This window comes from Nonomuraea sp. NPDC049378, assembly GCF_055586745.1.
Map to the genome: position 1 here is coordinate 1 of NZ_JBVJHP010000004.1, position 110,746 is coordinate 110,746.

Below are 110,746 nucleotides of genomic sequence, written 5' to 3' on the forward strand. Positions count from 1 at the left end.
GGGTTTCGCCGTCTTTTCTTTCTTGTTTGTCGCCGAGTGGTTCGGGGAGACCAAGGGGCGCAATTTTGAGGAGGTGGATGGAGGCGCCTGGGGTGGCCGGGGCGTCCCCCCCGCCCACCGTCGCCCGTGCGTCCCGGAGGTGATCACTTCGTGACGAAGTCCTGGGTCCAGTAGATCCGGCCCTGGCCGTCCTTCTTCGCGCCGACACCGATGAGGTTGTAGCGGCAGTTCAAGATGTTGGCCCGGTGGCCGGAGCTGTTCATCCAGGCCCGCACCACGGAGGCCGCGGAGGGCTGGCCCCAGGCGACGTTCTCTCCCCATGCCCGGAACCCGGTGAGGCCGGCCGCCTCGAGGCGCTGCCGGAGGTCGGGGCGGCCGGGGAGCTTGTGCGCCATCTTGTTCTGCTCCGCCATGTCGGAGGAGTGGCCGACGGCGGCGGCGCGGAGTTTCCTGTCGTGCTTGAGCGGCCCGCAGCCCTTCTTGGCGCGTTCGGCGTTGGTCAGCTTGACGACCTCGTTCTCCACGGCCGTGCCCGCCCCGCCCGAGGAGGGAGGACGAGCGGCGTCGCCCGGCTCGCACGTCAGCTTGGCGGCCTTGGACGTGACGGTGTGGCCGCGGTAGTCGGTGGCGAACGCGTAATAGGTGCCCGGCCGGCAGTCGATCTTCAGGGTGATGCGGCCGTTCCTGGTCGCGCCGCTCTTGACGACCGGGTCCCGTCCCTCCACGGCGCGCTTGATGCGGATGCGGAGGAGCGCGGGGCCGAAGCACCCGCGGCGGACGGCGAATGACGTGATCTTCTGTGCCTCGTCGTCGAGCCGGGGCTTGGCCACGCTCACCCGGCACGCGGCCTCGGATGTGGTGGCGGCCTGCGCCGTGCCGAGCGGCGCGCCCAGCGCCGCCACGGTCACGAGTCCGGCGAGTACCCCAAGGGGTCTACGCATAAGGGTGTGCCTCCAGTTGCGATAGACGCTGGTTGGGACCGCATTCTGTCGGGAAAGCTATCGATTTGTCATCGAATCGCGATAAAAGCCGGTAAACCAGAGTGGCTCCAGAGGCGACGTCGCGATCAAGGCGGGCTCCCCGCCGCCGCCCGTGCCGGGTCGCTGATTGAACCGGTTAGGCCGTACCCACCGATGTGGTCGTTTCATGCCTCGGCGCGTGGCAGGTCCGCAGTGAGAGCGTTTGCAGGACCACGTCTCGAAAGCGTCACGGCCCTTGACGTACGCGTCACCAGGAATTTACGTTCGCGGTACTTATCCGGTTCAGCAGGCCGTCGCCGGCCTACGACTACTGAAGAAGTGATCGCTCACCGGCCAGCGGACGGGGGAGTGTGCTCGCCATCCTGATGGGAGCGCTCCCAAGCGCATGCGGGCCCGTTCGAAGCCGCTCATCGGGGTTGTCTAGCAGACATGCGAACCTTCGCGCCTGGCGCGGAGGAAGGAGAGAAGAGATGCGTATCCGGGCTCGGATCCTCATCCCGGTCGTGGCGGCGGGCCTGCTGGCCACGGCCTGCACCGGCGGCGGAACCACGCCGAACCCGCCGGCGTCACAGGCGCAGGGCCAGCCCGGCGCCGCCAGCGCCGACCCCAACCAGCTGCCGCGCAACGAGACCCTGTACACCACCGGCACCCAGTGGGGCCCGCCGCTCAACTACAACCCCATCCGGGAGTGGGACTCCGCCGTGGGCACCAAGGGCCTGGTGTACGAGACGCTGTTCCACTACGACACCAACGCGGCCAAGCTCGTCCCGTGGCTGGCCGAGAGCGGCTCGTGGACCGATGACACCACCTACGTGCTCAAGCTCCGCCAGGGCGTCAAGTGGTCCGACGGCCAGCCGTTCGCCGCCAAGGACGTCGTCTACACCTTCGAGCTCGGCAAGATGGAGACGATCCCGTTCCACAACCTCTGGGAGTGGCTGGAGAAGGTCGAGGCGACCGACGACCAGACCGTGACGTTCACCTTCTCCGAGGCCAACTACCAGCAGTGGGACTACATGCTCTACAGCCGGGCGATCGTCCCCGAGCACGTCTGGAAGGACCGCTCGGAGAAGGAGGTGCTCGACGGGACCAACGACAACCCGGTCTCCACGGGCGCGTACACGTTCATGAGCAAGGACCAGGACCGCGTGGTCCTGCAGCGGCGTGACGACTGGTGGGGCAAGACGGCGCTCGACATGGAGCCCAGGCCCCGCTACATCGTCGACATCGCCACGCCGAGCAACGAGGTCGCGATGGGCATGCTGCTGCAGAAGGGCCTCGACCTCAGCAACAACTTCCTGCCCGGCGTGGCCAACCTGGTGCAGGGCAACTTCGGCCTGACCACCTACTACAAAGAGCCGCCGTACATGTTGTCGGCCAACACCGCCTGGCTGGTGCCCAACACCACGAAGAAGCCGATGGACGACCCCGCCTTCCGCAAGGCGCTGGCCTCGTCGATCGACGTCAAGAAGATCGTCGAGAGCGTGTACGGCAACCTCGTCAAGGCGGCCAGCCCGACGGGCCTGCTCCCGCAGTGGGACACGTTCGTGGACAAGAACGTGGTGTCCGCGTCCGGCTTCGCCTTCGACACGGGCAAGGCGAAGAAGCTGCTGGCCGACGCCGGCTACAAGGACGGCGACGGCGACGGGTTCGTGGAGAACAAGGACGGCTCCAAGATCAGCCTGACGCTCATCGTGCCGTCGGGCTGGACCGACTGGATGGAGTCGGCCCGGTCGATCGCGACCAGCGCCAAGGCCGCCGGCATCCAGATCACGCCCGACTTCCCCGACTTCAACGCTCTGGTGGAGAAGCGCACCGAGGGCGACTTCGACCTGCTCATCAACAACGAGCGCCAGCTGTCCAACTCGCCGTACACCTACTACGAGTACATGTTCCAGCTGCCGGTCAGGAAGCAGCAGAACACGGTCAACTTCGCCCGCTACGAGAACGAGAAGGCCTGGGACCTCGTGCAGCAGCTCGACCAGGTCAGGACCGACGACATCGCCGGCATGCAGAAGATCACCTCGCAGCTCCAGCAGATCCACTTCGACGACATGCCGGTCATCCCGCTCTGGTACAACGGCCTGTGGGCGCAGCACAGCACCAGCACGTGGAAGAACTGGCCGGCCGCGGAGGGCAGCGCACCCAAGACCGGCGCCGTCATGTGGCGCAACTGGTTCGAGCTGGGCGGCTTCGAGACGCTCGCCCAGCTCCAGCCGGCCGGCTCCTGACCTCTGACCGTTCACCCCTCCGCCCCGCGCGGCTCGGGCCGCCGGGGCCGGAGGGCCCTCTCGGAGAACACGCGTGCGTCGCTACTTCAGCAGGAAACTGCTCATCTACGGACTGACCTTCTTCGTCGCCGTCACGGTCAACTGGCTGATCCCGCGCTTCATGCCGGGCGACCCGGTGGCCGGCATGGTGGCGCGGGCGAACGTCGCCCAGCCCGAGGCCGTCGAGGCGATGCGGGCCTACTACAACGACCTCTTCGGCTTCGACCAGCCGCTCTGGCAGCAGTACGTGAACTTCTGGGGCGCGATGTTCCAGGGTGACTTCGGGATCAGCATCTGGTTGTTCCCGACGCCGGTCAGCACCGTGATCAACGGAGCGGTGCCGTACACGCTGGGCCTGATCATCCCGTCGGTGCTGCTGAGCTGGGTGGTGGGCAACCGGTTCGGCGCCTACGCCGCCCGGCGCAAGCTGCTCGACAACACCGTGCTGCCCGTCGGCTACGTGCTGACGGCCATGCCGTACATGTGGCTGGCGGTGCTGCTGGCCTGGGCGCTCGGCGTGATCGCGGGCCTCTTCCCCGTCGCGGGCGGCTACAGCTTCTCGATGCGGCCCAACTGGTCGTGGACGTTCGTGCTGGACCTGCTGCACCACTGGACGCTGCCGTTCCTGTCGTTGTTCCTGGTGGCGCTGGGCGGCTGGGCGATCGGCATGCGCAACATGATCATCTATGAGCTGGAGTCCGACTACTCCAACTACCTGTCGGCGCTCGGCGCGCCCGCCCAGCTCATCCGCAGGTACGCCTTCCGCAACGCCGTCCTGCCCCAGATCACCGGCCTGGCCCTGCAACTGGGCGTGCTCGTGGCGGGAGCGCTCGTCACCGAGATCGTCTTCGCCTACCCGGGCCTGGGCAGCCTGATCCTCAAGGCGATCCAGAACCAGGACTTCTTCCTGCTCCAGGGCACGTTCCTGTTCATCGTGCTCGGAGTGCTGATCGCCAACTTCATCATCGACATCGTCTATGTCGTGGTCGATCCGCGGACCAGGGCGGGAATGGCGGGTGCGCAGGCATGACGACACTCCAGGAGACCGAGCCCCGCGAGCGGGAGGGGGTGCGCCGCGAGGCGCTGCACTTCGCCGTGCGCAACGGCAAGCTGATGGCCGGGTTCGGCATCGTGGTCGTCCTGCTCGTGCTGGGCATGGTGGGGCCGCTGCTGGTGAGCGGCACGCCCAACGACTACGGCACCCGCCCCATGAGCCCGCCCTCGGCCGAGCACTGGCTCGGCACCACCACGTTCGGCCAGGACATCTTCCTCCAGTTCGTGCACGGCCTGCGCGCCACCTTCCTCGTGGGCGTCATCGGCGGCGGCATCGCGGCGGTCATCGGCATGCTCGTGGGGTTCGTGGCCGGCTACCGGGGCGGCGTGGTCGACGAGGTGCTCAACATGCTGACCAACGTCATCCTGGTCATCCCCACGCTGGCCGTGCTGCTGATCATCAACGCCTACCTGGGCATCAGGAGCGTGGCGGTGCAGGGCCTGTTCATCGGGCTGACGCAGTGGCCGTGGGCGGCGCGGGCGATCAGGGCGCAGACGTTCTCGCTGCGTACCCGGGAGTTCGTGGATTTGGCGCGGATGAGCGGAGCCGGCACCTGGCGGATCATCTCCAGGGAGATCGCGCCGAACATGAGCTCCTACCTGTTCATGACGTTCATCCTGCTGTTCGGCGGCGCGATCCTCATCGCCTCCTCGCTCGACTTCATCGGCCTTGGCCCGACCGAGGGCGTCTCGCTCGGCCTGATGTTGCAGAACGCCAACCAGTGGAGCGCGCTCCAGCTCGGCATGTGGTGGTGGTTCGTGCCGCCGGGCGCCGGCATCACGGCGATCGTGGGCGCCCTCTACGTCGCCAACGTCGGGCTCGACGAGGTCTTCAACCCGAAACTGAGGGAGACATGAGTCTGCAGGTCAGCGAGCTCCGGGTGTACTACAGGACGCTCAAGGGCGAGGTGCGCGCGCTCGACGGCATGACCTTCGAGCTCGGCGACGGCGAGATCCTCGGCCTGGTCGGCGAGTCCGGCTGCGGCAAGAGCACCCTGGGCAAGAGCCTCATCCGCATGGACGGCCGCATGCGCCACGTCGGCGGCACGGTCGTGCTCGACGGCCAGGAGCTGCCGATCGGCGACGACCGCGCGATGAACGACTTCCGCTTCCGCGAGGTCTCCCTCATCCCGCAGTACGCCATGAGCGCGCTCAACCCGACCCGCAGACTGCGCAAGATGGTCACCGAACTGCTCAGGTCCAGGGGCTCGGCGGTGGACACCGCCGAGCTGGAGCGCCGGATGGACCAGGTCGGCCTGCCCCGCGAGGTGCTCGACCGCTACCCGATCGAGCTGTCGGGCGGCATGAAGCAGCGCATGGTGATGGTGATCTCCACGCTGCTCGACCCGTCGCTGCTGATCGCCGACGAGGTCACCTCGGCGCTCGACGTCTCCACGCAGAAGGCCGTCGCCCGCGCTCTGCTCGGCTTCCGCGAGAGCGGCTACGTCAAGAGCATGATCTTCGTCACGCACGACATCGCGCTCACCCACCACATCGCCGACACGATCATGGTCATGTACGCGGGCCGGCTCGCCGAGAAGGCCCCGGCCGACGTGATCGTCAAGGCGCCCCGCCACCCGTACACGAAGCTGCTGCTCGACTCCCTGCCCGAGGTCGGCGTGCGCTACGCCGACCGCCGGCTCGAGGGCATCCCCGGAAGCCCGCCCTCGCTGCTCGACCCGCCCACCGGCTGCCGCTTCCGCGCCCGCTGCCCGATCGCGGGGGACGAGTGCGCGCAGGACCCGCCGGTGGCCGAGCTCGCCCCCGACCACCACGTCGCTTGCTGGAAGGCCTGATGCTCAGACTCGACGACGTCACCAAGGAATTCAGGATCGGCGCCTTCGGCGGCAAGAGCGTCACGGCCGTGCGGGAGGTGAGCTTCGAGGTCGTCCCCGGCGAGGTCGTCTCGCTGATCGGGGAGAGCGGCAGCGGCAAGAGCACGATCGGGCGGATGATCCTCGGGCTGAACCCGGTCACCCGCGGCTCGATCACCTTCGACGGGCGGCCCGTCCGGGCGGGCAAGGAGTACTACCGCCACATCCAGGGCATCTTCCAGGACCCGTTCAGCTCGTTCAACCCGGTGTTCAAGGCCGACCGCGTCTACAACATGATCAAGGAGGCGTACTACCCGGCCGTTCCCCAGGCCGAGTGGGCGGAGCGCGTCGAGGTGGCGCTGCGCGACGTGCGGCTCAACCCCGGCCAGGTGCTCGGCAAGTATCCCCACCAGCTCAGCGGCGGCCAGCTGCAGCGCCTGCTCATCGCCCGCGCGCTGCTGCTGGACATCAAGCTGCTGGTCGCCGACGAGATCACCAGCATGCTCGACGCCTCCACCCGCATCGACGTGCTCAACCTGCTGGCCGAGCTGAAGGCCAGAGGGCTGGGCGTGCTCTACATCACCCACGACCTGTCGCTCGGCACCTACCTCGCCGAGCGCACCGTGGTGCTGCGCCGGGGGAGCGTCGTGGAGATGGGGCTGACCGGCCGCGTCTTCGGGGATCCGCTGCACCCGTACACGCGCGAGCTGCTGTCGGCCGTGCCACGCATGAACCAGGCCTGGGACGACGCCACACCCGTGGACTCCTGCGTGTACCACGAGCGCGGCGCCGCCGGCGCCCTGATTGAGGCCGAGCCGGGGCACTTCGTGGCGTGCGCCCGGCTGGACACCTGCCCCCTAGGAGGCTGAGCCGGGGAGCGCGGGGCGGCGCTCAGAGCTCGTTGCCCGCGCGCAGCCAGGTGAGGTAGTCGGCGGCGGCGCGCTCGGGGTCGTAGGCGGGCGCGTAGCCGGTGTCCTGCCGGAGCCGGGTGATGTCGAGGTGGGTCTGCCCGTCGGTTCCGCCGGTGGGCAGGTCGATCCGGGCGTCGGGGACCACCTTCCTGATCGCCGCGATGACCTCGGCGTTGGACGTCGCGCGCCCGGACGCGACGTTGTAGGTGCGGTGGCTGAGCCGGTCGGCGAGCTGGAGGAGCGCGATGGCGCGGGCGGTGTCCTTCACGTAGCACAGGTCGATCGAGTCCTCGGCGTACGGTGGCGCGGCGAGGGTCGACAGGTCCGGCTCGGTCCCGCGGGCGGCGGCATGGACCAGCTCGGGGGCGGCGAAGAACAGCGCGCCGTGGGGGTCACGTGGTCCCCAGGTGGCCGAGATGCGGTAGTTGACGACCTCGACGCCGGTGGCGCCGGCCAGGTGCTCGTTGAGCAGCTCACCGATCTTCTTGAAGGTCGGGATCAGGTGGAAGGACGCCATGGGCAGGGGCATGTCCTCGCGGAGCGCGCCGGTCAGGCCGGAGTAGACGCCGATCGTGCTCGCGACGCCGACACGCTTCACCCCCCACTCCTGCGCGGCCTGCACGACGTTGAGCAGGCCGCCGATCGCCCTACGCGCTGCTTCGACGGGCCGGTCGGCGTCGGGGGGCCAGGGCATGGACCCGGCGAGGTGCACGATGCCGGTCACCTTGTGGCGTTCGCCGACGTCGAGCAGGGCGGGCAGGTCGGTGATGTCGGCCTGCTCCATCGCCACCTTCGCGCCGGCGAGGTAGGCCGGTGCCTCGGCCTTGCGGCGCTGGAGCAGCACGCACTCCTCACCTGTGTCGAGGAGCGCCTGAACGGTGTGAGAGCCGATGAAACCGAGACCGCCGGTGACCAAGATCATGCTGAATCTCCCGTCCGAATGTTTCCGGGTCGCGCCGCGCACGCGGGGGAACGCTCACGCCGCGGCGGGCTCCGCGCGAAACGGAGCACTGTTCCGAAAGATACGGATCAGCGTTCCGTTTGTCAACGGCCGCGGAGCGGTGCCGCCCGTGCGCGTGACCGCCAGGACGGGGACGGGGAGGTGGGCGGCCGGTCAGCGGCGGTGGTGGATCCGGCGGCGCACCATGCTGGCGACCACGGCCACGACCCACACCACGAGCAGCACCTTGAAGACGCCGAACCCGCCGAAGAACAGCCCGAGCATCATGGCCACGAACAGCAGGGGCACGATCGGGTGCGGGCCGCCGTGCCGCCGCCGCGGGTGGTGGTGGCGCCAGGCGTGGCGCATGTCGCGGTGCGCGTGGCGCATCTCCTGCATCTGCTGCCGGTGCGCGTGCATCGCCGCCCGCCAGTCGCCCATGTCGGGCTGCGGCGCCGGCGTGCGGTAGCCGGGGCCGGGGAGGTCGGCCGTGATGCTCGCCAGGTCGCGGGCCGTCTTGGCGGCCAGCGTCCGGTCGAGGCGCTCTTCGAGCTCCTCGTGGTTGAGGCGGCCCTGGGCGAAGTGCTCGCGCAGGGCGGCCATCGTCTGCTCGCGCTCGGCGTCGCCGATGCGGAGGTCGTTGTGGTCCATGTGCGGCTCCTCGCTTCCTCCGAACCGGCCTTCGCGTGCACCGGCCATCAGTGGGGTCACTCCTCGCCCGGCTCGTCGTCGGCCAGGATCTGGTACAGCTTGCGCCGGGTCTCCACTAGAGTCTTACGCGCTTCGCGGACCTGCGCGTCGCTTCCGGTCTGCAGAATCTGCATCATGGCGAAGGCCGACTGCCGAGCGATATGCCAGAGATCGGCGGTGTTGTCGTCGATGTCCGGGCGCATCTCGTCCCAAGGGGCCCTGACCTCGTCGGCGTGCGTCTCGACGTACGCGCTGCCTTCCTGGGTGAGACGGTAGGCCTTGCGGCCCTCGTGCTCCTCCGAGATCACCAGACCCTCGTCGGTGAGCTGCTGCAACGCCGGATAGACGGCGCCGGGGCTGGGTTTCCAGCCGCCCTCGCTGCGCTCGGCGATCTCCTGGATGATCTGGTAGCCGTTGCGCGGCTCCTCGGAGAGCAGGGCCAGGATCGCGGCGCGTACGTCGCCCCGCTTGGCCTTGCGGCCTCTGCCGCCCCAGCCGCGGTGCCCGCCGCCCCACGGGCCGCCGGGGCCGCCGGGGCCGCCCCACGGGCCGCGCCCGAAGTCGAACGGGAATCCGGGTCCGCCTCTCCTGCCGCGGTGGCGGTGCTCGTGCGGGCCGCCGCGATGGTGGTGGCCGCCCATCTGCTCGAACGCGTCGCTCATGGCCCGGAACGCCTCCCGGGCCGCTCGCTTGTATTCGCGGGCGCCGGGCCAGGGCGCGCCTGCTGCCTGTGCTGAACTCATTTTTCCCCCTATATCGCGATCTGTTCTCGATGCGTCAAAGATATATCGATGAAATGTCGTTTCGCAAGTCACGAAAAGGTGTGATCCAGATCACGAAAAAGTTGCGGAATCCGGGAACAGGTCGGTGGAGCCGGGCGTTGTTCCCATCAGACGAGGTCGTTCCGCGTCGGCAGGGCTGGGGGGTGCTGTCGCCGCGGAGACGACCTCGTCTGCGTTTGCGGGTGTTCGGCGCGATGTCGCCGGCCTGCACAGCCCGTTCGCCCCGGCATGCCTCGCCGCGCAAAGAACCTCTTTGCCGTACAGTCCGGATCATGATGGGGCACACGCATGCGATGACCGGGGCCATCGCCTGGCTGGGGCTGGCGCCGCCCCTTGCCGCACTGCCGCTGGTGAACGAGTCCACCCGGTTCGTGGAAACCGGAATCATGGCCGCCGCGCTCAGTCCCGCCGAGTTGATCGCCGGCGCCATCATCTGCGCGGGCGCCGCGATGCTGCCCGACCTCGACCATCCACACGCGACGATCGCGCAGACGTTCGGGCCGGTCACGTGGGCGCTCAGCAAGCTCGTGTCCTGGCTCGGCGGCGGCCACCGCGGCGCCACCCACTCGCTCGTCTTCGCCGTGGCCATCGGGTTCGGGGCGCACTGGCTGGCCAACACCTATCCGATCGGGCGCGACGTCATGGTCGTGCTGCTCATCGGCCTGGCGTTGCGCGCCATCGGCGTCGGCATACCGGGGAACAAGCTCGGTTCAATCATGATCAACATCGGCATGACCGCCGGGCTCTACGCCGTCTTCCTCTCCCTCGAGGTGGGCTACGCCTGGCTCGGGCTGGCCGTGGGGGTCGGAAGTTTCATCCACGTCGTCGGCGACTGCATGACCGAACGCGGCTGCCCCGTGTTGTGGCCCTTGGGGGCGAAGTTCGTCCTGCCGTGGAAGATCGGCATCAAGACGGGCAGGAAGTTCGAGCAGAAGATCCTCGCGCCGATCCTGTCCGTGGCCATCGTCGGGCTGCTGTACTGGCGCCTGGCGCCCGTTTAACTTGATGTCGAGATACTTTTCCCGATATCTTGATGTCGAGACACCTGCTGCGCGGACGCGAATTAGGTTCACCTAACGTGCTTACTTGTTCGCGCGTGCGGCAGGATTTGGGGAGTGAACCCGACGCGGCGAGCGGAGTGGGGCCCGACGAAGGAGGGACCCCGCGAAGCGAGTGAGGAGGGTGAACGACCCATGAGCAGGAGTGAACCCGACGCAGCGAGCGGAGTGGAGACCCGGCACCACGGGAGCCGCGAAGCGCGTGAGGAGCGGGGAGCCACCCGCAAGCCTGAAAGATGTCTGATGGAGGAGGCGAACCACCGTGTCCGCGAACAGCTTCGGCAGCCGTGACACGCTACGCGTCGGCGACGCGTCATATGAGATCTTCCGGCTGGACGCCGTCGAAGGCGCCGCGCGCCTCCCGTACAGCCTGAAGATCCTGCTGGAAAACCTCCTCCGCACCGAGGACGGCGCGAACATCACCGCCGACCACATCCGGGCGCTCGGAGGATGGGACCCGAAGGCGGCGCCGAGCGTGGAGATCCAGTTCACGCCCGCGCGCGTCATCATGCAGGACTTCACGGGCGTGCCCTGCGTGGTCGACCTGGCCACGATGCGCGAGGCCGTGCGCGACCTCGGCGGCGACCCGGCCAGGATCAACCCGCTCGCGCCCGCCGAGATGGTCATCGACCACTCGGTCATCGTCGACTACTTCGGCCACCCCGACGCCTTCCAGCGCAACGTGGAGCGCGAATACGAGCGCAACCACGAGCGCTACCAGTTCCTGCGCTGGGGCCAGACCGCCTTCGACGAGTTCAAGGTGGTGCCGCCCGGCACCGGCATCGTCCACCAGGTCAACATCGAGCACCTGGCCCGCGTGGTCATGACCCGCTCCGACGGCGACATCAACAGGGCCTACCCCGACACCTGCGTCGGCACCGACTCCCACACCACGATGGAGAACGGCATCGGCGTGCTCGGCTGGGGCGTCGGCGGCATCGAGGCCGAGGCCGCGATGCTCGGCCAGCCGATCTCCATGCTCATCCCGCGCGTGGTCGGCTTCAAGCTCAACGGCAAGCTGCCCGCCGGGGCCACGGCCACCGACCTGGTCCTGACGATCACCGAGATACTGCGCAAGCACGGCGTGGTCGGCAAGTTCGTCGAGTTCTACGGCGAGGGCGTGGCGTCCGTGCCGCTGGCCGACCGGGCCACGATCGGCAACATGAGCCCCGAGTTCGGCTCCACCTGCGCGATCTTCCCGATCGACGGCCAGACCGTCGACTACCTCCGCCTGACCGGGCGCTCCGAGGAGCAGATCGCCCTCGTCGAGGCGTACGCCAAGACCCAGGGCCTCTGGCTCGACCCGGCCGCGCCCGAGCCGGAGTTCTCCGAGTACATCGAGCTCGACCTCGCCACGGTCGTGCCGTCCATCGCCGGCCCCAAGCGCCCGCAGGACCGCATCGCCCTGTCGGCGGCCAAGGACACCTGGCGTTACGACGTCCAGAACTACGTGGAGGACGGCGTCGACGAGGCGTCGAAGGAGTCCTTCCCGGCCTCCGACTCGCCCGCCTCCAACTCCACGGCCGACGGCGGGCGGCCGCACAAGCCGGTGCCCGTCACGCTGGCCGACGGCACCTCGTTCGAGATCGACCACGGCATCGTCTCGATCGCCGCGATCACCTCGTGCACGAACACCTCCAACCCGTACGTCATGCTCGGCGCGGCGCTGCTGGCCCGCAACGCCGTGGAGAAGGGCCTGACCCGCAAGCCGTGGGTCAAGACCTCGCTGGCCCCCGGGTCGCAGGTCGTCACCGGCTACTTCGAGCGCTCCGGGCTCCAGCCGTACCTCGACAAGATCGGCTTCAACCTCGTCGGCTACGGCTGCACCACCTGCATCGGCAACTCGGGGCCGCTCCTGCCGGAGATCTCCGAGGCCGTCCAGGCCAACGACCTGGCCGTCACCGCCGTGCTGTCGGGCAACCGCAACTTCGAGGGCCGGATCAACCCCGACGTCAAGATGAACTACCTGGCCTCGCCGCCGCTGGTGGTCGCGTACGCGCTGGCCGGCACCATGGACCTCGACCTCGCGACCGAGCCGCTCGGCGTCGGCAGCGACGGCGAGCCGGTCTACCTGCGCGACATCTGGCCCGCGCCGGAGGAGATCGCCGCCGTGGTCAACTCCTCGATCGGGCGCGACATGTTCGAGCGCGACTACGCCGACGTCTTCACGGGCGACGACCACTGGCGCTCGCTGCCCATCCCGACCGGCGACACCTTCGAGTGGGACTCCGACTCGACCTACGTCCGCAAGGCCCCCTACTTCGACGGCATGCCGGAGAAGCCGGAGCCGGTGACCGACATCGCCGGCGCCCGCGTGCTGGTCAAGGTCGGCGACTCGGTCACCACCGACCACATCTCGCCCGCCGGCTCGATCAAGGTGGGCACCCCCGCCGCCCAGTACCTGAAGGCCAACGGGGTCGAGGTGAAGGACTTCAACTCCTACGGCTCGCGTCGTGGCAACCACGAGGTGATGATCAGGGGCACGTTCGCCAACATCCGCCTGCGCAACCAGATCGCCCCCGGAACCGAGGGCGGCTACACCCGCGACTTCACCCAGTCCGACGGCCCGGTGTCGTTCATCTACGACGCCTCGGTCAACTACGCCGCCGCGGGCACGCCGCTGGTGGTGCTGGCGGGCAAGGAGTACGGCTCCGGATCCTCGCGCGACTGGGCGGCCAAGGGCACGGCGCTGCTGGGCGTCCGCGCGGTCATCGCCGAGTCGTACGAGCGCATCCACCGCTCCAACCTGATCGGCATGGGCGTGCTCCCGCTGCAGTTCCCGGAGGGCGCCTCGGCGGCGGCCCTCGGCCTGACGGGCGAGGAGACGTTCGACATCACGGGAGTCGAAGAGCTCAACAAGGGCGGCATCCCGCAGACGGTGCACGTCAGGGCGACAGCTTCGTCCGCGCACGGAGCCAGCGTCGAGTTCGACGCTGTGGTGCGCATCGACACGCCCGGCGAGGCCGACTACTACCGGCACGGCGGCATCATGCAGTACGTTCTGCGGTCGTTGCTCGCCAAGTGAACTTCCCGAGCTCCCGGCCGGTCATGAGCAGGCCGGGAGCGACGGAGCCCGGCTCGTCGCCGGGGTTGGGCGTGATCCTCACGCGCTCGTTTCGGGGGAACCACCCGACACACTGAGAGCCGCCCGGCGGACACCCTCCGCCGGGCGGCTCCTCGCTTCCCAGGCGGCCTTCGCCACCGATCACGGAGCCGGCGGCCAGTGGTTCGTGTCTGCGTCGCGGGCCCGCGACGCACCCGCCGCCGTCTCACCGCGCAGGTCACCTCACCGCTTCACCGGTCAGCTCACCGGTCAGGTCAAGAGGCTTGCGGTCAGGCGACTTTGGCGGCGGGTGCCGACCAGGTGTCGCAGGCGGCGGGGGAGACGGCGCCGTAGCCGCGTTTGAGCCAGTAGGCCCGGCTGGACCCCTTGCCGTGGGTGCGGTGGCCGTCATCGTCGTCGCCGCTTGCCCGGGTCGCGTCCAGCAGCGCCGCCCAGTCGAGCTCGGAGCGGGCCAGGGAGCGCCAGACGCTGCCCAGGAACACTCCGGACAGGCAGTCGGCCTGGAGTTCGTAGCGGCGCTTCAACCGGTCCGCGTGGGTACGGTCGGCGCGTGCCCTGGCCTCGTAGGAGCGGCGGATGCCGAGCAGGCTCTGCAGGTGGTGACCGTACTCATGGGCGGCCACCTTGAACGGGAAGAGGTCGGTCCTGTTCTCGATCCACCGGCCGGTCAGCGGGAAGACCACGGTGGAGCGCTCGGTGCAGTAGAAGGCGTCGGCGTACGCGGGCCAGCGCATCCCGCACACGGTGCTCGCCGGCTCCTCGAAGTAGCGGACGACGGGCTTGCGGAACGTACGCCCTGCCCGCTCAACATACGCACCCCACGACTTGTCCAGACATTTCACGACCGTCTGGAGGTACTCCCGGGTGCGCGGAACGCCGCCGGAGACGATCGGCGTCTCGGGGCATGAGGTCGCGGCCAGCTTGCCCGCCTTCTTGGAGAACGGGCTGCGTACGGGCGCCGCCTGCGCGGGCGGGGCGGTCAGGCAGACGGACGCCAGAACCGCGGCGAGGGTCAGGACACGCGTCAACGGGAGGGATCGCACGATCGCCAGCTTATTGATCTGCAAAGTGTGACACGATGAGAGAGCCACCCGGCGAATCTTCTAGAGCATCCGTTTGAGCACGGTGACCGCTTCCTCGACGACCTCCTCGGGGGCGGTGCCGACGAAGAAGTCGAACCTGTCCGGCGAGATGGCGCGGATCTGCTCGATCATCGCCCAGCTTGTCTTGGCCAACCCGGTCCCGTCCCGGCCTATCCGGACATGGGTGAGATATCCGCGCTCCCGAGTGGTCAGAGGCGCGGCAAAGACGAGCCCGAGCCTCGACCGGTTGAGGTTGTCGTTGCTGACGATCAGGGAGGGACGGTCGAAACCCTGCTCGCGACCGGTCGGACTGCTGAACCTGGTGAACCAGATATCACCTTGCGTCAGTTTCATCTTTCTCCTCGGGAAATGTGAGTAGACCGTCCCATTCAGGCGCGATCCGGCGGGAGGTGGGGCGTGGACCGAGCACCAGTTCGCGTTCGGTCAGGTAGTCGGCCCAGCCTTCTGGGTCTTCGCGCTGCGTCTGCTCGACCTGCTCGTTCACGGTCTGCCAGAACTGCTTCTGCTCGTAGTCGGCGATGGCGTTGTGCAGCACCTCGGTCATGGTTCGACCCTCCTGGCGGGCGATTCGGGCTAGGCGGTCTCGGGTTGTGACGCTGACGCGTATCGTCGTCGCGGCTTTAGACTTCATGCTCATACTCCAGAGGCTACGTCTGCGTCGTGGAAAAGAATACACAAGCCGTTCACTCTAGGGGCAGGAGCGGCAACAGAGAGTAAAGCGGGTTGACTCTCCTGCATGACTGATACGGCATTGCTGCTCATCGTGGGTGGTCTGGCGGTTTTTGCGGGCGCGATCGTGCAGGGTGGGGTGGGTTTCGGGCTGGGGCTGGTGGCCGTGCCCGTGCTGACGATGATCGAGCCCGGCCTGATGCCGGGCGCCGTGCAGATGGTCAACCTGGCGATGCCGCTGTTCACGCTGGCCTCGGAGTGGCGGCGGGTGGAGTGGCGTGGAGTGGGGTTCGCACTGCTGGGCAGACTGCCGGGCAGTGTCATTGGTGCAGTTATTGTTGTCTACACATCCATCTACGCCAGGAGCGTCTTCGTGGCGGGCATGGTGGTGATCGCCGTGCTGCTGACCGCCAGGGCGATGAGCGTGCCGCGCACCGGCGTGACACTCACCTCCGCCGGTTTCGTCTCCGGCATCACCGGCACCGCGACGGGCATCGGCGGGCCGCCCATCGCGCTGGTGTACCAGAGCGCCAAGGGCCCGCAGATCAGGGCGACGCTCGCGATGTTCTTCTGCCTGAGCGCGCTGCAGTCGCTGGGAATCCTGGCACTGGTGGGCGAACTGCCCGTGCAGGCAGTGGCGGCGGGGGCGACGCTGGTCGTGCCCATGGCCCTCGGGTTCCTGGCGTCGGGGCCGCTGCGGCGCCACCTCGACGGCGGCAGGGCCCGGACGGCCGTGCTGGTGGTGGCGACCGCCTCGGCGCTCGCCCTGATCGTGCAGAACGTCGTCATCGGGCCGCCGTGACGACGCGACGGCCCGGGTCGGTCGCTGTGGCGATGGCGCGGCTCAGGCGGGTCGTCGTGACGGTGCGACGGCTCAGGTCGGTCGCTGTGGCGATGGCGCGGCTCAGGCGGGTCGTCGTGACGGTGCGGCGCTCGGTGGGTCGCTGTGGTGGTGTGGCGGTTCAGGCGTCGCTCGGGCCGGGGCGCCAGCCGGTGCGCTGGGCCCAGGCGTCGGCGCGTCGCACGATGTCCCACACGTACGGCTCCTTGGCCGCGACGTACTCCTCCCGCGCGTCCCGGAACCGGTCGGCGCACCGCCGTTTGGCCTCGGCGAACTCGCTCGCGGCGGCGGGGTGGGCGCGCAGGTGGTCGCGGAACAGCAGCGGCAGTTGCTGGGAGAAGCTGCCGTGCTCGCGTACGTGGACGTGGGTCCTGCGATGTCCTGGCGCCTCGCGGAAGTAGCGTTTGGTCAGCTCGGGGTTGCCCGCCCGGTGGACCAGGCCGACGAGCTCCAGCGGACGCTTGAACGCCTCGAGCGGTTCGAGCGAGCGCACCGCGACCTGCACGTCGATCACGGGCTTGGCGGCCAGGCCGGGCACCGACGTCGAGCCGATGTGGTCGATCCGCACCGCGACGGAGCCGAGCGCCGCGCGCATCGTCCGGCCGAGCGCGGCGAAGCCGGCGGGCCAGCCCGGGTCGTGGTCGACGATCTCGACCGGATCTGCCATGTCCTGATTGTCGCCGATCCCGCCCCCGGCGCGCGTCGAGGCCTCCGTGTTTCCTGATTGTTACTAGAAACAACAAACTACCGCGCCACTGGGTCTTCCCATGCAGGCGATCCCGGAATACGTTGCCGCAAACAACATTCATCCGGGCCCCTCCGGAAGAAAGGACCCTGCACCATGCGCAAGGGGATCCTCAGCCTGACCGCCGCGGCAGCCGCGCTCGCTCTCGGTCTCACCGCCTGCGGGGGCGAAAGCGGTCAGACCACTTCGACGACGGCATCCGCCACCGCCTCAGCGGCGGCGGCGGGCAAGATCGGCGTCATCCTGCCGGACAGCAAGTCCTCGGCCCGGTGGGAGACGGCGGACCGTAAGTACCTCGAAGAGGCGTTCAAAGCCGCCGGCGTCCAGTACGACATCCAGAACGCCCAGAACGACAAGACGGCGTTCCAGACCATCGCCGACCAGATGATCACCAACGGTGCCACCGTCCTGATGATCGTCAATCTGGACAGCGGCACCGGCAAGCAGGTCATCGAGAAGGCCAGGTCGCAGGGCGTGGCCACCATCGACTACGACCGGCTGACGCTCGGCGGCGGCGCCGCGTACTACGTCAGCTTCGACAACACCAAGGTGGGCCAGCTCCAGGGCGAGGGCCTGGCCAAGTGCCTGACCGACAAGAAGGCGGACAAGCCGATCGTCGCCTACCTCAACGGCTCGCCTACGGACAACAACGCCACCCTGTTCAAGGCCGGGTACGACGGGGTGCTCAAGCCCAAGTTCGACGCCGGCGAGTACGTCAAGGGACCGGAGCAGTCGGTGCCCGAATGGGACAACACCCAGGCCGGGACGATCTTCGAGCAGATGCTGACCCAGCAGCCGAAGATCGCCGGAGTGCTGGCCGCCAACGACGGTCTCGGCAACGCCGCCATCACCGTGCTGAAGAAGAACAACCTCAACGGCAAGGTGCCGGTCACCGGCCAGGACGCCACCGTCCAGGGTCTGCAGAACATCCTCGCCGGCGACCAGTGCATGACCGTCTACAAGGCCGTCAAGAAGGAGGCCGACGCCGCGGCCAAGCTCGCGGTGGCGCTGGCCAAGGGCGAGAAGCCCACGGCGAGCAGCAGCGTCAAGGACCCGGAGAGCGGCCAGGACGTGCCCGCCGAGCTCATGGAGCCGCAGGCCATCTACTTCGACAACGTCAAGGACGTGGTGGCCGACGGCTTCGTGACCAAGGAGGAGCTGTGCACGGGTGACTTCGCCGAGAAGTGCACCGAGGCAGGAATCGAATAAGAACAGGGGGTACGGCCCGTGTCACGCGCGCGGCCGTACCCTCCCTTAGGGAGCCCCATGACCCCCCTCCTTGAAGTGCGCGGGATAGACAAGAGCTTCGGCCCGGTGAAGGTCCTGCACGAGGTCGAGCTCTCGGCGTACGCCGGCGAGGTCACGGCGCTGGTGGGCGACAACGGCGCCGGCAAGTCGACGCTCGTCAAGTGCGTCGGCGGGACCTACCCGATCGACGACGGCGAGATCCGCTTCGACGGCCGCCCGGTCCAGGTCCACAGCCCGCGCGACGCGGGCGAGCTGGGCATCGAGATCGTGTACCAGGACCTCGCCCTGTGCGACAACCTCGACATCGTCCAGAACATGTTCCTCGGCAGGGAGCGCAGGCGCGGCCCCCTGCTCGACGAGGACAGCATGGAGGAACTGGCCGAGCGCACCCTCAGCAGCCTGTCCGTGCGCACGGTGAAGTCCATCAGGCAGCAGGTCTCCAGCCTGTCCGGCGGGCAGCGGCAGACCGTGGCCATCGCCAAGGCCGTGCTGTGGAACAGCAAGGTCGTCATCCTCGACGAGCCGACCGCGGCCCTGGGCGTGGCCCAGACCGCGCAGGTGCTCGAACTGGTGCGCAGGCTGGCCGACACCGGGCTGGCCGTCGTGCTCATCTCGCACAACATGAACGACGTGTTCGCCGTCTCCGACCGGATCGCGGCGCTCTACCTCGGCAGGATGGCCGCCCAGGTCAAGACCGCCGACGTGACGCACGCCCAGGTCGTCGAACTGATCACCTCCGGCCGCAGCGGCGATCTCGGCCTCAAGAACGGGGTCACGCCATGAACAAGGTCAAGGAACTACCCGGCGAGGCGATCGTCGCGGCGTCGCAGTCACCGTCGATCGGCAACAGTTTCCTCGCCTACGTCCAGCGGGTGCGCGGCGGTGACATGGGCGCGCTGCCGGCCGTGCTCGGCCTGGTGGTGCTCTGCGCGGTCTTCGCGGTCGCGCGGCCCTCGTTCGTCACCGCGATCAACTTCGCCAACCTGTTCACCCAGGGCGCCGCGATCACGCTGATCGCGATGGGGCTGGTGTTCGTGCTGCTGCTCGGCGAGATCGACCTGTCGGCCGGTTTCGCCAGCGGTGTGTGCGCGGCGGTGCTCGCCGTCACGCTGACCAGCGCGGGCCTGCCCTGGTACGTGTGCGTGGTGGCCGCCATCGTCACCGGCGTGCTCATCGGCATGGTGCTCGGCACCCTGGTCGCCAAGGTGGGCATACCGTCGTTCGTGGTGACGCTGGCGGCGTTCCTCGCCTTCCAGGGCCTGGTCCTGGTGCTGGTCGACGAGGGCACGAACATCTCCATCAGGGACGGCGTGATCGTCGCCATCGCGAACAGGAACCTGCCGCCGTGGCTGGGCTGGGCGCTCTACGCGTTCTGCGTGGCGGTCTTCGCGGGCGTGCAGCTCAGGCGGGCCAGGACCCGTGCCAAGCGCGGCCTGACCGCCGACCCGATGTCGTTGGTCGCGTTCCGCGTGGGCATGCTGGCGCTGTTCGCCGGGCTCGCGGTCTTCGCGCTCAACCTGGAGCGCAGCCGCAACCCCGAGCTCGTCTCGCTCACGGGCGTGCCGATCGTGGTGCCGCTCATCCTGGTGCTGCTGGTCGTCTGGACCGTGGTGCTGCGCCGCACCGCGTTCGGCCGGCACCTGTACGCGGTCGGCGGCAACGCGGAGGCCGCGAGGAGAGCGGGCATCCCGGTCGACCGGCTCAAGATCAGCGCATTCGTGATCTGCTCCTCGATGGCGGCGATCGGCGGGATCGTGGCCGCGTCCAGGGCCAGCTCCGTCGACCCGAACACGGGTGGCAGCTCCGTCCTGCTGTACGCCGTCGGCGCGGCCGTCATCGGCGGCACGAGCCTGTTCGGAGGCAAGGGCAGGGTGCTGGACGCCGTGATGGGCGGCGCCGTGGTGGCCGTGATCGAGAACGGCATGGGCCTGATGGGGTATGGAGCCAGTGTCAAATACCTGGTCACCGGGTCCGTCCTGCTGCTCGCCGCGGGTGTCGACGCCATGGCGCGCAAGCGGGCGGCCGCCGCTGGTTTAAGGTGATCAGCGACTCGCAGCCCCTGAAGGAACCCCAGACCATGCGTGCCGGACCCTCTCAAGAGGACATCAGACGCCACAATCTCGGCGCGCTGCTCCGGCATGTTCATCTGGGCGGGCCGATCTCGCGCGCCGAACTCACCTCGAGGATGGGGCTCAACCGGAGCACCATCATGGCTCTGACCTCCGACCTCACCGCCGCCGGGCTGGTACGCGAGGAGCTGCCGCGCGAGACGGGCCGTGCCGGGCGGCCCTCGCTCGTCGTGCGGCCCGAGTCGGCGCGGGTCTACGTGTTCGCCTTCGACGTGGGCCCCGACCGGCTCGCGGCGGCCCGCGTCGGGCTGGGCGGGGTCATCCTCGACCGCAGGGAGGTTCCGCGCGACCGCGGCCGGTTCAAGCTTGACGAGCTGGCCGCGACGTTGTCCGGGTTCGCCCGGCAGATGCGGCGCAAGACCAGGGCCGACACCGTGTGCGTCGGAGCGGCGGCGGCCGTCTCCGGCGGCGTGCGCAAGGCCGACGGCGTGGTCACGTTCGGCCCCAACCTCATGGACGGGGAGGTGCCGTTCGGCGAGGAGCTGGGCCGCAGGCTGGGCCTGGGATTGCCGGTCAGCGTGGGCAACGACGCCAACCTGGGCGCCCTCGCCGAGCACAGCCGCGGGGTCGGCGAGGCCGTCAAGGACCTGATCTACCTGCACGGCGACGTCGGCATCGGCGGCGGGATCATCGCGGGCGGCCACCTGCTGGGCGGCCACGACGGCTACGGCGGGGAGGTCGGCCACATGGTCGTCAACCCGGGCGGTCGCGCCTGCGGCTGCGGCTCCAGCGGTTGCCTGGAGGCGGAGGTGGGAGAGCGGGCGCTGCTGGAGTCGGCCGGCCGGTTCGGCGCGCAGCAGGGCAGGGACGCGGTCAGGGCCGTGGTGGACGCCGCCGACCGGGGCGACATCGGGGCGCAGGAGGGCCTGAAGCGGGTCGGCGAATGGCTCGGTCTCGGCGTCGCGAATCTGGTGAACATCTTCAACCCGGAAATGGTGATCTTCGGCGGGATGTTGCGGGAGATCTATCTCGGCTCGGCGGCGCAGGTGCGCACGCAGCTGACGCTGCACGCGATGGCGCCGCAGCGTGATCGGCTGCGGCTGCGCACGTCGGCTCTGGGCGACGCCGCCACCCTGGTGGGGGCGGCCGAGCTTGCCTTCGCCCACGTCCTGTCCGACCCGCTGGAGGTGCTGGCCCGCGCCAACGCCTGAGGACCGCCGCGGGCCGCAGGGTCAGGTGACCTGGGAGTCGCCCGCCGTCCAGGTGTCGCAGAAGCCGGTCGCCCCGCCGCGGAAGCCGCGGTCCTGCCAGAGCGCCAGGTTGCCCGGCTTGCCGTGGGTCTCGCTCTCGTCCGCTGCGCTCACCGCCTCGGTCCACGTCTTCCACTCGATGCCGGGGTCGATCGAGTCCAGCGCGGCGTTGTAGAAGACGCCCGCGTAACACTCGGCCTGCATCTCCAGCCGGTGGCTCAGCAACGTCCGCGCGCTCGCCGAGGCCGGCTTGTAGAGCGCCTCGTGCGCGCCGAGCACGCCGGTGAGCTGCTGCACGTGGTGTCCCCACTCGTGGGCGATGGAGTGGGCGATGTTCATCCTGAACGGGTCACGCAGCTCGTGCGGCATGATCCGGACGGCGATCGTCCGCTGCTCGGGGCAGTACTGCGCCCCGTTACCGGTGATCTTGCCGCACACCGAGCCGGTTCCCGTCGTGATCGTGACCGTGGGCGGGGTGTAGGCCAGGCCGGCCACGGCGAACGTGACGGCCCAGAACCGGTCGGCACAGTCGGCCATCGCGCGGTGGAACGACCTGAGCGAGGCCACGCTGCCCGGCCGGATCGCCGGGACGTCGCACTCCAGCGGCATCGTCATTCCGCTCATCTGGCCGGAGAGCCCGGCGTGCGCGGTTCGTCGCGCCGCGCTGGCGGGGCTCGGAAGGAGCAGGGCCGCGACCATGCACATGGCTACCGCTAAGTGGGATAAGCGCACGATGGCGGATCATAGATCATCGTACGTTGCGTGACGCGGAGGCCCAGGTGTTGCACGCGCCGGGCGTGCCGCGTTCGAACCCGCGGGACATCCAGGCCGCCTGCGTGGGCCCCCTGCCGTGGTCGTTCTGGGGCCAGCCCTTGGCGCCGTTCTTCCTGAACCACTCCACGGTGTAGGCCCAGTCGGCGTCGGAGACCAGGTCCGAGCCCCGCATCGTGCTCATGAAGGCGGCGGAGAAGCACTCCGCCTGGAGTTCGGACTTGCGCGAGAGCTGCAGCCGTCCGGCCTTGCCCGCCAGGGTCCTGGCCGTCCAGTAGTAGGTCCAGATGCCGGAGATCTGCTGGACGTGGTGGCCGTACTCGTGGGCGATCAACCGGGTGATCCCGAGCGGGAACGGGTTGCGCAGCTGGTCCTTGGTGATCATCAGGTACATGGTGCGGTCGGTGGAGCAGTAGACGCCGTCGGCGCCGGCGTTCCACACCCCGCAGGGCGTCTTGACTTTCCGGGTGATGATGCGCAGACGCGGTTTGGTGAAGGTCATCTCCGCCTTGCGGAACTGCGCGCCCCACACCCGGTTCAGGCACGCGGTCACGCGGGTCAGAAAGCGCCGGTACGCGGTGATGCTCCTGGCAGGCAGGCTGCCGGGCCGGCAGTTCACGTCGGTGAGCCGCCCGGTCCTGTAGAGCGGATTCCGCGTCGCCGACGCCCGGTCGAGGTCGGGCGCCCCTCCCTCCCGGTCCGAGGCCCGGGACGGCGGGGCGGCGAGCTGCTGGGCCCCGTTGCGTAACCCGTCCTCCGTCATGGTCACGTCCACCAGAACGAGCACCAGACCGGCGGCTGCCAGGGCAAGAGCGAGCGCGGCCGCCACAAGTGCTGCGAGTTTAGTTTTGGGGACGGAGTTCATAGGTACCGAAAGAGTAGGTCAAGATCGGACATACCGGGGTGGGTTTGACTCGATGGAGTCAGTGAGGCGTCCGCGAACTACACTCGGGGAATCGGCGGACAAGAGCATGAGGGGAGTCGGATCCGTGAGCGGGTTGCTGGGCTCGGTAAAGGGACCGCAGGACGTCAAACGGCTCACTGTGGAGGAGTTGCCGCGGCTCGCGGGAGAGATCCGTGACCTGCTCGTCGACTCATGCGCGAAGTACGGCGGCCACCTCGGCCCCAACCTCGGCGTGGTCGAGCTGACCATCGCCGTGCACCGGGTCTTCGACTCGCCGGACGACCCCGTCGTCTGGGACACCGGCCACCAGGCGTACGTGCACAAGCTCCTCACCGGCCGCGCGTCCGGGTTCGACGCGCTCAAGCAGGAGGGCGGCCTGTCGGGCTATCCGAGCAGGGCCGAGTCCGACCACGACTTCGTCGAGAACTCCCACGCCTCGACCGCGCTGTCCTACGCCGACGGCCTGGCCAAGGCGTTCAAGCTGCGCGGCGAGCGCGACCGCACGGTCGTCGCGGTGATCGGCGACGGCGCGCTGACCGGCGGCATGGCCTGGGAGGCGCTCAACAACATCGCCGGCGCCAAGGACCTGCCCGTCGTCATCGTGGTCAACGACAACGGCCGCTCCTACTCGCCCACCATCGGCGGCCTGGCCTCCCACCTGTCCTCGCTGCGCGTCAACCGCCACTACGAGGACGTCCTCGAATACGTCAAAGACAAGATCGGCAACGTTCCCGTCCTCTACGACGCGCTCCACGGCTTCAAGAAGGGCGTCAAGGACGTCATCGCGCCGCAGGTGATGTTCGAGGACCTCGGCCTGAAATACGTCGGGCCCATCGACGGCCACGACGAGCAGGCCATGGAGGCCGCCCTGCGCAAGGCCCGCGGCTTCCGCGGCCCGGTCATCGTGCACGCGCTCACCCAGAAGGGCCGCGGCTACGCGCCCGCGGAAGACCACGACGAGGACCAGTTCCACTCGCCCGGCGCCTTCGACCGGCTCACCGGCGCGGAGAAGCCCAAGGGCCGCATCTGGACCAACGTGTTCAGCGAGGAGCTCGTCCGGCTCGGCAAGGAGCGCGACGACCTGGTCGCGATCACCGCGGCCATGCTCCACCCGACGGGCCTCAACGCGTTCGCCGAGGCCTACCCCGACCGCATCTACGACGTCGGCATCGCCGAGCAGCACGCGCTCACCAGCGCCGCAGGGCTCGCCCTCGGCGGCATGCACCCGGTGGTGGCCGTCTACGCCACCTTCCTCAACCGCGCGTTCGACCAGCTCCTCATGGACGTCGCCCTGCACCGGCTCCCGGTCACCGTCGTGCTCGACCGGGCGGGCGTCACGGGCGACGACGGCGCCAGCCACAACGGCATGTGGGACCTGTCCATCCTCCAGGTGGTGCCCGGGCTCAGGGTCGCGGTGCCGCGCGACGGCGACCGGCTGACCGAGCTGCTGCGCGAGGCCGTGGAGGTCTCCGACGGCCCGACCGTGCTGCGTTTCCCCAAGGGCCCGGTCGCCGAGGCGCTCGACGCGGTGGGCCGGCTGGGCGAGATGGACGTGCTGCGCGCCCCGAAGGGCGACCCGGAGGGCGATGCCGCGGCCGGGCCCGACGTGCTGCTGGTCGGCGTGGGCCCGATGGCGCAGGTCTGCATGGACGCGGCGGTCCTGCTCGACGCCCAGGGCATCGCGACGACCGTGGTGGACCCCCGCTGGGTCAAGCCTCTCGACGAGGCGCTCGTCCCCGCGGCGAAGGAGCACAAACTGGTGGCCGTCGTCGAGGACAACGGCCGGGTGGGCGCGGTGGGTGACGCCGTGGCCCGGCTCCTGCGCGACGCCGACGTCGACGTGCCCGTCCGCACCTTCGGCATCCCGCAGGAGTTCCTCGACCACGCCAAGCGGGCCGCGATCCTCGGCCGGATCGGCCTCACCGGTCAAGACCTCGCCCGCCAGATCACCGAGGCGGTCGCCAGGCGCGCCCAGGCCGCCGAGCCCGCCCGCCACTGAGCACCTCGGGGGCTGACCTCGGCGGCGCATGACAGCCGAGGGCGTGGGCAGATCGCTGAGCGTGGACATCTTTCGCACGAAGAGCGTCGAGCAGTCGATCCGCGACACCGAGGCCCCCGAGCACCAGTTGCGCAAGCGCCTGACCGCCACGGACCTGACGGTCTTCGGCATCGGCGTGATCGTCGGTACGGGGATCTTCGTGCTCACGGGACAGGTCGCCAAGGAACTGGCCGGCCCGGCGGTGGCGATCTCCTTCGTCGTCGCCGCCGTCGTGTGCACCCTGGCGGCGTTGTGCTACGCCGAGTTCGCCTCCACGATCCCGGTGGCCGGCTCCGCCTACACCTTCTCCTTCGCCACCCTGGGGGAGTTCCCCGCCTGGGTGATCGGCTGGGACCTGGTCCTGGAGCTGGCGCTGGCCGCCGCCGTGGTGTCGGTGGGCTGGTCGGGCTATTTCGCCTCGATGCTGGCGTCCGCCGGCCTCGAGCTGCCCGCCACGATCGCCGGCGACGACCCCGTGATCAACGTGCCCGCCGTCGTCATCGTCGCCGTCCTCACGACGATCCTGGCGGTCGGCATCAAGCTGTCCTCGCGGGTCAACCTCATCCTCGTGATCACGAAGGTCGCCGTGGTGCTGCTGGTCATCGTGGCCGGGCTGTTCTTCGTCAAGGGGGCCAACTACACGCCGTTCATCCCCGACCCGGTGGCCACGCCGCGCGTGGAAGGGCTGAAAGCGCCGCTCATCCAGGTGCTGTTCGGCATCACGCCGGTCGCGTTCGGCGTGATCGGCATCTTCTCGGCCGCGGCGATCGTGTTCTTCGCGTTCATCGGATTCGACATCGTGGCCACCGCCGCGGAGGAGACCGTCACGCCGCAGCGCGACGTGCCGCGCGGCATCATCGGCTCGCTGGCGATCTGCACGATCCTGTACGTCGCCGTCTCCCTCGTCGTCGTCGGCATGCAGCGCTACAGCGAGCTGAGCACGTCGGCGCCGCTGTCGGACGCCTTCATCGCGGTCGGCCACCCCTGGCTGGCCGGGATCATCAGCGTGGGCGCGCTGGCCGGCCTGACGACCGTGGTCCTCGTGCTGCTTCTTGGCCAGACCCGGGTGCTGTTCGCGATGTCCCGCGACGGGCTGCTGCCGCGCACGATGGCCAAGGTCAATCCGCAGTTCGGCACGCCGGTCCGGCTCACGATCCTCATCGGGCTGGTGACGATGGCGCTGGCCGGGTTCGTGTCGTTCGGCGAGCTGGCCGAGCTGGTGAACATCGGCACGCTCTTCGCGTTCGTCGTGGTGTCGATCGGCGTGATAGTGCTCAGGCGCACCAGGCCGGACCTGCCGCGGGCCTTCAGGGCGCCGCTGGTGCCGGTCCTGCCGATCCTGTCGGTGCTGGCCTGCGTCTACCTGATGCTCAACCTGCCGGTGCAGACGTGGCTGCGGTTCGTCATCTGGATGCTGATCGGCATCGTGCTCTACTTCACCTACGGCTACTGGCACAGCAGGACGGCGATGCCGTGGCAGAAGCGCGGCCGCTGAGCGGGGGTGGGGCGCGGGCCACCCCCGTGCCGGGGTCAGAGCGCGGCCACGGCCCCGGTCGCGGCCTTGGCCTGGCAGCCGTTGGCGTAGACCTTCCCCCACTTCACCGTCTTGCCGTACCACCGGCCGACGACCGCGATCACGTGCGGCTGGAACTCCTTCGTGCACGCGGCGTTGGGCGAGACGTTGAGCTTGGCCGGGTCGCCCCCGACCCGGCGCAGCTGGCGGCAGGCCGTGCGGGCGTCGGGGTGGGAGCCCCCGGTGGGCGCGCAGTGGAGCCAGGCGGTCTTCGTGGCTCCGCCCTTGACCGAATTGACGATCTTGAGCTGCACCTTGGGGTCGCGCGCCGCCACGGCGGGCGACGACGCGCCCGCCAGGAGGGCTCCGCAGAGCGCGATGGTGCCGGCTGCTCTCAACATGGTTACTCTCCGTTCGTAGGACGGCACCAAACGCTACGGCGGAGGAGGGCCCGGCGCGCGGAGGCCCGCCGAGCGGGCCCCCGCAAAATCACGCGTGAGCTCACGCGGGCATCGAGGCCACGCCCGGGGCGAGGAAGCGGGGCTGCGCGATGCCGGACCTGTCCAGGTACGGCGTGATGCCGCCCAGATGGAACGGCCAGCCGGCGCCGAGGATCATGCACAGGTCGATGTCCTGGGCCGCCGCGACGACGCCCTCGTCCAGCATGATCCGGATCTCCTCGGCCAGCGCCCCCAGCACCCGCTCGCGCACCTGCTCGGCGGTGGACGCCTGGGAGCCGCCCGCGAAGAGCGCCACCGCCTCCTCGTCGAGCGTGAGGTCCGGCAGGTAGACGCCCGGCTTGCCGGCGGCGACCAGCTTGGCCAGGTTCGCCGAGACGCCGAACCGTCCGGGGAACGCCTCGCGCAGCGTCTCCGCCACGTGCAGGCCGACGGCGGGCCCGACCAGCTGCAGCAGCGCGAACGGCGTCATCGGCAGGCCCAGCCCGTCGAGCGCGTGCTCGGCCGTCTCCAGCGGCGTGCCCTCGTCCACGGCCGCCACGACCTCGCCCATGAAGCGGGTCAGCAGCCGGTTGACCACGAACGCCGGAGCGTCCTTGACGAGAACCGACGACTTCTTCAGCGTCCTGCCCACCGCGAACGCCGTGGCCAGCGTGGCGTCGTCCGTGGCGGCGCCCCTGACGATCTCCAGCAGCGGCATGACCGCGACCGGGTTGAAGAAGTGGAACCCGACCAGCCGCTCGGGGTGCGCGAGGTCGGCGGCCATCGCGGTCAGCGACAGCGAGGAGGTGTTCGTGGCCAGCACGCATTCGGCCGGGACCATCGCCTCCACCTCGGCGAGGACCTGCTTCTTGACCGCCAGGTCCTCGAAGACGGCCTCGATCACGAAGTCGGCGTCGGCGAAGGCGTCCTTGGCCGGCGAGCCGGTCACCAGCGACGTGAGCCGGTTGGCCTGGTCCTGCGAGACGCGGCCCCTGGCCAGCAGCTTGCCGATCTCGTCCCGTACGTACGCCACGCCCTTGTCGAGCCTGGCCTGGTCGAGGTCGGTCAGCACGACCGGCACCTCGAGCCGGCGTGCGAACAGCAGCGCCATCTGCGAGGCCATCAGGCCCGCGCCGACGATGCCGACCTTGGTGACCTTGCGGGCCAGGGAGGGGTCCGGCGCGCCCGCCGGCTGCTTGGCGCGCCGCTGCACCAGGTCGAACGCGTAGAGCCCGGCCCGCAGCTCGTCGCCCGTCAGCAGGTCGGCCAGCGCCTCGTCCTCGGCGGCGAACCCCTCGTCGCGGGTGGCCGTGCGGGCCCGCGCGATCAGGTCGAGCGCCCGGTAGGGGGCGGGGGAGGCGCCGCGCAGCTTCATGTCGACCAGGAACCGCGCGTCGCCGACCGCCTTGTCCCAGCCGTCGTGCTCGGGCCGCTCCACGACCACCTCGCCGTTGATCACCCGGGCGGCCCAGCGCAGCGACTCCTCCAGGAAGTCGGCCGGCTCGAACACGGCGTCGGCGACGCCCAGCTCGTACGCCTCCCTGCCCCTGGTCAGGCGGTTCTGCGCCAGCGGGTTCTCGATGATCAGCTTGACCGCGTTCGCCGGGCCGATCAGGCGCGGCAGCAGTTGCGTGCCGCCCCAGCCGGGCACCAGGCCGAGGAAACACTCCGGCAGCGCCACCGCGGTCACGCCCGAGGAGATCGTCCGGTACGTGCAGTGCAGCGCGACCTCGAGCCCACCTCCCATGGCGGCGCCGTTCACGAACGCGAACGACGGGATCGGCAGCTCGCCGAGCCGGCGGAACACGTGGTGGCCGAGCGCGGCGACGGCCAGCGCCTCCTCGCGGGTGGCCAGCGCCGCCGCGCCCTTCAGGTCGGCGCCGACGGCGAAGATGAACGGCTTGCCCGTCACGCCCACCGCGGCCAGGTCGGTGCGCTCGGCGATCTCCGACAGGGCGCCGTTCAGCGCGAACAGGCCGTGCGGGCCGAACGTGTTCGGCCTGGTGTGGTCGAAGCCGTTGTCCAGGGTGATCAGCGCCATGGTGCCCGCGCCGCCGGGCAGGCGCACGTCGCGTACCAGTGCCTTGGTGACGACCTCGTCGGCGGCGCGCTCGCTCAGCAGCGCACGCCAGTTCTCCAGCTCGCTCATGCCAGGTTCTCCCAGATCACAGTGCCGCCCATGCCCAGGCCGACGCACATCGTGGTGATGCCGTAACGCACGTCAGGACGTTCGCCGAACTGCCGCGCGAGCTGCGTCATCAGCCGCACGCCCGAGGAGGCCAGCGGGTGGCCGTAGGCGATCGCGCCGCCGTAGGGGTTCACGCGGGGGTCGTCGTCGGCGATGCCGAAGTGCTCGAGAAACGCCAGCACCTGCACGGCGAACGCCTCGTTGATCTCGAACAGCCCGATGTCGGAGATGTCCAGGCCGGCCAGGCGCAGCGCCCGCTCCGTGGACGGGATCGGCCCCACGCCCATGACCTCGGGGTCCACGCCCGCGAACGCGTACGACACGAGCCGCATCCTCGGCGCCAGCCCCAGCTCGTCCGCGGCCTCCCTGGCGGCCACGACGCAGCCGGTGGCGCCGTCGTTGACGCCGGAGGAGTTGCCCGCCGTGACGTTGCCGTGCGGACGGAACGGCGTCCTGAGCGTGCTCAGGCCCTCCATGGTCGTGCCCGGCCTGGGCGCCTCGTCCTCGACCGCCAGGCCCCAGCCCTTCTCCGCCGTCCTGGTCGCGGCCGGCACCAGGTCGGGCTGGATCCTGCCGTCGGCGTAGGCCTTGGCCGCCCGCTCCTGCGACAACACCGCGTACGCGTCGGCGCGCTCCTTGGTGATCGACGGATAGCGGTCGTGCAGGTTCTCCGCGGTCATGCCCATCACCAGGGCGCTCGGGTCGACCAGCTTCTCCGACAGGAAGCGCGGGTTCGGGTCGACGCCCTCGCCCATCGGGTGGCGGCCCATGTGCTCGACGCCGCCGGCGATGGCGACGTCGTACGCGCCGAACGCGATGCCGCCCGCGACCGTGGTGACCGCGGTCATCGCGCCCGCGCACATGCGGTCGATCGCGTAGCCGGGCACGGTCTTCGGCAGCCCCGCCAGCACCGCCGCCGAGCGGCCGATGGTCAGGCCCTGGTCGCCGATCTGCGTGGTCGCGGCGATGGCGACCTCGTCGACGCGCTCGGGCGGCAGGCCGGGGTTGCGCCTGATGAGCTCGCGGATGACGCGGACGACCAGGTCGTCGGCGCGGGTCTCCGCGTACAGCCCCTTCGGGCCTGACCGGCCGAAGGGCGTGCGCACGCCGTCGACGAACACGACGTCACGAGAGGAAGGCACGGATTCGCTCCTCGTTGGCTGAATGGGTTCCGCGCCTATGCTACTCGTCGGTAACTACTCCGAGGACGAGGGCGGCCGTCAGCAGCGCGTACACCGCCGCCGTCGCCGGCTCCCAGAGATGGGCGCGGGCCGCGAGCAGGGCGGCCACCGCCACGGCCGCCCCCGCCCAGAGCACGCGCGTCCGGAGCGCTGCCGCGCGCCGGCGCGTGCCCTGACCCGGATCCCACGGATCGCCGGGGGAGGAGCCCGATCGCCTGGCGCGCGCCAGCAGCACCAGCGCGTCACGGGACCACCACAGCAGGAACAGCACCCCCGCCCCGCAACTCGTCACCGCCAGCGCCTCGACCGCCCAGCTCAGGTCGTCCGCGACGGCGTACAGGGCGGCCTGGTCGAAGAAGGCCGGCGTGGTGCCGCCGAGGAGCAGCGTCACGGCCCAGCCCGCGGCGACGGCGAGCCGGCTGAACGGTCGTGTCCCGCCCGAGCGCGCGGCGCCGTACAACTCCTGCTCGCGCCACCGGACCAGGCGGGCCTGCACGCCCCAGGCGTACTGGGTGGCGGTCATCGCGGGCAGCGCCGCCGCGAGGGCCACCAGGGACAACACCGCGAGCGGCACCGTCTGCTCCCTGGTCGGCGCCCGGTCGGCGAGCAACTGGGCGGTGGTCAGCACCGCGATCGAGGCGGACAGCGCGACGAAGGCGCGGTGGCGGGCGGCCCTGGCGCGGGCCCGTAGCCCGGCTACCTGCTCGGCGCCTGGAGGGGGCGCCATCTCGGTCAACAGCATGACCGTCATGATGGCGTCACCCCGCGTAGCGACGCCCGTGATTCGCGTCAATCACAGCATCCTGAGGGGACCGTCGCCTTCGGGCGATGGGTGACTCGGGAGCGGAGGGCCGTCAAGGCTCGAGCGCGCAGTGGCAGTGGCCGGGGCTCCGGGGGCGAGCCGCTGCCGCGTCAGGCCGTGACGCCGGCGTCCACGGGGATGGCGGCGCCCGTGATGGCACGCCCGCCGTCGCCGGCGAGGTGGGCGACGGTGGCGGCGATGTCGTCGGGCGAGCAGTACACGCCGAGCGCCGTGTAGCCGCGTTCCTCGTCGGCCTCCGGGCTGTCCGCGGGGTTCATCTCGGTGTCGGTGGAGCCGGGCTGCACGACGTTCGCGGTGATGCGGCGCGGGCCGAGGTCTCTGGCCAGGCCCTTGACGAGCCCGGCCAGCGCGGACTTGCTCGTGACTCCTCCGCTCCCTGAAGGGGACGGCTTCTCGCTAAGCCGCTTGCGCAGCCTGGCGAAGGGCAAGCCCTGCCCTCACGATGTTGATGGCCGCGTTGACGTCGGCGTGTGCGGCATGCCCGCACGCCGTGCAGGCGAATTCGGCTTGGGTGGCGCGGTTCTCCGCCGTGCTGTGCCCGCAGCGGGCGCAGGTGCGGGAGGTGCCGGCGGGGTTCACCGCGATCAGTTTGCGACCGGCGCTTTCAGCCTTGTGCGCGAGGATCGTCAGGAACACCCCCCAGCCCGCGTCCAGGATCGACCGGTTGAGGCCGGACTTCTGCGCGACATTCCGGCCGGGCTGCTCGATCGTGCCGGACGCCGAGCGGGTCATGTTCGCGATCCGCAGGTCCTCGTGCACGATCACGTCATAGGCGGCCACCAGGGCGAGCGCGGCCTTGTGCGCGCCGTCCAGACGTTGCCTGCGCACCCTGGCGTGCAGCGCGGCCACGCGGGCCACCGCCTTACGCCGCCGCTTGGAACCCCGTTCCTTGCGGGCCAGAGCCCGCTGCGCGGCGGCCACCCGATCGGCGGACGCGGCCAGGTGACGGGGGTTGCTCAGATGCTGTCCGTCGCTGGTCGTGACGAGGGACGCCACGCCCATGTCGATCCCCGCGACCGCGCCGGTGGCGGGCAGCGGTTCGGCGGGCACGTCGTCGCACGACAGCACCACGAACCACCGGCTGCCTTCCCGCTTCACCGCGATCGTCTTCACCCGGCCCTTGACCGCGCGGTGCCGGTGGACGCGGACATGCCCGACCCCCTGGAGCCGCACGTAGGTGACGGTCGGGTGCTCGGGCTGGGAGTCCCACCGGCAGCCGTCGCCGTCCTTCGGCCATTCGACCGTGTCGAACCGGCCGCGCCCCTTGAACCGCGGGAACCCCGGCGCGCGACCCGCGCGGACCCGCGTGAAGAACGCGGCGAACGCCTTGTCGAGCCGTCGCAGGGTGGCCTGCTGCGAGGAGAACGACCAACGCGCCTGCCCGTCCGGGTCGTCGGCGCGGATGTGTTTCAGCTCGGCCGACTGATCGCCGTAACGGACGCTCACCCCCGCCCTGGCATGGGCGGTGCGCCGGTGCTCCAAAGCGGCGTTGTACAGCGTGCGGTGGTCCTCCACACACGCCGCCAGCGCCGCCGCCTGCCGGGCCGTGGGGCGCAACAGGAACCGGAACGACCTGCGCATACCCCACCTCCCGTCACGATCGGTAATGACAGCGCCACGATACCGGCCGGCGCCGACAAAACCGGTGCGCGGACCGGTCGGCACAGCTCTGGGACGCATGTTACACAGCGTGCTTTTAGGGAAACATGTGAAATTTCCGGACAAGTGATGGTCGTGTCTGCTAGGAAAGGGCGGGTCGTATTCGTATGAGAGAGGTTCCATCGTGGCGCGCGACGAGAACGACAGGCCATACGAGGATGGGCAGGGCAGGCCGCTGAACCCGGAGATGACGGGTGATGTGCTGTCCCCGCGGTGGAGCACTGAAGACACCGACGAGCAACCCGCCATCCAGGTGGTCGGCAACGAGACCTACATCCTTCCGCTGGAAAAGGGCGCCGAGCCCCAGTTGATAGAGCGGCGTGACGTCCTTGACGACCCCGGTCATCACGACGTGCTCGGCGGGACGACCTCGGCGTACGACGCCGGCGGCTCGCATGACGTGCTCGACGGGGGGAGCGGCCCGCGTGACGTGCTGGGTGGCGGCGATCCCCATGACGTGCTGGGCGGCGGGAGCGACTCCCACCGTGACGTGTTGAGCGGCTCCAGCGGGCACGAGTTCGCCGGGTCCGGTGACGGGTACAGCAGTGGGCACGAGTTCGGCGGCCCGAGCGGTCCGCATGATTTCGGCGGCCCGAGCGGCTCGCATGATTTCGGTGGTCCGAGTGGCTCGCACGACTTCGGTGGTCCGAGTGGCCCGCACGAGGTGCTCCGCGAGCCCGGTGGCTCCCGTCACGCCGACGACGAGCCCTCCTACCTCCCGCTCGACCGGGGCTACGAGACGGACGACCGCGACGACGACAAGCCCAAGCGCGGCTTCCTCGGCTCCGGCTGGACCGACGAATCCGGCGAGCGGCGTTCCTCCCGCGGCGGTGACGACGACGCCGGCGGCGGCGAGGGCGAGGTGCGGCACCGCACGCGGGTCCTGCTGGTGGCGGCCGCCGCGGTGGTGCTGGTCGGCGTCGGTGTGGGCTGGATGGTCACCGGTACGTCCTCCGACGACCCGTGCGCGGGCGGCAGGTGTGCCAGCGCCGGCGAGGTGACCGCGCCCTCCGACTCGGCCGTCCCCTCGGAGGAGGAGCAGACGCCGGTGGAGGAAACCGACACCGAGCCCTCCGACCCGGCCGCCGACGAGCCCACCGACTCGGATCGGGCGCGCCCGGAGCGCCAGCAGGGGCAGACCCAGCCCACGCGTGAGCCGCAGAGCCGCCCGTCGCCCACGCGCGACATCGGCGACCCGACCACCAAGGCCAGCCCAAGGAACACCCGGGCCCCGCAGGACGAGATGCGGGACACCGACGTCTCGAGCGAGACGCGGGTGAACAACAGGGAGCCGAGGACCACCAGTCAGGAGTCGCAGGATCAGCCTCCCGCGACGCAGCCGACGCAGGCCCCGGTGCCCGAGCCCGAGCCTACCGAGGAGGAGCGTAAGGGGCTTCTCGACATCCTGTTCCCCTGGGCCTAGGGCCCGGGCGCAGGACAGACCACTCTCCGGGTGGGCCGACGACCGCGGTCCACCCGTAGGATGCGGATCCAGGTCCTGGTCTGGCAGACTTGGAAACCGCTTTCCTGGGAGGTCTCGTGGTCACGCTTGAAGACGTCGCCAAGCAGGCGGGCGTCTCGCTGGCGACCGCCTCGCGGGTGCTCAACGGCAGCACCCGCCAGGTCGGCGCGGCCCTGCGGGCGCGGGTCGAGCAGGCCGCCGACGAGCTGGGCTACCGCGCCAACATCGCGGCCCAGACGCTGGCCCGCGGCGCGAGCAACGTCATCGGCATCGTCGTCCACGACCTGACCGACCCCTATTTCGCGGCCCTGGCCGACGGTGCCATGCGGGCTGCGGCCACCGAAGGCCTGCTCGTCATGGTGGGCACCACGCATCGTGATCCCGAGCAGGAGATCGCCTACGTGGCGACGCTCAACGCCCAGCGCGTCAGGGCGGTCCTGCTCGTCGGCTCGCGCGTGGCCGACCCGGCGGTCACCGGACGCCTGCGCGACGAGCTGGCCCGATACCAGGCGGGCGGCGGGCGGGCGGCCTGCGTGGGCCAGGACCTGCTCGGCGTCGACACGGTCGCGCCGGCCAACCGGCGGGGCGCGGCCGAGCTGGCCCGGGCCCTGGCCGAGCTGGGGCACAAGCGGTTCGCGGTGCTGGCAGGGCCCCCGCACCTGGTGACGGCGGCCGACCGCTGCGCCGGGTTCGTCGAGGCGCTGGAGGAGCTGGGGCTGCCCGCGCCGCAGGTGATCCACGGGCCGTTCGACCGCGACGGCGGCTACGCCGCGGCCTCGCAGGCAGGCGACGTGACCTGCGTGTTCGCGGTCAACGACGTGATGGCGGTCGGGGCGCTCGCGGCCTATCGGGAGCGCGGCGTCCGGGTGCCCGACGACGTCTCTGTGGCCGGGTTCGACGACATCGTCACGCTGCGTGATCACGTGCCCGCTCTGACGACCGTGCGCCTGCCGCTGAAGGACATGGGGGCACGGGCGCTGGAGCTGGCGCTGGGTGAAGGAGATCCGGTCGTGGTCGAGCAGGTCGCGGGCGAGGTCGTGCTGCGGGAGAGCGTGCGGAGGATGACGTGAGGCTGGCGGTCAGCACGCTGGGCATGCCCGGCGAGGGGCTCGACAGGGCGATCGAGATCGCGGCCGGAGGCGGCTGCCAGGGGCTCGAGTTGCGGCTGCACCCCGAGACCGGCGTGCACGCCGGCCTGGACGCCGCGGAGCGGCGGTCGGTGCGGGAGCGGGTGGAGCGGGCGGGCCTGGAAATCTCGGCCCTTGCTGGCTATGTCGGTGTTTGTGAGCCGGGCCCGGACGAACCCGTCGTCGCGGCGCTCCTCGCCGACCTGCGGCTCGCCGCCGACCTGGGCGCTCCCGGCGTGCGCGTCTTCCCTCGTGGCGACGATCCGGCCGTCGGCGCCCGCAGGCTCCGAGCGGTCTCCGGTACGGCGGGCGCCCTCGGCTGCCGCGTACTCGTCGAGACGCACGACGACATGGCCACCGGCGCCGCCGTGGCCGCCCTGCTCGCCGAGACGGGCTGCCCCGGGACCACCGGCGCGCTGTGGGACCTGCTGCACCCCTGGCGCAACGGCGAGCCGCCGGCCGACTCGCTCGCCGCGTTCGGGCCCCACCTCGCGTACGTCCAGGTCAAGGACGCGGTCTCGGCCCGCGACACCACGCCGGTGCCCCTGTGGACCGGGTCCGTGCCGCTCGACGAGGCCGGCGGGCTGCTGCGCGGCGCGGGCTACGGCGGCTGGGTGTCGCTGGAGTGGGAGCGCACGTGGTATCCGCAGGTGGCTCCGGTCGAGGAGATCCTGCCGGGCGCGGCCGACTGGGTGCGACGTTTCACCGCTTAGATAGGGGGATGTCCCCTTCTCAGAACAAAGTGCTTGTCGTCGGGATGGACGGCCTGCGCTTCGACCGGCTCCAGGCCGTGGGCGCGCCGGTGCTGGCCGGGCTGATGGCCTCCGGCGCGTACGGCACCAGCATGCTCCCCTACGGTGAGGCCGGCACGCCGCGTACGGAGTCGCCCGGCGAGGTCGTGCCCAAAGCCCCCGAGCCGGCGGCCGGCGACCGGGTGATCAGGTCGCGTACGGACTCGGGGCCCGGCTGGTCGTCCATCGCCACCGGGGCCTGGCCCGACAAGCACGGCGTCGTAGACAACAGCTTCACCGCACCCCAATTCCGGAAATTTCCGGACTTTCTGACTCGTGCGAAGAAGGCCCGCCCCGAACTGGACACCGCGGCCTTCTTCTCCTGGGCGGCGCTCGCCGAGCACGGCGCGTTCGGCCCGGCGGTCGACCACCGGTTCGTGCTCGACGGCTACGCGATCGGCTGGGCCGAGGCCGACGGGCGGGTCGCCGCCGCGGCCGAGCGGCACCTGGCGGAGACCGACCCTGACGCCGTGTTCGTCTACCTCGGCGACACCGACGACGTGGCCCACGATCTCGGCCCGCACTGTCCCGAGTACACCGCCGCCCTCCAGATCCAGGACGCCTACCTGGGGCGCCTGCTCGACACCGTCCGCGCCCGGCCCTCGTACGCGCGCGAGCGCTGGACCGTGCTCGTCACCACTGACCACGGTCACGTGGACGAGGGCGGTCACGGCGGTGTCTCGGAGGAGGAACGCAGGGTGTTCGTGATCGCCAACCGGCTGGGGGAGCGCCTTGCCCATCGTGGCCTGGCCGGTCCCCGGCTGGTGGACGTGGCTCCTACGGTGCTCGCCTCGCTCGGCGTGGCCGTCGATTCCGCGTGGAACCTGGACGGTGAGCCGCTGGAATTATGACGCCTTTCATCAAGTGTTGAATTTCTGCCGGGAAAGCGTGACACTCGTGTCAGGATGCTGAAGGGCAGGGATGAAGCTGATGAACACGGCACTCGACTTCTCCGAGATCGACGCGGGAATGCTCGCCGTGGTGGGCGGAAAGGCCGCCAACCTCGGCGAGCTGACCCGGGCGGGGCTGCCCGTACCACCCGGCTGGGTGCTGACCACGCAGGCCTACCGCCAGGTCGCCGAGGGCCTGGAGACCAGCGGCGACGGGCTCGCCGAGCGCGCCAGGAGCCACCTGCTGCGGGCCCCGGTGCCCGGCGCCGTGCGCGAGACGATCGTGAAGGCGTACGCCGCGCTCGGCGACGACGTGCCGGTGGCCGTGCGCTCCTCCGCCACGGCCGAGGACCTGCCGTTCGCCAGCTTCGCCGGGCAGCAGGACACCTTCCTCAACGTGGTGGGCGCGGACGCGGTGGTCGACGCCGTACGCCGCTGCTGGGCCTCGCTCTGGACCGACCGCGCCGTCGCCTACCGCGAGTCGAACGGCATCGACCACGCCGCCGTGCGGCTCGCCGTGGTCGTCCAGACCATGGTGGACGCGCGCGTTTCCGGCGTCATGTTCACCGCCAACCCGGTGACGGGCCGGCGGCGCGAGGCCGTCATCGACGCGGCCCCCGGGCTCGGCGAGGCCGTCGTCTCCGGCGCCGTGAACCCCGACCGCTTCGTCGTCCACGGGGGCGAGATCCTCGACCGCCGCGCGGGCGACAAGCGGCTGGCCGTCCGCGCGCTGCCCGGGGGCGGCACCGAACGCGTCGAGACCACCGGCGACGCTCCGGACGGGGAACGCGGGAGAGAACTCTGCCTGACCGACGCCGAGGTGCTCGCCCTGGCCGAGCTGGGCACGCGCGTCGAGGACCACTACGGCGCCCCCCAGGACACCGAGTGGGCCATCGGCCACGACGGCGGGCTCTGGCTCACCCAGGCGCGCCCGATCACCACGCTCTACCCGCTGCCGGACAACCCCGGACCGGGGCTGCGGGCGTACTTCTCCTTCAACGTCGCCCAGGGCGTCATGGGGCCGATCACGCCCATGGGACGGTCGGCGCTCAAGCTGGTCGCCTCGGGAGCGGCCGGGCTGTTCGGCTACGGCTCCGCCGACCCCCTCGACGGCCCTCCGCTGATGACCGAGTCGGGGCAGCGGTTGTGGATGGACGTCACCACCGCCGTACGCAGCAGGGCCGGCCGCGCCATCATGCCGCGCGTGCTGCAACTCGGCGAGGCGCGCACAGGACCGGTCATCGAGCAGCTGGTGACGGATCCCCGGCTGTCGCTGGCGTACACCTCCCGCCGCCCGGTGATCCGCGGCCTGCGCCGCTTCGCCCGCCGCGTCCACGCCCCCTCGCGGGTGCTGCTCGCGCTGACCAGGCCGGGCGGGGCCCTGGCGTACGCCGCCCGCGTGGGCGAGGCGATCGACCGGCGCCTGCCGCCGCCGTCGGAGGCCACCCCGGAGCAGCGCCTCGACCACGCCCAGCGCGTGCTCTCCCGCGCGTTCCCCCTCATCGTCTCGATCATGCCGATCGCGATCACGGGCTACGGCCTGTTCGCGTTGTCGTCCAGGCTCTCCGGCGTGCCGATCGGCGACATGCAGGACGTCCTGCGCAGCGTGGCGCACAACCCGACCACGGAGATGGACCTGGAACTGTGGGACCTGTCCACCCGCGTCGAGCCCGAGCCGTTCGTGACGGAGCCGGTGGAGGAACTGGTCCGCCGCTACCGAGCGGGGACGCTCCCGCCCATCGCCCAGCGAGAGATCACCAGATTCCTGGACACGTACGGCCATCGCGGCGTCGCCGAGATCGACCTCGGCGTCCCCCGCTGGTCGGAGGAGCCCGCGCACATCCTCGGCGTGATCGCCAACTACCTGCGCATGGACGGCGACACCGCCCTCGCGCCCGGCGCCCTGTTCGCCAAGGGCGCGCGGGAGGCGCAGGCGGAGATCGCCCGGGTGGCCGCCGAGGCCGGACGCGAGGGCCGGTGGCGGGCCGCCGTGGTGCGGTTCGCGCTCGGGCGCACGCGCATGTACGCGGGGCTGCGCGAGCTGCCCAAGTTCTACGTGGTCAAGATCCTCGCCGGGGTGCGGCAAAGCCTGCTGCAGGTGGGGGAGCACCTGGTCGGCCTCGGGGTGCTGGACGCGGCGCGGGACGTGTTCTTCCTCGACCTGAGAGAGGCCAGGACCGCTCTGGGCGGCGGCGACCTGCGCGGGCTCGTGGCGGAGCGGCGGGAGGCGTACGAACGGGAGTCGCGCCGCAGGCACGTGCCCAGGGTGCTGCTCTCCGACGGCACCGAGCCCGAGGCGCTCGCCACCCCCGCCGCGTCCAGCGGCGCGCTGACCGGCACGGCCGCGTCGGCGGGCACCGTCACGGGCGTGGCGAGGGTGGTGATGGACCCGATCGGCGCGCACCTGGAGCCGGGCGAGATCCTGGTCTGCCCCTCGACGGACCCCGGCTGGACGCCGCTGTTCCTGACGGCGAGCGGGCTCGTCATGGAGATGGGCGGCTCGATGTCGCACGGCGCGGTGGTGGCCAGGGAATACGGCATCCCGGCCGTCGTCGGCGTCGCCGACGCCACCCACCGCGTCACCACCGGTCAGAAGATCACCGTGAACGGCGCCGCGGGCACCGTGACGCTCTCGTCCTGACGCCTCCGTACGAGCGGGAGCCGTGCCGTCCCCCGCGAGGAGCGGCACGCCCCCCCACGGCTCAGCCGGTGGCCTGCACCACGTCCTCGTAGCGCGCCTTCATCGTGGCCACCACCTCGTCGGGGTCCGCGGCCCAGATGTCGGCGTTGAAGATCTCCACCTCGACGTCGCCGGTGTATCCGGCGGCCAGGACGGCCCGCGTGATCGGCGGGAAGTCGATCACGCCGTCGCCCATCATGCCCCGGCCGAGCAGCACGTCCGCGGGCAGCGGGTGCAGGTAGTCGCACACCTGGTACGACACGATCCTGCGGCCCGCGCGGGCGATGTCGTCGAACAACCTCGGGTCCCACCAGACGTGGAAGGTGTCCACCACCACGCCGACCTGCTCCTCCGGGTAGGCCAGGCTCAGGTCGAGCGCCTGACCGAGAGTGGACAGGACGGCCCGGTCGGGACAGTAGACGGGATGGAGGGGCTCGAGAGCCAGCTTGACCCCCCGCTCCCCGGCGTAGGGGGCCAGCTCCGCCAGCGCCTCGGCCACCCGCTCCCGCGCCCCGGCCAGATCCCGCGAGAACCCCCCCGCCGCCACACCGCGCGCGCCCGCGCGGCCGGGTGGCAACGGCTCGCCCGGTGTCACCCCCGGCAGGCCGCCCACCACCATCACCAGGCAGGCCGCCCCCAGTTCCGCCGCCTCGTCGATGGCCCGCCGGTTGTCGTCGAGCGCGCGGGCGAAGGCACGGCGGCCCTCGTCGCCCGGCAGCCCGCCGGCCGTCATGAAGCCGCCCCGGCACAACGACGACACGCGCAGCCCGGCCGCCCGTACCAGCTTCACGCTCTCCGCGAGGCCCTGCTCGGCGACGTTCTCCCGCCACAGCCCGACAGCCTCCAGGCCGTGCCGTACGCATCCGTCCACGGCTTCGGCCACGGTCCAGCGCTGCGTCGTCCGCTGGTTGAGTGAGAGGCTCACAGCCCGTTCACCGCCAGCAGCGCCTTCATGCGGCGCACGGCGAGCTCCTGGTCGGCCAGCAGCCCGGCCTGGTCGGCCAGGCGGAACACCTCCGACAGGTGGAGCAGCGAGCGGGCCGACTGGGCGCCGTTCACCATGGCGAACGCGTCCTGGTGACCGTTCAGCCAGGCCAGGAAGACGATGCCGGTCTTGTAGTGGTACGTCGGCGTCTCGAAGATCTTCCTGGACAGGGGGACGGTCGGGGCCAGGATCTCGTCGTACGACGCCAGCAGCCGGTCGCGGCCCGCGTCGTCGCCGGCGGCCTCGGCCGCGTCGAGCACCCGCAGCGCGGCGGCCGCCGCCGGGGCGATGGCGTCGAAGATGCCGAGCAGCGCGTGCGAGCCCGACCTGATCAGCGACGGGTAGTTGAAGTCGTCGCCGGTGTAGAGCTTGACCCCGTCGGGGAGCGCGGCGCGCAGCCCCACCTCGTGCTCCTCGTCCAGCAGCGACACCTTCACCCCGTCCACCATGGGCGCGTGGGCGTGGACGAGCTCCAGGAACGACTCGGTCGCCGCCGCCACGTCAGGGGCGCCCCAGTAGCCGGCCAGGTGCGGGTCGAACATCTCGCCCAGCCAGTGCAGGATCACCGGCCGGTCCACCAGGCCGAACAGCTTGCCGTACACCTGGTGGTAGTCCTTGGGGCCGGTCGCGGCTCTCGCGAGCTGGCGGGAGGCCATGATGATGACGCCGGCGCCGGCGGACTGCACGGTCTCGATCTGCTCGGCGTACGCGGCCGTGATCGTGTTCAGGTCGGCGGCCCGGGGCGCGTGGTCGGTGCCCGCGCCGCAGGACACCAGCGTCGCGGGGTCGCCGACCATACGCGCCTCGGCCGCGCTGCGCCGGATGAGCTCCTTGGTCGCGGCCCAGTCCAGGCCCATGTTGCGCTGGGCGGTGTCCATGGCGTCCGCGACGCGCAGGCCGTACGACCACAGGTGGCGGCGGAAACGCAGGGTGGCGTCCCAGTCGACGGCCGCGGGGGAGCCGGGCGTGTTGTCGCGCAGCGGGTCGGCCACCACGTGTGCGGCGGCGTACACGACGCGGCTGGTGGCCGGGGCGTCCGGCACCGGCCAGGCCGTCCGCTCGTTCAGCGTGTACGCCCCGGTGCCGGGCAGGTCGATCCTCACGGCTGCGGCACCTCGATCCTGCGGCCCTCGGCGTTGGAACGCAGCCCCAGCTCGGCGAGCTGCACGCCGCGGGCGCCCGAGGCGAAGTCGTTGGGGAAGGGCGCGTCCTCCACCACGTGACGGACGAACGCCTCCCACTGGACCTTGAACCCGTTGTCGAACTCGGCGTTGTCCGGCACCTCCTGCCAGCCGTCGCGGAAGCGCGCCGTGGCCGGCAGGTCGGGGTTCCAGACGGGCTTGGGGGTGGCGGAGCGGTGCTGCACGCGGCAGTTGCGCAGGCCCGCCACGGCGCTGCCGTGCGTGCCGTCCACCTGGAACTCCACTAGTTCGTCCCGGTTCACCCGGACTGCCCACGAGGAGTTGATCTGCGCGATGACGCCGCCTTCAAGCTCGAAGATCCCGTACGCGGCGTCGTCCGCGGTGGCCTGGTACGTGGCGCCCTGCTCGTCCACGCGGGCGGGGATGTGCGTCACCGCCCTGGCGTAGACCGACTGGACCCTGCCGAACAGGTTCTCCATGACGTAGTGCCAGTGCGGGAACATGTCGAGCACGATGCCGCCGCCGTCCTCGGCCCGGTAGTTCCACGACGGCCGCTGCGCCTCCTGCCAGTCTCCCTCGAACACCCAGTAGCCGAACTCGCCGCGCACCGACAGGATCCGGCCGAAGAAGCCGCCGTCGATCAGCCGCTTCAGCTTGAGCAGGCCGGGGAGGAACAGCTTGTCCTGCACGACGCCGTTCTTGACGCCCTTGGCCGCGGCGGCCTCGGCCAGCGCGACCGCCTCCTGCGTGGACTCGGCCGTCGGCTTCTCCGCGTAGATGTGCTTGCCCGCCTCGATGGCCTTGAGCACGGATTTGACGCGGGCGCTGGTGACCTGGGCGTCGAAGTAAATGAGGTTGCCGTCGTCGGCGAGGGCCGCGTCCAGTTCTGTAGTGAAATCCGAAATGTTGTGCTTAGTAGCAATATCTGCAAGTTTGTCGGCATTACGTCCGACCAGGATGGGCTTGAGCTTGACCTTTCCGCCGTCCGAGAGCGCGACGCCGCCCTGCTCGTTGATGGCCAGAACGGAACGGACCAAATGCTGGCGATAGCCCATCCGTCCGGTGACGCCGTTCATCACGACGCCTATGGTGCGCACGCTCATGAAGATCCCTTCAGGACAAACGGATGGAAAGCGCTTTCCCGAACCGTACGGCCGTGCGGCCCAGGGCGTCAAGTGGCGCGGGCCGTCAGGAGGCCCGCACACCGGGTGGCGGCCCCGCGCGGAGGCCGCCGTGCTCGGCGCTAGCCGCGCGGCTCCAGCCTGGCCAGCGCCTTGGCGATGGGGTGGGCGGCGAGCGACAGCTGCCACTCGCGAGCCCCGAGCTCGCGCAACCGCGCGGTCACGCTCTCGTCGGTGATCTCGGCCGGCGGCTCCCAGGTCAGTCTGCGGACGGCGTCGGGTTGCAGCAGGTTCTCCGTCGGCATGTGGAACTCGTCGGCCAGCGCGGACACCACCGCCCGTGCCGCCGCCAGCCGCTTGGCGGCGGCCGGGTCACGGTCGGCCCACCGGTTGGGCGGTGGCGGCCCGTCGCCTGGTGTGCTCGGCTGGGGGAGCTGGCTGTCGGGCAGCGCGCGGGCCCTGGCCACCGCGGCGAGCCAGTCGCTCATGTGTCGTCGCGCGCTTCGCCCGGTGAATGCCGAAATTTCGGTCAATGCCTTCTTGGTACGGGGCCCTTCGAGCGCCGCGGTGACGATGGCGGTATCGGGCAGCACCCTGCCGGGCGCCAGGTCGGCCTCGCGCGCGATGCGATCGCGCATGGTCCACAACTCGCGCACGATGGCCAGCGCGCGTACGTTGCGCACCTTGTGGATGCCCGACGTGCGGCGCCACGGGTCGGACCGCGGCACCGGCGGCGGGGTGTTGAGCACGGCGGCGAACTCCTCGCGCGCCCACTCCAGCTTCCCGCTCTCCGCCAGCTGCTCGTGGAGCACGTCGCGGAGCTCGACCAGCACCTCCACGTCGAGCGCGGCGTAGCGCAGCCAGTCTTCCGGCAACGGCCTGGTGGACCAGTCGGCCGCCGAGTGGCCCTTCTCCAGCCGCAGCCCGAGCACGGTCTCGACCATCGTGCCGAGGCCCACCCGCTCGTAGCCGAGCAGCCGCCCGGCCAGCTCGGTGTCGAACATCTCCCGCGGCCTGAACCCCAGCTCCATGAGGCACGGCAGGTCCTGGGAGGCGGCGTGCAGCACGATCTCCGCGTCGGCCACGGCCTGGTCGAGGGCGGAAAGATCGGGGCAGCCGACCGGGTCGATCAGCGCGGAGCCGGCGCCGGCCCTGCGCAGCTGCACCAGGTAGGCGCGGTTGCCGTAGCGGTAGCCGGAGGCCCGCTCGGCGTCGACGGCGACGGGGCCGCCTCCCGCGGCGAACCGCGCCACGACCGTGGCCAGCCCGGCCGCGTCCGCGATGACCGGCGGGATGCCCTCGCGGGGTTCGAGCAGCGGCTCGACTGTGCGTTCTTCTGTCATTCGACCTTTTCCGTGGCTACTCCGACCCACAGCCGGAGAGGAAACGCATTCCAGCGTAGCGAGACAGGGAAACGTTCCGCGTACCCGGGCGGATCGGCGTCGGAGTACGCATCACGTCTGGTCGTCATGTCGGCGCGGCAGCGCGGCCACGTCGGGCGGGAGCGGCGGCATCCCCGCAGCCAGGCACATCAGGTCACACCAGGCGGCGACATGGCCGGAGAGATCCTCCTGGGCGGGAGACCAGGACGCCCGCAGCTCGAGCTCGGTCGTGACCGGGTCGTCGGCCTTGTTGCCGAACCCCTCGGACACGGCTCTCGTCACCGTGCCGCCGGCGGCGGAATAGCCGGCCTGGTGCGCGTCGAGGGCCTCGGTCAGCCAGCTCCAGGCCACTGGCCCGAGCAGCGGGTCGGAGGTGATCTCGGGCTCCATGTCGGCCCTGACGTAGGCGACCAGGCGGAACGGGCCCTCCCAGCCGCGCTGGCCGTCGGGGTCGTAGAGGAGGATCAGCCGGCCGACCGCGAGCTCGTCGTCGTCGCGGTAGACGGAGGCGCCGATGGCGGCGGAATAGGGGGCCAGCCGCTGCGGCGCGGGCAGGTCCTCCAGCTCGATCTCCGGCCGGACCTCGGACAACCGCAGACTCTCCGCCGCACGGGTGAACTCGGCGGGAGGCGGTGGCTGGTCACCGAGTGTCATAGCCGAAGCGTAGGACGAAGACGGACGGAAGGGGACCACGGGGGTGCTCATCTTTGGTGATCAAGCCGCCGCCGTAACGAGCTGGCGAACGGGCCGGGTGGACTCGGCGGAGCCGAGAAGGATCGCGTGGCCGCACTCGGCGCAGGCCCACTCGGGGCACTCGCCCTGCTCGTGCCCGTCGGCACACGGAGGCTGCTCGAACGGGCGCACACCGGCACAGGACGGGCAACACTCACTGCGGCGCTCTGGGAAACTCCACAACGCGGGCATCGCACGAGTCATCGAAGCGGGGCCTTTCTTCGGGTTGTGGCTCCGACGTTGGCACGAGCCGATGACAATTCCCCGCAACGCGCTCGGCGTGTCCCGAAAGTGGTCGCTGAATCGATGCCGCGCGGTTGCTTGGCGAACATTTAACTCAGTCGAGACCGGCTCTCTGGGCGGGCATGGGGTGTGTTCGACCCGTGTGGGACGCCGACGCCGAGCAGACGGGTAAACCTTCATCCGGCCATCTGATCATGATTTGCTAGGTCCAATGGATGTTTTTCCCGACACGGCCGCTTCGTGTCGCCGCGGAATCCGCCGCCGGACACCGTTCCGCCTCCATCGCCCGGCACGGATCCGCTTCCGCCCCGGACGCCTGTCCGCCTCCGTCACATGACGCGGCCCCGCCTGCGGCCATGGCCCGCCGCAGGACCCCGTCCGCTGGCGGGACCGGTGCCCCGGCGTGGCACGCTTGTGGGGTGAACCTCGCCGACTCAGCGTTCCTGCGTGCCTGCCGCCGCCAGCCCGTCCCGCACACCCCGGTCTGGTACATGCGCCAGGCCGGGCGCTCGCTGCCGGAATACCTCAAGGTCCGCGAGGGCGTGCCCATGCTCACCGCGTGCGCGACGCCCGAGCTGATCGTCGAGATCACCATGCAGCCGGTCCGCCGTTACGGCGTGGACGCGGCCATCTTCTTCAGCGACATCGTCGTCCCCCTCAAGGCCATCGGCATCGACCTCGACATCAAGCCGGGCGTCGGCCCGGTCGTGGCCGACCCGATCCGCGACGCCAAGGGCCTCGACGCGCTGCGCCCGCTGGAGCCCGGCGACGTGCCGTACGTCACCGAGGCCATCCAGGCGCTCACCGGAGAGCTGGGCGGCACGCCGCTGATCGGCTTCGCGGGCGCGCCGTTCACCCTCGGCTCCTACCTGATCGAGGGCGGCCCGTCGAAGAACCACGACAGGACCAAGGCCATGATGTACGGCGCGCCCGAGCTGTGGCACGCCCTCATGGAGCGCCTGTCCGCCATCGTCCTGGAACACCTGCGCATCCAGGTCGCGGCCGGCGCCTCCGCCGTGCAGCTCTTCGACTCCTGGGTGGGGGCGGTGGCGCCGGACGACTACCGCGAGTTCGTCCTGCCCCACACCCGGCGCATCCTCGAAGGCGTCCAGGACGTGCCGCGCATCCACTTCGGTGTGGGCACGGGCGAGCTGCTGGGCGTGCTGGGCGAGGCGGGCGCCGACGTGGTCGGGGTCGACTGGAGGGTGCCGCTCGACGAGGCGGCCCGCCGGGTCGGCCCCGGCAAGGCGCTGCAGGGCAACCTCGACCCGGCCGTCCTGCTGGCGCCGTGGGACGTGACCGAACGCAGGGCCCGCGACGTGCTGCGGCGCGGCCGGGCGGCCGAGGGGCACGTCTTCAACCTCGGCCACGGCGTCCTGCCCTCGACCGACCCCGACCAGCTCAAGCGCCTGACCGACCTCGTCCACGAAGCCGGCGCCCCGGCCTGACTCCTGGCCCGCGCATCGCCCTGTGCCGGTGCTCAGACGGTTGTGGGGCCCGGGCCGCCCGGTTTCCGGCCCGGGGGAGCAGACGCGACCAGGGAACGGGCGGCGCGGTCACGGCGTACCAGATAGATCACCAGGGCGAGCAGCGGCAGCGAGACGACCACCCACGGCAGCACCGCACCGAGCATCGTGAGCGCCACCTTCACGAACGACACCAGCGCACCCCACCCGGCCTTCAGCCCGCCGAAGAAGCCCGCCGGCTCCTCGTCGGGGTCGCTCACCGTAGCCACCGGCCCCACCAGCCGGAGCGTCAACGTCGCCATCGCGACCTGCGCGGCCAGCTCCTTCTGCTGGGCCTGCAGCGACTCCAGGTCCGCCTCGCGATCGGAGATCTCCCGCTCGACCTGCAGCACCTGGCCGATCGTCTCGGCCTTCTTCAGCAGCGTACGCAGCGACTCCAGCGACTGCTCCGCCGACTTGAGCCGGCTCTCCACGTCAGCCACCTGGAGCGTGACGTCCTGGGTGGCCTGGTTCATGGACAGCTGCCTGCCCAGGTCCTTGCCGAGCCGGCCGGTCACCTCGGCGTACCTCGCCGGCGGGATCTTGAACTCCAGCGTGGCCGAGTCCTTGGTGGCGCCGGCCGAGTTGCTCTCCTCCCTGGACAGGTGGCCGCCGGCCGCGGTGACGATCTGCTTGGCCTGCTGCACGGCGGTGGAGACCCGCTCAGCGCGCACGGTCATGCTCCCGGTGTAGATGACCTGCCGCTCCTGCCGGGTCACCTTGACGCCGGAGACGACGCCGTCCCCGCCGCCCCCGTCCGCCTTCGCGCGGGGCTGTTCGGTGGACTGCGCCTCGGGCCTGGGCTGCCCGACGCCGTACTGCTCGGACCGCGCCTGCGTGGTGTCCATGGCCGGCTCGCCTGCCGACAGGCGGCCGCCGCCGGCGCAGCCTCCCAGGAGCGTGACGGCGCAGGCCGCCGATAACGCGATGCCGTACCGCATTCGTCTCATGCCCTTATGACGGCTCCCGGATCACCCCGGTTTGACGGCGCAAATCACGGTCCGGCATCGAGCTCATCGCCTCCACTGCGTGGAGGCGGGCTCGGTCAGGTGGGCGACCCGGGCGGGTGGGCGGCGTTGTGAGGCGGTAGCGTCGGGAGGCGTGGAAGGGAATCGGGCGCACGTGGTGGTGGTCGGCGGCGGGATCTCCGGCCTGGCCGCCGCGTGGCACCTCCGCCAGGGCGCGGGCGAGCGGGTGAAGGTGACGGTCCTCGAGGGTTCACCGCGCATCGGCGGCAAGCTGTACGCCTCGGAGGTCGCCGGGGTGAGCGTCGACGCGGGAGCGGAGGCCATGCTGGCCCGCCGGCCCGAGGGCGCCGAGCTGGCCAGGGCGGTCGGGCTCGGGGAGGAGCTGGTGTTCCCCGGCACGACGCGTTCGGCCGTCTACACCAGGGGCACGCTCCGTCACCTGCCGAAGGGCCAGGTCATGGGCGTGCCGTCCGACCTGACCGAGCTGGCGAGGTCCGGCATCGTCTCGCCCGGCGGGCTGCTGCGCGTGCCGCTCGACCAGTTCCTGCCGCCCACCCTGGTGCGCACCGACGTGTCGGTGGCCGCCTACATCCGCGCCAGGATGGGTTCGGAGGTCGTGGAGCGGCTGGTCGAGCCGCTGCTCGGCGGCGTCTACGCGGGCCGTTCCGACATGTTGTCGCTGGAGGCCACGATGCCGCGCGTGGCGGCCGTGGCACGCTCTGAGCGCTCGCTGCTGTCCGCGGCCCGGCAGCTCGTCGAGGACGCGCCGAAGGACGCGGGGCCCGTCTTCACCTCGCTCAAGAACGGTGTCGGCGGCCTGCCCGAGGCGGTCGCCAAGGCGTCCGGCGCCGACGTCAGGACCGGAGTGACCGCCCGCGAGCTGCACAGGACAGAGCACGGCTGGCGGCTCGTGACGGGCCCCGTGCCGAGGCCCGAGACCATCGAGGCGGACGCGGTGATCGTGGCCGTGCCCGGGCCCGCCGCGAGCCGGCTGCTCAAGGACGAGGCGCCCAAGGCGGCGACCGAGCTGGCCAGGATCGACTACGCCAGCATGGCCGTCGTCACGCTCGCCTACCCGGTCGACGCCTTTCCCGAGCCGCCCGCCGTCAGCGGCTATCTGGTGCCGCCCGCGGAGGGCCGGCCGGTCAAGGCGGTCACGTTCAGCTCGGTGAAGTGGCCTCACCTGGCCAGAGACCTGGTGATCCTGCGCTGCTCGATCGGCAGGATCGGCGAGGAGCACCTGCTTCACCGCGAGGACGCCGAGCTGGTGTCGCTGGCCATGGCCGAGATGGGCGAGGTGATGGGCGTGCGCGGGCTGCCCGTGGACAGCCGGGTGACGCGCTGGGGCGGGGCGCTGCCGCAGTACAACGTGGGCCACCTCGACCGGGTGGCCAAGGTGCGTTCCGCGGTGGCCGGGCAGCCGGGGCTGGCCGTGTGCGGCGCGGCCTACGACGGCATCGGCATCCCGGCATGCATCGGCGCCGCGCGTACGGCGGCCGCCCAGATTCTGGACCACCTGTCGCTACGAGGAGAATGAACACCATGACAGAGGGCGCCGCGCGGCTCAAGGCCCGCGATCTCAACCAGGTGATCCGTTACACGATGTGGTCGGTCTTCCAGGCGGCCGAACCGTGCCCGAGCGACCGCGACGGCCTCGCGCGGGAGGTCACCGAGCTGCTCGACCAGGCAGCCGGGAAGGACGTCGTGACCAGGGGGGTCTACGACGTGGCGGGGTTCAGGGCCGACGCCGACTACATGTTCTGGTGGCACGCGCCCACGCCCGAGGACCTCCAGGACGTCTACGCCCGGTTCCGCCGCACCACGCTGGGCCGGCACAGCAGGCCCGTCTGGTCGGCGATGGCGCTGCACCGGCCGGCCGAGTTCAACAAGTCGCACATCCCGGCCTTCCTCGCCGAGGAGGAGCCGCGCGCCTACGTGAGCGTCTACCCGTTCGTCCGCTCCTACGAGTGGTACCTCCTCGAAGACTCCGAGCGCCGGGCGATGCTGGCCGAGCACGGCAGGATGGCGCGCGACTACCCCGACGTGCGGGCCAACACGGTGGCGTGCTTCTCGCTCAACGACTACGAGTGGATGCTGGCGTTCGAGGCCGACGAGCTGCACAGGATCGTCGACCTGATGCGGACGCTGCGCGGCGCGCAGGCCCGCCGGCACACCCGGGTCGAGATCCCGTTCTACACCGGCGCCCGCAAGCCGGTGCAGGAACTCGTCGCCGCCCTCCCCTGACGCGCGCCGCCGTCCCGCTGCAAAAGATCAAGACCCGAGTCGGCGATCCAACTGTTTTGATCGGCCCGCCTTGTCACAATCAGGGAAATCCCTAGTTCGTCGGGCGTGCGCGGTCCCGTACAGGGCTGGCACGTTCCAACCGCGGGCCCGTACGGGTCCGGGCAGGGAGGCGGGGTGGACGAGCCGGGCGGGCCCGGCCGGCGCGCGACCGGTCGTCATGCGGCGGGTGGTCAGGCGGCGGGTGGTCAGGCGGCGGGTGGTCAGGCGGCGGGTGGTCAGGCGGCGGGTCGTCATGCGGCGGGTGGTCATGCGCTGGGGCGCGGGCGGCGGGTTCGCGGGCGGGCGGCGGCCCGCCGGCGAGGGCTGCGCGGACGGCGCGGCACCCGCAGGCGCGGGCTGCTGGTGGGTGCGATCGCGCTGGCCGGGGCGGCGGTGCTGCTCGGCGTCAACGGGACCGTCAGCGGCGTGCTGACCGCCGCCACCACCGCCGGGCGTCCCGCCGCGGCGGGAGCCGGGCCGGCCCTGCCCAGCGGCGGCGCGCGCGTGAACGGCTCGCCGGAGTCGCCCGGCAGGGCCGGCGCGGAGGAGAGGGCGGACGCCGGTGCGCGGGCCAGGGCGCGCGAGGTGCGCAGGCCCGCGCCGCCCAGAACCACCGGCGGCGGGCCGGCGCCGGAGGCGGGCGCGACCGGCGCGAGCTCTGGGGCCGAGCCCGGGCAGGTGTCGGGCGCCACCGACCCGGATGACCTGCCGGCGGGCGGTCCCGACCCCGGTGACGTCGCCGGTTACCGGGCCGACGGGCCGTCGCGGCACACGGACCGCGAGGCGGCGGAGTTCTTCCGTACGCGCTGGGGAGCCGGCGACAAGGCGCTGAAGCGGCTCAAGGACATCCGCACGGTCGGCGGATATCTGCGGATCTACACGGATCTGCCGGAGTCAGCCGGCAACTCCGCCACCGCACTGACGCTCTGCGAACGCGGCCTCGACTACCTGCGCGCCCGCGGGGTGGCCCGTCCCGTGGTGTTCGTGCAGGCGGAGTTCGGAGAGAACGGCAACCCGGTGCTGGCCAACATCCTGGGGCCGTCCGACACCAGCTGCCGGGTCACGCATCCGGCACCGGGCTGAGCCGGGCGCGGGCCGGCGCCCGGTCTAGCGCACGCGCACCCGCGTCTTGGCGCACCGCTCGCACCGCTGCGTCACCACGCGTCCTATGGTCTCGATCGTCACCCAGCGGTGGCGAAGATGGACACCACGCACACGATTCTCCTACCCGGTGCGGGCGATCAGCACGCGGTGTCGTTATGTGATCACCCCTTGGGTTCAAGGGTAAGGGAGATCGAGTTGATGCAGTACCGATCATCGGTCGGCGTCGCATAGCCCTCGCCGTGGAACACGTGCCCCAGGTGCGAGTCGCACCGGGCGCAGCGCACCTCCGTGCGCACCATCCCGAGGCTGCGGTCCTCGATGAGCTTCACCGCCTCGGAGGCGGACGGTTCGAAGAAGCTCGGCCAGCCGCAGTGCGACTCGAACTTCGTGTCGGACCGGAAGAGCTCGGCGCCGCAGGCGCGGCACGAGTAGACCCCTTCGGTCTTGGTGTCGACGTACTCCCCCGTGAACGGGCGCTCGGTGCCGGACTCCCTGAGGACCTGGTACTCCTCGGGGGACAACTGGGCCCGCCACTCGGCCTCGCTCTTGACGACCTTGTCCATGTCTCCAGAGTACGACTTCCGGCAAAAAGAGATCTCCGCCGGGGAAGCATCCTTTCTGGTGCGAATTCGCGTCTTTGTCGGCAAGGGGGTGTTCATCGCCTCCTGCCAAGGGGTGAGATCGTCCGCGGATCCCACCGAGCGGCACAGCCCACGCCCGTGCTGGCGCCGCCGGGGGATCGCCACGGCCGGCCGGGTGGCGCGCCAGCGCCCGGAACGGCGGCGGACGGTCTGGCGGCCCGTCCCGTCGAGCCCTCGGTCCCGCCACCGAGGAGGCTCCGGGACGGGCCCACCCCGCCTTGTCGGAGGAGGGGAGTAGGTTCTGTGGCATGGCATCGCCGTACATAGAACTCGAGGTGGGGGAGCGGACCGTCAAGGTCACCAACCCCGACAAGGTCTATTTTCCTGGGATCGGCGCCACCAAGCGGGAGCTGGTGGAATATTACGTGAGCGTCGGGGAGGGAGCGCTGCGGGCGCTCAAGGACCGGCCCACCAACCTGAAGCGCCACCCCGACGGCGTGCAGACCGACGCGATCTACCAGAAGCGCATGCCGCCCCGGCATCCCGACTGGCTCCAGCCGGTCACGGTGACGTTCCCGAGCGGGCGCACGGCTCAGTCGCTGCGGGTCACCGAGGTGGCCGCCATCGCCTACTGCGCCAACCTCGGCACCATCGACTTCCACCCGTGGCAGGTGCGCGCCGCCGACACCGAACACCCCGACGAGCTGCGCATCGACCTCGACCCACAGCCCGGGCTGGAGTTCGACGCGGCGCGCGAGGCCGCGCTCCTCACCCGCGAGGTGCTGGCCGACCTGGGGATGGACGGGTTCGTCAAGACGTCGGGCAACCGCGGCGCCCACATCGCCGTGCGCATCGAGCCGCGCTGGGACTTCATCCAGGTGCGCCACGCCGGCATCGCCCTGGCCAGGGCCGTGGAGGAGCGTGATCCCGGCCTGGTGACCACGGCGTGGTGGAAGGAGGAGCGCGGCGAGCGGGTGTTCATCGACTACAACCAGAACGCCAGAGACCGCACGGTGGCCAGCGCCTACTCCGTCAGGGCCCGGCCGCACGCGCCCGTCTCGACGCCGCTCACCTGGGACGAGCTGGCCGACGCCGACCCGCGCGACTTCGACATCCGCACGGTGCCCGCCCGCTTCGCCGAGCTGGGCGACGTGCACGCGGGCATCGACGACCGCGCCTACTCCCTCGCGCCCCTGCTCGACCTCTACGCCCAGGACGACCGCGGCGACATGCCCTACCCGCCCAACTACCCCAAGATGCCCGGCGAGCCGATGCGGGTGCAGCCGAGCCGGGCCAGGTCCGGCAAGGAGGAATAGAGCACGCGCCCAGGCCGTGCGGCCGGCTCGTGGAGGGGAACGTCGGCCGGCTGCGGCGCCCGGCCGGTGTGTCGTGACCGATCAGCGTACGAGGTGGTGCGGGACCAGCTCGCGCACCTCGCCCCTCTCCAGGTAGACGACCTTGCCGGACAGTCCGGCCTGCTCGATGTGGTGGCGGAAGTCGTCCAGCGGCGAGCTGAACACGGTGTAGTCGTCGTAGTGCACGGGCACGACGGTGTGCGGACGGATCAGGTCCACCCAGGCGGCACCCTGCTCGCCGTCCATGGTGACCAGCATCGTGCCGAGCAGCTTCGTGCCGCCCAGGTGCACGACGGCCAGGTCGATGTCGGGGAAGCGGCGCGGGATGGCGTCGAGGTGGCGGTCGAGCAGGGTGTCGCCGCTGATGTGCATGGTCAGTTCCACCCGCTCGTCCCGGTTGCAGAACTCCAGCATCGTGCCGATCACCGGCGGCAGCAGTGCCTCGGCCGGGCCCGGCGCGTGTCTGGCCGGCAGGGCGGTGATCTTCACCAGGCCGCCGGGGCCGTGCAGCTCGTGCTGCTGCCACTGCTCCAGCCCCACGCTCGCGCGGAAGCCGCCGCGACGCAGCCGACCGGCCGCCGCGGTCGTCGTGATGATCGGCGTCGCCTTGTCCAGGCCCTTGCGAGCCACCCGGTCCCAGTGGTCGCCGTGCATGTGGGACAGCACCACCGCGTCGAGCGGCGGCAGATCCTCGATCTCGACGGCGGGGTCGGTGAGGCGGCGCGAGGCCAGACCGTAGCCGAGGTAGGCGAGCTGTCCCCGGTGCAGGAAGTTGGGATCCGTCAGCAGCGTGAAGCCGTTGTAGCGGATCAGCACGGTCGCGTTGCCGATGAACTGCAGGCTGCCCTTCACGGCGGCTCACCCCTGACCTTCGTCCCCTTTACGGCCTTTTCTCCTGCCACCCCAGAAAGATCCCAAACCCTCCGTGTCCGGTCGGTTTCACTTCGATCACATAACTTGACTCCCGATCTAATAGTTCGCAAGGCTCTCTTGTGCATCGGGGGACGTCCAACCGATCTTGGAGCCTTCACATGGCAAGAGCGCGACGTCTCGTGGCCGGCGCGATGGCCGCCTTCGCGATCGCGGGCGCGGGCCTGGCAGCAGGCCTCAGCCCTGCCTCGGCGGCCGCCTCGTCCGACGATCTGCTGCCGGTCGAGCTGCCCACCTGCCTCCTCCCGCTGCCGATCCTCTGCGACGAGCCCTCCGGCGATCCCGTGCCCGAGCCGGGGCCGGACGAGCACGGGGCCGAGGAGTCCTGGTCGCACGAGCCGAAGCCGGCCGATTCCTGGCCGGGAACGGTGGAGTCCGGCGACCCCTGGCGTCCGGCCGCCGAACACGAGCACCGGGTTCCCGAGGGGCATCCGGAGACCGGTGGCGGCGCGCTCGCGCCGGGCGGGCCGGTGTGGCCGTTCGCCCTGGGCGGGACGGCGCTGCTGGCCGGGGCCGGGCTGGCCGGGCTCGCCATCCGGCGCCGCAGGGGTGTCGCCTAGGGTGGCCGGACCCGCGGAGGGCCGCGCGCCGGGACAGCGGTCGATCGTGCTGGTCGCGACGGTCGTGTCGCTGGCCGGAGTGCTGCTGATCGGGCTCGGGCTCAGCGGCATCGTGGGCGACCGGCCGGAGCCCGCCGCCGTACGTCACGAGTCGCCGGCACCGACCAGCGGCGTGCTCCTCAAGGACGTGCCGCTGTCCGAGGTGGCCGAGCCCATGCGGGCCGCCCGGCCCACGGCCGTCTACATCCCGTCCATCGGTGTGGCAGCCCCGCTCATGGAGCTGGGCCTGGACGCCGGCGGCGCCATCGAGAACCCGCCGTTCGACCCGCCGAACCGGGCCGGCTGGTACCGCTACGGGCCCGTCCCCGGCCAGCGCGGCGCAGCCGTGATCACCGGCCACCTGGACACCAGGACCGGCCCCGCCGTCTTCGCGAGCCTGAAGAAGGTCAGGCGCGGCGACCAGGTGCAGGTGCTGCGCGCCGACCGCTCGGTGGCCGTCTTCGTCGTCGACAAGGTCGAGCACACCCCGAAGCGCCGCTTCCCCGCGAAGAAGGTCTACGCCAGGCTCTCCTACCCGGGGTTGCGGCTGGTGACCTGTGGTGGGGCGTTCGACCGGCGGGCGCACAGCTATGAGGACAACACGATCGTGTACGCGCACCTGGCGGCGCCGTACTATCCCGGAAGCTGATCACGGGTCGCGCGGCAGGCCGAGCGCGCGCTCGGCGACGATGTTGAGCTGCACCTCCGTCGTGCCGCCCCCGATCGTGAACGCGCGGGTGGTGAGGATCATGCGGTTCCAGTGCCGGTCCGCCGGGGCCAGCGACCAGCAGAACTCCGAGATCGCCTGCGCGTGCCGCATGCCGAGCAGCTTGCGCACGCTGGACACGGTCCCCGGATCCCCGCCGGGCACGCGGCGGCTCGATCCGGCCCGGTCGCGGCCGGCGGCGGACAACTTCTGGAGGGTGGCGCGCAGGCCGAGCGCCGAGATGGCCTGGCCCTCCGCCCACAGCCGGCCGGCCTGCTCCCGCCGCGACTGCCGGAGCGGGGGCAGCCTCGTGATGAGCTCGGCCATGTCGGTGTGCTGGGAACCCGGGCCCCACGAGTCGCCCAGCGCGACGCGTTCGTGGGAGAGCGTGTCGCGGGCCACCCGCCAGCCCGCATCCACCTCGCCGACGACAAGGTCGTCCGGTACGAACACGCCGTCGAGGAAGACCTCGTTGAAGACCTCCGCCCCGTTGATCTCCTTGAGCGGTCGTACGGTGATGCCCGGCGAAGCCATGTCCACCAGAAAGTACGTGATGCCGTCATGTTTTGATTTGTCGGGAGAAGTCCGGGCCAGGCAGATGCCCCAGTGGGCGTGCTGCGCGAGGGACGTCCAGATCTTCTGACCGGTCAGCGCCCAGCCGCCCTCCACCCGGGCGGCCTTCGTGGACAGCCCGGCCAGGTCGGATCCCGCGCCCGGCTCGCTGAAGAGCTGGCACCACACGATCTCTCCGGCGAACGTGCCCGGCAGGAAACGTTCCTGCTGCTCGCGGCTGCCGTACCGGACGACGGAAGGGACCGCCCAGGCGGCGATGCCCAGGTTCGGCCGCCCGAGGTCGCGGAACTCCTGGTGGATGATCACCTGTTCGAGCGGTGTGGCGTCCCTGCCCCACGGCCGGGGGAGGTGCGGCATCATCCAGCCTTCTCGCGCGAGCCGGTCGCGCCGTTCCGCCGGGCTCGCCGCGCGCAGCGACCGGGCCTGCGCCCTGATGGTGTCCCTGACGGCGGCGGCCTCCTCGGGCAGGTCCGGCTCCATCCGGCGACGTGCCCCCGACACCGCGAGCCCGGCCACCTCCTCGGCCCACGGCCCGGGATCTCCCGCCAGCATCCGGCCGGACAGGGCTCGGCGGTAGTAGCGGTGCGCGTCGTGCTCGAAGGTGTAGCCGATGCCGCCCAGCACCTGGATCGTGTCCGCCGTGCACCGTACCGCCGCATCCGGCCCGAGCACGGCCGCCACCCCTACCGCCAGCCTGACCTCGCCCCCAAGGGCAGGCACCCCACCGTCCCCTCTCGCGTCGGCCCTGCTCGCGTCGTCGCGGTTCGTGTCACTGCGGGCCGCGCCGTCCATGGTCCGGGCGCCGTCCATGGCTCTGGCGGCATCCCACACGGCGGCACGGGCCTGCTCCAGAGCCACCAGGGCGGCGGCCACCCGGTGTTTGACTCCTTGGAACTGCCCGATGGGCCGCCCGAACTGCTCGCGCACCTTGGCGTGCTCGGCCGCCGTCGTGACCGCCCACGCGGCGACGCCGCACGCGTCGGCCCCGAGCAGCACCGCCGCGATCTCCCGTACCGGTACGCCGTCCAGCACCCGCCCGGCAGCCATCCGGTCCGCGGGCATGGAACGGCCCGCCGGCCGGTCGTTCGCCGTCGGGACGGAGGGGACCGGGCCGTCGACCGTACGGCCGGCGGGTGCGGCCCGCACGGTGACGGAACAGTGCTCCCTGTCGAGATCCACGCCGTCCACGGGCTCGGCGACGACGCCGGCGCGGTCCAGCACCGCCCATGTGCCTCCGCCGGCCGGGACGAGGAAGAGGTCGGCCGTCGCCGGCCCCAGCGCGAGAAGGCCACTGCCGGCGGCCGGCCCCGAGGTCGGCCCCGAGGTCGGCCCCGAGGTCGGCCCCGAGGTCGGCCCCGCGGCCGGTCGGTCAGGCCCCGCGGTCGGTTGGTCAGGCGTCGCGGCGGCGGCCAGCCGGGTGGGTGAGACGGCTGCGGGCGGTGTGGTGGAGGGCGGTGTGATGGGGGGCCTTGAAATGGGGGGCCTTGAAATGGGGAGCACGACGGTGGCGGTCGAGGAGCCGTCGGCGAGTGCCCGGAGCAGGTCCTGTCCTTCGCCGTACCCGCCGGCGCCCGCCCAGGCGAGCGCCGCCGACACCACGACCGTCGGCAGGTAGGCGCCGGTGACCCGCTGTTCGCCCAGCGCTTCGAGGGCGACGCACAACTCCAGCAGCCCGTATCCCTGTCCGCCCACCTCCTCGGGCAGGTGCAGGCCCAGCAGGCCCTGACCGGCCAGCGCGGCGTGGCCGGACGACCGCCCGGCGAACCCTCGTACGGAGTCGGCGAGCGCCTGGTGTTCCTCGGTCAGCCCGATGCCCATGCGCACGAATCTAGAACGTTATTCGGCCGGCGAAAACCATTCGCGGCCGCCGGGCCACGACCGTTACTCTCGCTGCTGTCCTGACAGTGACGTCTGTGGGCCGCCGTGCCCAGGAAACGGGGGGGATGAATGCCTGCCGTCGCGCCACGCGCGCCTCGCCGTACCACGGGCGGCTCCTGCTTCTGAGGTCTGCTCTGACCTGCCGGACCGCCTGCCGTATCCAGCGTGCCCGCGAGGCCCGCTTGGCGCACCTTGCTGCTCTTTCGTGATCCATTCGGCAAGGAGTTCCCAGGTTGTCCACCCATCGTTCCATCACGACCACTGAGACGTTCCCATGCGTGCGCTGCGGCCTGACCGTGGCCGCGAACGCGCCCGACGGCACCCGGCGCAACCACTGCCCGAGCTGCCTGCACTCGCAGCACGTGCTCGACCACGTGGAAGGCGGCCCGTCGGAGTGCGGGTCGCGGATGATCCCGATCTCGATCGCCGTCCTGCGCACCGGCGACTGGATGCTCATCCACCGCTGCACCAGGTGCGGTGAGCTGACGTCCAACCCCATCTGCGGGGACGACAACCAGCTCATCCTCATGCGCATGGCCGTACGCCCGCTGGCGCAGCCGCCGTTCCCGCTCGAAGCGTTCGGCGACCTCTGATGCCGCGCAGGAGAACGGAGCGTGAACGGCCGCAACGGCGCAAGGCACACCATCGGGCACCCGGCGACGCGTTCCGCTGCGTCGGGTGCCGCCTCGACGTGCCGCTGATCGCGCCGGGCACCGCGCACCGCAACCACTGCCCGCACTGCCTGACCAGCCTGCACGTCGACCACCGGGTCCCCGGCGACAGGCGGGCCGCCTGCCGGGGCCGGATGGCGGCGCTGAGCGTCAGCGTCCGCCAGGACGGGGAGTGGCTGATCATCCATCACTGCCAGTCCTGCGGCGAGCTCAGCGCCAACCGCATCGCGGGCGACGACAACGCGCTGGCGCTGCTGCGCATCGCCATCCGCCCGCTGTACGACACCCGCCTGCCGGTCAGCGCCCTGCTGGCCCTCTGACGGGTCCGCGACCAGGGCCTCCGTACCTCGCCCTTACGGAGGCCCCCGCGTCCTGCCGGCCCGTGGCATCAGGCTTCCCTCGTGGTCAGCGAACACGATCTGAACCTCGGCGACGGCCGCACCCTCCACGTGTATGACACGGGCCCGGCAGCGGCCGGCGATGGGCCGGTCGCCGACGAGCTGGGCATCGGCAGGTTCGCGGTGATGGGCCATTCCGGGGGCGGCTCGCACGCTCTGGCCTGCGCGGCCCTGCTGCCCGATCGGGTACGGGCCGTGGTCGACGTGTCAGGGCCGGCCCCGTACGGCGCGCAGGGTCTCGACTGGTTCGCGGGCATGTCGGTTTCCGGCCGGGCGTCCCTGCGCGCCGCCGTCATGGGCCGCGCGGCGAAGGAACGGCACGAGGCGGCGGCCGCATACGACCCGGAGATGTTCACCCCGGCGGATCACGACGCGCTGGGCGGCGACTGGTCGTGGTTCGGCAGCGTGGTCGGGCCGGCGGTGGAGCTCTGGCTGCTTTCCGGTGAAGGTCACATCTCCGCCCTGCGCACCGGCGAGGCCGCCCTGGAATGGCCGGCCGCGCACGCCGCGTGACCCCGGCGCGGCTCCCCCGGCAAGCCGGGCTACCCGGAGACGGGGCTTCCGGCGGTGAGGGCGGGTAGAGGCAGGGGCATGGAGGTGCTGAGCAGCCGGATCCTGCTGCGGCCGAACGATCTCGACCGCAGCCGCCGCTTCTACGCCGAGACGCTCGGGCTGGCCGTCTACCGCGAGTTCGGCCCGCCCGACCATCCGGGTGTCGTGTTCTTCCTCGGCCAGGGGTTCCTGGAGCTGTCCGGCAGTGGCAGTGGCAGTGGCGGAGGTCCGGGGATGTCGCTCTGGTTGCAGGTGCGCGACGTGGCGGCCGAGGAGGAGCGGTTGCGGCGGGCGGGAGTGACCGTCCTGCGCGAGGCCCGCACCGAGCCGTGGGGGCTCATCGAGACGTGGATCGCCGACCCCGACGGTCATCGCATCGTGCTGGTGCAGGTGCCGCCCGGCCATCCCCTGCGCCGCGACCCCCGCTGACCAGGTCCGGTCGCCGAAGCCGCCGAACTGAGTCGCCGAACTCAGTCGCCGAACTCCAGGTGCAGGGCCTGGGAGAAGTCGGCCACCGCCTCCTCGTGGCGGTCCAGCTCCTGCAGGATCTCGCCCCGCACCCGGTAGGCCCAGATGTAGTCGGCGTCCAGCTCGATCGCCCGGTTCAGGTCCTTCAACGCCGCCTCGTCGTCGCCCATCTCGCTCAGCACGGCGCCCCGGCTGCCGTAGGCGCGGTCGTTCTCCGGGTCCAGCTCCAGCGCGCGGTTGAGGTCGGCCAGCGCCTCGTCGTACCGGTCGGTCATGCGGTACGCCTCGCCCCTCCTGCTCAGCGCGCGCACGTACTCGGGGTCGGCCTCCAGCGCCTTCGTGTAGTCGTCGATGGCCTCGGCGTACAGGTTGATCCGCTGGTACAGGTCGCCGCGGGCCACCCAGGAGTAGGCCAGGTCCTCGTCCAAGGCGATGATCTTCGCGTGCTCGGCCAGGGCCTCGTCGATCCGGTCCAGGCCCACTAGGGCGTCCGCCTTCGCCTCCAGGATCCACAACGAGCCGGGGGAGAGGGTGAGCGCGTGCTCGAAGTCGGCCATGGCGTCGTCCAGGCGGTCGAGCGCGGCGTAGGTCTGGCCCCGCGAGCCGAGGGCGTACGCGCTGTCCGGCTCCAGCTTCAGCGCCTCGTCGAAGTCCTCCAGCGCGGCGTCGTACCGTTCGATGATGCGGTGGCTCTCGCCGCGCAGCCGCCAGGCGCGGGCGTTGTCCGGCGCCAGCGTGATCGCCTCGGTCAGGTCCGCGATCGCGGCGTCGTGCCGCGACAGGGCGATGTACGACTCCGCGCGGCTGCGCAGCACCGACGCGCGCGACCGGGCGGCCGCCTCCGACAGCCCGGACTCTTCCTTGATCCCCTCGCTCATGGGAGGTAAATCTATCCGACTAGATCTGGATAATGGCCGCCTTCTCGCGGGTGAACTCGAGCACCGAGTCGTGGCCGTACCCGCTGTCCTTCACGCCGCCGAACGGGAGCCCCGGCGGCATCTGGCGGAAGGTGTTCACCCACACCGTGCCGCTGCGCAGATCGCGCACGAAGCGGTGCGCGCGGCCGAGGTCGCGCGTCCACACGCCGGCCGCCAGCCCGTACGGAGAGTCGTTCGCGATGGCCAGCGCCTCCTCGTCCGACCCGAACGGGATGGCCACCGCCACGGGCCCGAAGATCTCCTCCTGGCAGACGCGCAGGGCGTTGTCCGTGGTGGTGTAGAGGGTGGGCTCGACCCAGTAGCCGCCGGGCAGGCCGGGCACCACGTCGGCGCCGGTCCGGCCGCCGAAGACGCGTTCGGCGCCCTCCTTCTCGGCCAGTTCGAGGTACGACGTCACGCGCTCGTACTGGCCGGCGGAGACGATCGGCCCCATCGTGGTCCGCAGGTCGAGCGGGTCGTCCAGGACGAGGCCCGCGCAGATGTGCTTGATGCGGCCGAGCATCTCGTCCCAGATCGAGTGGTGGACGAGGATGCGCGAGCCGGCCACGCACACCTGGCCGGCGTTGCCGGTGTACACGGAGTTCACGGTCACGCCCTGGGCGGCCGCGTCCAGGTCGGCGTCGGGGAAGACGATGTTGGGCGACTTCCCGCCCAGCTCGAACGTCATCGGCTTCAGCGCGTCGGCGGAGGCGCGCGTGATCGCCTGGCCGGTCGCGGTCGATCCGGTGAGGCTGACCTTGCCGACGCCGCGGTGGCGCACGAGGGCGTCTCCGACGTCCTCGCCCAGGCCGCTGACGATGTTCAGCACGCCGGGCGGGAACACGTCCGCGAGCAGCTCGCCGAGTCGCAGAACGGAGGCGCTCGCCTGCTCCGCGGGTTTGACGATGACCGTGTTGCCGGCGGCCAGCGCGTAGGCGGCCTTGGCCGAGAAGGTCGAGATGGGGGAGTTCCACGGGATGATGCAGACCACCACGCCGTAGGGCTCGCGCCGGGTCAGCCCGAACGAGTCGGGGCCGAGCAGGACGGTGTCGCCCTTGACCGCGTCGAGGCACTGCCCGGCGGCGAGTTGCCACAGGTACGCCATGCCCGGCAGGTCCCGTTTGAGGGTGTCGCGCAGGATCCTGCCGTTGTCGCGGGTCTCCAGCCGGGCCAGATCCCCGGCGTGGCGGCCGAACAGCTCGGAGACCTTGCGCAGGACGTGTGCCCTGGCCGCGGCGGGCAGGCTCGACCAGGCGGGCGACGCCTGCTCGGCCGCCGCCACGGCGGCCTGCGCCTCGGCGGCGCCGCCGGCCGGGATGCGGGCCCACACCTCGCCGGTGGCCGGGTTGACCGAGTCGATCGTCCGGGTGGCGGCCACCAGCTCGCCCCCGATGAGATTCCGATAGTCAGCCACGCGCCCAAGCATATGCTTGCTTGGATAGGGAGGCCAGCGCGACGGACGGAAGGCACGTACGCCAAAGATCACGTAAAGCGCTCGAACCTGGACGCATTAGGTCGTCTCCGTTAGGGCAGAACGCCCGCAGGGTGGTGGAGATGACAAAAAAATTGCTAGGTCGACTGATGTACGGCAAACGGTACAACCGCGTTCCCTGGGGCCAGCGGGTCTACGTCCGGCCCGGTGAGCGGCTGATCAGGGAGGTGCAGTGGAAGCGGCTGATCAGGAACGCCCCGATCATGCCGCTGGCCGACTATGAGCGCAGCAGGCCGCTGGGCGAGATCGAGGAATTCCTGACCTGCATGATGTGCGGCGAGTCCCGCCAGCAACCGCTCTTCGAGCCCACCGGAGGCAACGGCTGGCGCTATCACGTCGTCCGCTGCCCCTCCTGCGGCTTCCTCTACCGCAACCCGAACGTCCGCCCCGAACGCCTCGGCGACCTGTACGCCACCGGCTACAACTCGTTCCTGACCGGCAAGTACGCCGCCAACCGGCAGCGCCGCTACGACCTGACCATGAAGGCGTTCTCGCCGGTCTTCGACGAGGGCAAGGAGCGGCGGCTGCTCGACTTCGGCTCGGGGGTCGGCCTGTTCCTCGAACTGGCCGAGCAGCGCGGGTTCGAGGCCTTCGGGGTGGACCTGTCGCCCGAGTCCGTCGCCCAGGCGAACGAGCGGCTCAGCAAGGCGAGAACCTTCCACGGCGCGCCCGAGGACGTGCCGGAGATCGCCGCAGGCGGGTTCGACGTGATCACCCTCTGGTCGGTGCTCGCGCACCTGCCCAGGCCGCTGGACGACTTCGCGAAGTTCCGCAGCCTGCTCGCACCCGGCGGGGTGCTGCTCATCCTGACCGTCAACGCCCGGTCGCTGCTGCTCAAGGCGTACGGGAACGGGTGGAGCGGCTTCACCAAGAACCACCTGATGTTCTACTCCTCCGAGACCGTGCCCACGCTGCTGCGCCGCACCGGCTTCGCGGGCGTCGCCTTCGCCCCGCACTACGGCGACACGATCGAGGCGGGCACCACCGCCCTGCCGGAGGACCTGCGCCGGCGGCTGCGCCGCAACGTGGAGCTCAGCGACGGCGGCAACATGATGCGCGTGCTGGCCTTCGCCGACGAGGAGGCGATCGGCCGCTGGGGCGGCGGCCCGCTCACGGTCCACCGGTTCGGCTGAACCGCCGCCGCACGGCCATCGGCTCGGGACGTGCCGCCCTGGGGCCGCTCAGATCACCGGCACGCCCAGGTCGGCCGCGGGCCCGCCGGCCGGCCGCTGCAGCTCGGGGTCGAGCTGCTCGATCAGCCGCCGCACCAGCGCCGCCCGGCGCACCCGCTCGCGGCCCAGCTCCTTCGGCACCACGCCGAGGTGCCCGCCCGACGGGTAGATGTTCGGTGCGTTCCGCAGCCCCATCTTGAGATAGACAGGGGCCGCGGCGCGTACGATCTCGACCGCCTCGTAGAAGCGTACGAACCCGCCCTGGTCGTCGGGCACCTCCAGGTAGAGGTCGATCGGCAGCCGGGTGGCGGCCCTGATCTCGGCCAGGTGCGGCACGGTCAGGTCGGTGCCGACGTTGACCGTGGTCGCGCCCAGGCGCTCGTAGACCGCCGCGGTGGGCGCGTTGGTGAGCGGCATCAGCACGGACGTCTTCAGCACCAGGCCGGCCGGCAGCGTGCCGTCCTCCTTGAGCTCCCGCAGCACCTCCAGCACGCCCAGGTCGCCGACGAGCAGGCTGCGGATGCCGAGCGAGCAGGCCCGCAGGGCGTCGGCCACGCACGCCGCCACCATGGCGTTCCCGCGCGCCGCCGCGCTCACGGCCTGCGTCAGCTTGGCCTGCCCGCCCGTGTCCCAGGCGGCCCTCGGGCCGAGGAACAGGTTCACCTCCATGCCGCGCTCGGCGCCGATCCGCGCCATCCGCGCGATCTCGGCGTCGGTCAGCATCATCACGCCGCTGCCCTGCGAGGTCCTGGCGACCGGCACGCCGAGCCTGTCGGCCTCCGCGACGACCGCCTCCAGCACCTCAGGCCCCTCGACGCTGGGGATCTCGAACCGGTAGGGGGCGCCGTCCGCGAACCGGGCCGCCGAGGGGACGGCGGCCCGCACCACCGGGTGCCCGAGCCCGGCCATCAGCGCGTGCAGGTCGGCGAGGCTGGTCATCGGGGTCTCCTCCCGCGTAGCTCCGCGCCCGGCCGGTGCCGCCCTGGCCGGTCCGCGGGTCCATGTGGCCGGCCGCTTTACGCACGGGCGGCCGGTGCGCCGTGCCGGGGGAATCCCAGGTCCGTACGCGCTGCCACGGTAGCTCACCTGCCGCGCGGGCGGCCGGAGCGTCCCGCCGCCCGGCCCTGCCTCTAAGATCGAGGCATGCTGCTGGCCCCTGGAGTGCATGTCGCCGTCACCGATCGGCACGGAGGGGTCAGCGCCCCGCCCTACGGTTCGCGCAATCTCGGCGGGATGGTCGGCGACGATCCGGCGGCCGTGCGGGCCAACCGCGCGGCCCTGGCGGCCGAGCTGCGGGTGCGCGCCGTGGTCTTCATGCGCCAGGTTCACGGCACCGACGTCGCCTTCGTGAGCGAGCCGTTCGGCGACGAGCCGCCCGCGCTCGACGGGGTGTTCACCACCGAGCCGGGGCTGGCGCTGGCCTCGCTCGGGGCGGACTGCCCGGCGGTGCTGGTGGCCGACCCGGTGGCGCGGCTGGTCGGCGCCGCGCATTCGGGCCGCCCGGGCACCGAGGCGGGCATCGCGACCGCCCTGGTGGAGGCGATGGCGGGCAAGGGCGCCGACCCGGCGCGGATGGTCGCGCTGGTAGGGCCGGGCGCCTGCGGCCGCTGCTACGAGGTGCCGGCCGAGCTGCGCGAGCGGGTGGCGGGGAAGGTGCCGCAGACGTGGTCGACGACGTCGTGGCAGACGCCCGCGCTCGACCTGCGCGCCGGGATCGAGGCCCAGCTGCGGGCGGCGGGGGTGGCGGACGTGCGCCATGACGCGCGCTGCACGATCGAGTCGGAGGAGCTCTATTCCCACCGCCGGGAGGCGCCCGGCGGCAGGTTCGCCGGGCTCATCTGGCTGGCCTAGCCCTTCTTGCGGGAGCCGTTGAAGAGCGCGTTCACGATGATGATGCCGAGCCAGACCGGGATCAGATAGGACGCGCGGGCGTCTCCGAGCAGCACGAACACGAGGGTGAGCAGTGTGCCCAGGCTGAGCGAGACGATCGCCAGGGCCAGCCGCTGCGCGTCGCTGGGGCCCGAGGCGGGGGCCGGCTGCCGGCCCTGCGGCGACGCGGCCAGGCGCTCGTCCACCCTCCGGTCGATCTCCTGGCCCATCTTGTCGAGGAACGACTCCACGACGGCGTCTTCGAAGTCAGGCCCGAGATCGCGGCGGGCGGACACGGCTGCCTTCAGCTCATCGCCAGTAGTCATGTATCGAGATATAACGGGATATTCGATTAGCGGGCAAGGATAGCGTCAAGGTTGTAACTAACTGGACGCTCAAGCTGCTCGTACGTGCACGAATCGGGCGTGCGATCGGGCCGCCACCGCCGCCACTGCGCGGTGTGCCGGAACCGGTCGCCCTCCATCTGGTCGTAGGCCACCTCGATCACCAGCTCCGGTCGCAACGGGATGAAGGACAGATCCTTCTTGGCGTTCCACCGCGACACCGCGCCGGGCACCCGCTGCCCGCCCGTCGCGGGCCCGGCGGCCGGCTGGCCGGCGTTGGCCGCCGCCTGCTCGGCCCAGTGGCCCCACGGATGCTCGCTCAACTCCGCGATGTACGGTTTGAGCTCCTCGACCAGCTCGGCCCTGCGCGCCATGGGGAACGACGCCGCCACGCCCACGTGGTGCAGCCGGCCGTCCGCGGCGTAGAGGCCGAGCAGCAGCGAGCCCACGATCGGACCCGACTTGTGCTCGCGGTAGCCGCAGATGACGACGTCGGCCGTGCGCTCGTGCTTGACCTTGAACATCGTGCGCTTGTCGGGGATGTAGGGCTGGTCACCCGGCTTGACGATGATGCCGTCGAGACCCGCGCCCTCGAACGTCTCGAACCACTCGTGCGCCTGCTCGTCGCTCGTCGTGACGGGGGTCAGCCGGATCGATCCGCCCTTCGCGGGGAAGAGGCCCTCCAGCCGGGCGCGGCGCTCGGAGAACGGCGCCTCCATCAGCGACTCGTCGCCCAGGGCCAGCAGGTCGAACGCGACGAACTGGGCCGGCGTGCGCTCCGACAACATCGTCACCCGCGACTTGGCGGGATGGATGCGCTGCTGCAGCGCGTCGAAGTCGAGCTGGGAGCCCATCGGCAGGACGATCTCGCCGTCGACCACGCACCGGTCGGGCAGCTCGGCCCTGGCCGCCTCGACCAGCTCGGGAAAGTAGCGGGTGAACGGCCGCTCCTTGCGGCTGCCCAGATAGACCTCGTCGCCGTCGCGGAAGATGATGCAGCGGAAGCCGTCCCACTTCGGCTCGTAGAACAGCGTGCCGTCCTGCTTCGGCATGGTCTTGACCGGCTTGGCCAGCATCGGCGGCACCGGCGGGCGCACCGGCAGGTTGGGCACCGGCTCCGGCTCCTCGGCCGCGACGGCGCCGGTGGCCGGCCCGGTGGTCGGCCCGGTGGTCGGCTCAGTGGGCTCGCTCATCAGTGCTCCTCGTGTACGTGCAGAAGAGAACGCCCTCCTCCTCCAGCACCTGGCTGAGATCGAGGGAAACCTCCGCGGGCTCGCCGTTGAGTATGCGGGCCGCGCCGCCTCCGACCAGCATCGGGCTGATCGACAGGCACAGCTCGTCGATCAGCCGGCAGGCCGAGAGCTGGGCGTTGACGCGGGGGCCGCCCTCGCACAGGATCCTGGTCAGCCCGCGCTGGTGCAGCTCGGCCATGGCCAGTGGCAGGTCGACCTCGTCGTCGCCGGCGACGACGAGGTCGCAGTGCCGGGCCGCCGCCTTGCGCCGCTCGCGGGGCGCGGCCTCGCAGGTGATCACGATCGTCCGGCTGGGCGCGTCGGTGAACAACTCGGCGTCGAGGTCGAAGCCGAGGCCGCGGGTGATGACGGCGATCGGCGGCACCTCGGGCCGGCCCTCGCGGAGCTCGGCCCACCAGTCGCGCGGCGGCACCGGGCCGTAGCCTTCGGTGCGGACGGTCGCGGCGCCCGCGACGATCACGTCGGCCAGCCCGCGCAGGGTCTGGAAGATCCGCCGGTCGCCCTTGCTCGACAACCCCCGTGAGCGGCCCTTCAGCCAGGCCGCGCCGTCGGTGCTGGCGACCATGTTGACGCGCAGCCACGGCCGGTCACCGGGGTAGGCGTACGCCTGCGCGATGTCCGGGTTGTCCTGTATGTCGGGATAGATGCGCCGCACTCCTCTACCTTGGCACACCCCACCGACAATCGGCTCGCGGAGGTTTCCGCCCTCGTCAGGCGTGCCGGCGCGGCTGGCGGAGCACCTGGAGCGAGCGTGCCGTGACCGCCACCAGGTCGCCGGCCCGCCACTCGTCGGCGAACGTGTCCTCCACCGTGTCGTGGTTGGTGTCGAGCACCGGCAGCCATCCGCCGCCGAACTCCTCGCCGGGCAGCGTGAACGACATGTTCTCGTGGTGGGCGTTGATCAGCAGCAGGAACGAGTCGTCCACGATCCGCTCGCCGCGCGGCCCGGGCTCGGTGATCGCCTCGCCGTTGAGATAGACCATCAGCGACTTGGCGTAGCTGATGTGCCAGTCGCCCGCCGTCATCTCGCGGCCGCCGGGGGTGAGCCAGACCAGGTCGCGCTTGCCGTTGTCGGGGTGGCGGCCGTGGAAGAACCTGCGGCGCTGGAAGACCGGGTGCTCGCGGCGCAGCTTGGACAGCGCCCTGACGAAGTCGAGCAGCTCGTGCTCGGTCTGCAACATCGACCAGTCGACCCAGGCCAGCTCGTTGTCCTGGCAGTAGGCGTTGTTGTTGCCGCGCTGGGTGCGGCCGATCTCGTCGCCGTGGGACAACATCGGCACGCCCTGCGACAGGAACAGGGTGGCCAGGAAGTTGCGCCGCTGGCGGCGGCGGAGCGTGACGATCTCCGGATCCTCGACCGGCCCCTCCGCCCCGCAGTTCCACGAGCGGTTGTCGTTGGTGCCGTCGCGGTTGTCCTCGCCGTTGTCGGCGTTGTGCTTGTGGTCGTACGAGACCAGGTCGGTGAGGGTGAAGCCGTCGTGGCAGGTGACGAAGTTGATCGAGGCGACCGGGCGGCGGCCGGAGGACTCGTAGAGGTCGGCGGAGCCGGTCAGCCGGGAGGCGAACTCCGGCAGCGCGGAATGTGTGCCCCTCCAGAAATCCCGTACGATGTCGCGGTATTTGCCGTTCCACTCCGTCCACAGCGGCGGGAAGTTCCCGACCTGGTAGCCCCCCGGCCCCACGTCCCACGGCTCGGCGATCAGCTTGACCTGCGAGATCACCGGATCCTGCTGGATCAGGTCGAAGAACGCGCTCAGCCGGTCGACGTCGTGCAGTTCCCTGGCCAGCGCGGAGGCCAGGTCGAAGCGGAACCCGTCGACGTGCATCTCCAGCACCCAGTAGCGCAGGGAGTCCATGATCAGCTGCAGGGCGTGCGGCGAGCGCACGTTGAGGGAGTTTCCGCAGCCGGTGTAGTCGAGGTAGTAGCGCCGGTCACCGTCGTGCAGCCGGTAGTAGGCGGCGTTGTCGATGCCCCTGAACCCCAGGGTGGGGCCCATGTGGTCGCCCTCGGCGGTGTGGTTGTAGACCACGTCGAGAATGACCTCGATGCCCGCCTCGTGCAGCGCCCGCACCATCGCCTTGAACTCCAGCACCTGCTCCCCGCGCGTGCCGCCGCAGGAGTAGCGGCCGTGCGGCGCGAGGTAGGCCATGGTGTTGTAGCCCCAGTAGTTCGTCAGCCCGCGCGCCACCAGGAAGTGCTCGGGGATGTAGTGGTGCACGGGCATCAGCTCGACCGCCGTCACCCCGATCGACAGCAGGTGCTCGATGACCGCCGGATGCCCCACAGCCGCGTACGTGCCCCGCAGGTCCGGCGGCACGCCGGGGTGCCGCATGGTGAGCCCCCGCACGTGGGCTTCGTAGATCACGGTCTCGTGGTACGGCGTGCGCGGCGGCCGGTCGTTGCCCCACTCGAAGAACGGGTTGATCACGACGTTCTTCGGGAGGTAGGGGCCGCTGTCCTCGGTGTTGCGCCGGGAGGGATCGGTGAAGTAGTAGGGGAACAGCGCCTGGTTCCAGGTCAGCTCGCCGTCGATGGCCTTGGCGTAGGGGTCGAGCAGCAGCTTGGCGGGGTTGCACCGGTGACCCTGCGACGGTTCGTACGGCCCGTGCACGCGGTAGCCGTAGCGCTGCCCCGGCTGGACGCCCGGCAGGTAGCCATGCCAGACGAACCCGTCGACCTCGGGCAGGTCGACCCGCTCCTCGGTGCCGTCGTCGTGAAAAAGGCATAGCTCGACCCGGTCGGCGACCTCTGAGAACAGCGAAAAGCTGGTGCCAACGCCGTCCCAGGTGGCGCCGAGTGGATAGGGCTCGCCCGGCCAGACCTCGCGCATGTGAACTGATTGTCGCACGTTGAAGCGGTTTTGGTCCTGCACTGAGCCGATCGCCCTTCGTACCGGGCCGGCCGCGCGCGTGGGCGCGGCCAGGCCGACCCGGGGCGGAGGCTAGAGGAGCTCGGCGTTGAGCGAGATGGTGGTGCCCGCCAGGGCCTTGCTGACCGGGCAGCCGGCCTTGGCCGTCTCGGCGGCCTGCTGGAACTGCTCGGCCGTGATGCCGGGGACGTGCCCCTTCACCGTGAGCACGATGCCCGTGATGCCCTCGCCGGGCTGGAACGTCACGTCGGCGCTGGTCCGCAGCGACGTGGGGGGCGTGCCGGCGCCGGCCAGCCCGTGGGAGAGCGCCATCGAGAAGCAGGACGAGTGGGCGGCCGCGATGAGCTCCTCGGGAGACGTCTTGCCGCCCGCCGCCTCGGCCCTGGACGGCCAGGAAATCTCGAAGGCGCCGGCGCCCGACGAGTCGAGCGAGACGCTGCCCGAGCCGTCGAGCAGAGCGCCCTCCCACTGGGTGGTGGCGGTGCGCGTGGTGGCCATGGTGGTGCTCCCTCCGTCGTGGATCTCCGAAGCTACCGCGCGCCGGATCGAGCCCCGAGGAGGCGCGCACCGGCACGGGGGACATTCGCTGGTCATCCAGCTCTACATTTCTCGCGAATAGTGACATGCTCGGGTCGCGGCGCACGTGCCGCCTTGATCCGGATTTATACGGGAGTGTGGTGCCAGTGGAGGCACCGTACGACGACCGCGTGCTGCACCAGCGGGTGGTCGGCGGCGACGAGTCCGCTCTGGGGGAGATCTACGACCGGCTCTCCTCGCTGATCTTCGGTCTCTCCCTCCGGGTCACCAGGGATCGGGTGATCGCCGAGGACATCACGCAGGAGGTGTTCCTGGTCTTCTGGGAACGTCCGCTGGCCTACGATCCGGAGCGCGGGCCCCTGCGTGCCTGGCTGGCCACGATCGCGCACCGGCGCGCGGTCGATCACGTGCGCGCGGAGGAACGGCGCCGGGTGTCGGCGCTGGGGCCGCGGTTGTTCGAACGCGAGCCCGCCAGGCCGGAGGACACCGTGCTCGCCGCCGACGAGGCCGAGCGGGTGCGGCAGGCCGTGACGTCGTTACCCGGCAGCCTGCGGGAGGCACTCGAGCTCGCCTATTTCGGCGGCAGGACCTACCGGCAGGTCGGCGAGGAACTCGGCATGCCCGAGGGCACGGCGAAATCGCGCATCCGGCTGGCGTTACGGCGCCTGGCGGACGCGCTCGCGGAGGAAGAGGTGTGATGGACCCCGTCGAGCGTCTTTACCTGGACGCGCTGATGGCGGACCCGGCGGTGCCGGCCCACTCGTTGCGTCCCCAACTCCTGGCCGGCGCGAGGGCCCGGCGCAGGCCCGCGGCGCCCACCGCGGCCTGGGCGGAGCCGTACGCGGGCCGGGTCGCCGCCATGGACGCCCTGCTGGCCGAGGCGGCCGGCGACGACTGGTCGCGCGTGATCGTCGAGGGCTGGACCCTGCAGGAACTCGTCGCCCACCTGGCCGCCAAGGACGGTCTGCTGGCCGCCTCCGTCGGCGCTCCCGTGCTCGGACCGCCCATCGGCACGGCCGACGCGCCGGCCCGTACGCGTGATCTGCAGGCCTACGAGCGGTCACGCAGCCCCGAGCAGACGCGCAGGGACTGGCGCGCCCAGGCGGACGCGCTCTGCCGGCACCTGGCGGGCCTGGATCCCGCGACGGCGGCCACGCTCGACGGCCTGGAGACAGGGCTGGGCGACCACGTCCTCGGCCGGAGCCTGGAGACCTGGATCCACACCGCCGACGCCGCGGCGACGGCCGGGGTCCGCCTGCCCGACCCGATCGCGGAGCACATCCACCCGACCGCCGACCTGTGCGCCCGCCTGCTGCCCTGGACGATGCTCCTCTCGGGGGCGGACGGCGGCGCGGGACACACCCTGCACCTCACCTTGACGGGCGACGGCGGCGGCGAGTGGCGCATCCCCCTGGGCGTGGAGGAGACGGCCCCGGGCACTCCCGACGTCAGCATCACGGCGGACGTGGTGGCGTTCTGCTTCCTGCTCGGGGGCAGGGGAGACCCGGCCGCCTTCCCGGCGGAGCTGGGCGGTGACCTCGCCCTGGCCAGGGACGTCCTGACCGCCGCACCCGCTCTGTCCGGCCCGTAGCCGGGCTCGTCCCGGCGGACGCGGCCGTGGGGCTCAGGAGATCATCCTCGTGCCATGCCCACCGGCGGGCAAACAACGGCGAAAACCTTGTTGAACGATCTCTCCTCCGGAGTCCTTTGATTTGACGCGTTGTTTGGGTTCATGGGGTTAAACGAGAATCCGTTCCTGGGTAAGTCTGCCTCTGTCCGGGCACTCGATCATGATGGGTACCGGATTTTCTGGGTCGAACTACCCATGGACGGAAAAGAATGCACGAGAATACAGAAAGTCGGCAACCGAGCGCGCCGAGAAAAAGGCGCATCATGTCAGTGGCTCTGGCCGGCGCGGCCGCCGGCGTCATGCTCCTTCCCGTGAGTCAGGGGATCGCCGGCGCGAGCGCAGGCGCTGCCGTCGCCTCGGCCGGGGTCGGGGCCGTCGCGGGAGAGAAGCCGGTGCTCGGGTGCAAGCGTCACTGCAACCGCTGGCCCAGGGGTCCCTGGTGGGGCGGTCGCCATCACCACCACCACGACGATCACCACCACCACCATCGCAAGTTCCGTCACAAGCGCCACCATGACGACCGGCCGGTCCGGCCGCGGATCGTCGTGGTGACGCCGACGCCTACACCGTCCCCGACGCCTACGAAGACGGACAGGCCGCGCTACGACGACAACGAGGGCGGGTTCGACTTCTTCGACTGGTGGCCGGTCGACCAGTAGCGCCCGCGGTGGGCGGTATCATCACCGCCTCCGAAGGAAAGGACGAATGCCGTGGCCGGATGGCCAGCCGCGGCATTCGTCTATTTATTCAATGAAAAGTGCGGATAATGCGGGCGTGGGGTGAAATATGGCCAGAGGTTGTTGCGAATCTGGTCGGACTCCATCATCCTGATTAATCCTTGGCGGACGGCTCAGATCCAGGCCTGCTGGCCGGCCGGGCCCGCCGCGCACGACGAGAGGGGGCCACATGACTGACGACGTGATGGGAGACGTGACGGGCCTGGCCGGGCTGCTGTACGAGTTCGGGCTGCTCAAGCGCTACAAGAGGACCGGGTGGCTGGTCGCGGGCGTACGCGACCCCGAGAGCATCGCCGAGCACTCGTTCCGCGCCGCCGTCATCGCGGGCATGATCGCCAAACTGGAGGGCGCGAATCCGGAGCGGGCCGCGTTCATGAGCCTGTTCCATGACACGCAGGAGACCCGCATCACCGACATCCCCTACATCGGCAAGCGCTACCTCAAGGCGGCCTCCAACGAGGACGTCACCGCCGACCAGGTGCGGGGCGTGTCGGCGGAGGTGGCGGACATGGTGGGCGACGCGGTCGCCGAGTACGAGGAGAAGGCGAGCCTCGAGGCCGTCTGCGCACGCGACGCCGACAAACTGGAGTGCCTCATCCAGGCGGTCGAATATCGGGAGCAGGGGCACCAGAACGTGCAGGGCTGGATCGACAGCTCGCTCGCGGCGATCAAGACCACGACGGGGAAGCGCCTGGCGGAGGAGGCGTTGAGCACGGGGACCCTGGAATGGGTGACCCGCGTGCTCAACGGCGACTGACCGCGCTCACCCGGCTGCCGGCGGCTCGGTGACGAGGTCTCTGGCGTATTCGTCGTCGCTCTCGGCCAGCACCCGCTCCGCCCCCTGCGCCGCCCGCTCGTCGCCGCGGGTCGCGAGCCCGCGCGTGGCCTCGGCCACCGCACGCAGGTTCGTGTCGGTGAGCCGGGCCGCCAGCGCCTCCCGGATGGCGGGCGTGTCGGCCGACAGGCCCGCGAGCCCGGCCGTGGCCCAGTCGCGGATGCCCGGGTCGTCGTCCTGGGTCATCTCGATGAGCAGCGCGAGACCCTCCTCGTGGTCCGGCGGCAGCACGTCGGCCAGCGCGATCGCGTCGGTGATCGTCCGCGTGTGCCCGGGACGCCCGAGGATGTCCAGCACGTACGGCAGCGCCCTCGGATCGCCCTGGTGGCCGAGCGCGGCCAGGACCGAGCGCAGCACCTGCGGGTTGCCCTCCGTGGTGACCATCTTCTCCAGCAACGGCAGCGTCCTGTCGGCGTAGGGCTTCTCGTCCTCGGTGACGCCGAACTGGGCGATGGCGTCCACGCCGAACTCGCGCTCCCTGGCGTCCTCGCTCACGCACAGCCGGGACAGCGCCTCGTAGGTCTCCTCGTCGCCGCGCTTGGCCAGCGAGTCGGCGACGATCCACCACGTCTCGGCGTCGTCGTCGAGGTCGCGGTGCGCCACGGCCCGCGTCACGAGCCGGTCGACCGGCTCGTGGACGCCCGTCGCCTCCTCCAGCAGGGTCGCGACGGCCGCGTGCCCGCGCTGCGCCTGCACCTGCTCGGTCTGCGTGCCGTCGGGCGAGCGGCCGGTCACGGTGACCAGCTCGGTGCCGTCCCTGGTGTGCTGGCGGGTCACGGTGTGCTCCCAGCCCTCCTGCTCGATCTGGTCGAGCAGGGCGCTCTCCAGGTGCACGCCCACCCAGTCGGCCGCGATGTCGAGCGGCGTGTCGCCGTCGCCGTCGTACTTCTCGGCGTCGGCGTCCGCCGCCAGCAGGACCTGCACCACGCCCAGCGCGCCGCGCCTGGCGGCCAGCGACAGCGGGGTGTCGCCGTCGTCGTTGGTCGCGTCGACCGCGGCGCCCGCCTCGATCAGCACCCGGGCGGTGGCGGCATGCCCGTTGGCGGCGGCCCACAGCAGCGCCGTCCAGCCGCCGGTCTCCCTGCCGTCGACCTCGGCCCCGGCCGTCAGCAGCGTCGTGGCCACCTCGGCGCGATCCCAGGCCGCGGCCGCGCACAGCGGCAGGCCCTCCTCCTCGCCCTCGCTGGGCGTGTTGGGGTCGGCGCCGCCGGCCAGCAGCTTGCCCACGGTCTCGGAATCGCCGTTCAACGCCGCGCGGTAGAGCTGTTCCTCATGCATGACAGGGACCCTAGCCTGGTCCGGCCGCGCCCCGGACCATGCCAGGGCCCCGTGTCATGGCGTGGTACGCGTCCCGGCCTCCGGAGGTTCGGACTCCAGGGCAACGTGCATGGTCAGTGGCGAGACAGTTTCCTCCCGGAGAGCGCGACGGTGGACAAGTCGCGATATGTTGCGAGTATGACTGATCCGGGTGAGGTCCGCGCGTCGGACGCCGAGCGCGAGGCCGTCGTCGAACAACTCCGTATCGCCTCGGTGGAGGGCAGGCTCACGCTCGCCGAGCTGACCGACCGCACGGAGGCCGCGTACACCGCGGCCACGCACGCGGAGCTGGCCCTGCTCACCCAGGACCTGCCCGCGGGCGGCGCGCCCGCGCCCGCGTCGCCGGCCCCGACGGGACGCAAGCGGCGCTGGTTCGTGGGCATCATGGGCGACTCCAAGCGGCGCGGCACCTGGCGGATCGACAAGGAGCTCGGCGCGGTCGCCGTGATGGGGGACGTGGTGCTCGACCTGCGCGAGGCGGAGGTGCGTACGAACTCGGTCGACATCATGGCCGTCTCCGTGATGGGCGACGTGAAGATCATCGTGCCGGACGGGGTGAACGTGGACCTCGACGGCGTCGCCATCATGGGCGACAAGAAGGTGGACGTCCTGGAGGGCGCCCAGGGAGCGAACGTGCCCGTCGTGCGCGTGCAGGCGTACGCCGTGATGGGCGACGTCAAGGTGGTCGGCGACTCGCGCGCGAAGCCGATCAAGCGCAAGCTGTCGGCCTGGCGGGAGCACTGGCGGATGTTTCACGGAGAGGACTGGCGCGAGCTGGGCAGGCAGCTCCGCCACGAGACCCGCGAGCTGAACCGGCAGGTGCGCGACATGAACCGCGACCTCGGCCGGGGCTACTGACCCCGCTGCTTGATCGGCTGCTCAGCCGGGCTGCTCAGCCGGCGATGGGCACCGGACGCCGCTGGGCCGCTTCGTACCGTTCCAGCAGCACGCCGACCAGCTCGGGAGCGGGCCCGAGCACGTCGGCCACGACCTCGGCGCCGGCCTCCAGCGCGGCCTGCCGCACCTTGTCGGCGAAGTAGCCGGGAGCCAGCAGATAGGGGGCGACGGCGACCCGCGGCGCGCCGGAGCGCAGCAGCGCGGAGACCGCCTCGGCAGGCGACGGGTCGGCCGCGGAGGCGTAGGCGGCCGACACCGACCACCAGCCGGAGCGCCGCCACCGCCGGGCCATGCCCGAGACCACCGCGTTGGCCCTGGCGTCGCTCGAACCGGCCGACACCAGCACCACCGCCGTGTCCGGGTCGCCCGCGGGCACGCCCGCCCCGGCCAGCCGCCGCTCCAGCGCGGTCCGCAGCAGCGGGTGCGGACCGAGCGTGGTGCCGTAGTGCACGCGCAGGCGCGGATGGCGCGCCCTGACCTCGTTGAGCGCCGCGGGCAGATCGACCCGGCTGTGGTACGCCTCGGTGAGCAGCAGCGGCAGCACCACGGCCTCGTCGAGCCCGGCCAGCGCCTGCCCGAGCGCGGGAGCGCAGTGGTCGAGATAGGCCACGCGTACGGGCACGTCGGGGCGTTCCAGGCGCACCCTGTCGAGCAGCGCGGCCACGGTGGCGGCGGCGCGCGGGTCGCGTGACCCGTGCGCCACCGCCACCAGTGGCACGCGGCCGGGGGCCGTCCCGCCTGCCAACGGGACGGAGCCCCTGTCGGGGATCACAGGTGAATGCCGCATTCGACCTTCCCCAGGCCCGCCCAGCGACCGCTGCGCGGATCCTCACCATCCGCGACCTGCCGCGTGCAGGGCGCGCAGCCGATCGAGGGGTAGTTGTCGTAGTGCAACGGGTTGATCAGCACCCCGTTGTCGGCGATGTAGTTGTCGACGTCATCCTGCGTCCAGGCGGCGATCGGATTGACCTTGACCATCTGCCGCTTGGCGTCCCACTCGACGACCCTGGTGTTCGTCCGGCTCGGCGACTCGTCGCGGCGGATACCGGAGATCCACGCGAGGTACGGCTCCAGCGCCCGGTTGAGCGGCTCCACCTTGCGCAGGTAGCAGCAGAGGTCGGGGTTGCGGCCGAACAGGCGCGGGCCGAGGTCGCGATCCTGCTCATCGACCGTCCGCGACGGCTTGATGTCGATCACATTGACGTCATAGACCTGCCGCACGGCGTCCCGCGTGCCGATCGTCTCGGCGAAGTGGTAGCCGGTGTCGATGAACAACACGTCAACGCCGGGTTTGACCCGGCTCACCAGATCGATGAGCAGCGCGTCGCTCATGGAGGAGGTCAGGCACAAACGCTCGCCGAAGGTCGCCGCCGCCCAACGGATGATCTCGCGCGCGGGGGCGCCCTCCAGAGCGGTCGCGGCCGACTCGACGATGTCCGGCAGGTCGAGCGAGCCACGTTGATCTCTTAAGACGACCTCGAGGTCGACCAGCGTCATATCCTCACTCCGATCCCGAGAAACTTCAGCTTGAAAGCACGAGCGCAGGCGCGGCAGTACCAGCTGCCGCCCGTGCCGTGCCCGGCGTCGTCGAGCTCGCCCTCGTAGGGTTCGAGGTCCTCGTCGCCGCAGTACGGGCAGTGGAAGGGAACCGCTCGTGTGGTCATTTCAGGTCGGCCTCGTCCGCTCGCTGCACCCAGTCGGCGAACGACTCGCCTTCCTTCTTCTGGTCGTCGTAGTGGGACACGACCCGCGCGACGTAGTCGGGCAGCGCCTTGGCGGTGGTCTTCAGCCCTCTGACCTTGCGGCCGAAGCCGGAGTCGACGCCCAGCGAGCCGCCCAGGTGGATCTGGAAGCCCTCGACCTGCTCGCCGTTCTCGTCGACCACGAGCTGGCCCTTCAGGCCGATGTCGGCGGTCTGGGTGCGGGCGCACGCGTTGGGGCAGCCGTTGACGTTGATGGTCAGCGGCTCGTCGAACGACGGCAGCCGGCGCTCCAGCTCGTCGATCAGGCCGGCCGCCGCCGACTTGGTCTCGACGATGGCCAGCTTGCAGAACTCGATGCCGGTGCAGGCCATCGTCTGGCGGCGGAACGTGGACGGCCTGACCCGCAGGTCGGCGGCCTCCAGCTCGACCACGAGGGAGTCGACCTGGTCGGGTGCGACGTCGAGGACGACCATCTTCTGCTCGATCGTCGTGCGGACCCTGCCGGAGCCGTGCCGCTCGGCGATGTCGGCGATCTGATGGAGCTTGTCGCCGTCGACCCGGCCCACCTTGGGGGCGAAGCCGACGTAGAAGGCGCCGTCCTTCTGCGGGAAGACGCCGACGTGGTCGCGCCGGCTGCCGCGGGGCGGCTCGGGGGCGGGCCCGTCGGGCAGCGGCTCCTTGAGGTATTCCTGCTCGAGCACCTCACGGAACTTCTCCACGCCCCAGTCGTTGACCAGGAACTTGAGCCTCGCCCTGTGCCGCAGCCGCCGGTAGCCGTAGTCGCGGAAGATCCCGGTGACGCCCTCGTGCACGTCGCCCACCTGGTCGGGCCGGACGAACACGCCCAGCCGCTTGGCCAGCATCGGGTTGGTCGACAGGCCGCCGCCGACCCACAGGTCGTAGCCGGCCTCGCCGCGCTCGTTGACCACCCCGACGAACGCCACGTCGTTGATCTCGTGGACCGTGCAGTGGGCGGGGCAGCCGCTCAGCGCCGTCTTGAACTTGCGCGGCAGGTTGGAGTAGGCCGGGTTGCCGATGACCCGCTCCTTCAGCTCACGGATCTGCTCCGTGGCGTCCAGCACCTCGTCGGTGTCGATGCCGGCCAGCGGGCACCCGAGGATCACGCGCGGGGTGTCGCCGCAGGCCTCCGTGGTGGACAGGCCCACGGCCTCCAGGCGCTCCCAGATGTCCGGCACCGACTCGATCTCGATCCAGTGGAGCTGGATGTTCTGGCGGTCGGTCAGGTCGGCGGTGCCGCGGGCATATTCGTTGGCGATGTCGGCGATCGTGCGCAGCTGGGCCAGGTCGAGCTGCCCGCCGTCGATGCGCACGCGCATCATGAAGTAGCGGTCGTCGAGCTCCTCGGGCTCGAGGATCGCCGTCTTGCCGCCGTCGATGCCGGGCCTGCGCTGGGTGTAGAGGCCGTACCAGCGCATGCGTCCGCGCAGGTCGGCCGGGTCGATGGAGTCGAAGCCCCGCTTGGAGTAGATGTCGATGATGCGCTGGCGGACGTTGAGGCCGTCGTCGTTCTTCTTGTTCTCTTCGTTCTTGTTGAGCGGCTCGCGGTAACCGAGAGCCCACTGGCCTTCGCCGCGCGGGCGCCGGTGATGGCGGCTGGCGGGAGTGCGGCTGGCAGGAGTGCTCATTGCGCGTCCTTCGGATCATGGGCGCGCGCTATGGTCCTCCCGCCTCGTCATCGAGGGCAGGAATGCAGGAGGGAATGCGACGCGCTCAGCGGCAAAAGAAAGATGGCGGTTAGCGGGCGTCGCAACAGATGGCACTGCGGACACGCAGCAGGTCGACGTGGCGTCGACCGACGAGCATGGGGTCCGCTGGCATACAACGAAGATACCCCGGCCGTCCGGGATGTCCAAGAAGGGGTCCAGAGTGTGGGATCGTTCAGCCCTGGCGCGGCCAGTCCAGCTCCGACTCCCTGGCCTGCTCCGCGGTCTGGTGCTGGCAGTCGCACCACGAGCCGCCGCGGCAGTCGTCGTGGCGCTTGTCCTTGCAGCTCTCGCAGATCACACCTGCATTATTCTCCTAGAAGGTTGTTCCGGTTAGGCTGGCGCGCGTGAACCTCATGGCCGAGTTGCTCGACGACCTGCGTGCCGAGACCGCGTCCTTCGAGGCGCTGCTGCGGCCCCTGAGCGACGACGGCTGGGAACGCCCCACGCCCGCCGAGGGGTGGGCGATCCGCGACCAGGTGAGCCACCTGGCCTGGTTCGACGACGCGGCCGTCCGGGCGGTCACCGACCCCGACGGCCACCGCGCCTCCCTCGCGGGTCCCGGCCCGGTCGACGGATGGGTCGACGACCTGGTGCTGCGGGCGCGCGGGAGGACTCCCGCCGACCTGCTCGCCTGGTTCCGTACGGCGCGGGCCCGCAGCGTCGAGGTGTTCACCACGCTCGGCGCCCGCGACCGGGTGCCGTGGTACGGGCCCGACATGTCGGCGGCCTCGTTCGTCACCGCGCGGCTGATGGAGACGTGGGCCCACGGCCAGGACGTGGCCGACGCGCTCGGCGTCACCAGGCCGCCCACGGCCCGGCTCAGGCACGTGGCCTCGATCGGCTTCATGGCCAGGCCGTACAGCTTCGCCGTACGCGGCCTCCCCGTGCCCGCCGAGCCGGTGCGCGCGGAGCTCACCATGCCGGACGGCGCCACGTGGACGGCGGGCCCCGGCGACGCGGAGAGCGTCGTACGCGGGCCGGTGCTCGACTTCTGCCTGGCCGTCACCCAGCGCATCCACCTGTCGAACACCGCGCTGGAGATGGCGGGGAGCCCGGCGAGGGAGTGGATGGAGATCGCGCAGGCGTTCGCGGGGCCTCCAGGAAGGGGCCGCGCGCCCGTCTCGGGGTGATCTCAGGGTCGAACCGGATGACGCGAACGGCAGGACCAGTGACATGCTGTGAGTATGCGCACAATCTTGAACGTCATCTGGCTCGTGTTCGCCGGAATCTGGCTGGCCATGGGCTACGCACTGGCCGGGATCATCTGCTGCATCCTGATCATCACGATTCCGTTCGGCATCGCCTCGTTCAGGATCGCCGCGTACGCGCTGTGGCCGTTCGGCAGGACCGTCGTGCGCGACCCCGACGCGGGGGTGTTCTCGTTGCTCGGCAACATCATCTGGTGCGTCGTCGCGGGGATCTGGCTGGCCATCGGCCACGTCATCACCTCGATCCCGCTGTTCATCTCCATCATCGGCATTCCGATGGGCGTGGCGAACATCAAGATGATCCCCGTCTCCCTCCTCCCGCTGGGCGCGCGCATCGTCGACAACGACTAGCCACGGGCGGGGTGCGCGGCGTCTAATGGGGGCAACCGCCACCACGGTTTCGACCAGGCACTCTGGTAGGGCGGCGGGCCGATGGGCAGTGACCATTGGCTAGGCTGTGCCGAAGAGTAACTGCGAATACCGTTGGGTGCCATGACGTCCACCGAAGCGCCTTCCCGGCCGAAAAGGGGGCTCGCCTCCAACGCCCGGGCCAGGCTGAGCTGGGTGCTCGACACCAAGTCGTGGGCGATCGTCCGTGCGTCGACCAACGCCGGGGTCAACTACCGGGTGACCGGCCTCGCGGGTGAGGCGGCCTTCTTCGCGCTGCTGTCGCTGCCGCCTTTCGTGCTGGGCCTGATCGGCGTCATCGGCAAGCTCGGCACCTGGCTGGGGCCGGGAGTGGTCGGCCAGGTCAAGGCCTGGGTGATCGCCCAGGCCGGCCTGCTGTTCACCGACGACGCCGTCACCAAGGTCGTCAACCCGCTCATCACCGACGTGCTCAGCGACGACGCCGGCAAGGTGTCGATCATCTCGCTGGGTTTCCTGGTGTCCCTGTGGTCCGGCTCCAGGGCCCTCTACGTCTACGTCGACCTCATCTCCGTCGCCTACGGGCTGGGCGAGGAGCGCGGCATCATCCGCACCAGGCTGATGTCGTTCGGCCTCTACGTCATCGGCCTGGTCATCGGCATCATCGTCATGCCGATCCTGGTCGTCGGCCCGACCCTGCTCAGGGACACGCTGCCCGGCGAATACGGCATCCTCATCGACGTGCTCTACTGGCCGGTCGTGATCGTCGGCTCGGTGCTGTTCCTGACCGTGCTCTACCACGTGAGCGTCCCGGTGCGCACGAAGTGGTACCGCGAGCTGCCCGGCGCCATCCTGGCGTTGTTCCTGTGGATCGTCTGCGCGGCGGTGCTGAGGGCCGTGCTGGCCGCGTGGTTCTCGCCCGTCTCCGTCTACGGTTCCCTGGCCGCGCCCATCGCCCTGCTGCTGTGGTTGTACATCACCGCGCTGGCCGTGCTCATCGGAGCCATCCTGAACGCCGAGGTCGACCGGCTCTGGCCGGGCATGGGCCGGACGAACAACGCGTGATCCGACCTGGGGCGCGGGCGACCAGATCCGTGCCGGCGAGTCGAAACGGTTGTTCGCCGTCTTCCGCGGCGTCCGGAAGACGATCAAGGCCGTCGACCTGGACCTCCTGACGCTCGGCCTGTTCAGGAACGTGAAGATCACGCAGAAGTGAGAGCCCGCCGCATCCGCTATCGTCTAGACGAGACGCGACTGGCGCATTGGGTGGGAACGACCACCGGGGAGCGAAAGGAGCGGAGGCCGTGCGCCTGGGTCTTCGCAGATTGTCAACGATGACAGGAGAATCATGAGTTCTCTCTCTAGCGTCGACCCGCAGCTCGCCGAGCTCATCCAGGCGGAGGAGCGGCGGCAGGCCGACACCGTCAAGCTCATCGCGTCCGAAAACTACGTGTCCAAGGCCGTGCTCGAGGCCACCGGCACCGTCCTGACGAACAAGTACAGCGAAGGCTACGCGGGCAAGCGCTACTACGAGGGCCAGCAGGTCATCGACCAGATCGAGACCCTCGCCATCGAGCGCGCCAAGGCGGTCTTCGGCGTCGGCCACGCCAACGTCCAGCCCTACTCCGGCTCGCCCGCCAACCTCGCCGTCTACATGGCGTTCCTGCAGCCCGGCGACACCGTGATGGGCATGGGCCTGCCGTTCGGCGGCCACCTCACCCACGGCTGGTCCGTCTCGGCCACCGGCAAGTGGTTCAACCCGGTCCGCTACGGCGTGCGCAAGGACACCGGCCGCATCGACCTCGACGAGGTGCGCCAGCTCGCCCTGGAGCACCGTCCGAAGCTCATCTTCTGCGGCGGCACCGCGATCCCGCGCACGATCGACTTCGAGGGTTTCGCCTCGATCGCCCGTGAGGCCGGCGCCGTGCTGGCCGCCGACATCGCCCACATCGCGGGCCTGGTCGCGGGCGGCGCGCACCCGTCGCCGGCGGGCCACGCCGACGTGATCTCCACGACCACGCACAAGACGCTGCGCGGCCCGCGCGGCGCCATGCTCATGGCCGACTCGGAAGAGCACGCCAAGGCGCTCAACAAGGCCGTCTTCCCCGGCCTGCAGGGCGGCCCGCACAACCACACCACGGCCGCCATCGCCGTCGCGCTGCACGAGGCCGCCCAGCCGGCCTTCCGCGACTACGCCCACCAGGTCGTCGCCAACGCCAAGACCCTGGCCGACGAGCTCGCCTCGCGCGGGTTCGACCTCGTCTCCGGCGGCACCGACAACCACCTGATCCTGCTCGACCTCACGCCCAAGGGCATCGGCGGCAAGCCGGCCGCGCAGGCGCTCGACCGCGCGGGGCTGGAGACCAACTACAACACGGTGCCGTTCGACACGCGCAAGCCGTTCGACCCGTCGGGCATCCGCATCGGCACGCCGTCGGTCACCTCGCGCGGCATGGGTGAGGCGGAGATGCGCCAGATCGGCGCCTGGATGGACGAGGTCGTCACCGCCCTCGCCAAGGGCGACGCCGACGACGTCATCACGCGCGTCCACCACGAGGTGAGCGAGCTCACCGCACAGTTCCCCGCGCCCGGTCTCTAGAAGCGAGCTCCGCCCGACCGGCTCCTGGAGCCGCGGCGGAGCCAGGCGGGCGCGCCGCGCGCCCGCCTCCGGTTCGCGAAGATCCTTTCGTTACGGCGGTGCCGGCGGCACGCCTTCCGCCGCACCTCGCGAGGGCCTCCAGGGTGACGCCCGCTGACCCGCACGTGGCGGGCCGCCGCGACGGCGCTCTCCTGACCATGACCGTGGTCAGGGGGCGCCGGTTCACCGCACGAACCAGTCGAGCCCTTTGTCGGTCAGCAGCACCGCGCCGATCGTGAGGGCGAGCACGAGCTTGACGAGCATGAGCATCCCGCCTCCGCCGACCAGCCCGATCAGGGAGTCCAGCACGGCCACGGCCTCCGCGGCCAGGATGACGATGCGGGTCCAGCGAAACCGCTTGGGCGCGAGAACCCCCGCGACGGCGAGCACGGCCGTCACGACGAGGGAGAAGATGACGAGGCCGCGCACCAGGCCCGCGTTCCGCACGTCCTGGCCGTGGTCGAGCCGGTCGCCGAGCAGCGACAACGTCACGAAGGCGCCGAACACCCCGGCGACGACCTGAAACCAGACCCCCACGAGCGCGAGCACCACGCTCGTCGGCATGCGTTCCGACATCTGAGCATCCATCGAGCCCCTCCCCATGACGCTTCGGGAACGCGCTCACCGTCTCAGCTCCCCGCCGGGACCCGTCCCGGCGGGGACGCCGGTGTCGTCACAGCTCGGCCAGGACGCCCTCCCTGACGGTGGCGACCGGGATCACGTGGCGGTCGGGGCGCGCGGTGCCGCCGCGCGCGTCCACGTAGGCGCGGCCCGGGGGAGCGGCCGCGGCCAGGCGGAAGATCGTGGCGTGGCGGATCGTGCCGTCGTCGCCGAGCCAGGGCTGGTCCATGCGCAGGATCCGGCGTGGCGTGGCCGTGACCGCCTCGATCGCCGGCTCCAGCCCCATGCCGCAGTGCAGCAGCTTGGTGAGCGTGGTGGCCAGGTCGTGCACCGGGCCGGCGATGTTGCGTACGTGGAGGTCGGTGCTGATCGTGTGCGGCGGGAAGCCGGCCGCCAGCGCGTGGGTGGCCACGTCGAAGCTGAAGCTGGCCGCGCCGTGCCCCACGTCCAGCAGCACGCCGCGATCGAGGGCGCGGTCCAGGGCCGGGGCCGGGGCGCCGCCGGGGAGCCACGGGGCGCCGGTCTTGCCGTGGTAGCAGTGGGTGACGACGTCTCCGGCGTCCAGGAGGTCGAGCACGTCGCCGATCAGCGGCGGGGCCTCGCCCACGTGCACCAGCAGCGGCAGGCCCGCCTCCCTGGCCACCAGGCGGCCGAGCTGGAGCGGCTGCAGGCCCATCGCGCCGACGATCGCGCCGCTGGAGCGCACCTTCACCCCGCACACGACGTCGCGGTGCCGGTCGATGGCGGCGAGCGTGGCGTCCACGTCGATGAACGCCGGGTCGGCGGTCTCGCGCAGGTGGACCAGGCCGTGGGAGCCGATGTTGAGCCAGGCGCGCACCTGCGTCCTGGCGGCCGGGATGACGTAGCGGACGAGACCGTCGATGGTGGCCTGTCCCGCGCTGCCCGCGTCGGCGAGCACGTGCACGCCCGCGTCCAGGCCGGCCCGGTCGGGCGGCACGCTGATCTGCGTCATCGCGTCGTAGACGTGGGCGTGCAGGTCCACCCAGCCGGGGCCGATGCAGAGTTCGCCCTCGAGCTCGGGGACCGCAGCGGTTGCCGTCCCGCCGCCCGGGGGCGCGGCCGCCCCCTCCTCGTGCTCCGGCCGGGTCAGGCGGGCCCGCCCGTCCGCGAGCGTCAGGCGGGCGCGGCCGTCCACCGAAGGCAGGCGGCCGGTCCCGCCGGCGGAGCGCGGCGGCCCGAGCACGCGCAGCGGCGTGTCGAGGGCGGCGGGAAGGCGTACGTCGCCGCTCATGGCAGCGCCCTCGTGACGGCGGCGTTGTGGAACGTGCGGCGGATGCGGGCGATCCCGCCCGACGCCCGGCTCGGGTGCACGCGGTTGGTCAGCAGCACGGCGTAGAAGTCCAGCTCGGGATCCACCCACAGGCTCGTCCCCGTGAACCCGTCGTGCCCGTACGCCGACGCGGTGAGCAGGTCGCCGCCGCTGCCCAGACGGGGTTCGTGGCCCTGCCAGGCCAGCGCCCGGCCGCCGGTCCTGGTGCCGGTCATGACGGCCAGCGTGCGCGGCGCGATGACGCCGGCGCCGCCCCCGCACAGCGCCTGGCCCAGCCTGGCCAGGTCGTCCAGGGTGCCGAACATGCCCGCGTGGCCGGCGACGCCTCCGAGCACCTCGGCGTTCTCGTCGTGCACGGTGCCCTGCACGACGCGGCCCCGCCACGGGCAGTCCTCGGTGGCCGCCGCCCGGGCCCGGTCGTGCTCGGGAAGCAGGAAGCGGGTGTCGTCCATGCTCAGGGGCGCGGTGACGCGTTCGCGTACGAGCTGGTCGAGCGGGACCCCGGCGGCGCTCTCCGCGACCAGTGCGAGGATCATGAAGCCCTGGGAGCTGTACTCGACGCCCTGCCGCTCGCGCAGCGGCAGGCCGGCGAGCGCGTCGAGCAGGTCCTCCCGGGTGGGGCAGCGGCGGTAGAGCGGCTGCTGGCCGGGGATGCGCGAGGTGTGGGTGAGCAGCTCGAACACGGTGATGCCGGCCTTGTCGGTGCCGGCGTAACGGGGCAGGTGGGACTCGACGGTGTCGTCCAGGGTGAGCTCGCCCGACTCCACCAGGGCCATCACCGCGAGCCCGACGATCGGCTTGGTGAGCGAGGCGAGGTCCCACAGCGTGTCGTCGCCCACCGGGACGCCGTCCCAGCGCAGCGTGCCGAGCGTGTCTCGCCCGACCGGCCCGGCGGACGTGCCGTAGGCCCAGGCCGCGCCCGAGAACTCTCCCTTGTCGCGGGCCCTGGCCAGAATGCGGCCGGCTGTCATACGTTCCTCCCCAGCGCCGCGGAGACCCGGGCGGCGGCGGCCACCACCAGCGGGCCGAGCAGCGGCACGTCGTCCTCGTCCAGATTGAGCGTCAGCCCCGCCACGCTGACCGCGCCCACCGCCGTCCCCGCCGCGTCGTGCACCACCGCTCCGACGCATCGCACGTTCGGCTCGTTCTCCTCGTCGTCGACCGCGTACCCGCGCTGCCGCACCGCCTCCAGCTCGGCCACGAGCAGGTCGGGGTCCGTGATGGTGGCGGGCGTGTTGCTGATCAGCGGCGCGGTCGCCGCCAGCACCGCGCGCACCTCCTCCTCCGGCAGGTGGGCGAGGATCGCCTTGCCGATCGCGGTGCAGTGCAGCGGGATCTGCGTCCCGACCCGCGAGGCCATCCGGTACGGCTGCTGCGACTCGACCTTGGCGAGGTAGACGGCCGACGAGCCGCTGCGGATCGCGAAGTGCACGGTGTGCGAGGTGTTGCGCTGCAGGTTCTCCAGGATCGGCCGGACGAGGGTCGTCATGTCCCTGTCGGTGAGCGCCGCCCCGGCCAGCGCGAGGATGGCGGGCCCCGACGCGTACGTGCCGTCGCCGTGCGAGACGGCGTACCCCTGGGCGATGAAGATCTGCAGGATCCGGTGCACGGTCGTCTTGTTGATGCCGGTCCGCTGGGCGATGTCCGCCAGGCGGCGGGGTTGATCGTGGCCGGCCAGGGCTCCTAAGACGACGAGCGTCTTCTCCACCGAGTTCATGGTGACTGTCCCAAAAGGGTTGACGGACATAACCGAAACGGGTCATATTCAACCACGTGATACGCCATTTCACCATGTGAAACGCAAGAAAGGGAGGCGGGGGCTTATGTTCGACCGTGCGTTGCTGGCCCGCCGGGACCTGTTCAAGATCGGCGGCCTGGCCGCGGCGACGGTTTCCTTCGGGGCCTGCGCCAGCACGAAGCCCTCCGGCGGCGGACAGGGAAGCGCCGGGACCGCCCTGCGGGTCTCGCTCGCCTCCGACGCCACCACCCTCGACCCGCAGAAGCAGGGCGACCTGCCCTCCATGAACGTGCTGATCAACGTCTTCGACACGCTCACCGTCCGGGACACCGACGACAAGCTCGTCGGCGGCCTGGCCGAACGCTGGGAGTCCAAGGACGACAAGACCTGGCGCTTCCACCTGCGCAAGAACGTCACCTTTCACAACGGCGAGCCCTGCGACGCCGCCGCCGTCGCGTACAGCATCGAACGCCTCATCAACCCGGACACCCAGTCGCCCATCGTCGAGCTGCGCCTGGTCACCGGCGCGAAGGTGATCGACCCGCACACGGTCGACCTGGTCACCAAGGAGCCGGACCCGATCCTGCCGGCCAAGCTGTCGTTGTTCGGCGGCGTGATCGTGCCGCCGAAGCACATCAAGGAGAAGGGGGAGAAGGCCTTCGCCGAGCACCCGATCGGCACCGGCCCGTTCACGTTCGAGCGGTGGCAGCGCGACAGCCAGATCACGCTCAAGGCCAACCCGGACCACTGGAACGGCAAGCCCGCCGTCGAGCAGCTCGTCTTCAAGATCATGCCGGACCCGTCGTCGTCGCTGGCCGCGCTCCAGTCGGGCGAGGTGGACATCGTGACCGGCCTGACCCCCGACGCCGCGCAGCAGCTCGGCGACGCCCCCGGCTTCAAGGTCGTCACCAGGCCGGGCGTGCGCACGTTCTTCGTCTCGCTCGACACCGAAGAGGGCCCGCTGAAGGACAAGCGGGTGCGCCAGGCGCTCAACCACGCGCTCGACGTGGACACCCTCATCACGTCGGTGCTCAACGGCGCAGCGGAACGCACCCCGACGTTCATCCCCAAACAGGCGTTCGGCTTCGACCCCGCGATCCAGCCGTACCAGCACGACGTGGCCAAGGCCAAGAGCCTGCTCGCCGCGGCCGGGCACCCGGACGGGTTCGCGCTCAAGCTCTCGTCCTCCACGGCCGACAAGGACATCGCCCAGGCCATCTCGGGGCAGCTGGCCGAGGTCGGCGTCAAGGCCGAGGTGTCGCTGCTCGACCCGGCCACGTTCAAGGGCCGCCTGGTGTCGGACAATCGCAAGGCGCTCGGCGAGATGTACTTCGTCGGCAACTCCGGCTGGACCATGGACGCCTCCAGCAATCTGCAGTCGTTCGTCCGGCACGACCGGCGCCAGAGCCGCTGGAACAACCCGAAGGCCGACGCGCTCGTCGACAAGGAAGAGCAGTCGGTCGACCCGGAGGTGCGCCAGGAGGCCTTCACCGCGCTGCAGAAGATGCTGATCGAGGAGTCGCCGTTCCTCTACCTCTACCAGGCGAGCATCCTGTACGCGGTCAGCGACAAGGTGCAGTGGGAGAGCAACGCCAACGGCACCCTCGCGATGGCGAACGCCAAGCTCGCGACCTCATGACCGGATTCGTCCTGCGGCGGATCGGCCACACCCTGCTCGTGCTGTTCTGCGTGGCCACCGTCTCGTTCTTCATCGTCCGGCTGGCCGGCGACCCCGTGCAGCAGATGTTGCCCCCGGAGGCCACCGCCGAGCAGGAGGCCACGCTGCGGGCGAGCCTCGGCCTCGACCGGCCGCTGCCCGAGCAGTACGCCTCCTACATGACGGGCCTGCTCAGCCTCGACTTCGGCCAGTCGGTGTTCTTCCACCGCCCCGCGTTCGAGGTCATCATGGAACGGCTGCCGCTCACGGTCGACCTGGCCCTGGCCGCCCTGGCGTTCACCCTGGTCGTGTCGATCCCGGCCGGGATCGTCGCGGCCGTCAGGCGGGGCAGCGCGACCGACACCTCCGTCATGGCCTCGGTGCTGGTCGGCCAGTCCACTCCCGCGTTCTGGGTGGGCATCCTGCTCATCCTCATCTTCGCGGTCAACCTCCAGTGGCTGCCCGCCTCGGGCACCGGCTCGCCCGCCCACCTGGTGCTGCCCGCGATCACCCTCGGCCTCTACTCCGCCGCCATGATCGCCAGGCTGCTGCGTTCCTCGCTGATCGACGTGCTCGGCGAGGACTACATCCGCACCGCCAGGGCCAAGGGCCTGTCCGGGTTCATGACCGTCACCTCGCACGGCCTGCGCAACGCGTCGCTGCCGGTCGTCACCGTCGTCGGCCTGGAGGTCGGCAGCCTGCTCGGCGGCGCGATCCTCACCGAGCAGGTGTTCTCCTGGCCGGGGATCGGGCGGCTGACCGTGGAGGCGATCACGTACCGCGACTATCCGCTGATGCAGGCCACGGTGCTGTTCCTGGCGGCCGTGTTCGTCGTCGTGAACCTGATCGTGGACCTGTCGTACGCCGTGCTGGATCCCCGGGTGAGGTTGAGCTGATGCCGACCGCAGTCCTGCGCGCGCTGCGCCGCAACCACGCCGCCAAGGTCGCCGTGGGCGTCATCGTCCTCGTCGTGTTCGTCGGCCTGTTCGCGCCGCTGATCTCCCCGCACGACCCGAACCTGCAGAACCTCGAGCTGAAGCTGCGCCCGCCGTTCTGGATGAGCGGCAGCGAGCCCGGCTATCTGCTGGGCACCGACAAGCTGGGCCGCGACGTGCTCAGCCGCATCATGTACGGCACCCGCGTCTCGCTCCTCGTCGGCCTGGCGGCCACCGTGCTGTCCGGCCTGGTCGGCGCCGTGATCGGGGTGATCAGCGGCTACTACAGGGGCTGGCGCGAGCAGGTGTTCATGCGCCTGGCCGACGTGCAGCTCGCGTTCCCGTCGATCCTCCTGGCGCTGGCCATCATCGCGGTGCTCGGCCCGAGCCTGTTCTTCATGATCCTCGTGCTCGGCCTGACCGGCTGGGTGTCGTACGCCCGCGTGGTCCGCGCCGAAGTGCTCTCCCTGCGCGAACGCGAGTTCGTCACCGCCGCCAGGGCCATCGGCGACACCGGGCCGCAGATCATGGTCCGCCACCTCGTCCCCAACATCGTCGCCCCGCTGGCCACCATCGGCACCCTTCAGGTGGCGGCGATGATCGTCGCGGAGGCGTCGCTCAGCTATCTGGGGCTCGGCGTGCCACCCAGCGTGCCCACGTGGGGCAGCCTGCTCGCCGACGGCCAGCTCTATCTGCGCAGCGCCTGGTGGATCGCGGTCTTCAGCGGCGCTGCCATCATGATGACAACACTCGCGATCAACGTCACCGGCGACCTCCTCCGCGACGTCGCCGACCCGAAGGCCTACACCCGATGAACCTCGCCACGCACTACAGGTGCGACGACTGCCACGCCACCTTCCCGCTGAAGACCCCCGCCCTGCTCTGCGAGGCGTGCGGCGGCCTGCTCGAGATCGAGTACGACCTCGGCCCCGCCGAGCCGCAGGACATCCTGGACAGCGCGGCGAGCCGCCGCCACCTGGGGTTGTGGCGCTGGTCGGATCTGCTCCCGCTGCCCGAGCACGCCGAACCCCTCCACCTCGGCGAGGGCGACACCCCGCTGATGCGCACCAGGAGGCTGGGCCGCCACATCGGCCTGCCCGGCCTGCTGGTCAAGAACGACACGCTCATGCCCACCGGCAGCTTCAAGGACCGCGGGTTCTCCGTCGCCACCGGCTTCGCCAGGGCGCTGGGCGTGACGCAGGCGTTCACCTACAGCTCGGGCAACGCCGGCGCCTCGTTCGCCGCCTACGCGGCCAGGGCCGGCATCGAGGCCACGGTCCTGGTCGAGGACGTCGCCAACGAATCCAAGATCGCGGCCATCAGCCTCAGCGGGGCCCGCGTGCTGCGCCTGCGCTACCGCTCCAGCCTGGAGATCTTCGCCGGGGTGAGCGCCCTGTCGGAGGCCGGGTTCTACTGCTTCGTCAACTTCATCAACCCCGTGCGGCACGAGGGCATGAAGACGTACGCGTACGAGATCTGCGAGGCGCTCGGCTGGCGCGCGCCCGACGTCATGGTGCACCCGGTCGGCACCGGCGGCGGGCTCTACGGCGCCTGGAAGGGCTTCCGGGAGCTGAAGCGGCTCGGGCTCATCGACCGGCTGCCGAAGATGGTGGGCGTGCAGCCGGCCGCCTCCGCGCCGCTCGTCCGCGCCTTCGCCGAGGGCAGGACGGTGGCGGGCCGCCACGGCGACGCGAACAAGACCGTCGCCCAGAGCATCGCCGGCGACGCCCCCATCCAGGGCGGCTCGCGGGTGCTGCGCGCCGTCTACGACTCCGGCGGCCGGGTCGTCGCCGTCGACGACAACGACCTGTTCGAGGCGATGCGGCTGCTCGGCGAGGAGGGCATCTCGGCCGAGCCGTCCGCGGCGGCCTCCACCGCCGCGCTGCTGCGTGCCCGCGCCCAGGGCTGGGTGTCCGAGAGCGACACCGTGGTCAGCGTCGTCACCGGGGGCGCGCTCAAGCAGCCCAGCGCTCTGGCCCAGGCCGCGCGCCCGCCTCAGGGGACGGTGCAGGCCGACCCCGCAGAGCTGCTGCGGATCTTCCGGGGAGGCGTCGAGTGAGCCTGCTGGAGATCAACGACCTGCACGTCGAGTTCCGCCTGGACGCGGGCACGGTCAAACCGGTCAACGGGGTGTCGTTGTCGGTCGAGGCCGGGCAGACGCTGGCCGTGGTCGGCGAGTCGGGCAGCGGCAAGACCGCGACCGCCCTGTCGATCCTGCGCCTGCACCCCACGCCTCCCTGCCACTACACCGGCGGCGAGATCCTCGCGGGCGGCCGTGACCTGCTCAAGCTGCCCGAGCGGGAGATGCGCAGGATCCGCGGCAACGAGATCGCCATGGTGTTCCAGGACCCCATGACCAGTCTCAACCCGCTCAAGACCGTGGGCGCGCAGATCGCCGAGTCGCTCCGCCTGCACCAGGGCCTGTCCCGGTCCGAGGCCCGGGCCCAGGCCGTGGCGGCGCTGCGCGAGGTCGGCATCCCCCACCCCGAGCAGCGGGCCGGGGAATATCCGCACCAGTTCTCCGGCGGCATGCGCCAGCGCGTCATGATCGCGATCGCGCTCGCCTGCCGTCCCAGGATCCTCATCGCCGACGAGCCGACGACCGCGCTCGACGTGACCGTCCAGGCCCAGATCATGGAGCTGCTCGCGGCGCTGCAGGAACGGTTCGGCATGGCCATCGTGCTCATCACGCACGACCTCGGCGTGGTGGCCCGCTCCGCGGACCAGGTCCTGGTCATGTACGGCGGCCGCCCGGTCGAGCTGGCCGCCGTGGACGACGTCTTCGACACGCCGCGCATGCCGTACACGAAGGCGTTGTTGCGCTCCATGCCCCGCTCGGACGTGCCGGGCGGCGCGGCGCTCGACCCGATCCCGGGCAGCCCGCCCAACCTGTTCGCGCCGCCCGGGGGATGCGCCTTCCACCCCCGCTGCGCGCTGGCCGTGCCCGAGTGCGCCACCCAGGTGCCGCCGCTGCTGGAGCGCGCGCCGGGGCACAGCGCCGCCTGCCTGCTCGAAGGGAGCCCGTAGATGGCCGATCCGCTGTTGTCGCTGCGCGGCGTGCGCAAGGAGTTCAGCTCGAAGGTGGTCGCCGTGGACGACGTGTCCTTCGACGTGCACCCGGGCGAGACACTTGGCCTGGTGGGCGAGTCCGGCTGCGGCAAGACCACGCTGACCCGGCTCATCCTGCGGCTGGTCGAGGCCAGCGGCGGCGAGATCTGGTTCGACGGCAGGGAACTCCTCGGCCTGCGCCAGAAGGAGCTGCTGGCGGTGCGCGAGGACATGCAGGTCGTGCTGCAGGACCCGTACGCCAGCCTCAACCCCCGCATGCGCGTCGGCGAGATCGTCGCCGAGCCGCTGGTCACCCACGGCCGGGTGCGCCGCCGCTCGGCCGCCGCCCGGCAGCGCGTCGCCGAGTTGCTCGACGCCGTCGGGCTGGAGGCGGGCAGCCAGGACCGTTTCCCGCACGAGTTCTCCGGCGGCCAGCGGCAGCGGATCGGCATCGCCCGAGCCCTGGCGCTGGAGCCGAAGCTGGTCATCTGCGACGAGCCGGTCAGCGCGCTCGACGTCTCCATCCAGGCCCAGATCGTCAACCTGATGAAGCGGCTGCAGGCCGAGCGCGGTTTGACGTACCTGTTCGTCTCCCACGACCTGTCGATCATGCGGCAGATCGCCACCCGCGTCGCCGTCATGAACCTCGGCAGGATCGTCGAGCTGGCCGGCACGGAGACGCTGTTCACGGCGCCGCGCCACCCGTACACGCACAGCCTGCTGTCGGCCGCGCCCGTGGCCGACCCGAAGGTGGAGCGGACGCGGCGGCGCATCGTGCTCAAGGGCGACCCGCCGTCGCCCGCCGATCCGCCGTCCGGCTGCAGCTTCCACACCCGCTGCCCGGCCGCCCGCGCGGAATGCTCGGCCACCCGCCCGCCGCTGGCGCCCCAGGAGAGCCCCGGTCACACCGCGGCCTGCCTGTTCCCGGTGTCGGATGTGGCCGCCCTGACGTGACGCGGCGCCCCGCCGCACGGGCTCGGGGTGCGGCGGGGCGCCGGGCGGGCGGGGCGGGCCGGAGTGCCCCGCCCGCTACGGCGGCGGTCAGGCCTCGATGGTGAGCAGTTTCCTGCCGGTCGAGGTGACCACCTCGAAGCGGTCGACGTCCTTCAGCGGCGTGGCACTGCCGCCGTGCATGTAGAGGGGGTCGGGCGAGCCCGGAACTCCGTACCCGGCTGGAGGTACGGACCATCCGGTCATCACCCGCCGCTCTCCCTTCTTGCCGACCGAGACCAGCTCGCATTCCAGCGGTCCTCTGACCCCGGCCAGCTTGAGCGCGGCGTGGGTGCCCCAGGCCTTGGACTCCACGACCAGCCCGCCGGTCACCCCGTCGACGCCTTCGCCCTCGATGGGGGTGCCGCCGGCGAAGAACTGCTCGGCCGGGCCCATGCTCTCCGCCTCACCCTGCGCGACCGGTGGCTCGCCCGCGCTGAGCTGCGTGCCGATGGTCAGCCCGCCGGCGACCAGCGTGACGGCCGCCGCCATCCCGACCGCGAACGTCCCCCTGCGCTGCCGCCGGTGAGCCGCCTTCCTGCGCCGGAGGCGGCCGACCACGTCGCCCTGCCCGGTGAGGTCGCCGGTGGACGGCGGGCGGGGGTCCTCGGGAAGAGGGCCGATGCCGTGCAGCACGCTCGCCACGCCGGCCAGGTCGGCCAGCTCGGACCGGCAGGCGGGGCAGCCGAGCAGGTGGGCCTCGAAGGCGAAGCGGTCGTCCTCCTCCAGGAGGCCGAGGGCGTAGGCGCCGACGTCGGTGTGCTCGACGCGGGAGGTCATGCCGTCACCCCCCGCTCCTCCAGCGCGATCCGCAGCGCGCGGACGGCGTAGTAGACGCGGGACTTCACGGTGCCCACGGGGATGCCGAGCGACCGCGCGGCGTCGTTGACCGAGCGATCCCGCAGGATCGTCTCGTTGAGGATCTCGCGATGTGCCGGCGACAGCGCCTTCAGCGCCTCTGTCACGACCACCTGGTGCAGCAGTCCCTCCATCCCGTCGGGCACGGACATGCTCTCCAGCTGACCGTCGCCCGACTCCTGCGGGCGGGCGTCCCTGCGCCGCCGGTCGTCGATCACGATACGTCTGGCGACCGTGGCCAGCCAGGGCATGAGCGAGACCGCGTCAGGGTCGAGCCGCTCCGCACTGCGCCAGGCACGGATCATGGTCTCCTGCACCACGTCTTCCGCCCACTGCCGATCGCCGGCCGTGAGCCTGATCACGAAGGCCAGCAGCGGCCGGTGATACTCCCGGTAGAGCGCGGACACGACCACCTCGTCGTCCGGCACCTCGTCGTCCGGCACCGCGCCGTCGCGCACCGCGTCATCCGGTCGTACCCGCCGGAGCCAGTGTCGTAAGCGCGGCCTGCCCATCGGGAGGGCTCCCTCGGCCGAGGGCGGGGGATACGTGCTGATCCGCATCATTCCCCTTTCACGCGTCCGTCGGCAGGTGGTACGGCCGGTCGCCCAGGCACGGTTCAACAGATCGCGATACTTAATGTGATTGCGCACGTCGGTGCTGTGTGCGTAAAGTCGCACAGGCAACCGATCGGGGAGGTGAGGACTATGCGGGTCGTTCTGGTCGACATGCCGTCCGTCCACCTCCGGGCCCTCGTCTGAGCTGCCCGGCTCCTTCTCGCATCAAAGGTTCACTGCGTTGTCATACGATCTTTCCCTGCTCGGCTGGAGCGATCAGCGCGCCGCCGAGCTGCCCGCCGGCACCGTTCCCGCCCGCGTCGCCCGCGTCGATCGCGGCGCCGCCGAGGTGATCGCGGCCGACGGCCAGCATCACGCCAGATACGCCGCTCACGTGCGCAGGGCGGCCGCCGCCGACCCGGTGGCGCTGCCGTGCGTCGGCGACTGGGTCGCGCTGTCCTGGCTCGACGAGGGCCGCTACGAGCTCGACGAGGTCCTGCCGAGGACGACCGCGTTCATCCGGGGAGGCGTCAGCCGCACCTCGGTCGGCGGCCTGTCAGGCGACGGCCAGGGCCAGGTGCTCGCGGCCAACGTCGACGTCGTCTTCGTCGCCGAGCCGTCCATGCACTCCACCGACTTCGCCGATCTGGGCCGCATCGAGCGGCTCGCCGCCCTGGCCTGGGAGTCAGGAGGCACGCCGGTGGTGCTCATCACCAAGTCCGACCTGTTCGAGCACGGTCTCGACCAGTTGCTCGCCGACGTGCGGGTGGCCGCGCCCGGCGTCGACGTGCACGCCGTCTCCTCGTTGAGCGGCGACGGGGTGCGGCTGGCCGGTGACTACCTCGAGGGCTCCCGTACGGCCGTCATCCTCGGCCCGTCGGGCGCCGGCAAGTCCACCCTGGTCAACGCCCTGGCGGGGGAGCCCGTCATGGAGACCCAGCAGGTGCGCGCCGCCGACGGGCGCGGCCGGCACACCACGGTGCACAGAGAGCTGATCCCGCTGCCCGGCGGCGGGCTGATCATCGACACGCCGGGCATCCGCAGGATCGGCCTCTACGACATCGGCGAGGGCGTCGACCTCGTCTTCGCCGACATCGAGGCGCTCGCGGAGCGGTGCAGGTTCAGCGACTGCGGCCATGCCGGAGAGCCCGGGTGCGCGGTGCTGGCCGCCCTGGACAGCGGAGAGCTGCCGGAGCGGCGCCTGGAGAGCTGGCGCAAGCTGCAGCGGGAGGCGGCGTGGATGGCGGCCAGGACCGACGCGCGGCTCCGTAAGGAGCAGCAGAACAAGTGGAAGGTCATCACGAAGGAGATGCGCCGCTCGGGGCGCAACCGTCCCTGACCCTCCGCCGGCGCCGCCACCCGGCCGGCCTCGCGGGGCCCGTGCGGCCTCGCCAGGCCGGCTCGCGCGCCCTCGTGCCGCCGGTCCCTGCCGGGGCGGCCGTTCGTCGCTCCGGGGCGGGCGTGCGGAGGCGAGGAGACGGCGTCGGCGGGTAGGCAGAAGTCATGATGCTTTTCGCAGACCGGGCAGAGGCCGGTGCGCTGCTCGCCGAAGGGCTGCGGGACGCCCACGACCCCGTGGTGCTCGCGCTGCCGCGCGGCGGGGTGGCGGTGGCCGAGCCCATCGCACGCCGGCTCGGCGCCAGGCTCGACGTGCTCGTGACCAGGAAGATCGGCTATCCGGGGCAGCCCGAGCTGGGCGTCGGCGCGGTGGCCGAGGGTGGCGAGCCGGTGTTCGACCTGGCGCTGCTGCACCGGCTCGGCCTGACCCCCGAGTCCGTCGCGGACGTGGTCGAGCAGGAGCGGCGCGAGCTGGCCCGCCGGGTGAGCGTCTACCGGGGTGACCGCCCGCTGCCCTCGCTGGAGGGACGCGAGGTGATCGTGGTGGACGACGGCCTGGCGACCGGCGGCACCGCGCGGGCCGCGCTCAGGGCGGTCAGCACGGCCAAGCCCGACAAGGTGACGCTGGCCGTGCCGGTCGGGGCGCGCGACACCGTCACGTCCCTGCGGGAGGAGGCCGACGAGGTGGTCGTGCTGCTGACGCCGGTCGACTTCAGGGCGGTCGGCCAGTGGTACGAGCGCTTCGACCAGCTCAGTGACGACGACGTGCTCGAGCTGCTCCGGGAGGCGGGATCGCGGTGAATGACGTACGGCGATGAGCGGCGCGGCCGGTCGGCGAGGACATCGAGCCCGCACGCGGCCGGGTCAGCCGGCGAGGACGGCCCAGACGAGCTTGCGCGAGCCACTGGGGGAGAGCCAGCCCCAGGTGGAGCAGAGGGCGTCCACCAGCCGCAGCCCTCGCCCGAACTCCGAGAACACGTCGGGCGCGGCGGCCACCGGCACGGTGTGGCTGTGGTCGGCCACCACGCAGGCGAGCTCCGCGCCGTGAGACAGCAGGCGCAGCTGGGCCACCCCGCCGCCGTGCCGCATGGCGTTGGTCACCAGCTCCGAGACCACGAGCTGCGCGTCGAAGGCCACCTCCGTCACGTCCCACGCGGTGAGCGTCTGGTCGACGAACCGCCGGGCGGTCGCCACGCACGAAGGCTCGAGGCGCTGGTGGAAGGGGAAGACGGCGTCGCACTCACCGGCATGACCGTCAACGAGGACGGACGAAAGCCATCCGGGAGGCCGGGAACCGATGGCGGCTTGCGGCCGAGCGTCGAAAGTCGTCATTCAGGCCCCCGAAGCGCGGTCTGGTGATCCAATGCCCATCTTTACGGGGAGTGCTTACCGATGCAAGACTTTTCGTAGTTTACAGATGCGAATCGCATCTGCACGTGCAGATGATCTAGGAGCGGTGCGTGAGCGCACAGAGCGCGGAGGGAAGGCTGCTCAGCCATGCCCCCGGAAGCCCGACGGTGCTGCGAATCCTGCTCGGCACCCAACTCCGCAGGCTCCGCACGGAGAAGGGTATCTCGCGCGAGGACGCGGGGTACTCGATTCGCGCATCTCACGCCAAGATCAGCCGGCTGGAGCTCGGCCAGGTCAGCTTCAAGCAGCGCGACGTGGCCGATCTGCTCACCCTCTACGGCGTCACCGACCCCTCCGAGCGCGAGCCGCTGCTCGCCCTGGCCAAGCAGGCCAACGCCCCCGGCTGGTGGCACAAGTACGGCGACCTGCTGCCGTCGTGGTTCGAGGTCTACATCGGCCTGGAGGGCGCCGCCTCCAGCATCCGTACTTACGAGAACCAGTTCGTCCCCGGGCTGCTCCAGACCTCCGCCTACGCCAGAGCGGTCATCGAACTGGCCCACGAGAAGGCCGCGCGGTCGGAGCTCGACCGCCGGGTGGCGCTGCGCATGGCCAGGCAGAGGCGGCTGGACAGCGGCCTGACGCTCTGGGCGGTGATCGACGAGGCCGTCGTGCGGCGCACGCTGGGCGGGCCCGAGACGATGCGGGAGCAGATCGCCTTCCTCCTCGACATCACGGCTGAACGCAACGTCACCGTGCAGATCATGCCGTTCGACCGCGGCGGGCACGCGGCGGCCGGCGGTCCCTTCAGCATCCTGCGCTTCCCCGAGCGCGAGTTGCCCGACGTGGTGTACATGGAGCAGCTCACCAGCGCCCTCTACCTGGACAAGCCCGCTGATTCCGACCACTACATGGAGGTCATGGATCGGCTCAGCATCCAGGCCGAGGAGCCCAAGGCGACCCGGCGCTTCCTGGAGCGGCTTATTTCCAGCTGAGCTGCTGATATCCCTGTGATCCACGGCATACCAGGATTTTTGGTCGTCCGGTATATGGGCCGCGGCGTGCTGTCGTATTGTCAACTCGCAAGCGCGGATGCACGTGCATCCGTAAGATCGCGAGGAGCCGCCTCCATGCACGAGTTCCGCAACGGAACGCCCGCCGGCCGCCTTCCCGTCGCCTGGCGCAAGAGCAAGCAGAGCAACCCCAACGGCAACTGCGTCGAGGTCGCCGGCCTGCCCACGGGGGAGATAGCGATGCGCAACTCACGTTTTCCCGACGGCCCCGCGCTCGTCTACACGCAGGCTGAGATCACCGCGTTCGTGCTCGGAGCGAAGGACGGGGAATTCGACGACCTGATCGTCTGAGGCGGGTGTTCGTCGCCGGGCAGGCCGGGTTACGGTCTGCCCGGCGATGCATTTCGGTCACTCGACCGTGGGCGCGCCAGAGGCGCCCCTTCGAGAGGGCCGCGCAAGCGGGCCGGTCCCGATCGCCGGCTGGGAGAGGCCGTGGGCCGGGGGGCCGGGGGAGGCGGGTGCGGGACCGCCGGATCGCCGTGCGGACCGGCGCGGGCGTGTGCAGCCGCGCGGGTGGAACGTCGCCGGCGTGTGAGACCGGCGGGAAAACATCGCCGGTGCGGAGAAGTGGACCGCCCTGGGGCCCGGCGAAGCCGCCGGTGCGGGCGTGATCGCCGCGGGTCCCTGCCGGGATGTCGCCCGGCCGGACCGCTGGGTGAAGCCGTGGATGGTGCCAGGTGAGGGTGCCTGATCAGGCAGTTGTCCCGACCGGGTTCGCCAGGGCCTGGACGTGGAGGGCCAGGCCCTGGTTCATCGGGACAACTGCATGATCACGCGGGCTGGTGACGCAGCCGGGTGTGTGTCAGGCGGCGGAGATGCCGGCGCTGGCCGCGCGGCGCATACGACGGCGACGCTCGCTGGCGCGCTCGTCCTCGTTGAGACCGCCCCACGTGCCGTACTTCTCGGGCCGGGACAGCGCGTAGTCAAGGCACTCGGTGCGGACGGGGCACTGGGCGCAGATCGCCTTCGCCTTCCGCTCACGTACGTCACGCTCGGGCTGCCGCTCCCCGTCGGGGCCGAAGAAGAGCACGAGGTCCTCACCCCGGCACGCGGCATCATCCTGCCAACCCCAGCTGGGGCGCGGGCGGGCGAGCTGCCGACGTACCTGAGACATGAGAAAACCACCTTCGTGAGAGGTATTTCGGAATTGAGCCGCATTGGACGCTTATGGCGTCACTGTTCCAACGCAAGGTCGGGCCGTGATGTTCCCTGGTCAGGCGAGAGCGGGCGTGGCGTACCGCACAGGCGTGAGCCTGTCCAGCGAAACCAGCCGGTAGGTGGTGATCGTCTCGGCGCAAGCCGTACCACACGGCGCGGTGAACGCCGATGGCTCGATCACAACCTGGAACCGGACGTCGCCGCAGCGCACGATGGCTTTGGTGACGTCGCCGTCCGACCTGGAGGATTCCACGGCCACCGCGCCGACGGAACGCTCTCCCGTATGGGCTCGGGCGAAGTGTTCCACGGCTTGCAATGGCTCAGGGATGCCTGCGCGTCCCCGGTAGCGGTCGAGAATGATCTCGCCCGACCGGTACGCGTTAGCCGCTGCCAGTGCAGCAGCCTGAGACATGCTGCCGTAGAAAATTCCGTGTGGCAAGCACACGAGGTTGGCGGCGTAGCGATCGCCGCCAACGTGTGACGTTTCCCACACTCTGTCCGGCAAAGATTCGGCTAGTGACCGAGCGAGGGGCAATCCAATGCGGGCGCAGCACACATTGCGCTTGGCGTGCGTGCAGACCAGAAATACCGGCTCGTCTTCAAGTATGCAGGACTCCGGGACTGCTCCGGCCACGAAAGCGTCCAGGTCAAGATCGTCGGGACCTGCGACGACGCCCCCGGCGAGCCATGGGCGATCGCCGGCCGCGTGACCCAGTAGCACACGGATTCCCTGCTCCCGCTGGCGGGTCCGCTTTCCGGGACGGCGGATCAGCTGGGGCCTGATACCGCGTTCGAGCGCCCGGCGGACGAGTTCGGAGATTTCTTGAGGAAGTTCGAAGTTTTCCAGGCGCGAGGGCCAGGCGCCGGTGTATTCGATGAGCAGCCAGAGCCTGGCTCCCACGGTCGCGCTCGCCAGTGTGGGCACCTCGCCCGTGTGGCACCCGATGGGATGCTCGCAGCCCGTCGCCAACGCCCGTACCCCTTCCCCGACCAGATTAGGTAAGCCTAATCTAACGGGTTGGTGCCATCAGGCGGGGGGTGTTCCGCGCAGTACGTCCCGTGTCGCGGGCAGCGCGCGCTCCCTGTCCCGCTCGACCAGGCCGATCCTGGTCCGCCGGTCCAGCAGGTCGCCCTCGTCGAGCGCGCCCTCGTGCAGGACCGACCACAGCAGCTCGCCCCTGGTGATGCCGAGCCCGACCTCCTCGGGGTGCGCCTTGACGAGCTCGTGCACGGCCTGCGCCTCGGCGCCGTACCGCTCGGCCAGCCGCATCGGCACCCCGGACGGCTGCGGGCCCGCCCCCACGAGCGGGATCTTCTTCGTACGGCTCCGGCCGCCCGGCAGCCTCCTGTCCGAGACCGCCCGATCCACCGCGTCCTCGGCCATGCGGCGATATGTCGTCAGCTTGCCCCCGACGACCGTGACGACGCCCCCGCCCGACAGGACGGCGTGCCTCCGGGACAGGTCGGCCGTCCGCCCGTCGGCCGCCAGGAGGGGCCTGAGGCCCGCGTACGCGCCCGCAACCGCCTCTCTGGTCACCGGGGCCTCAAGAACGCCGTTCAGCACCTCCAGGAGCGTTCTGACGTCCTCCTCCGGCGCCTCGGGGACGTCCGGCACCGGCCCGTCCACCGGCTCGTCCGTGAGCCCGACGTACACGCGCCCGTCGTGCTGGGGGAGCACGAGCGCGAACCGGTTGCTCTCTCCCGGGACGGGCACGTGCAGGCCCGCGATCAGCCCGGGCAGCGTGCCGGGGGAGAGAACGAGGTGGGTGCCGCGTGACGGGCGCAGCCTCACCTGCGGATCCAGCGATCCGGCCCACGCTCCCGTTGCGTTGATCACCGCTGCGGCCCGGATGGTGAACTCCTCGCCCGTCAGCTCGTCGCGTACGTCCGCGCCCGCTTCCGAGAGCCGCAGCGCGCGGCAGCGGGTCAGCACGCGGGCCCCGCGGGCGGCGGCGGTCCTGGCGATCGCCACCACCAGCCGCGCGTCGTCGAGCAGCCGCCCGTCCCACGACAGCAGCGCGCCGCGCAGGCCGTCGCCGCTGAGCACGGGCGCCAGGGTGCGGGTGCGGGCAGCCGTGAGCCGCGTGGGACCTGGCAGCAGGCGGCGCGGCGTGCGGGCGGCGCCCCGCAGCGCGTCGCCCATCCGGTAGCCGGCCGCCACCATGGCCGCCTGCCGCCGCGAGACCGCGGGCGTCAGCGGCAGCACGTACGGGTGCGCCTTGACCAGGTGCGGAGCCGTGGTGCGGAGCAGGATGCCGCGCTCGGCCGCGCTCTCGTAAGCCACGTCGACCTGTCCCCTGGCGAGGTAGCGCAGCCCGCCGTGGACGAGCTTCGAGCTCCACCTGGACGTGCCGAACGCCAGGTCGTGGGCGTCGATCGCGGCCACGCTCAGCCCTCGGGACGCGGCGTCGAGCGCGGCGCCCGCGCCGGTCGCGCCGAGCCCCACCACCAGCACGTCCACCCGTTCCTCGGCCGTCCGGCGCAGCTCGCGGGCCCGTCTGCGGGCGTTCAGCGAACTCCCCGGGGAGGGCGTGCCCATCAGCCCGCCCTCCTTCGCGCGCGCGGGGTGAGGGCCGCGGCGGCGGCGCGGTCAGCGGCTCTCTCGGCTTTCTCGGCTTTCTCGGCTTTCTCGGCGGTCAAGGTATCCCTCCAGCAACGCGGTGAGTTCGTCGTCGAGGTCGTCCGCGGTCACGGGGCCGAGCATGGTCGGAGCGGACAGCAGGAACGACTGGGCCACCAGCAGCACGGCTCTGGCCCTGCGCGGATCGCCGAAGCCCCGCTCCAGCACCTCAAGCACGGCCTCGTGGGTCGCCCCACGCCGGTCGAGCAGGTAGGGGAGGAGCAGCTCGGGGTCCGCCTCCACGATCTTGCGCCACAAGGGGTGCGCGCGCAGCCCTCTGACACCGGCGACGACCGCGCGGACCGGATCGGACATGTCCAGCTCCGCGATCACCCGCACCCACTCCCTGGTCATCACGTCGGCGACCAGCGTGCGCACGTCGGGCCAGCGGCGGTAGAGCGTCATCCGTGACACCCCGGCCCTGCGCGCCACGTCCGTGAGGGTCGTCCTGCGCACCCCGTAGGCCAGCACGCAGTCGCGGGCGGCGTCCAGCACCCCGTCGTTGTGACGAATCGACGTCATGTGTCACAGTGTACCCATGCCTGGAGAACCCATGTCGTGGTCGGGATGGGGCGATCCCGCCCGCGCCCGGGAGCTGCCCGAGCAGATCCGCACGCTCCTGCACGACCTGCTCGGCGTGCGCGCGCCCGCCGTCCCCGCCGCCGCGCTGGAGGCGGTGCGGGTCCCGCCGGTCGCCCTGCCGGGGCCGCTGGTCGAGGCGCTGGCCGGGGTGGCCGGCGCCGAGCACGTCCTGACCACGCACGAGGCCCGCGTGCGGCACACGCGCGGAAAGTCCACCCCCGACCTGTTGCGGATGCGCGCGGGCGACGGCTCCGACGCGCCCGACGCCGTGGTGCTGCCCGGCTCGCACGAGGAGGTGGCCGAGCTGCTGCGGCTGTGCTCGGCCGAGCGGATCGCGGTCGTGCCCTTCGGCGGCGGCACCTCGGTCGTGGGCGGGCTCGCGGCCGCCCGCGCCGGATTCGCCGGAGTCGTCGCGCTCGACCTGGCCAGGCTCGACCGGCTGCGGTCGGTCGACACGGAGTCGATGGTGGCCGAGTTCGAGCCGGGCGTGCGGGCCGCCGAGGCCGAGCGGCTGCTCGCCGAGCGCGGGCTGACGCTCGGGCACTTCCCCCAGTCCTTCGAGTACGCCACGCTCGGCGGCTTCGCGGCCGCCCGATCCAGCGGCCAGGCCTCCGCCGGATACGGGCGCTTCGACGACATGGTGATGGGCCTCACCCTCGCCACCCCGGCGGGCACCCTGGACGTCGGCCGCGCCCCCAGATCGGCGGCAGGGCCCGACCTGCGGCAACTCGTCCTCGGCTCGGAAGGCGCTTTCGGCGTCATCACGTCGCTGCGCCTGCGGGTGCGCCGCGCGCCCGCCGAGCGCCGCTACGAGGGGTGGCGGTTCGCGTCGTTCGCGGCCGGCTCCGCCGCCGTGCGGGCGCTGGCGCAGGAGGGGCTCATGCCGGCCGTGCTGCGGCTGTCCGACGAGACCGAGACCATGGTCGGCCTGGCCGAGCCGGACGCCATCGGCTCGGGCGGCTCCGGCTGCCTGCTGATCGCGGGTCACGAGGGCGCCGCGGAGTCCGGGCGGCGGCAGGCCGTCTCCGCCGTGCTGGCGCGGCTGGGCGGCGAACCGCTCGGCGCGGGTCCCGGCGAGGCGTGGGAGCGCGGCCGGTTCTCGGCGCCGTATCTGCGCGACTCGCTGCTCGCGGCCGGCGCCACCGTCGAGACGCTGGAGACGGCCGGGTTCTGGGCGAACCTGCCGCGCCTCTACGACGCGGTGCGGCTCGCGCTGCTCGGGGCGCTCGGCTCGCCGCTCGTCATGTGTCACGTCTCCCACGCGTACGAGACCGGCGCCTCGCTGTACTTCACCGTCGTGACCCCGCAGGACGACGACCCGGTCGCCCAGTGGGAGCGGGCCAAGACGGAGGTGAACGCGGCCATCGTCGAGGCGGGCGGCACCATCACGCACCACCACGGGGTCGGCCGCGACCATCGCGACGCGTACGCGGCCGAGCTGGGTCCGGTCGGTGTGAGCGTCCTGGACGCGGTCAAGAGCCGGCTGGATCCCGCGGGCATCCTCAACCCAGGCGTGCTCGTCCCGCCGGTCGAACCGGCGTGACGTGCCCTTCGGGCCGCGGCGCCGGTCCCGGCCGCGCACGCCGGGGCGGGCACCGGCGGTGGCGTCAGTCGGGCCGGAGGAGCCGGTCGGCCTCGGCCACGAGCGCCGCGGCCTCGCTGTAGCGGTGGAGGGCCTCCAGCACGGCGGCGAGCCGGTACAGCGAAGCCACCAGCGGGGCGCCGCCCGCCGAACGGGTGAGCGCCACCGCCTCCTCGGCCAGCGGCAGCGCCTCCGCGGGCCGCCCGCGCCGGAGCAGCAGCCTCGCTCCCGCGACCAGGCAGCGGGCCAGCAGGCCCGAGTATTCCTCCGGCGACTCCCCGAACAGAACCCGGCTCCTGGCGATGGCTTCGCTCATGCTCTTGAACGCCGACCGACCCCACCGGGGGTGAGTCTGGGCATAAGCCAGTAAACCCTCAATGGCGTCCACTTCGGATGTGCCTCTGCGGGTCGCGTCATCAGGGCCGTTACGGGTCATGGGAGCCTCCCCTCGGCGGTCCCAACCGCTTGCTTGGGGGGTGAGGGTACACCATGGTGCACCCTCCGCGTCCCTGTCTGCACGGAGCGTTCAGGATGCGTGATCGGTAGATCGCGGTAGAAATATGGTCATGGTGGATGTCGCGGCCGAACGCGCAAAGCAACTTTCCTCGCGGGTGTCGGAGGCGGGCGCCGGATGGGCGTGCCCGCAGGTGGGGACGTTCTCGCAGCTCAGACCGGACAGGCGGGGTTTCAGCTGGCTCAATCCGCGGACGTTGTGGCGCTCGCGTAACGAGGTGCTCGCGGGGCTGTTCGGCGATCCGTCCGGGCAGGTGCGGGCGCGGTGGGTGGCGGGTCAGGAAGCGCGCGGGATTGATCCGGAATTTCGTATCAAGGCACCTGTAGCGGGGAATTTCAGTTTTCTGCTGCTCGGTGATACGGGGGAGGGAGATGCTTCTCAGTACGCCGTTGTTCCGGGGATGTTAAAACTCGGGCAGGGCACGTCGTTCGCGGTCATCGCGAGCGATGTGGTCTATCCGACGGGATCGGGCAACGAGTACGACGACAAGTTCTTCCGTCCGTACAAGGACTATGACGCCCCTATTTACGCCATCCCCGGCAACCACGACTGGTACGACGGACTCGGCGGGTTCATGCGGGTCTTCTGCGACGCCGAGCTCAAGCCGAAACCCGACCGCGGGATCCGCGGACTGCTGTGGCGCAAGCCGGAGCCGATCGACGAGGAACGGCTGGCCGAGGCGCGGCAGCTCAGGGGCAGGCCGGCCCAGCAGGCGACGCAGCCGGGGCCGTACTGGGCGATCGAGAGCGACCACCTGCTCATCGTCGGCGTCGACACCGGCATCAGGAACAACATCGACAAGGGGCAGACGGCGTGGTTGCGGCGGGTCTCGGCAGACCCCCGGCCCAAGATCCTCGTGACGGGCAAGCCCATCTACACCGCCAACGCCTACAAGCCGTCACCGCTGGAGGAAGGCGGCACGATCGACGACATCGTGCGCGACCCCGCACACCGGTACGTCGCGGTCATCGGCGGCGACGTGCACAACTACCAGCGCTATCCGGTCAAGGTGGGGGACCGGGTGATCCAGTACGTCGTGTCAGGGGGCGGCGGCGCGTTCATGCACGCGACGCACACCATCGAGCGGGTCGACGTGGCCGGCGTGCACGAGGACGACTTCAGGTGCTACCCGCTGCGCGGCGACTCGCTGTCGTTCTACAGCCAGCTCTACGCCACCAGGCTGCGGATGAAGTGGCTCTACCTCACGCCCGCGGAGGCCGCGTGCGTCATGTCGGAGCACGTCAAGAACCGGCCGGTCAGGACACCGGAGGGCACCGTCGCGATCACCCGCAGGATGCGGTGGGCGGCGCGGCTGCTCGGGGCCTGGCCGTGGCCGTTCAGGCTGCCCGTCGACAAGGTGTTCCACCGCTACCTGTCCGAGCTGTCCGACTGGGACACCCCGCCCTTCTTCAAGCAGCTGATGCACGTCACGGTCACGCCCGGCGAGCTGACCCTGCGCTGCTTCGCCGCCACCGGGTGCCTGGGGCAGGAGCTGGATCCGCCGCTGGAGGACGAGGTGCGCATCAGCCTCGCGTGAGCCGTTCCCGGCCCGTTCCCGGCTTTGTCGGAGGCGTTTGGCACTCTTGACCACGTGCATGTCGTGGTCGCGGGAGAGACGCTGCTCCCGGTCGGTGGCTCCCCTCGCCGTCCCGCCGATCTGGCGCGGGCCGTCGCCGAGCTCGAGGCGGCCGAGCGCCCGCGCTGGGTCTGGGCCGACGCCAGGGAGGACTACACGCCCCTGGTGGCGGCCGGTGTGCGGGTCGCGCGCTGCCATGACATCGCGCTCACCGAAGGGCTGCTGCTGGCGCACGAGGGCAGCCACGGCGAGGCCCGATCCGCCAGGGCCGCGCACGCCAGGCTCCACGGGCTGGCGGTGCCCGATGACGAGCCGAGCGCGCCCGGCACGCTCTTCGCGCCCGAGCCGCTCGGAGCGGAGGCGGTGGCGGAGGTGCTGGCCGGCCAGCTCGGGCGCATCGCGGCGCTGCCCGAGCCAGGAAGGTTCCGGCTGCTGGTCGCCGCGGAGTCCGCGGGGGCGCTCATCGCGGCCGAGATGGCGCACGACGGCATGCCCTGGCGCGCGGGCGTGCACGACGAGCTCCTGACCGAGCTGCTCGGCCCGCGGCCCGTGCACGGCATGCGGCCGGCCAAGCTGCAGGCACTGGCCTCTGAGGTGGCGGCGGCGTTCGGCCATCCGGTCAACCCCGACTCGGTGCAGCAACTGGTCAGGGCGTTCAAGGGCGCCGGGGTGACGCTCAAGACGACCAGGTCGTGGGAGCTGAAACGCGTCGACCACCCCGCCGTGGCGCCGCTGCTGGCCTACAAGGAGCTGGCCAGGCTGTTCAGCGCCCACGGGTGGGCGTGGGCCGACCAGTGGGTGCGCGACGGCCGCTTCCGCCCGGAATACGTGGTGGGCGGGGTGGTCTCCGGGCGGTGGGCCACCAGCGGCGGCGGGGCGCTGCAGATCCCCAAGGTGATGCGGCGGGTGGTGGTGGCCGACGAGGGGTGGAGCCTGATCGTCGCCGATGCGGCCCAGCTGGAGCCGCGGGTGCTGGCGGCGATGGCCGGTGACGGAGGGCTGGCCAGGGCGGCGGGGGAGATCGACCTCTACGCGGCGCTGGCGCAGTCGTTCGGTGGCGAGCGGGCCAACGCCAAGATCGCGATGCTGTCGGCCATGTACGGCGGCACCAGCGGCGACGCGTCCAAGCTGCTGACGGTGATGCGGCAGCGCTTCCCCAAGGCCTACCAGTTCGTCGAGGACGCGGCGAAGGCGGGCGAGGAGGGGCGGCTCGTGCGCTCCTGGCTCGGGCGCACCTGCCCGCCCCCGTCGGCGCGGTGGAAGGAGCTGGTGTCGGGGCCCGAGGGCGGGCGGGCGGCCAGGGACCGAGGGCGGTTCACGCGCAACTTCGTGGTGCAGGGCACGGCCGCCGAGTGGGCGCTGGCGCTGATGGCGGTGCTGCGAGGGCTGCTGCCCGAGCCGGCCCGGCTGGTGTTCTTCCAGCACGACGAGGTGATGGTGCACTGCCCGCTGGAGCAGGCCGACGAGGTGATGGCGGCGGTGTCCGCGGCGGCGGCCGAGGCGAGCAGGCTGCTGTTCGGGCAGACGCCGGTGCGCTTCCCCATGGAGGCCGTGGCGGTCACCTCCTACGCCGACGCCAAATAGGCACGTCCCCGGACAGCCGGGCAGGAGCGCACGCTATCGCCGGTTCTCGGACAGCCGGGCAGGAGCGCACGCCCGCGGTCACCGGGTTCGGCGGGCTACCCGGCAGGGGAGACGGTGGGGGTGCGGCGCCAGACGGTGACGAGCCAGCAGCCGGCCAGGGCGACCATGACGCCGACGACCAGGCCGAGCATGCCGTAGCCGAGCATCCCCACGATCGCCCCGGCGACGATCGTGCCCGTGGCGCCGCAGACGTTCATGAGCAGGTCCGACAGGCCCTGCACGGCGGGGCGGCGGGGGAGCGGGACGGACTCCGTGACCAGGGCGGAGCCCGACACCAGGCCGCACGACCAGCCCAGTCCGAGCAGCACCAGCGCCGCCGTCACCTGCCACACCCGGTGCCCAGCCGTGCCCGCCAGCGTGGCCGCGCACAGCAGCAGGGCCATGCCGAGCACCAGCACCGGCAGCTTGCCCGCCCTGTCGGCCAGCCAGCCGACGACCGGCGACAGCACGTACATGCCGGCGATGTGCAGGCTGATCACGAGGCCGATGACGTCCAGGTTGGAGCCGTCGTGGTGGAGCTTGACCGGGGTCATCGACATGACCGACACCATCGCGGTGTGGCTGATCGCGATCATGATCAGCGCCGTGCGGGCCATCGGGGTCGTACGCAGCGTCTCCCAGGCTGTCTTGATGGTCCGGTTGCGGCCGGGCGCGGGCTTGTCCTGCGTGTCGTCCAGCAGGCCGCGCGCCAGCTTGAGCGGGTCGGGCCGGAGCAACCCGAGGATGATGAGCAGGGCCAGGGCGAACGCCAGCGCGGCGAACGCGAACGGCCCCGCCTTCGCCGCCATCCCCAGCCGCATGCCGATCTCGTCGGCGGGCTCGGCCAGGTTCGGACCGGCCACGGAGCCGATGGTGGAGGCCCAGACGACCAGCGACAGGTGCCGGGCGGAGCGGCCCTTCGGGGAAAGGTCGGTGGCGGAGTAGCGCGCCGCCAGGCTGCCGGCGCTGCCGCCGCCCACCAGCACCAGCCCCACCAGCAGCAGCGGCCACGAGCCCAGGGTGATGGCGGCCACGGAGATCGCGCAGCCGGCCAGGGCCGCCAGATAGGCGAGCGACAGGCCGGCACGCCGCCCGCCGCTGCCCGATGCCCTGGCCGTGGGCAGGGCCAGCAGTGCCGCGCCGGCCACGGTGGCCGTGCCGGCGAAGCCGCTGATCACCGTGGATCCCGACAGCTCGTCCACGACCACCGAGCTGAGCGCCAGCCCGACCGCCACGCCCACGCCGCCCACGATCTGCGTCGCGGAGAGAACGGCCAGGGTGCGACGCTGAATGCTCGGGATCCGGTCAGAGGGCAGCGTCGCGGGCTGGATGGGGGCACTGGTCACCAGTGAAGTCTGACATAACCCCCCAACACCGCCACAAAGACGACAGAATTCTTATTTCCGCGATATTCAGAGGATCGTGACGGCATCGCCCACAACGATGCGTCCGGGCCCGTCAGGGATCAGATTGATCCCGAACCAGACCTTGCCGTCCCACTTGCGGTGCCTGGCCAGCGTCCTGAGGGGCTCCTTGCCCTTGGTGTACGTGGCGGTGTCGATCGTGGTCAGCACGCAGCGGTCGCAGCCCTTGGTGACCCGGAAGCCGACGTTCCCGATGCGCAGCCGCTTCCACCCGTCCTCGGCGAAGGGGGTGTCGACCCCGTCGATCACCACGTTCGGCCGGAACCGGCGCATGGGCAGCGGCGCGGGCGGCTCCTCGCCGTGTTCGAGCGCCGTCTCCGCGATCCAGTCGTTGAGCTGGGCGAGCGAGGCGCTGGTGGTGAGCAGCAGGGGATAGCCGTCGGCCAGGCTCACGCGGTCCTCCGGGCGCCCGTACGCCGGATTGACCGGGCGGCGGGTCGGGTCGTCGAGCCACTTGAGCCGGACGGGCTGCCCGGCGAGCTCCGACAACCACCGCGCCGCGTCGTCGCCGCAGTCGGTGAGCTCCACCGGGGTGCGTCCCACCTTCACCGTGGACATCGTGGTGGCCGGGACGACCG

108 protein-coding genes and 1 riboswitch (1 of these 109 cut by a window edge) are annotated in these 110,746 nt (G+C 71.2%); of the genes, 54 read left to right on the forward strand and 54 right to left on the reverse strand.

Going from position 1 to position 110,746, the window contains the following annotated elements; all coding sequences use genetic code 11:
• Window positions 1-143: 143 nt before the first annotated feature.
• Window positions 144-941: a CAP domain-containing protein gene (locus ACZ6SA_RS09975; RefSeq protein WP_347646809.1), complete on the reverse strand. Its 798-nt coding sequence runs from the start codon at window positions 939-941 to the stop codon at window positions 144-146.
• Between the two features lie 509 nt (window positions 942-1,450).
• On the opposite strand from ACZ6SA_RS09975, the gene ACZ6SA_RS09980 reads away from it, so the two are divergent.
• The 5 genes from ACZ6SA_RS09980 (at window position 1,451) to ACZ6SA_RS10000 (ending at window position 6,983) form a co-directional block, all read left to right on the forward strand.
• Entirely contained in the window at window positions 1,451-3,208 is a 1,758-nt protein-coding gene (locus ACZ6SA_RS09980; protein WP_347646808.1) for an ABC transporter substrate-binding protein, read from the forward strand.
• A gap of 73 nt (window positions 3,209-3,281) precedes the next feature.
• Window positions 3,282-4,277 (forward strand): ABC transporter permease, encoded by a 996-nt coding sequence (locus ACZ6SA_RS09985; RefSeq protein WP_465827446.1) that lies wholly within the window; start codon window positions 3,282-3,284, stop codon window positions 4,275-4,277.
• Window positions 4,274-5,158 (forward strand): ABC transporter permease, encoded by an 885-nt coding sequence (locus tag ACZ6SA_RS09990; protein ID WP_347646806.1) that lies wholly within the window; start codon window positions 4,274-4,276, stop codon window positions 5,156-5,158. Before ACZ6SA_RS09985 ends, ACZ6SA_RS09990 begins: the two co-directional genes overlap by 4 nt.
• Complete coding sequence (locus ACZ6SA_RS09995) at window positions 5,155-6,096, forward strand: ABC transporter ATP-binding protein (protein ID WP_465827447.1); 942 nt, start codon at window positions 5,155-5,157, stop codon at window positions 6,094-6,096. The genes ACZ6SA_RS09990 and ACZ6SA_RS09995 overlap by 4 nt, the downstream gene beginning before the upstream one ends.
• Window positions 6,096-6,983 (forward strand): ATP-binding cassette domain-containing protein, encoded by an 888-nt coding sequence (locus tag ACZ6SA_RS10000; RefSeq protein ID WP_347646804.1) that lies wholly within the window; start codon window positions 6,096-6,098, stop codon window positions 6,981-6,983. Before ACZ6SA_RS09995 ends, ACZ6SA_RS10000 begins: the two co-directional genes overlap by 1 nt.
• Window positions 6,984-7,005: 22 nt before the next feature.
• Here the strand turns inward: ACZ6SA_RS10000 and ACZ6SA_RS10005 are convergent, their stop codons facing one another.
• The 3 genes from ACZ6SA_RS10005 to ACZ6SA_RS10015 form a co-directional block, all read right to left on the reverse strand.
• Window positions 7,006-7,947: an NAD-dependent epimerase/dehydratase family protein gene (locus ACZ6SA_RS10005; RefSeq protein WP_465827449.1), complete on the reverse strand. Its 942-nt coding sequence runs from the start codon at window positions 7,945-7,947 to the stop codon at window positions 7,006-7,008.
• Window positions 7,948-8,139: 192 nt separating this feature from the next.
• On the reverse strand, window positions 8,140-8,616 hold the full coding sequence (locus tag ACZ6SA_RS10010) for a DUF1707 SHOCT-like domain-containing protein (protein ID WP_347646802.1): 477 nt from the start codon (window positions 8,614-8,616) through the stop codon (window positions 8,140-8,142).
• Between the two features lie 56 nt (window positions 8,617-8,672).
• Entirely contained in the window at window positions 8,673-9,398 is a 726-nt protein-coding gene (locus tag ACZ6SA_RS10015; RefSeq protein ID WP_347646801.1) for a PadR family transcriptional regulator, read from the reverse strand.
• 311 nt (window positions 9,399-9,709) lie between these two features.
• Between ACZ6SA_RS10015 and ACZ6SA_RS10020 the strand changes: the two genes are divergently transcribed.
• Together ACZ6SA_RS10020 and acnA are read left to right on the forward strand one after the other, a co-directional pair.
• On the forward strand, window positions 9,710-10,438 hold the full coding sequence (locus ACZ6SA_RS10020; protein ID WP_347646800.1) for a metal-dependent hydrolase: 729 nt from the start codon (window positions 9,710-9,712) through the stop codon (window positions 10,436-10,438).
• A 319-nt stretch (window positions 10,439-10,757) separates the two neighbouring features.
• On the forward strand, window positions 10,758-13,520 hold the full coding sequence (gene acnA, locus ACZ6SA_RS10025) for an aconitate hydratase AcnA (protein ID WP_465827451.1): 2,763 nt from the start codon (window positions 10,758-10,760) through the stop codon (window positions 13,518-13,520).
• A gap of 308 nt (window positions 13,521-13,828) precedes the next feature.
• Here acnA and ACZ6SA_RS10030 read toward each other — a convergent pair whose 3' ends face one another.
• The 3 genes from ACZ6SA_RS10030 to ACZ6SA_RS10040 are packed head-to-tail and all read right to left on the reverse strand — an operon-like array spanning window position 13,829 to window position 15,206.
• Entirely contained in the window at window positions 13,829-14,602 is a 774-nt protein-coding gene (locus tag ACZ6SA_RS10030; RefSeq protein WP_347646798.1) for a neutral zinc metallopeptidase, read from the reverse strand.
• A 60-nt stretch (window positions 14,603-14,662) separates the two neighbouring features.
• Complete coding sequence (locus tag ACZ6SA_RS10035) at window positions 14,663-14,995, reverse strand: type II toxin-antitoxin system PemK/MazF family toxin (RefSeq protein WP_347646797.1); 333 nt, start codon at window positions 14,993-14,995, stop codon at window positions 14,663-14,665.
• Complete coding sequence (locus tag ACZ6SA_RS10040; protein WP_347646796.1) at window positions 14,976-15,206, reverse strand: hypothetical protein; 231 nt, start codon at window positions 15,204-15,206, stop codon at window positions 14,976-14,978. Before ACZ6SA_RS10040 ends, ACZ6SA_RS10035 begins: the two co-directional genes overlap by 20 nt.
• A gap of 192 nt (window positions 15,207-15,398) precedes the next feature.
• Between ACZ6SA_RS10040 and ACZ6SA_RS10045 the strand changes: the two genes are divergently transcribed.
• A complete protein-coding gene (locus ACZ6SA_RS10045) occupies window positions 15,399-16,133 on the forward strand; it encodes a sulfite exporter TauE/SafE family protein (RefSeq protein WP_347646795.1) in 735 nt (244 codons plus the stop codon).
• Window positions 16,134-16,293: 160 nt separating this feature from the next.
• Here the strand turns inward: ACZ6SA_RS10045 and ACZ6SA_RS10050 are convergent, their stop codons facing one another.
• Window positions 16,294-16,839, reverse strand: coding sequence for a GrpB family protein (locus tag ACZ6SA_RS10050; RefSeq protein WP_347646794.1), 546 nt, complete (start codon window positions 16,837-16,839; stop codon window positions 16,294-16,296).
• A 174-nt stretch (window positions 16,840-17,013) separates the two neighbouring features.
• Here ACZ6SA_RS10050 and ACZ6SA_RS10055 point away from each other — a divergent pair, with 174 nt between their 5' ends.
• The 4 genes from ACZ6SA_RS10055 to ACZ6SA_RS10070 are packed head-to-tail and all read left to right on the forward strand — an operon-like array spanning window position 17,014 to window position 21,445.
• Window positions 17,014-18,126, forward strand: coding sequence for a sugar ABC transporter substrate-binding protein (locus tag ACZ6SA_RS10055; protein ID WP_347646793.1), 1,113 nt, complete (start codon window positions 17,014-17,016; stop codon window positions 18,124-18,126).
• 57 nt (window positions 18,127-18,183) lie between these two features.
• Window positions 18,184-18,948: an ATP-binding cassette domain-containing protein gene (locus ACZ6SA_RS10060; protein WP_347646792.1), complete on the forward strand. Its 765-nt coding sequence runs from the start codon at window positions 18,184-18,186 to the stop codon at window positions 18,946-18,948.
• Window positions 18,945-20,207: a sugar ABC transporter permease gene (locus ACZ6SA_RS10065; protein ID WP_347646791.1), complete on the forward strand. Its 1,263-nt coding sequence runs from the start codon at window positions 18,945-18,947 to the stop codon at window positions 20,205-20,207. The genes ACZ6SA_RS10060 and ACZ6SA_RS10065 overlap by 4 nt, the downstream gene beginning before the upstream one ends.
• A gap of 35 nt (window positions 20,208-20,242) precedes the next feature.
• Window positions 20,243-21,445 carry an ROK family transcriptional regulator gene (locus ACZ6SA_RS10070; protein WP_347646790.1) on the forward strand — a complete coding sequence of 401 codons (1,203 nt, stop codon included), beginning with the start codon at window positions 20,243-20,245 and terminating at the stop codon, window positions 21,443-21,445.
• 21 nt (window positions 21,446-21,466) lie between these two features.
• Here the strand turns inward: ACZ6SA_RS10070 and ACZ6SA_RS10075 are convergent, their stop codons facing one another.
• Together ACZ6SA_RS10075 and ACZ6SA_RS10080 are read right to left on the reverse strand one after the other, a co-directional pair.
• Window positions 21,467-22,099, reverse strand: a complete 633-nt coding sequence (locus ACZ6SA_RS10075; protein ID WP_465827454.1) for a neutral zinc metallopeptidase — start codon at window positions 22,097-22,099, stop codon at window positions 21,467-21,469.
• Window positions 22,100-22,232: 133 nt separating this feature from the next.
• Window positions 22,233-23,084, reverse strand: coding sequence for a neutral zinc metallopeptidase (locus ACZ6SA_RS10080; RefSeq protein WP_347646788.1), 852 nt, complete (start codon window positions 23,082-23,084; stop codon window positions 22,233-22,235).
• Window positions 23,085-23,226: 142 nt separating this feature from the next.
• Here ACZ6SA_RS10080 and dxs point away from each other — a divergent pair, with 142 nt between their 5' ends.
• Both dxs and ACZ6SA_RS10090 read left to right on the forward strand, forming a co-directional pair.
• A complete protein-coding gene (gene dxs / locus ACZ6SA_RS10085) occupies window positions 23,227-25,158 on the forward strand; it encodes a 1-deoxy-D-xylulose-5-phosphate synthase (protein WP_443151176.1) in 1,932 nt (643 codons plus the stop codon).
• A gap of 61 nt (window positions 25,159-25,219) precedes the next feature.
• A complete protein-coding gene (locus ACZ6SA_RS10090) occupies window positions 25,220-26,692 on the forward strand; it encodes an amino acid permease (protein ID WP_347646787.1) in 1,473 nt (490 codons plus the stop codon).
• A 35-nt stretch (window positions 26,693-26,727) separates the two neighbouring features.
• Here ACZ6SA_RS10090 and ACZ6SA_RS10095 read toward each other — a convergent pair whose 3' ends face one another.
• From ACZ6SA_RS10095 to ACZ6SA_RS10120, 6 genes are all read right to left on the reverse strand, one after another.
• Window positions 26,728-27,111, reverse strand: coding sequence for an SSI family serine proteinase inhibitor (locus tag ACZ6SA_RS10095; protein WP_347646786.1), 384 nt, complete (start codon window positions 27,109-27,111; stop codon window positions 26,728-26,730).
• A gap of 100 nt (window positions 27,112-27,211) precedes the next feature.
• Window positions 27,212-29,299, reverse strand: coding sequence for a 3-hydroxyacyl-CoA dehydrogenase NAD-binding domain-containing protein (locus ACZ6SA_RS10100; RefSeq protein WP_347646785.1), 2,088 nt, complete (start codon window positions 29,297-29,299; stop codon window positions 27,212-27,214).
• On the reverse strand, window positions 29,296-30,459 hold the full coding sequence (locus ACZ6SA_RS10105; RefSeq protein ID WP_347646992.1) for a thiolase family protein: 1,164 nt from the start codon (window positions 30,457-30,459) through the stop codon (window positions 29,296-29,298). Before ACZ6SA_RS10105 ends, ACZ6SA_RS10100 begins: the two co-directional genes overlap by 4 nt.
• 61 nt (window positions 30,460-30,520) lie before the next feature.
• Window positions 30,521-31,261, reverse strand: coding sequence for a hypothetical protein (locus ACZ6SA_RS10110; protein ID WP_465827456.1), 741 nt, complete (start codon window positions 31,259-31,261; stop codon window positions 30,521-30,523).
• A 170-nt stretch (window positions 31,262-31,431) separates the two neighbouring features.
• Window positions 31,432-31,770 (reverse strand): SDR family oxidoreductase, encoded by a 339-nt coding sequence (locus tag ACZ6SA_RS10115; RefSeq protein WP_465827457.1) that lies wholly within the window; start codon window positions 31,768-31,770, stop codon window positions 31,432-31,434.
• Window positions 31,739-32,923 carry an RNA-guided endonuclease InsQ/TnpB family protein gene (locus ACZ6SA_RS10120; protein WP_465827459.1) on the reverse strand — a complete coding sequence of 395 codons (1,185 nt, stop codon included), beginning with the start codon at window positions 32,921-32,923 and terminating at the stop codon, window positions 31,739-31,741. Before ACZ6SA_RS10120 ends, ACZ6SA_RS10115 begins: the two co-directional genes overlap by 32 nt.
• Before the next feature lie 202 nt (window positions 32,924-33,125).
• Between ACZ6SA_RS10120 and ACZ6SA_RS10125 the strand changes: the two genes are divergently transcribed.
• The 5 genes from ACZ6SA_RS10125 to ACZ6SA_RS10145 all read left to right on the forward strand — a co-directional run bounded on the left by ACZ6SA_RS10125 (window position 33,126) and on the right by ACZ6SA_RS10145 (window position 39,912).
• Window positions 33,126-34,424: a hypothetical protein gene (locus ACZ6SA_RS10125; protein ID WP_465827461.1), complete on the forward strand. Its 1,299-nt coding sequence runs from the start codon at window positions 33,126-33,128 to the stop codon at window positions 34,422-34,424.
• 116 nt (window positions 34,425-34,540) lie between these two features.
• Window positions 34,541-35,533 carry a LacI family DNA-binding transcriptional regulator gene (locus tag ACZ6SA_RS10130; protein WP_443151183.1) on the forward strand — a complete coding sequence of 331 codons (993 nt, stop codon included), beginning with the start codon at window positions 34,541-34,543 and terminating at the stop codon, window positions 35,531-35,533.
• Window positions 35,530-36,303 (forward strand): sugar phosphate isomerase/epimerase family protein, encoded by a 774-nt coding sequence (locus tag ACZ6SA_RS10135; RefSeq protein WP_465827462.1) that lies wholly within the window; start codon window positions 35,530-35,532, stop codon window positions 36,301-36,303. The genes ACZ6SA_RS10130 and ACZ6SA_RS10135 overlap by 4 nt, the downstream gene beginning before the upstream one ends.
• A gap of 29 nt (window positions 36,304-36,332) precedes the next feature.
• On the forward strand, window positions 36,333-37,232 hold the full coding sequence (locus tag ACZ6SA_RS10140) for an alkaline phosphatase family protein (protein ID WP_347646778.1): 900 nt from the start codon (window positions 36,333-36,335) through the stop codon (window positions 37,230-37,232).
• A 79-nt stretch (window positions 37,233-37,311) separates the two neighbouring features.
• Window positions 37,312-39,912, forward strand: coding sequence for a PEP/pyruvate-binding domain-containing protein (locus ACZ6SA_RS10145; protein ID WP_347646777.1), 2,601 nt, complete (start codon window positions 37,312-37,314; stop codon window positions 39,910-39,912).
• Window positions 39,913-39,973: 61 nt separating this feature from the next.
• On the opposite strand, the gene ACZ6SA_RS10150 is transcribed toward ACZ6SA_RS10145, so the two are convergent.
• The 5 genes from ACZ6SA_RS10150 to ACZ6SA_RS10170 form a co-directional block, all read right to left on the reverse strand.
• A complete protein-coding gene (locus ACZ6SA_RS10150; protein ID WP_347646776.1) occupies window positions 39,974-40,876 on the reverse strand; it encodes a sugar phosphate isomerase/epimerase family protein in 903 nt (300 codons plus the stop codon).
• Complete coding sequence (locus tag ACZ6SA_RS10155; protein ID WP_347646775.1) at window positions 40,873-42,039, reverse strand: dihydrodipicolinate synthase family protein; 1,167 nt, start codon at window positions 42,037-42,039, stop codon at window positions 40,873-40,875. Before ACZ6SA_RS10155 ends, ACZ6SA_RS10150 begins: the two co-directional genes overlap by 4 nt.
• Window positions 42,036-43,181: a Gfo/Idh/MocA family protein gene (locus ACZ6SA_RS10160; protein ID WP_347646774.1), complete on the reverse strand. Its 1,146-nt coding sequence runs from the start codon at window positions 43,179-43,181 to the stop codon at window positions 42,036-42,038. The genes ACZ6SA_RS10155 and ACZ6SA_RS10160 overlap by 4 nt, the downstream gene beginning before the upstream one ends.
• Window positions 43,182-43,321: 140 nt before the next feature.
• A complete protein-coding gene (locus ACZ6SA_RS10165; RefSeq protein WP_347646773.1) occupies window positions 43,322-44,542 on the reverse strand; it encodes an HRDC domain-containing protein in 1,221 nt (406 codons plus the stop codon).
• Window positions 44,543-44,653: 111 nt separating this feature from the next.
• On the reverse strand, window positions 44,654-45,235 hold the full coding sequence (locus ACZ6SA_RS10170; RefSeq protein WP_347646772.1) for a DUF3000 domain-containing protein: 582 nt from the start codon (window positions 45,233-45,235) through the stop codon (window positions 44,654-44,656).
• 740 nt (window positions 45,236-45,975) lie between these two features.
• On the opposite strand from ACZ6SA_RS10170, the gene hemE reads away from it, so the two are divergent.
• A complete protein-coding gene (gene hemE, locus ACZ6SA_RS10175) occupies window positions 45,976-47,004 on the forward strand; it encodes a uroporphyrinogen decarboxylase (RefSeq protein WP_347646771.1) in 1,029 nt (342 codons plus the stop codon).
• 32 nt (window positions 47,005-47,036) lie between these two features.
• Here hemE and ACZ6SA_RS10180 read toward each other — a convergent pair whose 3' ends face one another.
• On the reverse strand, window positions 47,037-48,011 hold the full coding sequence (locus ACZ6SA_RS10180; RefSeq protein WP_465827464.1) for a DUF4349 domain-containing protein: 975 nt from the start codon (window positions 48,009-48,011) through the stop codon (window positions 47,037-47,039).
• A gap of 151 nt (window positions 48,012-48,162) precedes the next feature.
• On the opposite strand from ACZ6SA_RS10180, the gene hemG reads away from it, so the two are divergent.
• The 3 genes from hemG to ACZ6SA_RS10195 all read left to right on the forward strand — a co-directional run bounded on the left by hemG (window position 48,163) and on the right by ACZ6SA_RS10195 (window position 51,395).
• Window positions 48,163-49,566, forward strand: a complete 1,404-nt coding sequence (gene hemG, locus ACZ6SA_RS10185) for a protoporphyrinogen oxidase (protein ID WP_465827466.1) — start codon at window positions 48,163-48,165, stop codon at window positions 49,564-49,566.
• Window positions 49,563-50,273: a hydrogen peroxide-dependent heme synthase gene (hemQ, locus tag ACZ6SA_RS10190; protein ID WP_443151192.1), complete on the forward strand. Its 711-nt coding sequence runs from the start codon at window positions 49,563-49,565 to the stop codon at window positions 50,271-50,273. The genes hemG and hemQ overlap by 4 nt, the downstream gene beginning before the upstream one ends.
• Before the next feature lie 174 nt (window positions 50,274-50,447).
• Window positions 50,448-51,395, forward strand: coding sequence for a hypothetical protein (locus ACZ6SA_RS10195; protein WP_465827468.1), 948 nt, complete (start codon window positions 50,448-50,450; stop codon window positions 51,393-51,395).
• A 182-nt stretch (window positions 51,396-51,577) separates the two neighbouring features.
• Here the strand turns inward: ACZ6SA_RS10195 and msrB are convergent, their stop codons facing one another.
• Window positions 51,578-51,979 (reverse strand): peptide-methionine (R)-S-oxide reductase MsrB, encoded by a 402-nt coding sequence (gene msrB / locus ACZ6SA_RS10200; RefSeq protein WP_347646766.1) that lies wholly within the window; start codon window positions 51,977-51,979, stop codon window positions 51,578-51,580.
• Window positions 51,980-52,305: 326 nt separating this feature from the next.
• On the opposite strand from msrB, the gene ligD reads away from it, so the two are divergent.
• Window positions 52,306-53,313 carry a non-homologous end-joining DNA ligase gene (gene ligD, locus ACZ6SA_RS10205; RefSeq protein ID WP_347646765.1) on the forward strand — a complete coding sequence of 336 codons (1,008 nt, stop codon included), beginning with the start codon at window positions 52,306-52,308 and terminating at the stop codon, window positions 53,311-53,313.
• Between the two features lie 81 nt (window positions 53,314-53,394).
• Here the strand turns inward: ligD and ACZ6SA_RS10210 are convergent, their stop codons facing one another.
• Window positions 53,395-54,204, reverse strand: coding sequence for an MBL fold metallo-hydrolase (locus tag ACZ6SA_RS10210; protein WP_465827469.1), 810 nt, complete (start codon window positions 54,202-54,204; stop codon window positions 53,395-53,397).
• Between the two features lie 179 nt (window positions 54,205-54,383).
• Here ACZ6SA_RS10210 and ACZ6SA_RS10215 point away from each other — a divergent pair, with 179 nt between their 5' ends.
• Both ACZ6SA_RS10215 and ACZ6SA_RS10220 read left to right on the forward strand, forming a co-directional pair.
• Window positions 54,384-54,842: a hypothetical protein gene (locus ACZ6SA_RS10215; RefSeq protein ID WP_465827471.1), complete on the forward strand. Its 459-nt coding sequence runs from the start codon at window positions 54,384-54,386 to the stop codon at window positions 54,840-54,842.
• A 1-nt stretch (window position 54,843) separates the two neighbouring features.
• Window positions 54,844-55,530, forward strand: coding sequence for a class F sortase (locus ACZ6SA_RS10220; RefSeq protein ID WP_465827473.1), 687 nt, complete (start codon window positions 54,844-54,846; stop codon window positions 55,528-55,530).
• Here the strand turns inward: ACZ6SA_RS10220 and ACZ6SA_RS10225 are convergent, their stop codons facing one another.
• Window positions 55,531-57,978 (reverse strand): acyl-CoA dehydrogenase family protein, encoded by a 2,448-nt coding sequence (locus ACZ6SA_RS10225; protein WP_465827475.1) that lies wholly within the window; start codon window positions 57,976-57,978, stop codon window positions 55,531-55,533. It lies immediately after the preceding gene.
• A 293-nt stretch (window positions 57,979-58,271) separates the two neighbouring features.
• On the opposite strand from ACZ6SA_RS10225, the gene ACZ6SA_RS10230 reads away from it, so the two are divergent.
• The 4 genes from ACZ6SA_RS10230 to ACZ6SA_RS10245 all read left to right on the forward strand — a co-directional run bounded on the left by ACZ6SA_RS10230 (window position 58,272) and on the right by ACZ6SA_RS10245 (window position 60,088).
• Window positions 58,272-58,631: an RNHCP domain-containing protein gene (locus tag ACZ6SA_RS10230; RefSeq protein ID WP_465827476.1), complete on the forward strand. Its 360-nt coding sequence runs from the start codon at window positions 58,272-58,274 to the stop codon at window positions 58,629-58,631.
• Window positions 58,631-59,029 carry an RNHCP domain-containing protein gene (locus ACZ6SA_RS10235; RefSeq protein WP_465827478.1) on the forward strand — a complete coding sequence of 133 codons (399 nt, stop codon included), beginning with the start codon at window positions 58,631-58,633 and terminating at the stop codon, window positions 59,027-59,029. The genes ACZ6SA_RS10230 and ACZ6SA_RS10235 overlap by 1 nt, the downstream gene beginning before the upstream one ends.
• 81 nt (window positions 59,030-59,110) lie before the next feature.
• A complete protein-coding gene (locus tag ACZ6SA_RS10240; protein ID WP_465827480.1) occupies window positions 59,111-59,620 on the forward strand; it encodes an alpha/beta fold hydrolase in 510 nt (169 codons plus the stop codon).
• 78 nt (window positions 59,621-59,698) lie between these two features.
• Window positions 59,699-60,088 (forward strand): VOC family protein, encoded by a 390-nt coding sequence (locus tag ACZ6SA_RS10245; RefSeq protein WP_347646757.1) that lies wholly within the window; start codon window positions 59,699-59,701, stop codon window positions 60,086-60,088.
• A gap of 41 nt (window positions 60,089-60,129) precedes the next feature.
• On the opposite strand, the gene ACZ6SA_RS10250 is transcribed toward ACZ6SA_RS10245, so the two are convergent.
• Both ACZ6SA_RS10250 and ACZ6SA_RS10255 read right to left on the reverse strand, forming a co-directional pair.
• A complete protein-coding gene (locus ACZ6SA_RS10250) occupies window positions 60,130-61,005 on the reverse strand; it encodes a tetratricopeptide repeat protein (protein WP_465827482.1) in 876 nt (291 codons plus the stop codon).
• Between the two features lie 19 nt (window positions 61,006-61,024).
• Window positions 61,025-62,458, reverse strand: a complete 1,434-nt coding sequence (locus ACZ6SA_RS10255; protein ID WP_465827483.1) for an aldehyde dehydrogenase family protein — start codon at window positions 62,456-62,458, stop codon at window positions 61,025-61,027.
• Between the two features lie 167 nt (window positions 62,459-62,625).
• On the opposite strand from ACZ6SA_RS10255, the gene ACZ6SA_RS10260 reads away from it, so the two are divergent.
• The gene (locus ACZ6SA_RS10260; protein ID WP_347646754.1) at window positions 62,626-63,669 is read left to right on the forward strand and encodes a class I SAM-dependent methyltransferase; all 1,044 of its coding nucleotides are present in this window, start codon (window positions 62,626-62,628) and stop codon (window positions 63,667-63,669) included.
• 48 nt (window positions 63,670-63,717) lie between these two features.
• Here ACZ6SA_RS10260 and ACZ6SA_RS10265 read toward each other — a convergent pair whose 3' ends face one another.
• A complete protein-coding gene (locus tag ACZ6SA_RS10265) occupies window positions 63,718-64,647 on the reverse strand; it encodes a U32 family peptidase (RefSeq protein ID WP_465827485.1) in 930 nt (309 codons plus the stop codon).
• Between the two features lie 204 nt (window positions 64,648-64,851).
• Between ACZ6SA_RS10265 and pgeF the strand changes: the two genes are divergently transcribed.
• Complete coding sequence (gene pgeF / locus ACZ6SA_RS10270; protein WP_347646752.1) at window positions 64,852-65,559, forward strand: peptidoglycan editing factor PgeF; 708 nt, start codon at window positions 64,852-64,854, stop codon at window positions 65,557-65,559.
• On the opposite strand, the gene ACZ6SA_RS10275 is transcribed toward pgeF, so the two are convergent.
• The 5 genes from ACZ6SA_RS10275 to ACZ6SA_RS10295 form a co-directional block, all read right to left on the reverse strand.
• Window positions 65,556-65,903 (reverse strand): hypothetical protein, encoded by a 348-nt coding sequence (locus tag ACZ6SA_RS10275; protein WP_347646751.1) that lies wholly within the window; start codon window positions 65,901-65,903, stop codon window positions 65,556-65,558. The two genes, pgeF and ACZ6SA_RS10275, sit on opposite strands and share 4 nt — an antisense overlap.
• Before the next feature lie 26 nt (window positions 65,904-65,929).
• Complete coding sequence (locus ACZ6SA_RS10280; RefSeq protein ID WP_465827487.1) at window positions 65,930-67,114, reverse strand: ATP-dependent DNA ligase; 1,185 nt, start codon at window positions 67,112-67,114, stop codon at window positions 65,930-65,932.
• Window positions 67,098-67,829 carry a pyrimidine reductase family protein gene (locus ACZ6SA_RS10285; RefSeq protein WP_347646749.1) on the reverse strand — a complete coding sequence of 244 codons (732 nt, stop codon included), beginning with the start codon at window positions 67,827-67,829 and terminating at the stop codon, window positions 67,098-67,100. The genes ACZ6SA_RS10280 and ACZ6SA_RS10285 overlap by 17 nt, the downstream gene beginning before the upstream one ends.
• A 55-nt stretch (window positions 67,830-67,884) precedes the next feature.
• The gene (gene glgX, locus ACZ6SA_RS10290; RefSeq protein ID WP_465827489.1) at window positions 67,885-70,005 is read right to left on the reverse strand and encodes a glycogen debranching protein GlgX; all 2,121 of its coding nucleotides are present in this window, start codon (window positions 70,003-70,005) and stop codon (window positions 67,885-67,887) included.
• Window positions 70,006-70,116: 111 nt separating this feature from the next.
• Window positions 70,117-70,542 (reverse strand): OsmC family peroxiredoxin, encoded by a 426-nt coding sequence (locus tag ACZ6SA_RS10295; RefSeq protein ID WP_347646747.1) that lies wholly within the window; start codon window positions 70,540-70,542, stop codon window positions 70,117-70,119.
• 179 nt (window positions 70,543-70,721) lie between these two features.
• Between ACZ6SA_RS10295 and ACZ6SA_RS10300 the strand changes: the two genes are divergently transcribed.
• The 4 genes from ACZ6SA_RS10300 (at window position 70,722) to ACZ6SA_RS10315 (ending at window position 73,705) form a co-directional block, all read left to right on the forward strand.
• The gene (locus ACZ6SA_RS10300) at window positions 70,722-71,279 is read left to right on the forward strand and encodes a sigma-70 family RNA polymerase sigma factor (RefSeq protein ID WP_347646746.1); all 558 of its coding nucleotides are present in this window, start codon (window positions 70,722-70,724) and stop codon (window positions 71,277-71,279) included.
• Entirely contained in the window at window positions 71,279-72,172 is an 894-nt protein-coding gene (locus ACZ6SA_RS10305) for a maleylpyruvate isomerase family mycothiol-dependent enzyme (RefSeq protein WP_465827491.1), read from the forward strand. The genes ACZ6SA_RS10300 and ACZ6SA_RS10305 overlap by 1 nt, the downstream gene beginning before the upstream one ends.
• Window positions 72,173-72,474: 302 nt before the next feature.
• Window positions 72,475-72,870 (forward strand): hypothetical protein, encoded by a 396-nt coding sequence (locus tag ACZ6SA_RS10310; RefSeq protein ID WP_443151210.1) that lies wholly within the window; start codon window positions 72,475-72,477, stop codon window positions 72,868-72,870.
• A gap of 247 nt (window positions 72,871-73,117) precedes the next feature.
• Window positions 73,118-73,705, forward strand: a complete 588-nt coding sequence (locus ACZ6SA_RS10315; protein WP_347618137.1) for an HD domain-containing protein — start codon at window positions 73,118-73,120, stop codon at window positions 73,703-73,705.
• Between the two features lie 6 nt (window positions 73,706-73,711).
• Here ACZ6SA_RS10315 and ACZ6SA_RS10320 read toward each other — a convergent pair whose 3' ends face one another.
• Window positions 73,712-75,061: an ankyrin repeat domain-containing protein gene (locus ACZ6SA_RS10320; RefSeq protein WP_465827493.1), complete on the reverse strand. Its 1,350-nt coding sequence runs from the start codon at window positions 75,059-75,061 to the stop codon at window positions 73,712-73,714.
• Between the two features lie 177 nt (window positions 75,062-75,238).
• On the opposite strand from ACZ6SA_RS10320, the gene ACZ6SA_RS10325 reads away from it, so the two are divergent.
• A complete protein-coding gene (locus ACZ6SA_RS10325) occupies window positions 75,239-75,958 on the forward strand; it encodes a DUF1707 SHOCT-like domain-containing protein (protein ID WP_465827494.1) in 720 nt (239 codons plus the stop codon).
• Window positions 75,959-75,992: 34 nt separating this feature from the next.
• Here ACZ6SA_RS10325 and ACZ6SA_RS10330 read toward each other — a convergent pair whose 3' ends face one another.
• The 6 genes from ACZ6SA_RS10330 to ACZ6SA_RS10355 all read right to left on the reverse strand — a co-directional run bounded on the left by ACZ6SA_RS10330 (window position 75,993) and on the right by ACZ6SA_RS10355 (window position 79,725).
• A complete protein-coding gene (locus tag ACZ6SA_RS10330) occupies window positions 75,993-76,784 on the reverse strand; it encodes a sirohydrochlorin chelatase (RefSeq protein WP_347646741.1) in 792 nt (263 codons plus the stop codon).
• Window positions 76,766-77,494, reverse strand: a complete 729-nt coding sequence (locus tag ACZ6SA_RS10335; RefSeq protein ID WP_347646740.1) for a phosphoadenylyl-sulfate reductase — start codon at window positions 77,492-77,494, stop codon at window positions 76,766-76,768. The genes ACZ6SA_RS10330 and ACZ6SA_RS10335 overlap by 19 nt, the downstream gene beginning before the upstream one ends.
• The gene (locus tag ACZ6SA_RS10340) at window positions 77,491-77,661 is read right to left on the reverse strand and encodes an Insertion element protein (protein ID WP_132595212.1); all 171 of its coding nucleotides are present in this window, start codon (window positions 77,659-77,661) and stop codon (window positions 77,491-77,493) included. The genes ACZ6SA_RS10335 and ACZ6SA_RS10340 overlap by 4 nt, the downstream gene beginning before the upstream one ends.
• The gene (locus ACZ6SA_RS10345) at window positions 77,658-79,346 is read right to left on the reverse strand and encodes a nitrite/sulfite reductase (protein WP_465827497.1); all 1,689 of its coding nucleotides are present in this window, start codon (window positions 79,344-79,346) and stop codon (window positions 77,658-77,660) included. The genes ACZ6SA_RS10340 and ACZ6SA_RS10345 overlap by 4 nt, the downstream gene beginning before the upstream one ends.
• 109 nt (window positions 79,347-79,455) lie before the next feature.
• Window positions 79,456-79,539, reverse strand: coding sequence for a putative leader peptide (locus ACZ6SA_RS10350; RefSeq protein ID WP_354532976.1), 84 nt, complete (start codon window positions 79,537-79,539; stop codon window positions 79,456-79,458).
• Between the two features lie 60 nt (window positions 79,540-79,599).
• A complete protein-coding gene (locus ACZ6SA_RS10355) occupies window positions 79,600-79,725 on the reverse strand; it encodes a hypothetical protein (RefSeq protein WP_347646738.1) in 126 nt (41 codons plus the stop codon).
• A 55-nt stretch (window positions 79,726-79,780) separates the two neighbouring features.
• On the opposite strand from ACZ6SA_RS10355, the gene ACZ6SA_RS10360 reads away from it, so the two are divergent.
• From ACZ6SA_RS10360 to glyA, 4 genes are all read left to right on the forward strand, one after another.
• Window positions 79,781-80,557 (forward strand): TIGR03084 family metal-binding protein, encoded by a 777-nt coding sequence (locus tag ACZ6SA_RS10360; protein WP_465827809.1) that lies wholly within the window; start codon window positions 79,781-79,783, stop codon window positions 80,555-80,557.
• A 54-nt stretch (window positions 80,558-80,611) separates the two neighbouring features.
• Complete coding sequence (locus ACZ6SA_RS10365; RefSeq protein ID WP_347646737.1) at window positions 80,612-80,986, forward strand: YccF domain-containing protein; 375 nt, start codon at window positions 80,612-80,614, stop codon at window positions 80,984-80,986.
• A 141-nt stretch (window positions 80,987-81,127) separates the two neighbouring features.
• The gene (locus tag ACZ6SA_RS10370; protein ID WP_347646736.1) at window positions 81,128-82,066 is read left to right on the forward strand and encodes a YihY/virulence factor BrkB family protein; all 939 of its coding nucleotides are present in this window, start codon (window positions 81,128-81,130) and stop codon (window positions 82,064-82,066) included.
• Window positions 82,067-82,241: 175 nt separating this feature from the next.
• A riboswitch (ZMP/ZTP riboswitch) is annotated at window positions 82,242-82,324 on the forward strand.
• Window position 82,325: 1 nt separating this feature from the next.
• Window positions 82,326-83,600, forward strand: a complete 1,275-nt coding sequence (glyA, locus tag ACZ6SA_RS10375; protein WP_465827811.1) for a serine hydroxymethyltransferase — start codon at window positions 82,326-82,328, stop codon at window positions 83,598-83,600.
• Window positions 83,601-83,822: 222 nt separating this feature from the next.
• Here the strand turns inward: glyA and ACZ6SA_RS10380 are convergent, their stop codons facing one another.
• From ACZ6SA_RS10380 to ACZ6SA_RS10395, 4 genes are all read right to left on the reverse strand, one after another.
• The gene (locus ACZ6SA_RS10380) at window positions 83,823-84,215 is read right to left on the reverse strand and encodes a hypothetical protein (RefSeq protein WP_347644344.1); all 393 of its coding nucleotides are present in this window, start codon (window positions 84,213-84,215) and stop codon (window positions 83,823-83,825) included.
• A gap of 97 nt (window positions 84,216-84,312) precedes the next feature.
• Window positions 84,313-85,512, reverse strand: a complete 1,200-nt coding sequence (locus ACZ6SA_RS10385; protein WP_465827499.1) for a hypothetical protein — start codon at window positions 85,510-85,512, stop codon at window positions 84,313-84,315.
• Window positions 85,509-86,522, reverse strand: a complete 1,014-nt coding sequence (locus ACZ6SA_RS10390; RefSeq protein ID WP_465827500.1) for a serine hydrolase domain-containing protein — start codon at window positions 86,520-86,522, stop codon at window positions 85,509-85,511. Before ACZ6SA_RS10390 ends, ACZ6SA_RS10385 begins: the two co-directional genes overlap by 4 nt.
• Window positions 86,519-87,259 carry an IclR family transcriptional regulator gene (locus ACZ6SA_RS10395; protein WP_465827501.1) on the reverse strand — a complete coding sequence of 247 codons (741 nt, stop codon included), beginning with the start codon at window positions 87,257-87,259 and terminating at the stop codon, window positions 86,519-86,521. The genes ACZ6SA_RS10390 and ACZ6SA_RS10395 overlap by 4 nt, the downstream gene beginning before the upstream one ends.
• Before the next feature lie 115 nt (window positions 87,260-87,374).
• Between ACZ6SA_RS10395 and ACZ6SA_RS10400 the strand changes: the two genes are divergently transcribed.
• From ACZ6SA_RS10400 to ACZ6SA_RS10425, 6 genes are read left to right on the forward strand one after another with little or no spacing between them, the layout of a single operon-like run.
• A complete protein-coding gene (locus tag ACZ6SA_RS10400) occupies window positions 87,375-88,928 on the forward strand; it encodes an ABC transporter substrate-binding protein (RefSeq protein ID WP_465827502.1) in 1,554 nt (517 codons plus the stop codon).
• Window positions 88,925-89,842: an ABC transporter permease gene (locus ACZ6SA_RS10405; RefSeq protein ID WP_465827504.1), complete on the forward strand. Its 918-nt coding sequence runs from the start codon at window positions 88,925-88,927 to the stop codon at window positions 89,840-89,842. The genes ACZ6SA_RS10400 and ACZ6SA_RS10405 overlap by 4 nt, the downstream gene beginning before the upstream one ends.
• A complete protein-coding gene (locus ACZ6SA_RS10410; protein ID WP_347618152.1) occupies window positions 89,842-90,696 on the forward strand; it encodes an ABC transporter permease in 855 nt (284 codons plus the stop codon). The genes ACZ6SA_RS10405 and ACZ6SA_RS10410 overlap by 1 nt, the downstream gene beginning before the upstream one ends.
• The gene (locus ACZ6SA_RS10415) at window positions 90,693-91,940 is read left to right on the forward strand and encodes a threonine synthase (protein ID WP_347644338.1); all 1,248 of its coding nucleotides are present in this window, start codon (window positions 90,693-90,695) and stop codon (window positions 91,938-91,940) included. The genes ACZ6SA_RS10410 and ACZ6SA_RS10415 overlap by 4 nt, the downstream gene beginning before the upstream one ends.
• Complete coding sequence (locus ACZ6SA_RS10420) at window positions 91,937-92,908, forward strand: ABC transporter ATP-binding protein (RefSeq protein WP_347644337.1); 972 nt, start codon at window positions 91,937-91,939, stop codon at window positions 92,906-92,908. Before ACZ6SA_RS10415 ends, ACZ6SA_RS10420 begins: the two co-directional genes overlap by 4 nt.
• Window positions 92,909-93,883 carry an ABC transporter ATP-binding protein gene (locus tag ACZ6SA_RS10425; protein WP_347644336.1) on the forward strand — a complete coding sequence of 325 codons (975 nt, stop codon included), beginning with the start codon at window positions 92,909-92,911 and terminating at the stop codon, window positions 93,881-93,883. It abuts the gene before it with no gap.
• An 87-nt stretch (window positions 93,884-93,970) separates the two neighbouring features.
• Here the strand turns inward: ACZ6SA_RS10425 and ACZ6SA_RS10430 are convergent, their stop codons facing one another.
• Both ACZ6SA_RS10430 and ACZ6SA_RS10435 read right to left on the reverse strand, forming a co-directional pair.
• Window positions 93,971-94,699 carry an anti-sigma factor family protein gene (locus tag ACZ6SA_RS10430; RefSeq protein WP_347644335.1) on the reverse strand — a complete coding sequence of 243 codons (729 nt, stop codon included), beginning with the start codon at window positions 94,697-94,699 and terminating at the stop codon, window positions 93,971-93,973.
• Window positions 94,696-95,289: a sigma-70 family RNA polymerase sigma factor gene (locus ACZ6SA_RS10435; protein ID WP_443151224.1), complete on the reverse strand. Its 594-nt coding sequence runs from the start codon at window positions 95,287-95,289 to the stop codon at window positions 94,696-94,698. Before ACZ6SA_RS10435 ends, ACZ6SA_RS10430 begins: the two co-directional genes overlap by 4 nt.
• A gap of 283 nt (window positions 95,290-95,572) precedes the next feature.
• On the opposite strand from ACZ6SA_RS10435, the gene rsgA reads away from it, so the two are divergent.
• Complete coding sequence (gene rsgA / locus ACZ6SA_RS10440; protein WP_347644334.1) at window positions 95,573-96,670, forward strand: ribosome small subunit-dependent GTPase A; 1,098 nt, start codon at window positions 95,573-95,575, stop codon at window positions 96,668-96,670.
• Window positions 96,671-96,834: 164 nt separating this feature from the next.
• Entirely contained in the window at window positions 96,835-97,470 is a 636-nt protein-coding gene (locus ACZ6SA_RS10445) for a phosphoribosyltransferase (protein ID WP_347644333.1), read from the forward strand.
• A 63-nt stretch (window positions 97,471-97,533) separates the two neighbouring features.
• Here the strand turns inward: ACZ6SA_RS10445 and ACZ6SA_RS10450 are convergent, their stop codons facing one another.
• Complete coding sequence (locus ACZ6SA_RS10450; RefSeq protein WP_347644332.1) at window positions 97,534-97,863, reverse strand: ATP-binding protein; 330 nt, start codon at window positions 97,861-97,863, stop codon at window positions 97,534-97,536.
• 266 nt (window positions 97,864-98,129) lie between these two features.
• Between ACZ6SA_RS10450 and ACZ6SA_RS10455 the strand changes: the two genes are divergently transcribed.
• Window positions 98,130-99,011 carry a helix-turn-helix domain-containing protein gene (locus ACZ6SA_RS10455; RefSeq protein ID WP_347644331.1) on the forward strand — a complete coding sequence of 294 codons (882 nt, stop codon included), beginning with the start codon at window positions 98,130-98,132 and terminating at the stop codon, window positions 99,009-99,011.
• Between the two features lie 135 nt (window positions 99,012-99,146).
• The gene (locus ACZ6SA_RS10460) at window positions 99,147-99,380 is read left to right on the forward strand and encodes a DUF397 domain-containing protein (RefSeq protein ID WP_347644330.1); all 234 of its coding nucleotides are present in this window, start codon (window positions 99,147-99,149) and stop codon (window positions 99,378-99,380) included.
• 511 nt (window positions 99,381-99,891) lie between these two features.
• Here the strand turns inward: ACZ6SA_RS10460 and ACZ6SA_RS10465 are convergent.
• From ACZ6SA_RS10465 to ACZ6SA_RS10480, 4 genes are all read right to left on the reverse strand, one after another.
• A complete protein-coding gene (locus tag ACZ6SA_RS10465; protein WP_101784355.1) occupies window positions 99,892-100,203 on the reverse strand; it encodes a WhiB family transcriptional regulator in 312 nt (103 codons plus the stop codon).
• Window positions 100,204-100,302: 99 nt separating this feature from the next.
• Window positions 100,303-101,172 carry a sucrase ferredoxin gene (locus tag ACZ6SA_RS10470; RefSeq protein WP_347644329.1) on the reverse strand — a complete coding sequence of 290 codons (870 nt, stop codon included), beginning with the start codon at window positions 101,170-101,172 and terminating at the stop codon, window positions 100,303-100,305.
• Between the two features lie 102 nt (window positions 101,173-101,274).
• Window positions 101,275-102,786 (reverse strand): glycerol-3-phosphate dehydrogenase/oxidase, encoded by a 1,512-nt coding sequence (locus tag ACZ6SA_RS10475; RefSeq protein WP_465827508.1) that lies wholly within the window; start codon window positions 102,784-102,786, stop codon window positions 101,275-101,277.
• Window positions 102,787-102,837: 51 nt separating this feature from the next.
• Window positions 102,838-103,389, reverse strand: coding sequence for a TetR/AcrR family transcriptional regulator (locus ACZ6SA_RS10480; protein WP_465827509.1), 552 nt, complete (start codon window positions 103,387-103,389; stop codon window positions 102,838-102,840).
• A gap of 31 nt (window positions 103,390-103,420) precedes the next feature.
• Here ACZ6SA_RS10480 and ACZ6SA_RS10485 point away from each other — a divergent pair, with 31 nt between their 5' ends.
• Window positions 103,421-104,992, forward strand: coding sequence for an FAD-binding oxidoreductase (locus ACZ6SA_RS10485; protein WP_347644357.1), 1,572 nt, complete (start codon window positions 103,421-103,423; stop codon window positions 104,990-104,992).
• Between the two features lie 64 nt (window positions 104,993-105,056).
• Here ACZ6SA_RS10485 and ACZ6SA_RS10490 read toward each other — a convergent pair whose 3' ends face one another.
• Entirely contained in the window at window positions 105,057-105,347 is a 291-nt protein-coding gene (locus tag ACZ6SA_RS10490) for a tetratricopeptide repeat protein (RefSeq protein WP_347644326.1), read from the reverse strand.
• Window positions 105,348-105,813: 466 nt separating this feature from the next.
• On the opposite strand from ACZ6SA_RS10490, the gene ACZ6SA_RS10495 reads away from it, so the two are divergent.
• A complete protein-coding gene (locus tag ACZ6SA_RS10495; RefSeq protein ID WP_465827813.1) occupies window positions 105,814-107,082 on the forward strand; it encodes a metallophosphoesterase family protein in 1,269 nt (422 codons plus the stop codon).
• A gap of 54 nt (window positions 107,083-107,136) precedes the next feature.
• Window positions 107,137-108,705, forward strand: a complete 1,569-nt coding sequence (locus ACZ6SA_RS10500) for a bifunctional 3'-5' exonuclease/DNA polymerase (RefSeq protein WP_465827510.1) — start codon at window positions 107,137-107,139, stop codon at window positions 108,703-108,705.
• 95 nt (window positions 108,706-108,800) lie between these two features.
• Here ACZ6SA_RS10500 and ACZ6SA_RS10505 read toward each other — a convergent pair whose 3' ends face one another.
• Both ACZ6SA_RS10505 and ACZ6SA_RS10510 read right to left on the reverse strand, forming a co-directional pair.
• Window positions 108,801-110,090 (reverse strand): MFS transporter, encoded by a 1,290-nt coding sequence (locus ACZ6SA_RS10505; RefSeq protein WP_465827512.1) that lies wholly within the window; start codon window positions 110,088-110,090, stop codon window positions 108,801-108,803.
• Between the two features lie 66 nt (window positions 110,091-110,156).
• Window positions 110,157-110,746, reverse strand: the 3' portion of a protein-coding gene (locus tag ACZ6SA_RS10510; RefSeq protein ID WP_465827513.1) for an MOSC domain-containing protein. It continues 226 nt past the right edge of the window; the window shows 590 of its 816 coding nt (coding positions 227-816); its start codon lies off the right edge, out of view — the gene reads right to left on this strand; the stop codon is at window positions 110,157-110,159.

Excerpts from the sequence above, each read along its gene's own strand:
- ACZ6SA_RS10170 (WP_347646772.1), bottom strand. The coding sequence starts at position 45,235 with ATGACACTCGGTGACCAGCCACCGCCTCCCGCCGAGTTCACCCGTGCG.
- ACZ6SA_RS10340 (WP_132595212.1), bottom strand. The coding sequence starts at position 77,661 with ATGACCACACGAGCGGTTCCCTTCCACTGCCCGTACTGCGGCGACGAG.
- ACZ6SA_RS09995 (WP_465827447.1), top strand. The coding sequence starts at position 5,155 with ATGAGTCTGCAGGTCAGCGAGCTCCGGGTGTACTACAGGACGCTCAAG.
- ACZ6SA_RS10310 (WP_443151210.1), top strand. The coding sequence starts at position 72,475 with ATGTCAGTGGCTCTGGCCGGCGCGGCCGCCGGCGTCATGCTCCTTCCC.
- ACZ6SA_RS10400 (WP_465827502.1), top strand. The coding sequence starts at position 87,375 with ATGTTCGACCGTGCGTTGCTGGCCCGCCGGGACCTGTTCAAGATCGGC.
- ACZ6SA_RS10415 (WP_347644338.1), top strand. The coding sequence starts at position 90,693 with ATGAACCTCGCCACGCACTACAGGTGCGACGACTGCCACGCCACCTTC.
- ACZ6SA_RS10385 (WP_465827499.1), bottom strand. The coding sequence starts at position 85,512 with ATGAGCGGCGACGTACGCCTTCCCGCCGCCCTCGACACGCCGCTGCGC.
- ACZ6SA_RS10480 (WP_465827509.1), bottom strand. The coding sequence starts at position 103,389 with ATGACGTCGATTCGTCACAACGACGGGGTGCTGGACGCCGCCCGCGAC.
- ACZ6SA_RS10260 (WP_347646754.1), top strand. The coding sequence starts at position 62,626 with ATGTACGGCAAACGGTACAACCGCGTTCCCTGGGGCCAGCGGGTCTAC.
- ACZ6SA_RS10040 (WP_347646796.1), bottom strand. The coding sequence starts at position 15,206 with ATGACCGAGGTGCTGCACAACGCCATCGCCGACTACGAGCAGAAGCAG.
- ACZ6SA_RS10015 (WP_347646801.1), bottom strand. The coding sequence starts at position 9,398 with ATGAGTTCAGCACAGGCAGCAGGCGCGCCCTGGCCCGGCGCCCGCGAA.
- ACZ6SA_RS10095 (WP_347646786.1), bottom strand. The coding sequence starts at position 27,111 with ATGTTGAGAGCAGCCGGCACCATCGCGCTCTGCGGAGCCCTCCTGGCG.
- ACZ6SA_RS10070 (WP_347646790.1), top strand. The coding sequence starts at position 20,243 with ATGCGTGCCGGACCCTCTCAAGAGGACATCAGACGCCACAATCTCGGC.
- ACZ6SA_RS10160 (WP_347646774.1), bottom strand. The coding sequence starts at position 43,181 with ATGAGCGTGCGCACCATAGGCGTCGTGATGAACGGCGTCACCGGACGG.
- ACZ6SA_RS10050 (WP_347646794.1), bottom strand. The coding sequence starts at position 16,839 with ATGGCAGATCCGGTCGAGATCGTCGACCACGACCCGGGCTGGCCCGCC.
- ACZ6SA_RS10100 (WP_347646785.1), bottom strand. The coding sequence starts at position 29,299 with ATGAGCGAGCTGGAGAACTGGCGTGCGCTGCTGAGCGAGCGCGCCGCC.
- ACZ6SA_RS10045 (WP_347646795.1), top strand. The coding sequence starts at position 15,399 with ATGACTGATACGGCATTGCTGCTCATCGTGGGTGGTCTGGCGGTTTTT.
- ACZ6SA_RS09980 (WP_347646808.1), top strand. The coding sequence starts at position 1,451 with ATGCGTATCCGGGCTCGGATCCTCATCCCGGTCGTGGCGGCGGGCCTG.
- ACZ6SA_RS10265 (WP_465827485.1), bottom strand. The coding sequence starts at position 64,647 with ATGACCAGCCTCGCCGACCTGCACGCGCTGATGGCCGGGCTCGGGCAC.
- ACZ6SA_RS10060 (WP_347646792.1), top strand. The coding sequence starts at position 18,184 with ATGACCCCCCTCCTTGAAGTGCGCGGGATAGACAAGAGCTTCGGCCCG.
- ACZ6SA_RS10295 (WP_347646747.1), bottom strand. The coding sequence starts at position 70,542 with ATGGCCACCACGCGCACCGCCACCACCCAGTGGGAGGGCGCTCTGCTC.
- ACZ6SA_RS10110 (WP_465827456.1), bottom strand. The coding sequence starts at position 31,261 with ATGCTGTTGACCGAGATGGCGCCCCCTCCAGGCGCCGAGCAGGTAGCC.
- ACZ6SA_RS10075 (WP_465827454.1), bottom strand. The coding sequence starts at position 22,099 with ATGACGATGCCGCTGGAGTGCGACGTCCCGGCGATCCGGCCGGGCAGC.
- ACZ6SA_RS10235 (WP_465827478.1), top strand. The coding sequence starts at position 58,631 with ATGCCGCGCAGGAGAACGGAGCGTGAACGGCCGCAACGGCGCAAGGCA.
- ACZ6SA_RS10000 (WP_347646804.1), top strand. The coding sequence starts at position 6,096 with ATGCTCAGACTCGACGACGTCACCAAGGAATTCAGGATCGGCGCCTTC.
- ACZ6SA_RS10465 (WP_101784355.1), bottom strand. The coding sequence starts at position 100,203 with ATGTCTCAGGTACGTCGGCAGCTCGCCCGCCCGCGCCCCAGCTGGGGT.
- ACZ6SA_RS10005 (WP_465827449.1), bottom strand. The coding sequence starts at position 7,947 with ATGATCTTGGTCACCGGCGGTCTCGGTTTCATCGGCTCTCACACCGTT.
- ligD (WP_347646765.1), top strand. The coding sequence starts at position 52,306 with ATGGCATCGCCGTACATAGAACTCGAGGTGGGGGAGCGGACCGTCAAG.
- ACZ6SA_RS10145 (WP_347646777.1), top strand. The coding sequence starts at position 37,312 with ATGAACACGGCACTCGACTTCTCCGAGATCGACGCGGGAATGCTCGCC.
- ACZ6SA_RS09990 (WP_347646806.1), top strand. The coding sequence starts at position 4,274 with ATGACGACACTCCAGGAGACCGAGCCCCGCGAGCGGGAGGGGGTGCGC.
- ACZ6SA_RS10430 (WP_347644335.1), bottom strand. The coding sequence starts at position 94,699 with ATGACCTCCCGCGTCGAGCACACCGACGTCGGCGCCTACGCCCTCGGC.
- ACZ6SA_RS10435 (WP_443151224.1), bottom strand. The coding sequence starts at position 95,289 with ATGGGCAGGCCGCGCTTACGACACTGGCTCCGGCGGGTACGACCGGAT.
- ACZ6SA_RS10320 (WP_465827493.1), bottom strand. The coding sequence starts at position 75,061 with ATGCATGAGGAACAGCTCTACCGCGCGGCGTTGAACGGCGATTCCGAG.
- ACZ6SA_RS10010 (WP_347646802.1), bottom strand. The coding sequence starts at position 8,616 with ATGGACCACAACGACCTCCGCATCGGCGACGCCGAGCGCGAGCAGACG.
- ACZ6SA_RS10490 (WP_347644326.1), bottom strand. The coding sequence starts at position 105,347 with ATGAGCGAAGCCATCGCCAGGAGCCGGGTTCTGTTCGGGGAGTCGCCG.
- ACZ6SA_RS10485 (WP_347644357.1), top strand. The coding sequence starts at position 103,421 with ATGTCGTGGTCGGGATGGGGCGATCCCGCCCGCGCCCGGGAGCTGCCC.
- ACZ6SA_RS10350 (WP_354532976.1), bottom strand. The coding sequence starts at position 79,539 with ATGCCAGCGGACCCCATGCTCGTCGGTCGACGCCACGTCGACCTGCTG.
- ACZ6SA_RS10215 (WP_465827471.1), top strand. The coding sequence starts at position 54,384 with ATGGCAAGAGCGCGACGTCTCGTGGCCGGCGCGATGGCCGCCTTCGCG.
- ACZ6SA_RS10335 (WP_347646740.1), bottom strand. The coding sequence starts at position 77,494 with ATGACGCTGGTCGACCTCGAGGTCGTCTTAAGAGATCAACGTGGCTCG.
- ACZ6SA_RS10305 (WP_465827491.1), top strand. The coding sequence starts at position 71,279 with ATGGACCCCGTCGAGCGTCTTTACCTGGACGCGCTGATGGCGGACCCG.
- ACZ6SA_RS10020 (WP_347646800.1), top strand. The coding sequence starts at position 9,710 with ATGATGGGGCACACGCATGCGATGACCGGGGCCATCGCCTGGCTGGGG.
- ACZ6SA_RS10245 (WP_347646757.1), top strand. The coding sequence starts at position 59,699 with ATGGAGGTGCTGAGCAGCCGGATCCTGCTGCGGCCGAACGATCTCGAC.
- ACZ6SA_RS10445 (WP_347644333.1), top strand. The coding sequence starts at position 96,835 with ATGATGCTTTTCGCAGACCGGGCAGAGGCCGGTGCGCTGCTCGCCGAA.
- glgX (WP_465827489.1), bottom strand. The coding sequence starts at position 70,005 with ATGCGCGAGGTCTGGCCGGGCGAGCCCTATCCACTCGGCGCCACCTGG.
- ACZ6SA_RS10390 (WP_465827500.1), bottom strand. The coding sequence starts at position 86,522 with ATGACAGCCGGCCGCATTCTGGCCAGGGCCCGCGACAAGGGAGAGTTC.
- ACZ6SA_RS10370 (WP_347646736.1), top strand. The coding sequence starts at position 81,128 with ATGACGTCCACCGAAGCGCCTTCCCGGCCGAAAAGGGGGCTCGCCTCC.
- msrB (WP_347646766.1), bottom strand. The coding sequence starts at position 51,979 with ATGGACAAGGTCGTCAAGAGCGAGGCCGAGTGGCGGGCCCAGTTGTCC.
- ACZ6SA_RS10405 (WP_465827504.1), top strand. The coding sequence starts at position 88,925 with ATGACCGGATTCGTCCTGCGGCGGATCGGCCACACCCTGCTCGTGCTG.
- ACZ6SA_RS10065 (WP_347646791.1), top strand. The coding sequence starts at position 18,945 with ATGAACAAGGTCAAGGAACTACCCGGCGAGGCGATCGTCGCGGCGTCG.
- ACZ6SA_RS10410 (WP_347618152.1), top strand. The coding sequence starts at position 89,842 with ATGCCGACCGCAGTCCTGCGCGCGCTGCGCCGCAACCACGCCGCCAAG.
- ACZ6SA_RS10360 (WP_465827809.1), top strand. The coding sequence starts at position 79,781 with ATGGCCGAGTTGCTCGACGACCTGCGTGCCGAGACCGCGTCCTTCGAG.
- ACZ6SA_RS10345 (WP_465827497.1), bottom strand. The coding sequence starts at position 79,346 with ATGAGCACTCCTGCCAGCCGCACTCCCGCCAGCCGCCATCACCGGCGC.
- ACZ6SA_RS10330 (WP_347646741.1), bottom strand. The coding sequence starts at position 76,784 with ATGCGGCATTCACCTGTGATCCCCGACAGGGGCTCCGTCCCGTTGGCA.
- ACZ6SA_RS10380 (WP_347644344.1), bottom strand. The coding sequence starts at position 84,215 with ATGTCGGAACGCATGCCGACGAGCGTGGTGCTCGCGCTCGTGGGGGTC.
- ACZ6SA_RS10365 (WP_347646737.1), top strand. The coding sequence starts at position 80,612 with ATGCGCACAATCTTGAACGTCATCTGGCTCGTGTTCGCCGGAATCTGG.
- ACZ6SA_RS10325 (WP_465827494.1), top strand. The coding sequence starts at position 75,239 with ATGACTGATCCGGGTGAGGTCCGCGCGTCGGACGCCGAGCGCGAGGCC.
- ACZ6SA_RS10425 (WP_347644336.1), top strand. The coding sequence starts at position 92,909 with ATGGCCGATCCGCTGTTGTCGCTGCGCGGCGTGCGCAAGGAGTTCAGC.
- ACZ6SA_RS09975 (WP_347646809.1), bottom strand. The coding sequence starts at position 941 with ATGCGTAGACCCCTTGGGGTACTCGCCGGACTCGTGACCGTGGCGGCG.
- ACZ6SA_RS10055 (WP_347646793.1), top strand. The coding sequence starts at position 17,014 with ATGCGCAAGGGGATCCTCAGCCTGACCGCCGCGGCAGCCGCGCTCGCT.
- ACZ6SA_RS10275 (WP_347646751.1), bottom strand. The coding sequence starts at position 65,903 with ATGACTACTGGCGATGAGCTGAAGGCAGCCGTGTCCGCCCGCCGCGAT.
- ACZ6SA_RS10035 (WP_347646797.1), bottom strand. The coding sequence starts at position 14,995 with ATGAAACTGACGCAAGGTGATATCTGGTTCACCAGGTTCAGCAGTCCG.
- ACZ6SA_RS10475 (WP_465827508.1), bottom strand. The coding sequence starts at position 102,786 with ATGGGCACGCCCTCCCCGGGGAGTTCGCTGAACGCCCGCAGACGGGCC.
- ACZ6SA_RS10280 (WP_465827487.1), bottom strand. The coding sequence starts at position 67,114 with ATGAGCGAGCCCACTGAGCCGACCACCGGGCCGACCACCGGGCCGGCC.
- ACZ6SA_RS10315 (WP_347618137.1), top strand. The coding sequence starts at position 73,118 with ATGACTGACGACGTGATGGGAGACGTGACGGGCCTGGCCGGGCTGCTG.
- hemQ (WP_443151192.1), top strand. The coding sequence starts at position 49,563 with ATGAACACCATGACAGAGGGCGCCGCGCGGCTCAAGGCCCGCGATCTC.
- ACZ6SA_RS10165 (WP_347646773.1), bottom strand. The coding sequence starts at position 44,542 with ATGACAGAAGAACGCACAGTCGAGCCGCTGCTCGAACCCCGCGAGGGC.
- ACZ6SA_RS10225 (WP_465827475.1), bottom strand. The coding sequence starts at position 57,978 with ATGGGCATCGGGCTGACCGAGGAACACCAGGCGCTCGCCGACTCCGTA.
- ACZ6SA_RS10180 (WP_465827464.1), bottom strand. The coding sequence starts at position 48,011 with ATGAGACGAATGCGGTACGGCATCGCGTTATCGGCGGCCTGCGCCGTC.
- ACZ6SA_RS10460 (WP_347644330.1), top strand. The coding sequence starts at position 99,147 with ATGCACGAGTTCCGCAACGGAACGCCCGCCGGCCGCCTTCCCGTCGCC.
- pgeF (WP_347646752.1), top strand. The coding sequence starts at position 64,852 with ATGCTGCTGGCCCCTGGAGTGCATGTCGCCGTCACCGATCGGCACGGA.
- dxs (WP_443151176.1), top strand. The coding sequence starts at position 23,227 with ATGAGGGGAGTCGGATCCGTGAGCGGGTTGCTGGGCTCGGTAAAGGGA.
- ACZ6SA_RS10120 (WP_465827459.1), bottom strand. The coding sequence starts at position 32,923 with ATGCGCAGGTCGTTCCGGTTCCTGTTGCGCCCCACGGCCCGGCAGGCG.
- ACZ6SA_RS10250 (WP_465827482.1), bottom strand. The coding sequence starts at position 61,005 with ATGAGCGAGGGGATCAAGGAAGAGTCCGGGCTGTCGGAGGCGGCCGCC.